99 protein-coding genes, 1 tRNA gene and 2 pseudogenes (1 of these 102 running past the window's edge) are annotated in these 91,882 nt (G+C 69.7%); 62 read left to right on the forward strand and 40 right to left on the reverse strand.

Going from position 1 to position 91,882, the window contains the following annotated elements; genetic code table 11:
• The 5 genes from fabF to CLV30_RS13755 form a co-directional block, all read right to left on the reverse strand.
• A protein-coding gene (gene fabF, locus CLV30_RS13735; RefSeq protein ID WP_106537793.1) for a beta-ketoacyl-ACP synthase II crosses the window boundary here: on the reverse strand, positions 1-415 show its 5' portion. It extends 845 nt beyond the left edge of the window; 415 of the gene's 1,260 nt are visible here — the first part of the coding sequence; the start codon lies at positions 413-415; its stop codon lies off the left edge, out of view.
• A gap of 3 nt (positions 416-418) precedes the next feature.
• Entirely contained in the window at positions 419-664 is a 246-nt protein-coding gene (locus tag CLV30_RS13740; protein ID WP_106537794.1) for an acyl carrier protein, read from the reverse strand.
• A gap of 104 nt (positions 665-768) precedes the next feature.
• Positions 769-1,779, reverse strand: coding sequence for a beta-ketoacyl-ACP synthase III (locus CLV30_RS13745; RefSeq protein WP_106537795.1), 1,011 nt, complete (start codon positions 1,777-1,779; stop codon positions 769-771).
• On the reverse strand, positions 1,776-2,963 hold the full coding sequence (locus CLV30_RS13750; protein ID WP_106537796.1) for an acyltransferase domain-containing protein: 1,188 nt from the start codon (positions 2,961-2,963) through the stop codon (positions 1,776-1,778). Before CLV30_RS13750 ends, CLV30_RS13745 begins: the two co-directional genes overlap by 4 nt.
• A 244-nt stretch (positions 2,964-3,207) precedes the next feature.
• Positions 3,208-4,410, reverse strand: coding sequence for a PucR family transcriptional regulator (locus tag CLV30_RS13755; RefSeq protein WP_106537797.1), 1,203 nt, complete (start codon positions 4,408-4,410; stop codon positions 3,208-3,210).
• A gap of 96 nt (positions 4,411-4,506) precedes the next feature.
• On the opposite strand from CLV30_RS13755, the gene CLV30_RS13760 reads away from it, so the two are divergent.
• Entirely contained in the window at positions 4,507-5,292 is a 786-nt protein-coding gene (locus CLV30_RS13760) for a pirin family protein (RefSeq protein WP_106537798.1), read from the forward strand.
• Between the two features lie 27 nt (positions 5,293-5,319).
• Here the strand turns inward: CLV30_RS13760 and CLV30_RS13765 are convergent, their stop codons facing one another.
• From CLV30_RS13765 to aceE, 3 genes are read right to left on the reverse strand one after another with little or no spacing between them, the layout of a single operon-like run.
• The gene (locus CLV30_RS13765; RefSeq protein ID WP_106537799.1) at positions 5,320-5,715 is read right to left on the reverse strand and encodes a type II toxin-antitoxin system VapC family toxin; all 396 of its coding nucleotides are present in this window, start codon (positions 5,713-5,715) and stop codon (positions 5,320-5,322) included.
• A complete protein-coding gene (locus tag CLV30_RS13770; protein WP_106537800.1) occupies positions 5,712-5,948 on the reverse strand; it encodes a FitA-like ribbon-helix-helix domain-containing protein in 237 nt (78 codons plus the stop codon). The genes CLV30_RS13765 and CLV30_RS13770 overlap by 4 nt, the downstream gene beginning before the upstream one ends.
• 47 nt (positions 5,949-5,995) lie before the next feature.
• The gene (aceE, locus tag CLV30_RS13775) at positions 5,996-8,743 is read right to left on the reverse strand and encodes a pyruvate dehydrogenase (acetyl-transferring), homodimeric type (protein ID WP_106537801.1); all 2,748 of its coding nucleotides are present in this window, start codon (positions 8,741-8,743) and stop codon (positions 5,996-5,998) included.
• Between the two features lie 288 nt (positions 8,744-9,031).
• Between aceE and CLV30_RS13780 the strand changes: the two genes are divergently transcribed.
• From CLV30_RS13780 to CLV30_RS26470, 7 genes are all read left to right on the forward strand, one after another.
• Positions 9,032-9,466: a DUF3052 domain-containing protein gene (locus tag CLV30_RS13780; protein ID WP_106537802.1), complete on the forward strand. Its 435-nt coding sequence runs from the start codon at positions 9,032-9,034 to the stop codon at positions 9,464-9,466.
• Positions 9,463-9,924, forward strand: a complete 462-nt coding sequence (locus CLV30_RS13785; RefSeq protein ID WP_106537803.1) for a peroxiredoxin — start codon at positions 9,463-9,465, stop codon at positions 9,922-9,924. The genes CLV30_RS13780 and CLV30_RS13785 overlap by 4 nt, the downstream gene beginning before the upstream one ends.
• Before the next feature lie 25 nt (positions 9,925-9,949).
• Positions 9,950-10,396: a hypothetical protein gene (locus CLV30_RS13790; protein ID WP_205740854.1), complete on the forward strand. Its 447-nt coding sequence runs from the start codon at positions 9,950-9,952 to the stop codon at positions 10,394-10,396.
• A gap of 80 nt (positions 10,397-10,476) precedes the next feature.
• A tRNA-Val gene (locus tag CLV30_RS13795) sits at positions 10,477-10,548 on the forward strand.
• A gap of 540 nt (positions 10,549-11,088) precedes the next feature.
• Positions 11,089-13,584, forward strand: coding sequence for a winged helix-turn-helix domain-containing protein (locus tag CLV30_RS13800; RefSeq protein ID WP_165358628.1), 2,496 nt, complete (start codon positions 11,089-11,091; stop codon positions 13,582-13,584).
• Positions 13,585-13,665: 81 nt separating this feature from the next.
• Positions 13,666-14,118, forward strand: coding sequence for a DUF6325 family protein (locus CLV30_RS13805; protein ID WP_276320006.1), 453 nt, complete (start codon positions 13,666-13,668; stop codon positions 14,116-14,118).
• Between the two features lie 254 nt (positions 14,119-14,372).
• The gene (locus CLV30_RS26470; protein WP_165358629.1) at positions 14,373-14,534 is read left to right on the forward strand and encodes a hypothetical protein; all 162 of its coding nucleotides are present in this window, start codon (positions 14,373-14,375) and stop codon (positions 14,532-14,534) included.
• 51 nt (positions 14,535-14,585) lie between these two features.
• On the opposite strand, the gene CLV30_RS13810 is transcribed toward CLV30_RS26470, so the two are convergent.
• A complete protein-coding gene (locus CLV30_RS13810; protein WP_106537806.1) occupies positions 14,586-15,068 on the reverse strand; it encodes a DUF6069 family protein in 483 nt (160 codons plus the stop codon).
• Between the two features lie 125 nt (positions 15,069-15,193).
• Here CLV30_RS13810 and CLV30_RS13815 point away from each other — a divergent pair, with 125 nt between their 5' ends.
• A complete protein-coding gene (locus tag CLV30_RS13815) occupies positions 15,194-16,477 on the forward strand; it encodes a hypothetical protein (RefSeq protein WP_106537807.1) in 1,284 nt (427 codons plus the stop codon).
• A 10-nt stretch (positions 16,478-16,487) separates the two neighbouring features.
• Here the strand turns inward: CLV30_RS13815 and CLV30_RS13820 are convergent, their stop codons facing one another.
• Positions 16,488-17,213, reverse strand: coding sequence for a GAP family protein (locus CLV30_RS13820; protein WP_205740855.1), 726 nt, complete (start codon positions 17,211-17,213; stop codon positions 16,488-16,490).
• A gap of 104 nt (positions 17,214-17,317) precedes the next feature.
• Here CLV30_RS13820 and CLV30_RS13825 point away from each other — a divergent pair, with 104 nt between their 5' ends.
• The 4 genes from CLV30_RS13825 (at position 17,318) to CLV30_RS13840 (ending at position 20,483) form a co-directional block, all read left to right on the forward strand.
• Entirely contained in the window at positions 17,318-19,048 is a 1,731-nt protein-coding gene (locus CLV30_RS13825; RefSeq protein WP_106537879.1) for a SulP family inorganic anion transporter, read from the forward strand.
• Positions 19,045-19,353, forward strand: a complete 309-nt coding sequence (locus tag CLV30_RS13830) for an SHOCT domain-containing protein (protein WP_129711015.1) — start codon at positions 19,045-19,047, stop codon at positions 19,351-19,353. Before CLV30_RS13825 ends, CLV30_RS13830 begins: the two co-directional genes overlap by 4 nt.
• 20 nt (positions 19,354-19,373) lie before the next feature.
• On the forward strand, positions 19,374-19,856 hold the full coding sequence (locus CLV30_RS13835) for a DUF6325 family protein (protein ID WP_106537880.1): 483 nt from the start codon (positions 19,374-19,376) through the stop codon (positions 19,854-19,856).
• 135 nt (positions 19,857-19,991) lie between these two features.
• Positions 19,992-20,483, forward strand: coding sequence for a DUF1269 domain-containing protein (locus CLV30_RS13840; protein ID WP_106537809.1), 492 nt, complete (start codon positions 19,992-19,994; stop codon positions 20,481-20,483).
• Between the two features lie 75 nt (positions 20,484-20,558).
• Here CLV30_RS13840 and CLV30_RS13845 read toward each other — a convergent pair whose 3' ends face one another.
• The 3 genes from CLV30_RS13845 to CLV30_RS13855 form a co-directional block, all read right to left on the reverse strand.
• Complete coding sequence (locus CLV30_RS13845; protein ID WP_205740856.1) at positions 20,559-20,975, reverse strand: DUF7144 family membrane protein; 417 nt, start codon at positions 20,973-20,975, stop codon at positions 20,559-20,561.
• Positions 20,976-21,167: 192 nt separating this feature from the next.
• Positions 21,168-23,060: an alkyl/aryl-sulfatase gene (locus CLV30_RS13850; protein ID WP_106537810.1), complete on the reverse strand. Its 1,893-nt coding sequence runs from the start codon at positions 23,058-23,060 to the stop codon at positions 21,168-21,170.
• A 124-nt stretch (positions 23,061-23,184) separates the two neighbouring features.
• On the reverse strand, positions 23,185-23,580 hold the full coding sequence (locus CLV30_RS13855) for an SHOCT domain-containing protein (protein WP_106537811.1): 396 nt from the start codon (positions 23,578-23,580) through the stop codon (positions 23,185-23,187).
• A 277-nt stretch (positions 23,581-23,857) separates the two neighbouring features.
• On the opposite strand from CLV30_RS13855, the gene CLV30_RS13860 reads away from it, so the two are divergent.
• From CLV30_RS13860 to CLV30_RS13870, 3 genes are all read left to right on the forward strand, one after another.
• Positions 23,858-25,585, forward strand: coding sequence for a SulP family inorganic anion transporter (locus tag CLV30_RS13860; protein ID WP_276320007.1), 1,728 nt, complete (start codon positions 23,858-23,860; stop codon positions 25,583-25,585).
• Between the two features lie 344 nt (positions 25,586-25,929).
• Positions 25,930-26,220 (forward strand): hypothetical protein, encoded by a 291-nt coding sequence (locus CLV30_RS13865; protein ID WP_205740858.1) that lies wholly within the window; start codon positions 25,930-25,932, stop codon positions 26,218-26,220.
• Positions 26,220-28,562: a sulfatase-like hydrolase/transferase gene (locus CLV30_RS13870; RefSeq protein WP_106537812.1), complete on the forward strand. Its 2,343-nt coding sequence runs from the start codon at positions 26,220-26,222 to the stop codon at positions 28,560-28,562. Before CLV30_RS13865 ends, CLV30_RS13870 begins: the two co-directional genes overlap by 1 nt.
• Before the next feature lie 6 nt (positions 28,563-28,568).
• On the opposite strand, the gene CLV30_RS13875 is transcribed toward CLV30_RS13870, so the two are convergent.
• Positions 28,569-29,732: an AI-2E family transporter gene (locus CLV30_RS13875; RefSeq protein WP_106537813.1), complete on the reverse strand. Its 1,164-nt coding sequence runs from the start codon at positions 29,730-29,732 to the stop codon at positions 28,569-28,571.
• 335 nt (positions 29,733-30,067) lie between these two features.
• Here CLV30_RS13875 and CLV30_RS13880 point away from each other — a divergent pair, with 335 nt between their 5' ends.
• From CLV30_RS13880 to CLV30_RS13900, 5 genes are all read left to right on the forward strand, one after another.
• Positions 30,068-30,874: a mechanosensitive ion channel family protein gene (locus CLV30_RS13880; RefSeq protein WP_106537814.1), complete on the forward strand. Its 807-nt coding sequence runs from the start codon at positions 30,068-30,070 to the stop codon at positions 30,872-30,874.
• Positions 30,875-31,022: 148 nt separating this feature from the next.
• Positions 31,023-31,223, forward strand: coding sequence for a hypothetical protein (locus CLV30_RS13885; RefSeq protein WP_106537815.1), 201 nt, complete (start codon positions 31,023-31,025; stop codon positions 31,221-31,223).
• A 70-nt stretch (positions 31,224-31,293) separates the two neighbouring features.
• Positions 31,294-31,806 (forward strand): DUF1269 domain-containing protein, encoded by a 513-nt coding sequence (locus CLV30_RS13890; RefSeq protein ID WP_106537816.1) that lies wholly within the window; start codon positions 31,294-31,296, stop codon positions 31,804-31,806.
• Between the two features lie 103 nt (positions 31,807-31,909).
• The gene (locus CLV30_RS13895) at positions 31,910-32,485 is read left to right on the forward strand and encodes a hypothetical protein (protein ID WP_129711016.1); all 576 of its coding nucleotides are present in this window, start codon (positions 31,910-31,912) and stop codon (positions 32,483-32,485) included.
• A 154-nt stretch (positions 32,486-32,639) separates the two neighbouring features.
• Positions 32,640-33,248 carry a hypothetical protein gene (locus tag CLV30_RS13900; protein WP_106537818.1) on the forward strand — a complete coding sequence of 203 codons (609 nt, stop codon included), beginning with the start codon at positions 32,640-32,642 and terminating at the stop codon, positions 33,246-33,248.
• 91 nt (positions 33,249-33,339) lie between these two features.
• Here the strand turns inward: CLV30_RS13900 and CLV30_RS13905 are convergent, their stop codons facing one another.
• The 4 genes from CLV30_RS13905 to CLV30_RS13920 all read right to left on the reverse strand — a co-directional run bounded on the left by CLV30_RS13905 (position 33,340) and on the right by CLV30_RS13920 (position 37,615).
• Positions 33,340-35,547, reverse strand: coding sequence for a hypothetical protein (locus tag CLV30_RS13905; RefSeq protein ID WP_106537819.1), 2,208 nt, complete (start codon positions 35,545-35,547; stop codon positions 33,340-33,342).
• Positions 35,544-36,179, reverse strand: coding sequence for an ABC transporter ATP-binding protein (locus tag CLV30_RS13910; RefSeq protein ID WP_106537883.1), 636 nt, complete (start codon positions 36,177-36,179; stop codon positions 35,544-35,546). Before CLV30_RS13910 ends, CLV30_RS13905 begins: the two co-directional genes overlap by 4 nt.
• A 92-nt stretch (positions 36,180-36,271) precedes the next feature.
• On the reverse strand, positions 36,272-36,667 hold the full coding sequence (locus tag CLV30_RS13915) for a hypothetical protein (protein WP_129711017.1): 396 nt from the start codon (positions 36,665-36,667) through the stop codon (positions 36,272-36,274).
• A 66-nt stretch (positions 36,668-36,733) separates the two neighbouring features.
• Complete coding sequence (locus CLV30_RS13920) at positions 36,734-37,615, reverse strand: DUF4429 domain-containing protein (protein ID WP_106537821.1); 882 nt, start codon at positions 37,613-37,615, stop codon at positions 36,734-36,736.
• 394 nt (positions 37,616-38,009) lie between these two features.
• Between CLV30_RS13920 and CLV30_RS13925 the strand changes: the two genes are divergently transcribed.
• The 4 genes from CLV30_RS13925 (at position 38,010) to CLV30_RS13940 (ending at position 42,048) form a co-directional block, all read left to right on the forward strand.
• Entirely contained in the window at positions 38,010-39,371 is a 1,362-nt protein-coding gene (locus CLV30_RS13925; RefSeq protein ID WP_129711018.1) for a glycoside hydrolase family 76 protein, read from the forward strand.
• Between the two features lie 118 nt (positions 39,372-39,489).
• The gene (locus tag CLV30_RS13930) at positions 39,490-40,527 is read left to right on the forward strand and encodes a zinc-binding dehydrogenase (protein ID WP_205740860.1); all 1,038 of its coding nucleotides are present in this window, start codon (positions 39,490-39,492) and stop codon (positions 40,525-40,527) included.
• Between the two features lie 122 nt (positions 40,528-40,649).
• Positions 40,650-41,069 carry a winged helix-turn-helix transcriptional regulator gene (locus CLV30_RS13935; RefSeq protein ID WP_240723313.1) on the forward strand — a complete coding sequence of 140 codons (420 nt, stop codon included), beginning with the start codon at positions 40,650-40,652 and terminating at the stop codon, positions 41,067-41,069.
• A gap of 73 nt (positions 41,070-41,142) precedes the next feature.
• Positions 41,143-42,048 (forward strand): helix-turn-helix transcriptional regulator, encoded by a 906-nt coding sequence (locus CLV30_RS13940; RefSeq protein ID WP_106537824.1) that lies wholly within the window; start codon positions 41,143-41,145, stop codon positions 42,046-42,048.
• An 18-nt stretch (positions 42,049-42,066) separates the two neighbouring features.
• Here the strand turns inward: CLV30_RS13940 and CLV30_RS13945 are convergent, their stop codons facing one another.
• From CLV30_RS13945 to CLV30_RS13975, 7 genes are all read right to left on the reverse strand, one after another.
• Complete coding sequence (locus tag CLV30_RS13945) at positions 42,067-42,360, reverse strand: Dabb family protein (protein WP_106537825.1); 294 nt, start codon at positions 42,358-42,360, stop codon at positions 42,067-42,069.
• Between the two features lie 120 nt (positions 42,361-42,480).
• A complete protein-coding gene (locus CLV30_RS13950) occupies positions 42,481-43,218 on the reverse strand; it encodes a lysophospholipid acyltransferase family protein (RefSeq protein WP_106537826.1) in 738 nt (245 codons plus the stop codon).
• 77 nt (positions 43,219-43,295) lie between these two features.
• Positions 43,296-44,336 carry a 2-hydroxyacid dehydrogenase gene (locus tag CLV30_RS13955; RefSeq protein WP_106537885.1) on the reverse strand — a complete coding sequence of 347 codons (1,041 nt, stop codon included), beginning with the start codon at positions 44,334-44,336 and terminating at the stop codon, positions 43,296-43,298.
• Positions 44,336-45,793 (reverse strand): FGGY-family carbohydrate kinase, encoded by a 1,458-nt coding sequence (locus CLV30_RS13960; RefSeq protein WP_106537827.1) that lies wholly within the window; start codon positions 45,791-45,793, stop codon positions 44,336-44,338. The genes CLV30_RS13955 and CLV30_RS13960 overlap by 1 nt, the downstream gene beginning before the upstream one ends.
• A gap of 16 nt (positions 45,794-45,809) precedes the next feature.
• Positions 45,810-46,610, reverse strand: coding sequence for a DeoR/GlpR family DNA-binding transcription regulator (locus tag CLV30_RS13965; protein WP_205740861.1), 801 nt, complete (start codon positions 46,608-46,610; stop codon positions 45,810-45,812).
• Positions 46,597-47,247 carry a histidine phosphatase family protein gene (locus tag CLV30_RS13970; protein ID WP_106537828.1) on the reverse strand — a complete coding sequence of 217 codons (651 nt, stop codon included), beginning with the start codon at positions 47,245-47,247 and terminating at the stop codon, positions 46,597-46,599. Before CLV30_RS13970 ends, CLV30_RS13965 begins: the two co-directional genes overlap by 14 nt.
• Positions 47,244-48,725, reverse strand: a complete 1,482-nt coding sequence (locus tag CLV30_RS13975; RefSeq protein ID WP_106537829.1) for an FGGY-family carbohydrate kinase — start codon at positions 48,723-48,725, stop codon at positions 47,244-47,246. The genes CLV30_RS13970 and CLV30_RS13975 overlap by 4 nt, the downstream gene beginning before the upstream one ends.
• 331 nt (positions 48,726-49,056) lie before the next feature.
• Here CLV30_RS13975 and CLV30_RS13980 point away from each other — a divergent pair, with 331 nt between their 5' ends.
• The 5 genes from CLV30_RS13980 (at position 49,057) to CLV30_RS14000 (ending at position 54,913) form a co-directional block, all read left to right on the forward strand.
• Positions 49,057-49,827 carry an ABC transporter permease gene (locus CLV30_RS13980; protein ID WP_106537830.1) on the forward strand — a complete coding sequence of 257 codons (771 nt, stop codon included), beginning with the start codon at positions 49,057-49,059 and terminating at the stop codon, positions 49,825-49,827.
• On the forward strand, positions 49,824-50,654 hold the full coding sequence (locus CLV30_RS13985; protein WP_165358630.1) for an ABC transporter permease: 831 nt from the start codon (positions 49,824-49,826) through the stop codon (positions 50,652-50,654). Before CLV30_RS13980 ends, CLV30_RS13985 begins: the two co-directional genes overlap by 4 nt.
• The gene (locus CLV30_RS13990; protein WP_106537832.1) at positions 50,638-51,534 is read left to right on the forward strand and encodes an ABC transporter ATP-binding protein; all 897 of its coding nucleotides are present in this window, start codon (positions 50,638-50,640) and stop codon (positions 51,532-51,534) included. The genes CLV30_RS13985 and CLV30_RS13990 overlap by 17 nt, the downstream gene beginning before the upstream one ends.
• A gap of 77 nt (positions 51,535-51,611) precedes the next feature.
• Positions 51,612-52,682 carry an ABC transporter substrate-binding protein gene (locus tag CLV30_RS13995; protein WP_106537833.1) on the forward strand — a complete coding sequence of 357 codons (1,071 nt, stop codon included), beginning with the start codon at positions 51,612-51,614 and terminating at the stop codon, positions 52,680-52,682.
• Complete coding sequence (locus CLV30_RS14000) at positions 52,679-54,913, forward strand: arylsulfatase (RefSeq protein ID WP_106537834.1); 2,235 nt, start codon at positions 52,679-52,681, stop codon at positions 54,911-54,913. The genes CLV30_RS13995 and CLV30_RS14000 overlap by 4 nt, the downstream gene beginning before the upstream one ends.
• A 186-nt stretch (positions 54,914-55,099) precedes the next feature.
• Here CLV30_RS14000 and CLV30_RS14005 read toward each other — a convergent pair whose 3' ends face one another.
• Together CLV30_RS14005 and CLV30_RS14010 are read right to left on the reverse strand one after the other, a co-directional pair.
• On the reverse strand, positions 55,100-55,504 hold the full coding sequence (locus tag CLV30_RS14005; RefSeq protein ID WP_106537835.1) for a VOC family protein: 405 nt from the start codon (positions 55,502-55,504) through the stop codon (positions 55,100-55,102).
• 90 nt (positions 55,505-55,594) lie between these two features.
• Complete coding sequence (locus tag CLV30_RS14010) at positions 55,595-55,951, reverse strand: ArsR/SmtB family transcription factor (RefSeq protein WP_106537836.1); 357 nt, start codon at positions 55,949-55,951, stop codon at positions 55,595-55,597.
• 87 nt (positions 55,952-56,038) lie between these two features.
• Here CLV30_RS14010 and CLV30_RS14015 point away from each other — a divergent pair, with 87 nt between their 5' ends.
• On the forward strand, positions 56,039-57,136 hold the full coding sequence (locus CLV30_RS14015; RefSeq protein ID WP_106537887.1) for a flavin-containing monooxygenase: 1,098 nt from the start codon (positions 56,039-56,041) through the stop codon (positions 57,134-57,136).
• Here the strand turns inward: CLV30_RS14015 and CLV30_RS14020 are convergent.
• The gene (locus tag CLV30_RS14020; RefSeq protein ID WP_205740862.1) at positions 57,073-57,834 is read right to left on the reverse strand and encodes a class I SAM-dependent methyltransferase; all 762 of its coding nucleotides are present in this window, start codon (positions 57,832-57,834) and stop codon (positions 57,073-57,075) included. The two genes, CLV30_RS14015 and CLV30_RS14020, sit on opposite strands and share 64 nt — an antisense overlap.
• Before the next feature lie 51 nt (positions 57,835-57,885).
• Between CLV30_RS14020 and CLV30_RS14025 the strand changes: the two genes are divergently transcribed.
• From CLV30_RS14025 to CLV30_RS14035, 3 genes are read left to right on the forward strand one after another with little or no spacing between them, the layout of a single operon-like run.
• Positions 57,886-58,389 carry a GNAT family N-acetyltransferase gene (locus CLV30_RS14025; protein ID WP_205740863.1) on the forward strand — a complete coding sequence of 168 codons (504 nt, stop codon included), beginning with the start codon at positions 57,886-57,888 and terminating at the stop codon, positions 58,387-58,389.
• A 28-nt stretch (positions 58,390-58,417) separates the two neighbouring features.
• A complete protein-coding gene (gene vapB / locus CLV30_RS27555) occupies positions 58,418-58,639 on the forward strand; it encodes a type II toxin-antitoxin system VapB family antitoxin (RefSeq protein ID WP_106537838.1) in 222 nt (73 codons plus the stop codon).
• On the forward strand, positions 58,630-59,055 hold the full coding sequence (locus CLV30_RS14035; protein WP_106537839.1) for a PIN domain nuclease: 426 nt from the start codon (positions 58,630-58,632) through the stop codon (positions 59,053-59,055). Before vapB ends, CLV30_RS14035 begins: the two co-directional genes overlap by 10 nt.
• 11 nt (positions 59,056-59,066) lie before the next feature.
• Here the strand turns inward: CLV30_RS14035 and CLV30_RS27875 are convergent.
• From CLV30_RS27875 to CLV30_RS14050, 3 genes and pseudogenes are all read right to left on the reverse strand, one after another.
• Positions 59,067-59,180 (reverse strand): annotated as a pseudogene (locus CLV30_RS27875) (DNA-binding response regulator); the annotation flags it as partial.
• Between the two features lie 78 nt (positions 59,181-59,258).
• Positions 59,259-62,594, reverse strand: coding sequence for a glycoside hydrolase family 2 TIM barrel-domain containing protein (locus CLV30_RS14045; protein WP_106537840.1), 3,336 nt, complete (start codon positions 62,592-62,594; stop codon positions 59,259-59,261).
• Between the two features lie 175 nt (positions 62,595-62,769).
• Complete coding sequence (locus CLV30_RS14050) at positions 62,770-63,087, reverse strand: ArsR/SmtB family transcription factor (RefSeq protein ID WP_205740875.1); 318 nt, start codon at positions 63,085-63,087, stop codon at positions 62,770-62,772.
• A 137-nt stretch (positions 63,088-63,224) separates the two neighbouring features.
• On the opposite strand from CLV30_RS14050, the gene CLV30_RS14055 reads away from it, so the two are divergent.
• Entirely contained in the window at positions 63,225-64,265 is a 1,041-nt protein-coding gene (locus CLV30_RS14055; protein WP_106537842.1) for a PHP domain-containing protein, read from the forward strand.
• A 16-nt stretch (positions 64,266-64,281) separates the two neighbouring features.
• Here CLV30_RS14055 and CLV30_RS14060 read toward each other — a convergent pair whose 3' ends face one another.
• Positions 64,282-64,557, reverse strand: a complete 276-nt coding sequence (locus CLV30_RS14060) for a hypothetical protein (RefSeq protein WP_106537843.1) — start codon at positions 64,555-64,557, stop codon at positions 64,282-64,284.
• A 466-nt stretch (positions 64,558-65,023) separates the two neighbouring features.
• On the opposite strand from CLV30_RS14060, the gene CLV30_RS14065 reads away from it, so the two are divergent.
• The 3 genes from CLV30_RS14065 to CLV30_RS14070 are packed head-to-tail and all read left to right on the forward strand — an operon-like array spanning position 65,024 to position 67,763.
• Positions 65,024-65,911, forward strand: a complete 888-nt coding sequence (locus tag CLV30_RS14065) for a Nif3-like dinuclear metal center hexameric protein (RefSeq protein WP_106537844.1) — start codon at positions 65,024-65,026, stop codon at positions 65,909-65,911.
• A gap of 26 nt (positions 65,912-65,937) precedes the next feature.
• Positions 65,938-66,651 carry a zinc ribbon domain-containing protein gene (locus CLV30_RS26975; RefSeq protein WP_420841999.1) on the forward strand — a complete coding sequence of 238 codons (714 nt, stop codon included), beginning with the start codon at positions 65,938-65,940 and terminating at the stop codon, positions 66,649-66,651.
• Between the two features lie 2 nt (positions 66,652-66,653).
• Positions 66,654-67,763, forward strand: a complete 1,110-nt coding sequence (locus tag CLV30_RS14070) for a bifunctional RNase H/acid phosphatase (protein WP_211300058.1) — start codon at positions 66,654-66,656, stop codon at positions 67,761-67,763.
• A 7-nt stretch (positions 67,764-67,770) separates the two neighbouring features.
• Here the strand turns inward: CLV30_RS14070 and CLV30_RS14075 are convergent, their stop codons facing one another.
• Entirely contained in the window at positions 67,771-68,562 is a 792-nt protein-coding gene (locus CLV30_RS14075; RefSeq protein ID WP_106537889.1) for a YaaA family protein, read from the reverse strand.
• 93 nt (positions 68,563-68,655) lie between these two features.
• Here CLV30_RS14075 and CLV30_RS14080 point away from each other — a divergent pair, with 93 nt between their 5' ends.
• A complete protein-coding gene (locus tag CLV30_RS14080) occupies positions 68,656-69,465 on the forward strand; it encodes a methyltransferase domain-containing protein (protein WP_106537846.1) in 810 nt (269 codons plus the stop codon).
• A 109-nt stretch (positions 69,466-69,574) separates the two neighbouring features.
• Positions 69,575-72,583, forward strand: coding sequence for a glycine--tRNA ligase (locus CLV30_RS14085; RefSeq protein WP_106537890.1), 3,009 nt, complete (start codon positions 69,575-69,577; stop codon positions 72,581-72,583).
• Between the two features lie 22 nt (positions 72,584-72,605).
• Here the strand turns inward: CLV30_RS14085 and CLV30_RS14090 are convergent, their stop codons facing one another.
• A complete protein-coding gene (locus CLV30_RS14090; RefSeq protein WP_106537847.1) occupies positions 72,606-72,971 on the reverse strand; it encodes an ArsR/SmtB family transcription factor in 366 nt (121 codons plus the stop codon).
• A gap of 64 nt (positions 72,972-73,035) precedes the next feature.
• On the opposite strand from CLV30_RS14090, the gene CLV30_RS14095 reads away from it, so the two are divergent.
• Together CLV30_RS14095 and CLV30_RS14100 are read left to right on the forward strand one after the other, a co-directional pair.
• On the forward strand, positions 73,036-74,052 hold the full coding sequence (locus tag CLV30_RS14095; protein WP_106537848.1) for a cation diffusion facilitator family transporter: 1,017 nt from the start codon (positions 73,036-73,038) through the stop codon (positions 74,050-74,052).
• A gap of 88 nt (positions 74,053-74,140) precedes the next feature.
• Positions 74,141-75,208, forward strand: a complete 1,068-nt coding sequence (locus CLV30_RS14100; RefSeq protein ID WP_205740867.1) for an iron-siderophore ABC transporter substrate-binding protein — start codon at positions 74,141-74,143, stop codon at positions 75,206-75,208.
• A 79-nt stretch (positions 75,209-75,287) separates the two neighbouring features.
• On the opposite strand, the gene CLV30_RS14105 is transcribed toward CLV30_RS14100, so the two are convergent.
• From CLV30_RS14105 to CLV30_RS14120, 4 genes are all read right to left on the reverse strand, one after another.
• On the reverse strand, positions 75,288-75,911 hold the full coding sequence (locus CLV30_RS14105; RefSeq protein WP_106537850.1) for a class I SAM-dependent methyltransferase: 624 nt from the start codon (positions 75,909-75,911) through the stop codon (positions 75,288-75,290).
• 70 nt (positions 75,912-75,981) lie between these two features.
• Positions 75,982-76,176, reverse strand: coding sequence for a hypothetical protein (locus tag CLV30_RS14110; RefSeq protein WP_106537851.1), 195 nt, complete (start codon positions 76,174-76,176; stop codon positions 75,982-75,984).
• A gap of 265 nt (positions 76,177-76,441) precedes the next feature.
• Positions 76,442-77,632: a tyrosine-type recombinase/integrase gene (locus tag CLV30_RS14115; protein WP_165358631.1), complete on the reverse strand. Its 1,191-nt coding sequence runs from the start codon at positions 77,630-77,632 to the stop codon at positions 76,442-76,444.
• Positions 77,619-78,413: a helix-turn-helix domain-containing protein gene (locus tag CLV30_RS14120; protein ID WP_106537853.1), complete on the reverse strand. Its 795-nt coding sequence runs from the start codon at positions 78,411-78,413 to the stop codon at positions 77,619-77,621. The genes CLV30_RS14115 and CLV30_RS14120 overlap by 14 nt, the downstream gene beginning before the upstream one ends.
• 100 nt (positions 78,414-78,513) lie before the next feature.
• On the opposite strand from CLV30_RS14120, the gene CLV30_RS27880 reads away from it, so the two are divergent.
• The 9 genes from CLV30_RS27880 (at position 78,514) to CLV30_RS26005 (ending at position 82,458) form a co-directional block, all read left to right on the forward strand.
• Positions 78,514-78,738, forward strand: coding sequence for a helix-turn-helix transcriptional regulator (locus CLV30_RS27880; protein ID WP_106537854.1), 225 nt, complete (start codon positions 78,514-78,516; stop codon positions 78,736-78,738).
• 135 nt (positions 78,739-78,873) lie between these two features.
• Complete coding sequence (locus CLV30_RS14130) at positions 78,874-79,179, forward strand: hypothetical protein (protein ID WP_129711020.1); 306 nt, start codon at positions 78,874-78,876, stop codon at positions 79,177-79,179.
• The gene (locus tag CLV30_RS14135) at positions 79,176-79,457 is read left to right on the forward strand and encodes a hypothetical protein (RefSeq protein ID WP_106537856.1); all 282 of its coding nucleotides are present in this window, start codon (positions 79,176-79,178) and stop codon (positions 79,455-79,457) included. The genes CLV30_RS14130 and CLV30_RS14135 overlap by 4 nt, the downstream gene beginning before the upstream one ends.
• Positions 79,457-80,299 (forward strand): helix-turn-helix domain-containing protein, encoded by an 843-nt coding sequence (locus CLV30_RS14140; protein ID WP_205740868.1) that lies wholly within the window; start codon positions 79,457-79,459, stop codon positions 80,297-80,299. The genes CLV30_RS14135 and CLV30_RS14140 overlap by 1 nt, the downstream gene beginning before the upstream one ends.
• A 1-nt stretch (position 80,300) precedes the next feature.
• Positions 80,301-80,906 carry a hypothetical protein gene (locus CLV30_RS14145; protein ID WP_106537857.1) on the forward strand — a complete coding sequence of 202 codons (606 nt, stop codon included), beginning with the start codon at positions 80,301-80,303 and terminating at the stop codon, positions 80,904-80,906.
• A 10-nt stretch (positions 80,907-80,916) separates the two neighbouring features.
• Entirely contained in the window at positions 80,917-81,258 is a 342-nt protein-coding gene (locus CLV30_RS14150) for a hypothetical protein (protein ID WP_106537858.1), read from the forward strand.
• Positions 81,259-81,260: 2 nt separating this feature from the next.
• On the forward strand, positions 81,261-81,809 hold the full coding sequence (locus tag CLV30_RS14155; RefSeq protein ID WP_106537859.1) for a hypothetical protein: 549 nt from the start codon (positions 81,261-81,263) through the stop codon (positions 81,807-81,809).
• Positions 81,806-81,967 carry a hypothetical protein gene (locus tag CLV30_RS26475; protein WP_165358632.1) on the forward strand — a complete coding sequence of 54 codons (162 nt, stop codon included), beginning with the start codon at positions 81,806-81,808 and terminating at the stop codon, positions 81,965-81,967. The genes CLV30_RS14155 and CLV30_RS26475 overlap by 4 nt, the downstream gene beginning before the upstream one ends.
• Before the next feature lie 212 nt (positions 81,968-82,179).
• The gene (locus CLV30_RS26005) at positions 82,180-82,458 is read left to right on the forward strand and encodes a hypothetical protein (protein ID WP_129711021.1); all 279 of its coding nucleotides are present in this window, start codon (positions 82,180-82,182) and stop codon (positions 82,456-82,458) included.
• A gap of 120 nt (positions 82,459-82,578) precedes the next feature.
• On the opposite strand, the gene CLV30_RS14160 is transcribed toward CLV30_RS26005, so the two are convergent.
• Complete coding sequence (locus tag CLV30_RS14160; RefSeq protein WP_205740869.1) at positions 82,579-84,042, reverse strand: hypothetical protein; 1,464 nt, start codon at positions 84,040-84,042, stop codon at positions 82,579-82,581.
• Complete coding sequence (locus tag CLV30_RS14165) at positions 84,008-84,307, reverse strand: terminase small subunit (RefSeq protein ID WP_106537861.1); 300 nt, start codon at positions 84,305-84,307, stop codon at positions 84,008-84,010. Before CLV30_RS14165 ends, CLV30_RS14160 begins: the two co-directional genes overlap by 35 nt.
• 39 nt (positions 84,308-84,346) lie before the next feature.
• On the opposite strand from CLV30_RS14165, the gene CLV30_RS14170 reads away from it, so the two are divergent.
• The 11 genes and pseudogenes from CLV30_RS14170 to CLV30_RS14210 all read left to right on the forward strand — a co-directional run.
• Positions 84,347-85,576, forward strand: coding sequence for a phage portal protein (locus CLV30_RS14170; protein WP_106537862.1), 1,230 nt, complete (start codon positions 84,347-84,349; stop codon positions 85,574-85,576).
• The gene (locus tag CLV30_RS14175) at positions 85,573-87,474 is read left to right on the forward strand and encodes a phage major capsid protein (protein ID WP_106537863.1); all 1,902 of its coding nucleotides are present in this window, start codon (positions 85,573-85,575) and stop codon (positions 87,472-87,474) included. The genes CLV30_RS14170 and CLV30_RS14175 overlap by 4 nt, the downstream gene beginning before the upstream one ends.
• Positions 87,475-87,476: 2 nt before the next feature.
• Positions 87,477-87,602, forward strand: a complete 126-nt coding sequence (locus CLV30_RS27560; RefSeq protein WP_276320008.1) for a hypothetical protein — start codon at positions 87,477-87,479, stop codon at positions 87,600-87,602.
• 18 nt (positions 87,603-87,620) lie between these two features.
• Positions 87,621-88,220 carry a head-tail connector protein gene (locus tag CLV30_RS14180; RefSeq protein WP_106537864.1) on the forward strand — a complete coding sequence of 200 codons (600 nt, stop codon included), beginning with the start codon at positions 87,621-87,623 and terminating at the stop codon, positions 88,218-88,220.
• The gene (locus CLV30_RS14185) at positions 88,217-88,624 is read left to right on the forward strand and encodes a hypothetical protein (protein ID WP_106537892.1); all 408 of its coding nucleotides are present in this window, start codon (positions 88,217-88,219) and stop codon (positions 88,622-88,624) included. Before CLV30_RS14180 ends, CLV30_RS14185 begins: the two co-directional genes overlap by 4 nt.
• A complete protein-coding gene (locus CLV30_RS14190) occupies positions 88,624-89,028 on the forward strand; it encodes a hypothetical protein (protein ID WP_106537865.1) in 405 nt (134 codons plus the stop codon). Before CLV30_RS14185 ends, CLV30_RS14190 begins: the two co-directional genes overlap by 1 nt.
• A 5-nt stretch (positions 89,029-89,033) precedes the next feature.
• Positions 89,034-89,429 (forward strand): hypothetical protein, encoded by a 396-nt coding sequence (locus tag CLV30_RS14195; RefSeq protein ID WP_106537866.1) that lies wholly within the window; start codon positions 89,034-89,036, stop codon positions 89,427-89,429.
• 84 nt (positions 89,430-89,513) lie between these two features.
• Positions 89,514-89,672, forward strand: a complete 159-nt coding sequence (locus CLV30_RS26480; protein ID WP_165358633.1) for a hypothetical protein — start codon at positions 89,514-89,516, stop codon at positions 89,670-89,672.
• A gap of 1 nt (position 89,673) precedes the next feature.
• A complete protein-coding gene (locus tag CLV30_RS14200) occupies positions 89,674-90,093 on the forward strand; it encodes an HK97 gp10 family phage protein (protein WP_106537867.1) in 420 nt (139 codons plus the stop codon).
• Positions 90,093-91,313 carry a phage tail tape measure protein gene (locus CLV30_RS14205; RefSeq protein ID WP_106537868.1) on the forward strand — a complete coding sequence of 407 codons (1,221 nt, stop codon included), beginning with the start codon at positions 90,093-90,095 and terminating at the stop codon, positions 91,311-91,313. Before CLV30_RS14200 ends, CLV30_RS14205 begins: the two co-directional genes overlap by 1 nt.
• Positions 91,313-91,882: pseudogene (locus tag CLV30_RS14210) on the forward strand (hypothetical protein); the annotation flags it as partial. The gene CLV30_RS14205 and the pseudogene CLV30_RS14210, both read left to right, overlap by 1 nt.

Consider the following 91,882-nt stretch of genomic DNA (forward strand, 5'->3'; position numbering starts at 1 on the left):
CCAGCGGCGAGACCTTGCGCGGGCCGGTGTCGCGGAGGTGGTCGTAATTGGACAGCAACGTGGTGAGCCCGCCGATACCGGAGGCGCAGACCACGCCGAGCCGGTCCGGGTCGACCCCCGCCTCTTCGGCGTCCCCCTCGAAGCCCGCGTCCGCCCACGCCTGCCGAGCGGCGATCATCGCGAACTGCGCGGACCTGTCGAGCTTGCGCGCCTCGACGCGGGGGAGCACCTCGGAGGGGTCGACGGCTGCCGGAGCGCCGATGCGCACCGGCATGTCGGCGACCCACTCCTGGGTGAGCGTCCGCACGCCGGACTGACCGGCGAGCAGCGAGTCCCAGGTGGTCGCGACATCGCCCCCGACGGGCGTGGTCGCGCCGAGCCCGGTGACGACGACTCGAGCCTGGGGATGTGGCATGAGTCAGGAACCTGCCTTCTCGATGTAGGACACGGCGTCGCCGACAGTGGCCAGGTTCTTGACCTCTTCGTCGGGGATCTTCACGCCGAACTTCTCCTCGGCCGCCACCACGACCTCGACCATCGACAGCGAATCGATGTCGAGATCGTCGGTGAAGGACTTGTCGAGCTGGACGTCGTCGGCGGGGACGCCGGTGATCTCGTTCACGATCTCGGCGAGACCCGTCCGGATCTCCTCGGTGCTGGCCATCTGCTCTCTGTTCCCCTCGGTGTGTTGATTCTTGTCGGTGCGGTCCGTGGACCGCTGACGATCGTAGGGCCCGGCACGTCGTCGGGCGGGCGCCTCGTCGACATCTACGGAATGCGAATCACCTGCGCCGCATAGACGAGGCCCGCTCCGAAGCCGATGACCAGGGCGAGGTCGCCGCTGCGTACCTCGCCCGTCTCGAGCAGCCGCTCGATGGCCAGCGGTATGGACGCCGCCGAGCTGTTGCCCTGCTCGGCGATGTCGCGCGCGATGGCCACCGTGTCGGGTAGCCCCAGCTGGCGTGCCATCGCGTCGGTGATGCGCATGTTGGCCTGGTGCGGGACGAACGCGTCCAGGTCGTCGACGGTGATGCCGGCGGCCGCGAGGGCTTCCTGGGCGACCGTGGGCATCGCGTACGACGCCCACCGGAAGACCGCGTTGCCCTGCATGACCAGATGCGGCATCCGCGGCTCGGCGCTGGCCAGTACGTCGCGCCAGTCCTCGCGCTGCCGGATGTGGTCGAGGTTCTCGCCGTCGGAGCCCCAGGCCACCGGGCCGATGCCGGCTTCGTCCAGCTCGGCCGGCCCGACCACCGCGGCGCCGGCGCCGTCGGCGAACAGGAACGCGGTGGACCGGTCCGTCGAGTCGGTCAGGTCCGAGAGCCGTTCGACCCCGATGACCAGCACGTGCTCGGCGGTCCCTGCCTGGACCATGTCCGAGCCGAGCGAGAGCCCGTAGCAGAAGCCGGCGCACGCCGCCGAGATGTCGAACGCGGCGGCGTGGTCGGTGCCCAGCGCGTGCGCGATCTCGGCGGCGGCGGACGGCGTCTGGTACATGTGCGTGACGGTGGAGACGATGACGCACCCGACCTGGTCGGGCCGGACACCCGCGTGCGCCAGTGCCTTACCGGCCGCGGCGAGGCTCATGCTGACGACCGTCTCGTCGTCGGCGGCCCAGCGCCGGCTCTCGATGCCGGACCGGGTGCGGATCCACTCGTCCGAGGAGTCGATCCGTTCGACGATCTCGGAGTTCGGCACGACCCGGCTGGGGCGGTACGCGCCGAGGCCCGAGATCCGGGCTCCGCGCTGACGCCGTGCCGGTCTGATGGTTGCGCTCATCGGTCCACCACCGCCTCTGGATGCAGCCGGACCAGTGGCTGGCCCGGGGCGACCGGGTCGCCGTCCTCGACCAGCCACTCCACGACTGTGCCGCCGTGCCCGGCGGTGACGTCGAGCGTGTCGCGCAGTGAGCTGACGGTGCCGACGGCGGTGCCGGCCGGGAGCCGGTCGCCGACACCGGCGCCGGACGTCGTGAACGTGCCCTTCATGGGTGCGACGACGAGGCGCCAGGACGGGCTCGCCGACATCGGGCTCGGCTGGCCGTGGCGCTCCACGAAGTCGCGCGCGTCGTCGAGCTGGTCCGGCGTCTTCAGCGAGAACGTCTCGACGTCCGTAAGCCCGCGCTTCGCGAGCCCGGTCAGGGTGCCTGCCGGCGGCATCTCGAGCAGGCCGGTGACGCCGAGATCGACCATGGCCTGCTGGCACAGATCCCAGCGGACCGGCTTGGAGACCTGTGCGACCAGCCGGTCGAGCACGTCGCGTCCGTCGTGCACGACGTGGCCGTCGGCGTTGGACAGCAGCCGGGTGCGCGGGTCGTGGGTACTGATGGCTGACGCGTGCCGGCGCAGCAGGTCGACCGCCGGTGCCATGTGCTCGGTGTGGAACGCGCCCGCCACGGACAGCGGCCGCAACCGGGCACCTTCCGGCGGGTCCGCCGCCAGCGCGTCGAGCTGTTCGCGGGTGCCGGCCGCGACGACCTGCCCGGAGCCGTTGACGTTCGCCGGCGTCAGCCCGTGCCGCTTGAGCACGCCCACGACGTCGTCCAAGTCCCCGCCGAGGACAGCGGTCATGCCGGTCGGCGTGGCGGCCGACGCCTCGGCCATGGCCCGGCCGCGTTCGCGGACGAACACCATGGCCTGCTCGGCGGTGATGACGCGCGCGCCGGCGGCCGCGGTGATCTCGCCGACGCTGTGCCCGGCCACGGCGCCGACGGTGGCGAACGCGTCGGCCGGATGTGGGAACAGTGCCAGGGCGCCCACCAGGCCGGAGGCGACCAGCAAGGGCTGGGCCACCGCCGTGTCGCGGATGGTTTCGGCGTCGGCGTCGGTGCCGTAGTGCGCCAGATCGAGGTTCGCGACGGCGGAGAGCCAGTCGATGCGCGCAGCGAAGTCCGGGTCCTCCAGCCACGGGGCGAGGAACCCGGGTGTCTGAGAGCCTTGACCGGGAGCAACAATGACCAGCACCCTTCAACCTTGGCGGCTACCGGCCCGTAACGGGGGTCGGGTCCGGTCACAAGGTCGTCCCACCAACTTTGGGTGTTTCCCACAACCTCCCCACCACCGAAAATGATCACGTCCCGCATGGAATTCCCTGCGTCACCACCCGTGCATGCCTCGTGATGCGTGGAAACGCCTGGTGACGGCCGCGCGAAGAGGTGGTGAACCGCCGGTGTGACGACGTCGACGGCGCGCCGCTACGGGCCGCCGGTCAGTCCAGCGTCGGTGACTCGATCCGCCCGACCGTGAGGGCCAGCCGCAGCGTGTACGAGTCGCGCGGGTCCGTCGGCATCAGCCCGACGACGTCGGAGACCCGCCGCAGCCGGTACCGCACCGTGTTCGGGTGCACGAACAGCAGCCGCGCCGCCGCCTCCACCGACGCACCGGTCTCGAGGTATGCCGCCAGCGTCTCGAGGATCACCGGCCCGGCTTCGGCGATCGGCGTGTAGAACTCGCTGACCAGCTCGTGCAGCGCCTCCTCGTCGCCGGCCAGGGCGCGTTCGGGCAGCAACGCCGTCGCCGCGACCGGCCGTGGTGCGTCCGGCCACCCCGGAGCGGCGAGCAGCCCGGACACTGCGGGCCGTGCCGACGTGGCCGCGGACACCAGGTCCGGCACCAGCGGCCCGACGACGACCGGTCCCGGCCCGAAATGGGTGACGACGGCAGAGGCCGCGGTGACCGGGTCGTCGACTCGGCCGAGGACGGCGACCAGCCGGTCACCCTGACCGCCCGTGAGCACGTCGTAGCCGGCGTGACGGGCACTGCGGCGGATCTCGTCGGCCATGGTGGCGTCGTCGGCCGGACGGGGCCGCCCGATGATGACGGCGACGCCGCTCTGTGCCGTCCAGCCCAGCGCGGACGCGCGAGAGCGCACGTCGGCGTCCACCTCACCGCGCAGCAGCGAGTCGACGACGGTCGCCTCGAGCCGGGCGTCCCACGTCCCGCGGGCCTCGGCGTAGCGTGCGTACACGTGCGCGGCCGAGAACGCGACCTCACGCGAGTAGCGCAGCACGCCTTCGCGCACCGCCGGGGCGTCCTTCTCGCCGACGACGTCGGACACGCTCTCCTCGACCACCTCGATGGCCACCCGGACGACCTCGACGGTCTGCTGCAGGCTGATCGCGCGGATCAGGTCGCGTGGTGCGGTGCCGAACACGTCGGCGGTCGGGGTGGGACGTGAGTCGGCGGCGTTGCGGTACCAGTCGACGAACGCGGCGATGCCGGCCTGGATGACCAGGCCCACCCAGGAGCGCTGTTCGGCCGGCATGGCGCGGTACCAGCTGAGTTGCTCTTCCATCCGCGCGATCGCGGCCGTGGCGAGCCTGCCGGTGGCCCGCTCGAGCAGGTGCACGGTCCGCGCATGCGGGCTCGCGTCCGGGCCGCCGTTCGGGCCCGCGTCCGAGGGATGGGGCATGCTCGGCAGGGTACGCGGCCGGATGCCGAGACCGACATGTGCCCGGTTGTGGTGACCGGACAATTCGGCGACACCGTCCCGCTAGGCTTGCGAGGTATGGTCAGCACCCCCGGTCGGCGCGACGCCGCCGTGTTCCGCCCGGACGTCGTCGTCATCCGGGCGGACGAGCGGTTCGTGACGGCGGCGGACGGCATCGTGTCGCGGCACTCGTTCTCGTTCGGGTCGCACTACGACCCGGGTAACGTCGGGTTCGGCCTGCTCATCATGTCCAACGACGACGTGGTAGAGGCGGGCGCCGGCTACGCCACGCACCCGCACCGCGACGTCGAGATCGTCACCTGGGTGCTCGAGGGTGAACTGGCGCACCAGGACAGCAGCGGAGACGCCGGCGCCGTCCGTTCCGGGCAGGTGCAGCGGATGAGCGCCGGGCGCGGCATCCGGCATTCCGAGTTCAACGCGGCCACCGGCCGTGCGGGTGCCCTGCGGTTCGTGCAGATGTGGCTGCCGCCGGACGCGGCAGGTGCCGACCCCGCATACGCACAGCGGGACGTTGTGGCGGACCTGATCGGCGGCGACCTGGTGCCGGTGGTTAGTGGCCTGCGACGGTATCCGGACGCGGCTGTCGGGGTCGGGCAGTCGGCGGCGGCCATGCACGTCGCCCGTCCCGGCGCCGGTGCCTCGGTGACGCTGCCGAACGCGCCGTTCGTCCACGTCTACGTCACGCGCGGCGCGGTCGACGTGGACGACGCCGGCGATGCACCCGTCCGGCTGGGGGAGGGCGACGCCGTCCGGCTCACCGACGAGGGCGGTCGCGGCGTACGGGCGGTGTCCGACGCCGAGATCGTCCTGTGGGAGATGCACGCCCTGGCGGGTGTTGGCTGACCCGAGGCGGCGGATCGGCGTCCCGACTCACGGTGTGTGCACCGTACACATGTCGTGAGCCGCCCGCGCCAGCCGCTTGTCGTGTGTGAGCAGCGGGACGTCGAACGTCTCGGCGAGTACGACGTAGGCGGCGTCGTAGGCGGAGATGTTGTGCCGCAGCGCCCAGATCCGGAGGAGTGCGGCGGGCGTCGGCGCGCTGTAGTCGATCTGTGCCGACGCCAACGTGTCCGCGTGCTCCTCCGCCGCGGCGGAGGAGATGTCGCCGCACCTCGCGTGTTTGGCGAGGGCGCGCAGGACCTCGATGGGCATGTGCGTGGGTGCGACCCAGTGCGGATCCTCGGTGAGGCGGCTGCGGCTCGCGTCACCGCTGGGTGAGCTGTCGGCGAGCGCGGCGACCATGACGCTGGCGTCGACGACGATCACTTTTCGGGGCCGTCGCGTCCCGCGCGGATGGTCTCGACGATCTCGTCGACGTCGAGGGGGGTGCGCTGCGAGGCGCGTTCGTCGAACACGTGACGGTTCCGGCTGAGGCGAGCCTCACGGCTGATGACCTCGAGTAAGTACGCCTGCATCGACTTGCCCCGTTCCGCCGCGACCGAAGCGAGCGTGTCGCGGACCTCGTCCGGAACGTCACGGATCTGCAGCGCCACCGTCATGCATGCATATTACATGCATGGCCCGGATGATCGCCATACGCCGGACGTCAGGACTCGCCGCCGGCCTCCTCCGCCGTGGTCGCGGTGACGTCGTCGATGTTGTAGCGCTCGTGCGCCTGCTTGACCACGTCCCAGCCGATCTCACCGCGCCGGGCGAGCAGCGTGAGGACGTTCACCACGATCGACTGAGCGTCGACCTTGAAGTGCCGGCGCAGCGCCGCGCGGGTGTCGGAAAGCCCGAACCCGTCGGTGCCCAGCGAGGCCCACTCGACCGGTACGTACGGCGCGATCTGGTCCTGGACCGCCCGGAGATAGTCGCTGACGCCCACGACCGGCCCGTGGGCGTCCTGGAGCCGCTGCGTGACGTACGGGACCCGGGGCTGATCCTCCGGATGCATGAGGTTCCACTCGTCCGCGGCCAACGCCTCTCGGCGCAGCTCGTTCCAGGACGTCACCGACCAGACGTCGGCGGCGATCTCCCATTCGTCGGCGAGACGACGCTGTGCCTCGAGCGCCCAGTTCATGGCGACACCGGAAGCGAGGATCTGCGCGTGCGGGACCTTGTCGCCCGGGGCGACCTCCATCGGCTGATACAGGTACATGCCCTTGAGCAGGCCGTCCACGTCGAGGTCGTCGGGTTCGGCCGGCTGGACGTACGGCTCGTTGTACACCGTCAGGTAGTAGTAGACGGTCTCGGGCTCGTCGCCGTACATCCGGCGCAGCCCGTCGCGGACGATGTGCCCGATCTCGAAGCCCCACGCCGGGTCGTAGTGCACGACTGCCGGGTTGGTCGAGGCGAGCAGCACCGAGTGCCCGTCCTCGTGCTGCAGGCCCTCACCGTTCAGTGTGGTGCGCCCGGCCGTGGCGCCGAGCATGAACCCGCGCGCCATCTGGTCGGCGGCGGCCCAGAGACCGTCGCCGGTGCGCTGGAAACCGAACATCGAGTAGAAGATGTAGATCGGGATCATCGGGACGCCGTGGGTGGCGTAGGACGTACCGGCGGCGGTCCAGGAGGCCACCGAGCCGGCCTCGTTGATGCCCTCGTGCAGGATCTGCCCGTCCGTGGACTCCTTGTAGGACAGGAACTGCTCGCGGTCGACGGCGGTGTACGTCTGCCCGTGCGGCGAGTAGATCTTCAGCGTCGGGAACAGTGAGTCCATGCCGAAGGTGCGGGCCTCGTCGGGGATGATCGGAACCAGCCGGTCGCCGATCTCGGGGTCCTTGAGGAGGTCCTTGAGCAGCCGGACGAAGGCCATCGTCGTCGCCACCTCCTGCTTGCCCGAACCACGCCTGGCTACCTCGTAGACCTTGTCGCCGGGCAGCACCAGCGGCTTCGCGTTCGTGCGGCGTTCCGGAAGGTAACCGCCGAGCTTGGAGCGGCGCTCCATCATGTACGCGTGCTCGTCGGAGTCGGTGCCCGGGTGGAAGTACGGCGGGTTGTAGACGTCCTCGAGCTCGGAGTCGGGGATCTCCATGTACAGGCGGTCCCGGAACTGTTTGAGGTCGTCGCCGGTCAGCTTCTTCATCTGGTGCGTGGCGTTACGCGCCTCGAAGTGCGAGCCCAGCGTCCAGCCCTTGATCGTCTTCGCGAGGATCACGGTGGGCTGCCCCGTGTGCTCGGTCGCGGCCTTGTAGGCGGCGTAGAGCTTGTGATAGTCGTGCCCGCCGCGCTTGAGACCCCAGATCTCGTCGTCGGACATGTTCTCGACCATCTTGCGGGTGCGCTGGTCGCGGCCGAAGAAGTGCTCGCGGACGTACGCGCCCGACTCGGCCTTGTAGGTCTGGTAGTCGCCGTCCGGCGTGACGTTCATCAGGTTGACCAGTGCGCCGTCGGTGTCCGCCGCGAGCAGCGGGTCCCACTCGCGCCCCCAGATGACCTTGATGACGTTCCAGCCGGCGCCACGGAACAGCGACTCCATCTCCTGGATGATCTTGCCGTTGCCGCGGACCGGGCCGTCGAGACGCTGCAGGTTGCAGTTGACGACGAAGGTGAGATTGTCGAGCTCCTCACGCGCGGCCGCGCCGATGGCGCCGACGGTCTCGGGCTCGTCCATCTCGCCGTCGCCGAGGAACGCCCAGACGTGCTGCCTGCTGGTGTCGGACAGGCCACGGTTGTGCAGGTAGCGGTTGAACCGCGCCTGATAGATGGCCGAGATCGGACCCAGCCCCATGGACACCGTCGGGAACTCCCAGAAGTCCGGCATCAGCCGCGGGTGTGGGTACGACGGCAGCCCGCCGCCGGGCCCCGCGTGCGAGAGCTCCTGGCGGAAGCCGTCGAGCTGGTTCTCGGTGAGGCGGCCCTCGAGATACGCGCGGGCGTACATGCCGGGGGATGCGTGGCCCTGAAAGAAGATCTGGTCGCCGCCGCCGGAATCGTCCTTGCCGCGGAAGAAGTGGTTGAACCCCACCTCGTAGAGGCTTGCCGACGACGCATAGGTGGAGATGTGCCCGCCCACACCGACCCCGGGGCGCTGGGCGCGCTGGACCATCATGGCGGCGTTCCAGCGGACGTAGGCGCGGATGCGGCGCTCCACGTACTCGTCACCGGGGAACCACGGCTCCGCCTCCGGTGGGATCGAGTTGATGTAGTCGGTGTTGCGCAGGCTGGGGACCCCGACCTGACGTTCCTGGGCACGCTGCAGCAGCGCCAGCATCAGATAGCGCGCGCGGTTGCGCCCGCCGTGTTCGATGGCGGCGTCGAGCGATTCCAGCCACTCCGCGGTCTCCTCGGTGTCGATGTCCGGGAGCTGGCTCGGGAGTCCGTTGGTGATGATCGGCGAGCGGTCTGCAGCCACGACGATCCCTTCGTGGGTGGTCTGGGGACGCCGGATGTGAGCGTCGAGCGTTCTACGGTGTCGTCCTCCTATCCTGCTCGCTCCGACGCACTACGTCACACCCGGGTTCCCGGCTGTGGACGACACGCGCGCAGGAGCAGCCCAGCCGAACCGCCGAACCCCCGGCGTGTCAGGCTTTCTCTTACGGGTCCACTTGCGTATTCGCGCATGCTTGGGTGGACTACACCACGACGGTAGGCAGACGGTTGGCAGACTGCGTACCGAACACTGAAGCGAGGAGGACGATCGGTGGGCCAGATCGCGGGCCACTCGGACCAGAACGACGGACCGGCCGCCCGGCTCGGATTCCGCCCATCCCAGGTGGTCCAGGAGCTCGGCTGGGACGAAGACGCGGATGACGACCTGCGTATCGACATCGAGGACGTCACTGGTAACGAGCTGACGGACGAGAGTTCGGGCGAGGTGGCCGACGCCGTCCTGCAGTGGTGGCGTGACGACGACGGTGACCTGGCGGACGCCCTCGTCGACGCCACCAGAGATCTCGCTGCCGGTGGAGTGGTGTGGTTGCTGACACCCAAGGTGGGTCGTGACGGCCACGTCGAAGCCAGCGACATCGCCGACGCGGCGCTCACCGCCGGGTTGTCGACGACGACGACGGTTTCGGCCACAGAGGAGTGGTCGGGGACCAAACTGGTCGCGCCCAAGGGGTCGAGTCGCAGGTGATCAGCGTCGGGGAGCCGGCCCCCGACTTCGAGCTGTCGGACCAGCACGGCGCCCGCGTGCGGCTGTCCGCGTTGCGCGGGCGCCCGGTGCTGCTGGTGTTCTTCCCGTTCGCCTTCACCGCCGTGTGCACCGACGAGCTGGCGGCTCTGCGCGACCATGTCGTGCCTGCGGTGGGTGGCGAGGCGGCGGTTCTCGCCGTGTCGTGCGACACCATGGTCGGCCTGCGCGTGTTCGGTGACCAGAACGGGCTGGATTTCCCGCTGCTGTCGGATTTCTGGCCGCACGGACGGGTAGCCTCGTCGTACGGCGTCTTCGACGACGACCGTGGGTGTGCCTTGCGGGGCACCTTCGTGGTCGACGCGGCCGGAGACGTCCGATGGACCGTCACCCACGCCCTACCCGAAGCCCGGGACGTCGCCGCGTACCGGCGCGTCCTGGCCGATCTCGGCGCCGCCTGAGTCGCGGAGCAGGAAGGAGTTCCCCGTGCCGTGCTATCGGTGTGGTGCCCGGCAGTCCGATCCTGCCCGGGGCGCCAATCTCTGGGTCCGCGGTGTGCGCGCGGACGAGCAGGTGCTCGTGTGCCCGGACTGCCAGCAGAGCCGTGGCTGGTCCTCCGACCTGGACCACTGTTCGGTCTGCGGCGCGACCACGCTGGTCCGGCGGCTCGGGCGGACGGTCTGCCGTTCGTGTGAGGCTTCGGCGACGGCGGAGTTCCTGGCCGTCGAGAGCACCATGGACCGAGGCATCGCCGTGCGGTCGCAGGACACCGGCCCCGGCCGGCACCGGCGCTCCGACGGCCGCGACCTGTCGGCCGACGTGGCCACCGCGATCGACCGGGTGCTCGGGCGTGCGGAGGCGAGCTCCGACGACGCTCCGCCGCAGGTGACGACGGAGGAACAGGAACGCGTGCCACCCGACGGCGCCGCCTAGTTCAGGACACGGCCCGTGCTGTGCCCACGATTGTGGGGCACGGCCGCGGTGGCGGTACTCTGTGGGCTCGCATGGCCCGAGGGCGTATAGCTCAGCGGTAGAGCACTGGTCTTACAAACCAGGGGTCGCTGGTTCGAACCCAGCTGCGCCCACCCTTTGTGAACACTGTCCTGCCCGCGTGGCGCCACAGCAGACCCCGGCCGCCGTCGCGCGGCCTTTTTAATCCAAGGATTCGGATTCGATCCCACCCCGGCGGTCACCCTTCCAACGTGATCGTCAGCGACTCATGATGATCTTCGGCAGTCGGCGACTGTCCGCGCTACGTCAGGTCTGATCACCGGGAATTATGCAATCTCTCACGTTGGAGATGAAGTCACACGGTATAGGTGTTCAGCGGCTCCTTCGCCGGCGATTCGTGGTGTCGTCGAAAGGCGGACGGACGTCGTCGCGTGGTGAGCCGCAATTGTTGGAATCTGCTCGTGGATGCCGGAGTTCGTGGCTAGAGTGTGTTTGTGGCCGCCGCAGACGCCGCAGGGTGGGGGCGTGCGCGGATACTCGAGCAGAAGCTTCGCGTTCCGCGTATGCCGGCCAGTGTTGTGCCGCGAACTCGGCTGCTTCGCGAGATCGAATCGGCGGATTCGAACGGGCACGCCGTGACCCTGGTTTCGGCGCCGGCAGGTGCCGGCAAGACCATGTTGCTCAGTCAGTTCTGGCGGAGTCTGCGCCCGGAGGGCGTGTCGGCGGCGTGGCTTTCTCTCGACGAGCACGACAACGACCCGTACGTGCTGTGGTCGGGAATCCTGCGTGCTTGCGGGCGCGCGGTCCGTGGCCTCGACACGCCGGCCGAGGTGCGGCTCGGCGCGCTGAGTCCGCCGGCCGATGGAACGTACCGGGGATTCCTCACCGCGTTCGTCGACGCGCTCGACTCGTTGCCGGGCGTGCTCTGGATCATCCTGGACGATGTGCACGTCGTTACCTCAGGCAGCGCGTTGGACGGCCTGGCGGCGCTGCTCAAGTACCGGCCGTCGACCCTTCGACTGGCTCTGGGCAGCCGCATGGATCCGCCGTTGCCGACGGCGCGGCTGCTGCTGGACGGGCATGCGTGGGCCCTGCGTGCGGCCGATCTCGCGTTCGACCGTTCCGAGGCTGATCAGCTGCTGCGCGGTCATGCGATCGAGTTGGACGAGCACGACCTGGCGGTGCTGATGGCGCGGACAGAAGGCTGGGCGGCGGGGCTGAGCCTGGCGGCGCTGTCGCTGGCGTCGCAGGACGACGTGAGCAAGTACATCGCCGGGTTCGCCGGTGACGAGCGGCCGCTGGCGGACTATCTCGTCGCGGAGGTGCTGGCCTCGTTGTCCGAGGAGACCGTGGATCTGCTGCTGGCCACGTCGGTGGCCGAGACACTGACCGCCGACCTGGCCAGCAGGCTGTCGGGCCGTGACGACGCCGGCGCGGTGCTGGCCAGGCTGGCGCGGGACAACGCGTTGGTGTATCGGGTGGGTCGTGGGCCGACGTCGTATCGCCTCCATGGCCTGCTGCGCAGCTTCCTGCTGGCCGAAGGGGCCCGGCGGAATGCGCAGGCGCAGCGCCGCCACCATCTCGTCGCGTCGGAGTGGTTCGCCGACCACCACATCCCTGGCTCGGCGCTCGATCACGCGGTGTCGGGTGAGGACTGGCCGCGGGTGGCCGAACTGGTCCACCGTGAGGGGGTACGGCTGCTGCTGGACAGTGAAGCGCCGAGCCTTCGGCGCGCCTTCCGGTCGATGCCCGAGGACGTCCTGGCCCAGCCGACAACCGCGTTGATCGGCGCACTCGCTGCGCTGGAGAAGGGGGCTCTGTCCTCGGCGCGGCGCTACATCGACCGGGTCGGGCGGCGCCCGGAGGCGCACGAGTCTCCCCGGCTGCGCCTGTTGCACGCCACGGCACTGTTGTACGAGGCGCGGCTGTGCGGTGACCGGAGCGCCCGGCTCGTGGAGCTGATCGACCTGAGTGACCGCCCGGCAGGCGCGGAGCCGGACTTGGAGCTGCTGGCCGCCGTCAACCGCGGGATCCTGCGTATCTGGTTCACCGAGTACCGCCGCGCCGAGGCGGATCTCGTGGCGGCATTGCGGATGGCCAGGCACGACGGACGAGACGCCCTCACCCTGGAGTGCCTGTGCTATCTGGCGGTGAGCGCCGCCGCCCGTGGTGACTTCGTGGCGCTGGCCGGATACTGCGACGAGGCCATCGAGTTCGCGGGCCGGAAGGGATGGTCGTCCGCAGCCCGGATGGCGCCGGTCTATCTGCTCGGCGCGGGTGTCGCGTGGCAACGCTTGGACGACACCGAGGCGGCCCGGCTGCTGTCGCTGGTCGCGACGGTCGACGCCGACCTGGAACCAGAGGTGGACCTGTCGGCCCGGCTGTTGGAGGCGTGTCTCGCCGCCGCCGAGGCGCCCAGCCGCCGGGACGCGGTCCGCCGGCTACGGCAGGCGTGGCCACCGCACGACGAACTGCGGCTGCTGCCGGTGAGCGTGAGCTCGGTCTGCCTGACAGAGCTGCAGCTGGCCCTGTCCGCGGGCGACCGGTTCGGGGCGGCCGAGGCGTTGGGCCGGGCCGAACGCGTGCTCGGCGATGCCGGGGACGTGCGGGTCATGCGTGCCCTGTTGCACGCGCGCGCCGGTCGAAAGGCCGCGGCGCGCAGTGCGCTCGGTCCGGTGCTGTCCGGCACCATCGAGTGTCACGTGGTGAGTTCGGAGATCACCGGCTGGCTACTTTCGGCACATTTCGCGGCGGAGTCGGACGAACAGGCCCGCGCACACGAGGCGCTGCTGTGTGCGCTCGACCTGGCCGCGCCGCGACAGATGTTCCGCGAGCTGATCGCGGCGTCGGCGCGGGTGAAGTCGATGCTGATCCACAACGACGGGCGGTTCGGCGAACACGACGAGTTCGTGCGGAGGGTCGTGGCCGCGACAGCGGTGCCGGACCGGGCCGTCGAGGGGGCGGCGATGGTCTCGGGGGAGGCGCTGACGGCGCGTGAGCTGGACCTGTTGCGCGACCTGCCGTCCCTGCTGTCACTCGAGGAGATCGCCGACGCCCACGTGCTCAGCGTGAACACGGTGAAGACGCATCTGAAGGCGATCTATCGGAAGTTCGACGTCGGCAGCCGTCGGCAGGCGGTCGACCGAGCACGGGAGCTGGGATTGTTGTAGACACCTCACCCGATGCGGGTGAGGCGTGGTGTGCTGGGTAGTACACACCCTGGAACGGGCGGACTGGGGGAAGAGGCACAAATGGGGGACCATTCCGGTGGGCTGGATTCGCCCCCGGGTCCAGTCGAGTTGGTGATTCTGACATTTCCCGGCGAGCGGGTGGATCCGGCCACCGTCGACGTGCTCCGGGACGTGAGCGGCAAGGGCGACGTCACGCTGCTCGACATCGTCTTCGTCACCCGCGAGCCGAACGGTGATCTCCAGGTGGTCGAGTTCGACCAGGGCTCGGAAACCTACGGCTTCGACGACATCGACGTCAGCGGTAAGGATCTCGCGAACGACGAGGACATCGCCGTCATCGCCGACGTGCTCGACCCGGGCACGTCGGCGGCGCTGATCGTATACGAGCGGACCTGGATCCGCCGGCTCTCCGAGGCGATCGACCGGTCGTCCGGAGAAGTGGCGTTGCAGGTGCGTATCCCGGCGGAGGTAGCAGGTGACGCACTCCGGGCGGCCGACAGCGGGCCGAGATGAGGGGGAGTACGTGACGACGGGACGATTCGACCGGCCCGGGCTGCTGGGTTCCATCACGCCGGTCGCCGTCATCGGCGGCGCGCCGAAGGTGATCACCAAGGTGATCCGGCATCCGGACCGGCCGGCGAGAGAAGAATCGCGGAAGCCCCGACGCGGCCGCTGCGATCAGAACTCACCTGTCGGAGGTGAGGCCCGGGCGCGACCGACGGCACGAGCCTGGAGGGGACGTAGCCGTTCAGCAGAAGGAGAGCATCATGCCTAGACGATGGCAGCGCACCAAACGGGTACATCGGTCGAGGCGGCGCCGGCTGGTACTCGCCTCCGGGCTGGCCGCGGGTGCGACCGCGGCGATCGTCGGCCGGCAGAAGCGGTCCAGACGTACCGCACCGGACGACTCGGAACTCAGCGAGACGTGAGCGCCGCCGTTCCGTGAGTGGCCGGACACGGGTTCGAGGCCCGGCCGCCGGTCACGCGGACGGGTGAGGCGGGCGGTCGCGACGTTGCCGGGCAGTCCGCATCGCGCTGTGCGCGGAGCCGGAGACGAGACTGCCGATCGCGACCCCGATGACGACGTTGATGGCGCTGGTCGCCAGCTGCGCGGACAGTTCCGCGTCGGGGGTGAACGGCGCCACCGCGGCGATGACGGTCACCAGCCCGATCACCCAGCCGAAGAAGCGCAGCGGGCGCGGCGTGGTGTTCACCAGCACGTGCACCAGGCCGGTGGCCGCGAGCGCCGCGACGGCGGCACCGATGGCGTACCACCAGGTGTTCGCGTTGCCCCACACGCCGTCGCCCTCGGGCGCCAGCACGGGCACGTCGAACAAGGCCCGCACGATGACGATGCCTGCGACGGCGATCAGCGCCGCGACGAGTGCCGAGGCGCCGCCGCCGGCCCACAGCCGACCGGCGTCGACACTCTGACGGGCAGGGTCGTTCGGCGTGTCACTCATGGTTGATACCTCCGTGCCGCGTCGGTGCGGACTACTCGGTACGACTATCGGCCGCCGACGCCGGTGTGCGGATCACCCGTCGTGGGTGATCCGCACATCCGTCCCGCGGGACGACGCTGACGGGCGTGGACGAACGGGCGGAACTGGAACGGCTACGGGCGGAGGTCGCCGAGCTGCGCGCTCGCGAACGGCCACGCACCCGGCCGCGGGGGCGGGCCGTGCTCGCCGGGGTGCTGATCGGGCTGGGTTCGATCACGGTGTTGCCGGCGACGGTCGCGGCCTGGATGGATTCCACCGTCACCGACACCGACCGCTACGTCGACACGGTGGCGCCGCTGGTCGACGATCCGGCGGTGCAACGGGCCGTGACCGATCGCGTCACCGCGGAGCTCGTCGCGGCGACCGACGTGGCTGGTGTCGTCGAGGACATCGCCGACCGGCTGGCCGCACAGGGGGCACGCCAGCAGGTCACGTCGACGCTCACCGGACTCGCCGATCCGATCGCCGGCGGGGTGGAGTCCTGGGTGCATGACCACGTCGGCACGGTCGTCGCCGGCGATCGGTTCGCGGCCGCTTGGGTGCGGGCGAACCGAGCCGCCCACGTCGAGGTGGTCGCGCTGATGACCGGCGAGAACGGCGACGGCGCGGTGCAAGCGGAGAGCGACTCGGTCACCCTGGACCTGGCACCGGTGATCACTGCGGCCAAGGAGCGGCTGGCCTCGGCCGGATTCGAGCGGGCCGCGAACCTGCCGGTCGTCGACGCCGAGGTGGTGTTGTTCCAGTCCGACGACATCACCACGGCGCAGCGGTGGTTCGACGTCATCGACCGGCTGAGCACCTGGCTGATCGCCGTGGCCGTCGCGCTCATCAGCGCCGGTGTGCTGGTGGCGCGAGGCCGTCGCCGCGCGCTGACCGCAGCGGGCATCGGCGCGGCCCTGGCGATGCTCGCGCTCGGGATCGTCCTGACGATCGCCCGGCCGCTGTACCTCGACGCCCTGCCGCCCACCGTGGACGCCGGCGCCGCCGGTGCCGTCTTCGATCAGGTCATGTCGCCGCTGCGCACCATGCTGCGCATGGTGCTCGCCGTCGGCGTGGTGGTGGCGCTGATCGCGTACCTCACCGGTCCGTCCGCCCGGGCGGCCGCGCTACGCGGCAGCGCCTCCACGGCGGCGTCGCGGCTGGGGCGCGGGCGCTGGCAGGACGCCGCCGCGGCGGTCTGGCTCCGGCGGAACAAGCGGCCGGCGCAGATCGCCGTCGTGTCTGTGGCCGTGCTGGTTTTCGTGTTCTGGGACTATCCGAGCGCCGGCGTCGTCGGCGGCATCGTGCTGGTGGCGGGTGCGTTACTGGCGGCCGTCGAACTGGTCACCGGTCCGCGGCCGCCGGCGCCGATGCCGTCGGAGCGCTCGTAGCCGGTGCCGCTCACCCGAACGCGCCCGCGATACCGTCGCCGACGAGCTTCGCGCCGATGACCAGCATGACGACGGTCATGATGGCGGAGTTGTGCCGGGCCATCCAGGTCTGCAGGTCGTTCAGCGCTCGCGCGGCGCGCTCACCCAGCACCAGCGAGATCACCACCGGAACGCCCGGCCCCAGCGCACCGACCACCACGAACACGGCCAGAGCTGCAGCCTGTCGACCGGCAGGGATGCCGGTCTGGGCGACAGCGACGCCGGCGCTGAGCGTGAGCACGAGGTTCTTCGGATTGACGGCGGCCAGCAGGACACCCAGGCCGGCGGATTTGACGGCGGTGAACGTGTCCAGCGCGGACATCCAGGACGGCATCGGAGCCGGCTCGTCGCCCCGGGCACGGCCGCGCCAAGTCTTCGCGGCCAGCAGCAGCACGAGCGCGCCGAGAGCCAGCTTGACCCACGACACCCAGGCCGCCGGTTCGCCGTCGCCGCTCGCGTCGGCGCCGCCGGCGACCAGGATCGCGGCGGTGCCGACGGCGGCCAGCCCGACCAGCCATCCCAGCAGGAACGACAGCCCGTTCGAGCGAGCTCGCCGTGTCCCCAGCATCAGCACCACGACGATGACGGGCAGCGGGCTCAGCGTGACACCGACAGCCAGCGGCAGCACCTGCCCGACAGCATCGCCCATCCAGGCCTCCCAGGTCGGTGGTCCGAAGAACCGTGTGATCATCGTCATCGGCCGCACCGAGCACGTCTTCACCCGCCTCGGGTGAGGCACCGGCCGAGTGCCGGTACCGACGATGAGGGCTGAGACTCGACGCGGTGCCGGCGGGAGTGGTCATGCCAGGGTGGTTGTTCGCCTCGTTCCAGGGTTATCAGCGCGCCTGGCTGCGCAGGGACGTCCTCGCCGGGTTGACCGTCTGGGCGGTGTTGATCCCGGAGTCGCTGGCCTACGCCTCGATCGCCGGGGTCTCACCCGTGGTCGGCCTCTACGCCGCCATCCCGGCGCTGTTGCTGTATCCGCTGTTCGGCAGCTCGCGGCACCTGGTCGTCGGCCCGATGTCGGCGACGGCGGCGCTGTCGGCCAGCGTGGTGGGTGGCATCGTGACCAGCTCCTCCGACGACTTCACCGCCTACACCGCCGGCCTGGCACTGGCCGTCGGCGTCGTTGCGGCCCTGGCCGGGCTGCTGCGACTGGGGTTCCTCGCCACCTTCATCTCCGAACCGGTGCTGAAGGGGTTCATCGTCGGGATGGCCCTGGTGATCATCGTGGGGCAGCTGCCCAAGCTGTTCGGTGTCGAGGGCGGCGACGGCAACTTCTTCCAGAAGCTCTGGGCGGTCGTCAGCGCGCTCGGAGACACGAACGGCTGGTCGCTGCTGGTCGGCGGGTCGTGCCTGGCGCTGGTGCTGTTGCTCAAGCGGGTCGCCCCGCTCGTGCCGGCGGCGCTGGCCGGGGTCGTTCTCGGGATCGTGCTCGTCGCGTTCCTCGATCTGCAGAACCGCGGGGTCGATGTCGTCGGTGAGATCGAGGCCGGCATGCCGAGCGTGGGTGTGCCCGAGGTCGCGGCGGGGGACGTGTCGCTGCTGCTGTCCGGCGCCGCCGGCGTGATGCTGGTCGGGTTCACCGAAGGGCTCGGCGCGGCCAAGAGCTACGCGCAGAAGTACGGCTACCGGATGGACGCGAACCGCGAACTGATCGGACTGGGAGCTGCCAACGTCGGCAGCGGGCTCGCGGCTGGCATGGTCGTGAACGGGAGCCTGTCGAAGACGGCCGTCAACGGCGGCGCGGGCGCTCGATCGCAGCTCTCGGGTTACGTGGTCGCCGCGCTCACCGTCCTGACGTTGCTGTTCCTGACGCCGCTGTTCGAGACACTGCCCGACGCTGCTCTGGGGGCGGTGGTCATCGCCGCGCTGATCGAGTTGGTCGACGTCCGGTCGCTGCGGCAGCTCTACAACATCCACAGCCCTGAGCTCGTCGCCATCTACGGCCGGGCGGCGCGGGCGGACTTCATCTGTGCCGTCGCCGCGCTGCTCGGCGTTCTCGTCTACGACACCCTGCCGGGCCTGATCATCGGTGTGGCGCTGTCGGTCCTGCTGCTGCTCTATCGAGCCTCGCGGCCGCACGTGGCGGTGCTGGGCCGGGTACCGGCGATCGACGGGCAGTGGACGGACGTCGGGCGGCACCCGGAGAACACGACGGTGTCACACGTCGTCGTCGCGCGGGTCGAGAGCGGCCTGTTCTTCGCCAACGCCGAAGTCGTGGGGGACCGGCTGCGGGAGCTGGCGTCGGCCGACGGCGTCGAGGCCCTGATCCTGGACGCAGGAAGCGTGCCCGTCGTCGACGTCAGCGCCGCCCGGATGCTTGGCGAGACGGCCGACGAGATGCGCAGGCGCGGCGTGCGATTCGTGGTCGTCGGCGACGTGGGTCAGGTCCGCGACGTGCTGCGCAGGACGGGCGCCGCGGACGATCGCCGGCCGGTCTTCCCGACGATCGAGGCCGCCGTCACGGCGGTGAGTGGCGACGGCCGGCCCGCCGATCCGGACTCCACCGCTACAGAGGAGGAACGATGATGTTCAGATCAGTGCTCCCGCCCAGGAGGCGACTGCGTACGGCGACGATGCTCGGGTACGCGTCCGTCAGCGGGGAACGGTGGGACCGTTCCCACGATGACCGGCACGGTGACCGGCACGATGAGTACCAGGGGCAGCGCCCGGCCCGGTCGGCGCCGGGCATGTCCCGGCCGCCGGCACAGTCAGCGGCTTTCGGTGGTCTGGACGTCGTGGCCCTGCTGGCAGAACTCACGAGCCTGCGTGACGAGGGCGTGCTGAGCCAGCAGGAGTTCGACGTGGCCAAGCGGCAGCTCCCCGCCCCTTGAATCATGCGGAGGGCACCATCATGACCTTGGGACCCGTGCAACTGATCATGCTCGGTTTCGACGACCCCCAGTGCTCCGGCGAGATCCGCGCAGAGCTGGACTGGCTGCGCGACAGCTACGTGGTGCGGCTGCTGGATGCCGTCGTCGTGGGCAAGGGCGCGGACGGCAACGTCGTGCTTGTCGAGGAGAACGACCTCAACGATGACGAGTACGACGATCCGGGGGCCGTCCTCGGGGCGCTGATCGGTCTGGTCGACGACGCGGGCGAGGTCGACGACGGGTCCGGCGAAGGCCGCGAGCCGGGGTCGGTCGCCGGAGCGGGGGACTCGTGGGTTCTCGACGACCTGCTGCCGGCCGGCATGTATGCCGCGATCGTGCTGGTCGAACACCGCTGGGCATCCGGGCTGCGCGATTCGATCCGGCGCGCCGGCGGCGTTCACCTGATCGACGCGTGGATCCATCCCGAAGACCTGGTGACCATCGGCGCGTCGGAGCCGAGCTGAGGCCGATGAGCCGTGAACCGATCCTCATCCTGACGGAGATCACCCGATTGAGGTGAGGCAGCCGGCCAGGAGGCACAACGACGATGAGTGAATCGTCAACGACCATCCCACTGACGTCGGACCAGGAGACGCATCATGGCAACCTTCACCGTCTGGAAGTTCGACGACCCGACGGGCGCCGACCGTTCGGTCACGCTGTTGGAGTCGCTGCAGAAGCAGGAGCTCATCCAGATTCACGACGCCGCCACCGTGTCGTGGCCGGAGGACAGGAAGAAGCCGAAGACCCGTCAGCTCGCAGGCCTGACCGGTGCCGGCGCCCTGGGCGGCACGTTCTGGGGCCTGCTGTTCGGGCTGCTGTTCTTCGTGCCGCTGCTCGGTGCCGCGATCGGCGCCGCAGCCGGCGCCCTCGGCGGGGCACTGACCGACGTCGGCATCGACGACGACTTCATCAAGCAGACCCGCGAGAAGGTCACCCCGGGTACGTCCGCCCTGTTCGCGCTGACCAGCGACGCAGTCCAGGAGAAGGTCCTGGACGCGTTCGAGGAGTCGGGGCTGAGGCCGCACCTGATCCACACCAACCTCACCACCGAGCAGGAGGAACTGCTACGCGAGGCCTTTGCCGAGTGAACCGTCGAGTGTCGGGCGGGGTTCCGGTGCGGGGACCGGAGCCGCGCCCGACTGCGGTCTGCCCGCTGGGAACGGTCATGACTCCAACATGCCCGACCTGGCGACCGCCCAGACGACGAAGACACTGATCGCGATGATCAGCAGTGACCAGAACGGGAAGTACGGAATGAACAGGAAGTTGGAGATCGCGCTCAGTGCGGCGAGACCGATGGCGACACCGCCGGCGATCGCGCTCCCCGAGAAGAGGTACAGCCCGACGACGGCCACCACGGCCCCGAGCACGATGTGGACCCAGCCCCACGCGGTGGTGTCGATCTCGAAGGTGTAGTTGGGCAGCATGACGAAGAACTCGTCGTCGATGATCGCCGCCAGACCCTGCACGGCTTGGAACACACCGGCCAGGATCATCATCGTGGCGGCGAAGACGACACCGCCGGTGGCCCAGCTCGATACCGGACCCTTGTCGTCGCTCACGGATCGCACGTCAGTCATGGCACTCCTCCTCGGTACTGAAGCGGCCGCCTGGTGGCGAAGCCGGCCCTGCCCGGACGCCGTTCGGGCGCGGCGCCCAGACTCACGATCGCCGCCGATCGCGCGGTCGGGCATCACCCACCGCGGGTGATCTCCCCACACATCGCGGAGCAGGCGCCATCGCCGGTGCGATCGCCGGCACCGTCCGTTCCCTCACGGCGTGACGATGTCGAACCAGAAGTCGAACTCGTCCAGCAGGCCGAGGAACTCGGTGAACGCATCGCGGTCGCCGTCGACGGTGATCGCACCGGAGCCGACCTGGTCAGCCAGCGTCGTCCGGCCGAGCAGGACGGCATCGATCGCGGACCGGGCGCAACTGATCGTCGCTGTCGGCGCGTTCACGATCGTGTCCCTGGTGTAGTTGAGAACACCGTTGCCGACCTCCAGGACGTACTTCTCGTCGGGCCCGGTGAGGTTCAGGTTGAAGGCCCACTCCTTGTGCGCCGCTTTGGGCCCGTTGAGGCGGACACCGAGGTAGTCGAGCAGCATTTCCGTCGTCATCGCGGTGACGGTGTCCGCGCTCACGGTCGTGGGCGTCGGCGCGACTGTCACGCCGTCGCGTAGCTCTTTGGCACCGGACAGATAGAAATCCCGCCACGGGCCGCTCTCGGCCTGGTAACCGAGCTGCTCGAGGGTGTCCGCCTGCAGCTGTTTGGCATCGTCGTTGTCCGGGTCGGCGAAAACGACGTGGTTGACGGCCTGGGCCACCCAGCGGTACTCGCCGTTGTCGTAGTCGTGGCGCGCCTTCGCCAGAACCGCCTCGGTGCCGCCCATGTACTCGACGGTCTTCCGTGCCGTCTCCACGGGAGGCAGCGGGTGCAGATTGGCCGGGTTCCCGTCGAACCATCCCAGGTAGTAGACGTATATCGCCTTCACGTTGTGGTTGACGGACCCGTAGTAGCCGCGGTTGGCGAAGCTTTCGGCGATGCCGTCGGGAAGTTCCAGGATCTCGGCGATCTCGGTGTGGTTGTAGCCGTGATTGGCCAGCCGCAGTGTTTCGTCGTGCAGGTATCGATAGAGGTCACGCTGGCCCTTCATGAACCTGACGATGTTCGCGTTGCCCCACGTGGGCCAGTGGTGCGACGAGAACACCACCGAGGCGTCGTCGCACCAGAGACGTACCGCATCGTTGATGTGCCGCGACCATGCCAGCGAGTCGCGGATCTTGGCGCCGCGCAAGGTGTACACGTTGTGCAGCGTGTGGGTCGCGATCTCGGCCATGCACAACGCCTTGAATGCCGGCAGGTAGAAGCACAGCTCCGCCGGCGCCTCGGCCCCCGGAGTGTGCTGGAACTGGATGCGCAGCCCGTCGATGGTGAGTTCCTGGCCGGTCTCCGAGACGATGTCGGTCGGCGGAACCAGCGTGATCGTGCCGCTCGACGTCAACTGACCGAGACCCGCGCCGAGTCCGCCACGCGGATCCCACCCGACGAGGTTGCCGTACATGTACGAGGAACGCCTGGACATGGCGTTGCCGAGCATGACGTTCTCGCTGATCGCTTCGGTCATGAAGTCCACCGGAGCGACGATGCGCACCCTCCCGGAAGTGACGTCGTCGTCGGAGACGACCGCCCGCACGCCGCCGAAGTGGTCGACGTGACTGTGCGTGTAGATGACGCCCACGACCGGGCGATCGTCGACGTGCTCCTTGACCGCGGCGAACGCCGCTTCCATTGTCTCCAGAGTCAGCAGCGGGTCGACCACGATCCAACCGGAGTCGGTGCGCAGGAAACTCGTCACCGACAGGTCGTAACCGCGGACCTGGTAGACGCCTTCGGTGACCTCGAACACGCCCGCGATCGAGGCCAGCCGGCCCTGCCGCCACAGGCTGGGATTCGCGGTGTCCGGGGCAGCGCCGTCGAGGAAGTTCCACCGATCGAGGTCCCACACCACCTGGCCGTCGGCGTTGGTGATCTTCCCGGTGCTTTCCGAGATCAACCCACGGCGCGCGTTCTCGACGTCGGTGCCGTCGGCGAACGGCAAGGTTTCCAGGATTCGAGCGTTCGCGACCGTGGTCGCCGACGTCGCGGGCTTTCGGTCAGACATCCGTCGCCTCCTGTGATCGGGCCGTTCCGGGCCGAGGTGCCTGCTCGATCGTCGTCCGACCGGCGCGGGCGTGCCTCACCCGAGCCGGGTGAACCGCCCGGACCGAGTCTCGGCCGGCTCGCGGTCAGGCCAGTAGCTTCGCCTTCTGGGACTCGAACTCGGACGCGGTGATGTCGCCCGCGTCGCGGAGCCGGGCCAGCTTCGTCAGTTCGTCCGCGGGGCTCGTCCCGGCGCCTGCGGCGATGCCACGGACACGGGACTCGAATTCGTGCTCACGGCGCTCGAACTCGTCGGCCATCCGGCCGGTCATCCCGGCGCCACGGGCGATCAGATACACCAGCGCGCCGACGATCGGGAGGACGACGATGAACAGCGTCCAGAGCGCCTTGCCCCATCCGGGCAGGTCGCGGCTGCGGAAGATGTCGGTCACCAGCGCGATCAGCAGCCAGATCCAGGCGACGAAGAGGAAGAACCAGAAGATCGTGACGAACAGGCTCAGGAGCGGGTAGTCGTCGTCCATGCGGACTCCTTCGTCTGCGCGGCCGCGACACGCGGGGACGACCCACGGCGCGACGATACGGTTCACCCCAACGTCCGCCATGACTCCGCCGGAGTCCTCACCCTGCGAGGGTGAACCCGCGCCCGCTCCCGTCGCGAGACAGTCGGTGACGATGAGCTCGACATAGTCGTCCGGTGGGCCGTCGACGACGGGTGCACTGGTGTCGTACTCCTCGGCGATGCGCCTTCACCCCAACGGGGTGAGGACCGCGACGGCCGCCGCGGCGGATGGTGCGGGCATGGCGGGGCAGGGTGACCGAGTGTCGCGAGCTGTCTCGGCGATCGGCGCGTGGCTTCGGTCGGTGCGTCCGGATCGGCGGAACCTGCGCGCAGACACCGTCGCGGCGGTGCCGAGTGCGGTTGGCAGCGTCCCCGACGGTATGGCGTCGGCGGCATTGATCGGCGTGAACCCCGTGATCGGGCTCTACGCGAGCATCGTCGGGCCGGTCGCCGGCGGGCTGGCCACGAGTACCCGGATGATGGTCGTGGCGACGACCACAGCCGCCGCGCTCGCGGCGGCATCGGCCCTGGAGGGTGTGGACGCTGCGGACCGGCCGTCCGCGCTGTTCTTGCTGACGATCATCGTCGGGGTGCTGATGATCGTGGCCGGACTGCTGCGGCTGGGGCGGTACACCCGCTTCGTCTCCCATTCGGTGATGACGGGCTTCCTGACCGGTGTCGCAGCCAGCATCTTCCTCGGCCAGTTGTCCGGACTCACCGGAGCCGAGGTCTCGGGCTCGACGAACGTGAGCAAGGCCGTCGACCTGGTCACGCACCTGAGCCGCATCGATCTCGCATCCTTCGGTATCGGGCTGGGGACACTGGGAATCCTGTTCGGACTCATGAGTACGCGGTGGGGATCACTGAGCGCGCTCGTCGCGTTGGTCGCACCCACTCTTGTCGTCATGGTGTTCGGGCTGGACAGCGTGGCCCAGGTGCGCGACTCGGGGGACATCCCGCGTCAGGTCCCGCTCCCGGCGCTCCCGGAACTCGAGCTGCTCTCGCTCGACCTGGTCGTGGGTGCTGCAGCGGTAGCGGTGATCGTGCTCGTTCAAGGCGCCGGTGTGAGCGAGGCGGCCCCGAACCCCAGCGGGACACCGTCGAACATCAATCAGGACTTCGTGGCGCAGGGTGTTGCGAACGTCGCCGTCGGGTTCTTCCGCGGTCAACCGGTCGGCGGCTCGGTCAGTGGCACCGCCCTGAGCGTGGCCATGGGCGCGCGCAGCCGGTGGGCGGCCATCATGTCCGGCGCGCTCCTCCTGCCGCTCGTGGTGCTTTTCGCCGGGTTGGTCGGCCTGGTGCCGATGCCGATCCTGGCGGGAGTTCTGATCTTCGCGGCCATCGGCTCGATCAAGCCGGGCGTCATCGCGGCGATCTGGCGGACCGGCGGGACGTCGCGGATTGCGCTGGTCACGACGTTCGTCGCAACCCTGTTCCTGCCGGTGGCGGCCGCCGTAGGCATCGGAGTGGCGTTGTCTCTGTTGCTCCAGTTGAACCAGGAGGCGATGGATCTCAAGGTCGTCGAACTCGTGCCGCAGCCGGACGGACGGTTCCTCGAGCGGCCGGCGCCGGGCCGCCTGACCAGCGGCACGGCGACCGTTCTCGATGTGTACGGAAGTCTGCTCTACGCCGGTTCCCGGACGTTGCAGGCCCGGCTGCCGGATCCGACGGGTGCCGAGGGCGCCGCCGTCGTCATCAGGCTCCACGGCCGCACGGCTCTCGGTGCCACGTTCTATCGCGTGGTCGGGGACTACGCGCGCAAGCTCGCCGCCGGAAATGGTCGCCTGTATCTGTCCGGGCTGGACGCGGACCTGCTCGACCAGCTCCGACGCGCCGGGGGTCTGGATCTCGCCGGTCCGGTACGGGCGGTGGCGGCGACAGGCATCGTCGGTGAGTCCACCCAACGGGCACTTCACGACGCCGATGCCTGGCTGATCCGTCACGAGGCGGACAAACACTCACCCTGATGGGGTGATGATCCCCGCGACCGGCAAACGAACGATGGAAGGTACCGCGTTGGCTGGTGACGGGAAAGGAACCGACGATGCTCAGACGAATGGTGCGGCCACGTCGCCCGATCCTCCGGGCCGGCATGGTTGGCGGCGCTGCCTACATGGCCGGGAAGAGCCGACTGCAGGCGCAGACGCGCGAGCAAGAGGAGGAAGAGAAGGGCACGCCATGGATACAGGACCTGTGCAACTGATCATGCTGGGATTCGACGACCCGCACTTCACCGGTGAGATCAAGGCTGAACTCGCCCGGCTTCGCGACGCTGACATCGTCCGGCTGCTCGTTGCTGGAGGACGACGGCATGCCCACGGGCGACGCGGACGGTGTCGTCGCGGCGCTGATCGGCCTGGTCGAAGCCGAGACCGAGGTGCTGGCCGCGGCGGCCGCAGCGGCGGCCGATGACCTCGACGCGTGGATGGTGGACGACCTGCTTCCCGACGACACCGCTGCCGCCATCGCATTGATCGAGCACCGCTGGGCCGTCGGGTTGCGTGGTGCGATCACCCGTGCGAACGGCTTCTTGCTGAACGACACCTGGATCAGCCCGGACGACCTCGAACTGATCGGTGTCACCGAGAACGGAGCAGGCTGATGACCAAGAAGTTCAACGGCGCTGTCGACGTCGACGTTCGTGACTCGACGCCGGACTGGGAACCGTATCTTCAGCCGGTGGCACCGGACGGTGCGCCGAACGTGCTCTACATCGTGCTCGACGACGTCGGGTATTCGGCCATGGAGCCGTGGGGTGGGCTGATCGAGACGCCGAACATCAGGCGGCTCGCTGAGCGAGGCCTGACGTACACCAACTGGCACACGACGGCGTTGTGCTCGCCGACCAGGTCGTCGTTGCTGACCGGACGCAACCACACGACCAACGGGATGGCGTGCATCGCCGAAGCCACTGTCGGGTTCCCCAACGGGAACGGTCACATCCCGTTCGAGTGCGCCACGATCGCCGAGGTGCTGAGCGAACGTGGCTGGAACACGTACATGCTCGGCAAATGGCACCTGTGCCCGTCCGACGAGATGAACATGGCCTCGTCGAAACGGAACTGGCCGGTCGGCCGCGGTTTCGAGCGCTACTACGGCTTCCTCGGCGGCGAGACGAATCAATGGTATCCGGACCTGGTCTACGACAATCACCCGGTGGAACAGCCGGCGTTGCCCGAGGACGGCTACCACCTGACCACCGACCTGACCGACAAGGCGATCGAGTTCATCCGCGACGCCAAGATGATCACGCCGGACAAGCCGTTCTTCATGTACTTCTGTCCCGGTGCCACGCACGCTCCGCACCACGCTCCGGAGGAGTGGATCGAGAAGTACCGCGGGAAGTTCGACGAGGGCTACGAGGCCTACCGCGAGCGGGTGTTCGCCCGGCAGAAGGAGATGGGGATCTTCCCGGACAGCGCCGAACTGTCACCGCTGAATCCCTACGCCGACCAGCAGTCCCCGGACGGGGAGCCGTGGCCCCCACTGGATGTGGTGCGGCCGTGGGATGCGCTGTCGGACGACGAGAAGCGGCTGTTCGCCCGCATGGGCGAGGTGTATGCGGGCTTCCTGTCCCACACCGACCACGAGATCGGTCGGTTGCTGGACTACCTCGACCGGTCCGGCGAGTTCGACAACACGATCATCGTGCTGGTGTCGGACAACGGCGCCAGTGGCGAGGGCGGACCGAACGGTTCGGTGAACGAGAACAAGTTCTTCAACGACATCCCCGACGACATCGAGGAGAACCTGCGTCAGCTGGAGGAGTTGGGCTCGCCCGCGACGTACAACCACTACGCGGTGGGTTGGGCGTGGGCGTTCAACACCCCGTTCAAGATGTGGAAACGGTACAACTTCGAAGGGGGCGTGGCCGACCCGTTGCTGGTGTCGTGGCCGCGCGGCATACAGGCCCGGGGCGAACTACGGCACCAGTTCCTGCACGCCACCGACGTCGTCCCGACGGTGTACGACCTGCTCGGCGTGGAGCTGCCGGAGGTGGTCGACGGGTTCCCGCAGATTCCCTTGGAGGGCGTCAGCTTCCGATCGACGTTCGAGAGCGACGACGTCCCGACCCCGAAAGAGTCGGCGTTCTTCTCGATGCTCGGATCACGGGCGGTGTGGCACAAGGGCTGGAAGGCTGTCAGCGTCCATCCCACGATCGCGGGTTGGGGACGGTTCGACGAGGATCGCTGGGAGCTCTTCCACACCGATGCGGATCCCACGGAGAGCCACGACCTCGCCGCCGAGCACCCCGTGAAGCTGCAGGAGATGATCGGGCACTGGTTCCACCTGGCCGGAATGTACAACGGCCTGCCGCTGGTCGACCGCACCGCGGCAGAGGTTCTGGCGGACCCGACCCGACCTCAGGTGGCGGCGCCGCGCGGGCGGTATGTCTACTATCCGGGAACCGCCGAGGTGCCCGAATCTGCTGCGGTGAATGTCCGCAACCGCGATTTCACCATCGCTGTCGAGACGCACATCGAGACCCCGGACGCCGAGGGTGTGTTGTTCTCTCACGGCGCCCGCTTCGGGGGACATGCGCTCTACGTCAAGGCCGGCAGGTTGCACTACGTCTACAACTTCGTCGGCAGCAAGGTACAGACGATCGTCGGCGACGTTCCCGTGCCCACCGGCGATGTCGTGCTGTCGGCGGCGTTCGTCAGCGAGGGCGACGGGCGCCCGACCACGGGCACGGTCAGCCTCTACGTCGACGAGGGGAAGGTCGGGGAGGGGACGATCGTCACCCAGCCGGGCAACTTCTCCCTTGTCGGCGAAGGGCTCAACGTCGGCAAGGACCCGGCATCCCCGGTGACCGAGGACTACCCCGGAACGAGCCCGTTCACGTTCACAGGTGGCACCATCAAGGCCGCCATCGTCGACGTGTCCGGTGAGCCGTTCGTCGATCTCGAGAAGGAAGCCGTGGCCATGATGGCCCGCGAGTAGCCCGGCTCAGGACTCGGTGTCGCGGCGACGCCGCCACTTCCGCCCTGCACGCGCGGGCCGCGGAGGTGGCGGAGCCGCCGCCACCGCTTCGGGTACGGCACGGGCTTCCATCGTCGCCAGGCTGCGCCGGAACGCATACCGGAACACGACCGTCAGCGTGGCCGCGACCGGCAACGCGAGTATCGCCCCGACGAAGCCGGCGAGAACGCCGCCGACGAGCACGGCCAGGTAGACCGTCATCGGCGTCAGTGACACGGCCGAGGCGAAGACACGCGGCGCGATGACGAAGTTCTCGAACTGTTGATAGGCGACGAAGAACACAGCGACGACCACGGCCGTCCCCACGCTGACGGTCAGGGCAACCAGGACCGCCACGACGGCCGCAAGTGTGGCGCCCACCTGCGGTACGGCGTCGAGCACGGCGACGACCATGGCCAGCAGAGCCGCGTACGGCATCCCGATGATGAGGAAGAAGATCGCCGAGGTGATCCCGGCACTGGCGCAGATGCCGAGCTGGCCGGTCACGTAGCCGCCCACGCGGCGGAACACCTCGGCGACCATGTCGACCTGGTCGGGGTCTCCGGCGGCCCGGCCGGCGAACGCCTTGATCCGCGGGAGCGCGAGCATCGTGTAGACGGTGGTGGCGGCGACGGTGAACCCGGTGAACACCGCGCCCCCGACGCTGGCGAGGAAACCGATCACCGCACCGATGGAACCGGCGGCAAAGGCCACGACGTCATCGATCGCGCTGCGCAGCTGCTGTTCGACCTCGGGACTGGCGAGGAAGTCGGCGACGGTCGAGCCGCCGAAGTGTCGGGACATCCGGTCGAGCATTTCCGGCAGGTCGGCGACGAACTCGCCGGCCTGCGCGATCGCGGGCCGCACGGCCACGGTGACGAAGACGGCGCCGCCCACCACCAGGGCCATGACGACGACCAGCACGGCCAACCCGCGCCGGCGCACCCGACGCTGCACCCTCCGCACCAGCGGGTCGAGGCCCGCGGCGAGAAGGAAGCCGACGATGACCATGACGATCACACCCCGGGTCACCCACGCCACCGCCGCCAGGGCGACAACCGTGATGACGACCGCGGCGGCCCGAGCCACGTAGCCCATCGGTGGCAGCACCGGGTCGACGCTCGTGGTGTCGCCCTCATCCGCTGTGGTCATGCCGGTCCTGGGCAGGTTCGATCGGGGCCGTCGGACGTGGCAGAGGGCCGGACGATACGCCTCGGGTTCATATCTCGTCGCTCCTTCAACGGGCCGGAGACCACACTCGTCGGCGTTGCGTACCCGCCGACAGCATCGGTCGCCGCACGTCGCGAGGCCCTCACCCGGGCGGGGTGAGATGTCGTCGGACTTCACCTCGGCCGGGTGAGGTCGCCGTGAGGCGGGCCGGCGGATCCTGGCGGTGCCTGGTCGGATCGAGGAGGCAGCATGGTGGCGTTCGGGCACGTCCGGAAGCGCAAACGTCAGGGCCAGCGGTCGCGAGCCGAGCGCGGCAGATGAGGGACTTCTTCTCCGGGTTCTCGTTCACGGGCTGGGACGCGGTCCTGGCCCTGGCGATCGTCGTCGGGGCCTGGTTCCTCGCGCGGTATGCCCGTCGGGCTGCCGACAGGATCCTGTCCCAGGTCAAAGTGCCCCACGACCTCCGCGACCTCGGTGTCCAGGCCACCGGATACGTCGTCATCTTCCTCGGGGTCGGTGTCGCGCTCAGTTTCCTCGGCGCGTCGATCCAACCGGTCCTCGCCGTCGTGGTCATGGCTGCCGCCGTCACGTTCCTCGCCCTGCGCGGCATCGCGGACAACGTCGCTGCGGGCGTGATCATCCAGACTCGCCGCCCGGTGCGCCTCGACGACTCGATCGAGGCGATGGGATTCGCCGGCCGGGTTCGCGAGATCAACAGCAGGTCGGTGATCATCGAGGCGCCGGACGGCCGCATCGTTCACCTGCCGAACCGACGGTTGCTCGACGACCCGCTGGTCAATCACACGGTGATGGGCCGGCACGCGTCCGCGATCCAAGTGCGGATCGGTGCCGGATATCGTGCGGACGTGGTGGCGATCATCACCGAGGTCCTGTCGCAGATGCCGAGCGTGCTCGCCGAGCCGGCCCCGACGGTACTGGTCTCGGCCGTCGAGACGGAGCGCACCATCATGACGGCGACATGCTGGCACCATCCGGCCGAAGGGCCGGTCGTGACATCCGCGGCGGTGGTGGCGATCAGCGACAGCTTGGCCGATCTCGGTCCTCCGGTGTCGGTCGTCGCGCCGCCTGTCGAGCCGGCGGTCCTCTCACCTGCGGACGTCTGAGGAACGGATCAGGCCCGAGCCCGCGGGACGTCCACCGAACTCGCGGAGTTCGCCAGCTGATCGCCGCAGTATCACCCGCTGAGGGTGAGGGGGCAGCGGTCGACGGGGGCGACCCTGACAGGTATCGGCGGTGCGTGGGAGGTGGGTCATGCGGTACGAGTTCCTGGTCGCAGGCAGCGTCTCCGAGACCGTCGAGGCCGCGTTCCCGGAGCTGACGGCGACCAGAGCCCGGGCCGGTGGCACATCGTTGCACGGCCCTGTCGAGGACGACGCCCGCGTCCGGGAACTGTTGGCGCGCTTCGAGGACCTCGGCATCACGGTCGTGGAGATGCGTCAGCTGCCCGACTGAACGCACGCCAGCGATGGGCCGCCACGACCACGGCCCTCGGCACCACCCAGCATGAGCGAAGGGACCGGACATGAGCGACACCCAGATCGAGGTCTTCGTCGCCACCTTCAACGAAGAACACGAGGCCGGAGCCGCTCTGGAACACTTCCGGGCGATGAGCCACGAAGGGTCGATCGAAATGATCGATGCCGCGGTTGTCGTCCGCGGGACCGACGGTGAGGTCACGTTCGAGGAGACCGCAGACCCGAGCGGCAGGAAATGGGCCAAACGAGGCACCGTCGCCGGTGGCTTGATCGGCCTGATCTTCCCACCCAGCCTTCTCGCGTCAACCGCCATCGGCGCCGCGGGCGGCGGCATCTGGGGCCGTATCAGAGACAAAGGTCTCCAGGACGACGACCTCCGCGCCATCGGTGACCGCCTCGAACCGGGGACTTCCGCGATCATCGCCGTCGCCGAGGACCATATGATCGAGCGGCTGTCGAGGAGCGTGGAGGGGTACAGGAACGTCGCCCGGCACGCGGTCAGCTCGGAGGCCGCCGCGGCCATCGTCGCCGCCGACCCTGAAGGGCAGACACCCGCATAGGATTGGGCCGGCCACTGCTGAAGCTCCTCTCCCGACGACTGCCCGCGGTCACCGCCGGCGGTCGCGAGTTCATGACGAACCTGTATGCAGCTGGGACGTGAGTATGAGTACCGATCCCGACAACGACGACGTGGATGACGACCTCGCAAACAAGTCTGACGCAGAGCTACAAACGGAGCTCCTCAGAAGAATGAAACGTGCCGGGGACAGTGCGAGGGTCCGACACGACCAGGTTTTCCAGCTGGACATGGACAATCTGTCGGCAGCACCAGACGATCCACTCCTGCAGATCGGGTACGCGCTGGTCCCTCAGCTCCCAGGGCACTGGGACGACGTGCTCCTCGATCTGACGTCGGCCGCGGACGACGTCAGGACGATGGCCATGGTCCGCATGCAAGAAGAAGGCGACGAACCGCCCGACAACCGAATCCACTTCTTCTCTGACCTTACTGAGCCGGCCTTGGCGTTGCGCCGGTCGACGTACGAACCCAACGGGCGGGGCGCGTGGTACACCGCCATGATCAGACTCGCGCGAGATGGCACGATCACCGCCAAGTTCGAATTCGATCTCCCGCCGTTCGGACTGTGGGGGCCGAACGAGGTCGCCCTGGTGTCGCGTGACCAGGAGCTCTACCCCCGCGATCCTGCACGCCTACCGCGGTGGCATCCCGCGCGCTGATTTACGTCGTACAAGGGACAACGTCACCGACGGATCCACAGCAGACCTCGCTCAGGTCGACCGGGCTGGGCCGAGTACCGCGACCGCCTCATCGGCACCGATGGTGGACCCAAGCCCATTCTGAAGATCCGGCTCGGCTACCTGGGGTGACCTGATGACGCACTTTGCGGCTGACGAAGCGGCCTTCAACGAACTGAAAGAGCAGGTTCACGGCACCTTGCACATCGGACGTCGACTCCCCGAGTGGCCGTTCAGGGCGCCGGCAGGATACGTAACGGTTTACGAGTACGACCGTGTGCTGGGGCTCGATTTCGGGTCGGTTCTGGACGCCTTGGCTCGTGGGCACGATGACGACAGCGTCGTTGTTCTGGGGCTTGAGCCCACACCTGCCTACTACCGAGACGAGTACGGGTTCCTTCCAGGACTACAGTTTGATCGGGGCGTGATCGTTGAAGGCTTTGCGGCTGGCCTCAGCCACGAGCCCGACGACGACCCGACCGGGAGGCTTGGTGACACGCTCGACGTCGTTGCCATCGCCGGATCGTCTGGGGCCTGGGGTATATGGGGGCAGCGAGACTGGGAGATCGGGCTGCTGCTCACGCCCGAGGAACGCGGGGCGTGGCTGGAAACCGGCGTTCCGTGGTTCGATCGCGACGTAGACCTCGACTCGATTCGATCACCTGCTGGGTGGGGAACAACTCTGAGCGCAGCGGATCGCGAAGAGTTCGCGAGGCAGCTTCGAGAACGCGGGGGCGGACCGTGATCGACGCGCACTTGGGAGGACGGCTCGACGAGTACGAACTGTCCAAGGTTTTGCGTCGTGGTAACGCAGGCTTGGCGAGTGGCCAAGTCCTTCACCACTGGTCTCTTGATGCGTTCGCGAGGATGCGTCCTCCGATGTTTCCGCTGATGGCAGCAATGACAACGGCGGCGAGCGTGGCGCTGAGCAGGAAGCCGGTGGGGAGGTCGAAGGCGTTGTTGGTGATGTGCGGGGCGAGGAGCCATCCGGTGGCGGCGGCGCCGCCGAGGCCGCCGATGGCGACGGGCCAGGTGAGGCGGACGGTGGCGATCGATTCGAAGACGTCGTGGCGTCCGACCAACAGCGGGTTGCGCACGAGGCCACGGCTTTCTTCGATGACGACGGCGGCCCAGGTCAGTGCAGCGACGATGAGCAGGGTCAGCACGCCGGGGACGCCGAAGACGTAGATCCATTGGGACTTGTCCTGTAGGTCGAGCGCACCAATGATGGCGTCGACGCCGATACGTTCCAGGCGGGCATCAAAGCCGACGGCGCGCTCGAGGTCACGGCCGAGTTCGACGTCGGGCAGATCCGTGCCGTCGTGACTGGCGAGAACGACGGTGGCCATGGACCCAGCCGACGATCGCTCGACATTCTCCGGTGGGGTGGGGCGGATGTCGACGCCTGGGGCGTCCCAGGTGAGCACCGCGGCCAGTCTGGGTGGGAGCTCGGCCGGCGTCAGGGTGGCGTCTGCGCACTCGACACCGAACGCCTGCAGGTCAGCGCATTCTCCCAGCACGACGGACGGATCGTCGCGCTCGACGCTCTCGTGGATGGTGATCGCAGCAATGCCACGGTCGCTGGCGAACCGGAGCACCTCGCTGATGCGGTCTTCATCGGCTCGCACGTTCAACGCCGAAGTACCGATCTGCTCGGAGGGTCGGCTCTGCGCCTCGGCGGGGGCAGTGAACAGGGCCAGGACGACAGCGGCGTGGCCGACGACGAGGACCAGTGACGTGATCGTTCCGGTGAGCCGGGCAATCGCTCGCGAGCGGTACGCCGTGATCCGCCAGCCCAAGAAGACACCGATGCCGCGACGCTGCAACGTGGGAATTCCACGACGACGCGCGATCAGTTGCAGCAACGTCGCCAGGGCGGCGGGAAGACAGATCACCGCGAGACCGGCGGCAGTAAGGGTCGACAGCGCCTGAACGACCCGATTGTCGAAGAAGACGATGATCCACGGCTGAACCGCCAGGACAACCAGCAAGACGACGGTCCGCCGCCAGGACGGCTTGTCGGCCGGCACCTGCAGCCGGGATGCCTCCAGGTCGTCTTTGCGACCGAGCGATCCGGCGGTCATGCGGTTCAGCGCGGCCCCGGAGAGCACGTGAGCGGCGACGATCACGACCGCGAGCAGCCAGGCGACGGGCCGCACCACCTCGGCCTGCAGGACGAAACCGGTGAACGGCAGCGTCGTGTCTGCCGCGGTGATCCGGGCCAGCACTCCGAGGCACAGGACGAGCGAGACCGAGCCGACGAGTCGGGTCCGCGGCGCTGCGATCCGGGCTCGGGCCCATCGGTCGGCGCCGAGGCGCACGAGCAGGCGGTGCCGGCGCCGGGTCTCGTCGTCGGCCACCCGCGCGGCCGAGGTGAGCGCGATCAGCCCCGGCAGGACGCACAAGAAGCCAGCCATCGCCCAGAACTCCTGCACGTCCCGGTCGTAGAGGTCTTCCCCCAGGCGCTGATAGACGGGGCTGCTGTCAGTCACACCAATGGTGCTGATCTGCCTTAGGCCGTGGTCAGCCTGAGCGTCGGTGCCGACGTAGGCGAACAACTCGGTGGCCGACACGAGACCGTCCTGACCGATCAGCCCGATGTCCTTGCCGAACCGGTCCGGCACCCCGTGCTCGGCGAGCAGATCACGCAAGGCCGGGCTGACCAGCGCCTCGCCCGGCTCCGGAAGTGCCGACACCCCCGGCGGCAGCGGCGGGTCAGCCCCGGTCTGCTGGAGGAAGACCACCGGCACTTGCTCGAAACCGACGGAGAGCCCATCAATGCCCCACAACAGTGGCGTCACCGTGCCGGCGCCAGAGTCCGTGACCGGCGCTCGTGCGCGGCCGACGTCTTCGCGGTGGTCATAGACCGCACTGGCGAGCACAGCGGCCGCTGCGCCCAGCGAGATCGTGACAAACGCCAGCAACGCCAGGACCGCGCCGAACCCGTTGACCCCGCGCAGCGATGTGCTGCGCCGGCCGATCCTCGCCAGGTTTCGCCGCAGTTGGCGTGGCGACGCAGCCTGGTGTCGTGTGCGAGCCGTCACGTCGCGTCGACCGATCGCACCGTGGCCAGTTCGATGGTCCGGTCCGCTGAGGCGGCGACCTGCTCATCGTGGGTGACGATCACTGCGGCCATCTGTTCGGAGCGGATCTTGGCGAACATCACCTCGAGGACTTCGTCGCGTGTCGCCCGGTCCAGCGCCCCGGTCGGCTCGTCAGCCAGCAGTAACGATGGCCGGGTGATCAACGCACGCGCCAGCGCCAGCCGCTGGGCCTCGCCACCGGACAAGTAGGCAGTGTCGGCAGCGGTCCGGACGCCGAGGTCCGCGATCAGCCACTCGGCATCCGCACGCACGCCATCCGGGTCACCACCTTTGAGCAGTCCCGGCAGCATGACGTTCTCCACGGGGCTCAGCTCAGGTAACAGATCGGCGTGCTGGAAGACGAAACCGATCGAGTCCAGCCGCACCTGCGCCCGTTGGGTGGAACTCATCTCGGTCAGCTCACGGTCAAGCAACCGAACCGATCCCGACGTCGGGATCCGCAGACCTGCCAGGCACGCCAAGAAGGTCGTCTTTCCGGACCCCGACGGGCCGAGTACCGCGACCGCCTCATCGGCACCGATGGTGAGGTCAGTCTGGGCGAGAAGCTGACGATCGCCCAGACTGACCTGCACCGACGAGGCCGTCAGCAACGCCGGTCGCTCTTCGACGGACTCAGACAAAAGGCCTCCGCCAAACAGGTTCGGTGACTAGCGGTAGAGTGCGGTCACAGCTCCTCACCGTGCACCCAGACAGCCCCCCAGCCCGCGAGTGCGCCCACAACGCTGGCCAGCACAATGAGGGCGAGCAGCGGCGGGGAGAATACTCCAACAAGTATGCCGATGGCGATGCCGACACGGGCGAACGTGGCCCCATAGCTCCGGTGGCGCTTGGCGGCACGCTGACGAGCGTGGAGCAGCGATGCAACGACACTAGACACGACAGACCAGCCGAACGCCAACAAGCCGATCAATAGGACAAATCCGGGGAAAGAATTCCAGAACCCGGAATAGAAGTGCATGTCCGCCAGCCACGCGTACCCGGCGGCTGCGAGCGCAACGCCGAACGTTGCGCCCAAGGCCGCGAGGACCACGGAAAATCGCATGTATTGAGTCTGGTCCACACCCAACTCCACCTCGGTATCGCCTTTAGACCCCGCCACCGAAGGGTGACGGGTCGTCGTGCGTCGCTACAGGTGCCGGAGCAGGGCCTGTTTGGCCTCCGCGAACTCGCTGTCCGTCAGGATGCCGTCTCGGTGCAGCTCGCCGAGTTCCCGTAGGCGTCTCAGGACCGTTTCCTGGTCGGGTGGGGTGTCCGTGGTGCCTGGGTGCTCGGTTCCGGTAGTGCCGGGAGAAACGGCCGTGTCGGTCACGGCGGCGGGATGGGGCAGCCGAGCGACCACGGCAGCCGCCAACAGGGAGATCGTGCCACCTTCGCGTCGCATGCCCCACGTGACGCAGTTCGGGTCGTGCTTGGGCAGCAGGGCCGAAGCGCCGCTGACTCGGAACCGGAGGAACCCGTTGGTGAATCCGATGATCGGTGTCCACTCGACGCCGTGGACGTCGTCCAGGGTGAACTCGCGTGCGCCGCTGGCCTTTTTCACCTGTTCGGCCCAGTCGGTCCACTCGATCCGGATCCGCGATCCGTCGAACGAGACCGTGCCGTCGCCGGCGCTGGCGGTGATCGGCACGGCGGGCGAACCCAGCAGGTAGCCGTCGGCGGCGCCGGGAGGGATCTGCTCGATGGTCAGCGCATTGCGCACCTCGTCGACGAGGTACTCGGCCACGCCCGTGGAGTCCTTGTCGACGCGCAGTCGGTACGGATCGGCGTCGTCGGCGAGCTTCCCGCTGGTGACCTGCAGGAACGGGTCAGCCCTCTCGCGGAGCCGCAGGCGCAACTGACCACCCTTGCGGCGCGGTTCGTAGGCGATACCGGAAATGGCGGCCAACGGGATCACGCGCTCACCGAGGGCCTGGCGCAGCGCGTGGACACGGCGATCTCCGCTCGGAACGACGCGCAGCGTGTCGCCGTCGAACGTCCACGTGCCGTCCTGCACCACTACCTCGGCCATCCCCGTGATCGTAGTGGGTCCGTGCGCGCCCGAGGCGGGGCCGCTGCCCTCGGCGCCGGACGGGCGACGCCACGATGCCGTCGGCGACGCGACCGTGAGGATTCCGGCAGATCGCGAGTCCGTGTAGGGTGCCGAGCACGCCAGCGGGGGAGACGGTCGGCTGGAAGCAGAGGTGTGCACCGTGACGTCGCCCTTCCTCGAGACTGACACCACCACCGGCTCGACACCGCGACGACGAGGTCTGGCCGGTGTCGCCTTGGCCGCTGTCCTGATCGGGCCGGGTGCCGCGGTTCTGTCGTCCGAACCGGCAGCGGCGGCGTCGCCGTCTCCTGTCACTCCCTCGCCGTCCCCGGCCACCCCGCCGCCATCGCCTGCGGTGTCGTCCGAATCCGCGGTGAACGACACCATCTGCAACCGCTACTGTGACGGCCGCGACCCGGCTCTCGCCGCCGACGACCGGGTCGCGGTCACGGCGCCGCTCTCGGGTCGCACACTTCAGCTGCATCTCAGTGACTCCGGCCCCATGGGGTGGGCCGCGATCGAGAACACGCAACCGGGAGACGAGGTCTGGCTGGACAGGTCCTTCGACGGCGGCGCCACCTGGGATTCGGGGAGCAGGCTCGGCGCGACCACGGCCCCGGAGGGCGTGGGCGCCTGGCGCACTCTGATGTACAACAACGACGACTGGGCAGATCGTGGTGTCGGTGCGCTACGCGCATGCGGACGTGCCGTCGACACCGGCGCGATCGCGTGCACCGAGTGGGCGCGGACGCGCTGGAACGCGTCAAACCGGGCCGAAGCCGCCGCAACCGCGATGATGGCGCTGTACGACACGGCGAACGGCACCTTCCGCGGCGCGGGCTGGTGGGGGTCCGCGGTCGCGCTGTCCGGGGTCATCCGCAACATCGAGGTCACGGAGATGGCGAGCTACGAATACGCCGTCTCCACGACGTACGACCAGAACGTCGGCGAGCGCCGCGGGCACTTCCGCAACGAGTTCTCGGACGACACCGGCTGGTGGGCGATGGCGTGGCTCGACGCCTACGACCTCACCGGCGAGCGCCGCTATCTCGTCACCGCGCGCCGGGCGGCCGACCACATGCACACCTTCCGGACTCCGGCGTGTGGTGGTGGAATCCGGTGGAAGGAGGGGGAGCCCTACAAGGCGGCGATTTCGAACGCGCTGTACGTCCAGGTCAACGCCGCTGTCGCCAACCGCACCGGGGACGCGGCCTATGCGGATCGCGCTGTTGCCGGCTGGTCGTGGATCCGGAACAGCGGTCTCGTCGGCGCGGACGGTCTGGTGCGCGACGGCGTCGGGGCCGATTGCACGGCGGGCGGTACGATCCATACCTACAACCAGGGCGTACTGATGTCCGGCCTGGTCGAGTTGTCCCGGGCGACCGGGGACGGCAATCTGCTCCAGCGGGCTCGCGAACTCGCCGACGCCGCCACCCGTCCGGGGTCGTATCTCACCGACGACGACGGCATCGTGCACGACCCGGCCGAAGGCTGGGACGACTGCTCCGACGACGGCGCGTACTTCAAGGCCGCGTTCGCGCGAGGGCTCGACGAGCTCGGCGACGAAGTGGCCGGCGATCCCTACGCGGACTACCTCTCCCGGCAGGCGGACAGCGCGTACACCACCTCGCGGAACGCGTTCGACCAGTACTCGCTGTCCTGGTCCGAGTGGACGAAGCCGCAGGGGCCGGGCTGTCAGGCCAGCGCACTGGCGCTGATGAACGCTGCTCACTAGCCGGTCGGCGTGGGAGGGTCTGGCAGTACCGGCCTCGTCGGTCACTCCCCACGGGTGGCCGCAGTGCGGTTCCATGAGGCGCGAAGTAGCGATCGACCGAGCAGAAAGAGAATCACCGATGCGAGCAACACTGATGTACGGCGCCGGCGACGTGCGCGTCGAGAACGTCCCTGATGCGGCCGTCCAGCACCCCACCGACGCGGTCGTCCGAGTCGTCCGGACGTGCGTGTGCGGGTCGGACCTGCACCCGTACCGCAGCATGCCGGCCGGTTCGGGCCCGGCACCGATGGGCCACGAGTTCGTCGGCGTCGTGGAGGAGACCGGCTCGGACGTCTCCACCGTCAAAAGGGGTGACTTCGTCGTATCACCGTTCGCGTTCAGCGACAACACCTGCGCCTTCTGCGGCGACGGCTTCCACACGGCGTGCGTCAACGGCGGCTTCTACGGCGCCGGCGGCGTGGGCGGCGCCCAGGCCGAGGCGATCCGCGTCCCGCAGGCCGACGGCACACTGGTCACGGCCCCGGTGGACGAGAACTCCGAGCTGCTCGACTCGCTGCTGGCGATCACCGACGTCTACCTGACCGGCTACCACGCCGCCGTCATGGGCAAGGTCGACGAACGCACCACGGTCACTGTCATCGGTGACGGCGCCGTGGGCGTGTCCGCCGTGCTCGCGGCGAAGCAGCTCGGCGCGTCCCGGATCATCCTGATGGGCCGCCATTCCGGCCGCACCGACCTCGGCCGCGAGTTCGGCGCCACCGACGTCGTCGCCGAGCGTGGCGCGGAGGGTGTCGCGAAGGTCCGCGAACTCACCGGCGGCGAGGGAAGCCACGTCGTGCTCGAGGCCGTCGGATACCTGCCCGCCTACGAGCAGGCCTACGGCGTCGTGCGGCCCGGCGGTGTCATCAGCCGCGTCGGCGTGCCTCAGTACGACGAGGCCCCCGTGGGGTTCGGGTCCCTGTTCGGCAAGAACGTGACGCTGAACGGTGGTCCGGCTCCGGTCCGGGCCTACATCGAGCAGGGTCTCGCCGACGTTCTCGAGGGCCGGATCGAGCCGGGACGGGTGTTCGACCGCGTCGTCGACCTGGACGATGCGGCCGAGGCCTACCGCGCCATGGACGCCCGGGAGTCGCTCAAGGTCGCCGTGACGCCCTGATCGGCTCGGGCGCATCGTCGCGGACGTGGTCGACACCGGCGACCGGTTCCCTCACCTTCCCCGGGGAGGGGTGCAGCGGTTACCGTAGGTGACCAAACACCTACTCGGAGAGAAGGCAGGTTGTGGTGACCGCATCCGTCGACCAGCCGGCTGCCGTACGCTTGAGCATCCCGGAACCGGGTGATCCCTACGCGGCAGCGTGCCCGAGCCGCCGGGTCCTGGACCTCATCGGCGACAAGTGGACCGTGCTCGTGGTCGGGATCCTGGCGGAGGGGACGGCGCGGTTCTCCGAGCTGCGCCGCCGCATCGACGGCATCAGCCAGAAGATGCTGACCCAGACGCTGCGCATGCTCGAGCGTGACGGGCTCGTGCACCGGACGGTTCACGCCGAGGTCCCGGTCCGCGTGGAGTACTCACTCACCGAGGCAGGGCGCACCCTCGTCGTCCCGCTCAAGGCGCTGCAGGAGTGGGCGGTCCAGCACTTCGGGGACGTCCTGACCGCACAGGCCGAGCACGACGCCCGTTCGGCGCAAGACGAATAGCCCGGGAGCCCGGGCGCTCACGGGTACTGGCAGTGCCTCCCACCCGGCCGTGCACAGACCTACGGTGGTCGGTATGGGCCGGATCGACCACCGCACCGAGGTACGCGAGTTCCTCAGCTCGCGGCGGGCACGCATCACGCCGGAGCAGGCCGGGCTGCCCGCGTACGGCGGCAACCGCCGCGTCACCGGGCTGCGCCGGGAGGAGGTCGCGATGCTCGCCGGCGTCTCCGTCGACTACTACGTCCGGATGGAACGCGGAAACCTCGCCGGTGCCTCGGACGGCGTCCTCGATGCCCTCGCCACCGCGTTGCAGCTCGACGACGCCGAGCGCGAGCACCTGTTCGCGCTGTCCCGGTCTGCGGGCCAGGCCGGGCCTCGCAAGCGCGCTGCACCGCCGAGCACCGTGCGTCCGGCGGTGCAGCAGGTGCTCGACGCGATCACCGAAGCGCCCGCGTGGGTGCGCAACGGCCGCCACGACATCGTCGCGACGAACCGCCTGGGCAGAGCCCTCTACGCGCCGGTGTTCGCCTACCCGCGCCGCCCGGTGAACGCCACCCGGTTCGTCTACCTGGACCCGGCCGCCCGCGAGTTCTTCGTCGACTGGGAGCGGGTCGCCAACGACGCCGCGGCCATGTTGCGCCTCGAGGCGGGCCGCAACCCGCACGACCAAGCGCTGATCGAGTTGGTCGGCGAGCTGTGCACGCAGAGCGACGTGTTCCGGCAGCGCTGGGCCTCGCACGACGTGCAGTACCACCGCAGCGGACAGAAGCGGCTCCGGCACCCGGCGGTCGGCCAGCTGGACCTGAGTTACGAGTCCATGGAGCTGCCGTCGGAGCCCGGCCTCGTGCTCAACGTCTACACCGCCGCGGCCGGTTCACCGACCGCGGACGGGCTCAAGCTGCTCGCATCGTGGGCCGCGACTCAGGGGTCCGCCGGTCTCGGCGCGCAACCAGAAGCGGCGGAGGAGCGCCACGGCTGACGACGGCCGCCGTGGGTCTCAGTCGAGCTTCACGTAGTCGAGCTCCAGGAACTCCTCGACCTCCACCAGCCACCGCTCGGCCACGAACGCCGTGTGCACGGGGTGCTCGTTGTAGCTGGTGTAGGTCTGCTGGTCGGCGAACTCCATCGAGAATCCGAAGTCGAACCCGTTCTTGTCACTGGTCTGGCGCAGCTGTTCGAAGCGCTGCACGCCCGGGATGTCCGCGAGTGCGAGCGCCGCGTTCAGGAACTCTCGCTCCTGCTCGGAACCGGCGGCGTGGTGCAGGCGGAAGGCGACGGTGTGACGGATCATGACCGGAGCCTAATCGACGCATTCGGCTCAGAATCCCGCAAGGGGGTCCCACGGGTCGTCGTTGGTGTCTCGGGTCATCGGTCAGCGTTGCCTGTCCGAGGGTTCGACTGGCCGGGGGGTTCACTCGGGTCGGCGGCGGTCCAGCTCGGCGGCCTCCTCGGGCGTCGGCGCGCTGCCGCCGAGGTGTGCCGGCAGCCACCAGGGAGCGGCGTCGTTCTCGGGCGGCTCCGGGTAGCCGGCCTGCGCGGTGTCGAGCAACTGCTGCATCCGCGAACGCAGCTGCGTCGTCGCCTCGTCGACGGAGGCGTCACTGTCCGGCGTCATCGGCTCGCCTACCAGGATCGACACCGGCACGTGTCGTTGGGTGAGGTTCTTGGGGCGACCCTTCGTCCAGAACCGCTGGGTCCCCCAGACGGCCATCGGCACGATCGGCACTCCGGCGTCGACGGCCATCCGCACGGCGCCCGACTTGAGCTCCTTCACCGTGAACGACCTGCTGATCGTCGCCTCCGGAAAGACCCCGACCACCTCGCCGACCCGTAACCGCCGCACGGCCTCGTCGTAGGACTGCTTGCCCGCGTCGCGGTCGACCGAGATGTGTCGCATGCCGCGCATCAGCGGTCCGGAGATCCGGCTGGCGAACACCTCTCGCTTGGCCATGAAGCGCACCAGGCGTTTGGCCGGCTGGGCTCCGAGGCCGCAGAAGATGAAGTCGAGGTAGCTCTGGTGCGTGCAGGCGATCACGGCGCCGCCGTGCCGCGGGATGTGCTCGGTGCCCTGGATGTCGAGTTTGACGTCCAGCGCCCGGAGCATGGCCTTGCAGGTGAGCACGACCGGCGGGTAGACGAGTTCAGCCATGTCGCAGAGGCTACGCGAGCCCGCGTGGTGCTGGTCACGTCACCGCGCGGTCGTCGTGCCGTGCCCGTACCGACGGCTCAGGGATTCACCACGCCCGGCGGGCGCTCGCCCGCCAGGAACGCCCGGACCGCGTCCGCGCCCATCGCGGCCGCGCGGTGAGCCGTCTGCCTGGTCGCGCCGGCCAGGTGCGGCGTCAACACGACCTTCTCCGAGGACAGCAGCGGCCACCCGGCCGGCAGCGGCTCGGACGGGAACACGTCCAGCCCGGCTCCGGCGAGCCGGCCGGATTCCAGCGCGGCGGCCAGAGCGTCGTGGTCGACAAGTCCGCCCCGAGCGGTGTTGACCAGGTAGCTGCCGGGACGCATCGCCGCGAAGCTCTCGTGGCCGAACAGGTTCGCGGTGTCAGGTGTCAGCCGGACGTGCAGGCTGACCACGTCGCTGCTGGCCAGCAACGTCGGGAAATCGACAAGCCGCACCCCCGGCTCCAGGGCGTCGGCGCCGACGAAGGGGTCGCTCACCACGACGTCGGCGTCGAACGCGCGAAGGATCCGCGCCACCCGCCGCCCGATGGCCCCGTAGCCGACCAGGCCGACGGTGCAGCCGCTCAGTTCGAGCCCACACAGGTCGTAGGCGTACAGGTCGCTGCGCCACTCGCCGGCAGCCACACTCGCGTGGACGCGCGGGACGGAGCGCAGCGTGCCGAGCATCAACGTCACCGCGTGCTCGGCCGCCGCGACCGCGTTCCGACCGGGCGTGTTGCACACGACGACGCCGCGTTCGGTCGCCGCGTCGACGTTGACGTTCACCGGGCCGCCGCGGGTGCACACGATGAGCCGCAACGACGGCGCGGCTTCGAGCACCCGTCTGGTGAACGGCGCCATCTGGGTCACCGCCACCTCGACGTCGCCGACCGTCCCGGCCAGCTCGTCCTCGACGTCGGAAGCCTCGTCGACTTCGCTCACCGGCCCGAACGGCACGTGCGGCCACGGCAGGGTCATGGTGCGCACGTCGAGGGCCCGGGTGTGCTCGGCGGTGAGAGCCCGGCGCAGCTGGTCGTCCAGGAGATCGTTGCGCACGAAATCGTCGCCGGCCAGCAGTATCCGATGGTGCGCAGCCATCACGTCCACCTGTCCTTCCACTCGTCGCGGGCGCGGTCGACCCGTCGTCGATAGTCGTCGTAGGCCTCGTCGTAGTGCCGCCGGGTCGTGGACGCCGGCTCGACCGTGTGCGCCGGGACCGGCCAGCCCGGCCGCTCACCGCGCGCCTCGAGCGCGGAGAGCACCGCGCCGTACGCACCCGTCTGTGGCACGTCGACCACGTCCAGCGGGCGGCCGAGGACGTCGGCGAACAGCTGCGTCCATGCCGTGCTCTGGGCTCCGCCCCCGCTGACCGCCAGCCGGCCGGTGAGCCCGGCGGCTTCGAAGCAGTGGCGGGCGGCGAAGGCCAGACCTTCGCACAGCCCACGGACCAGGTCGGCCCTACTCGTGCCGAGGTGCAGCCCGTCGATCCGCCCACGCGCCGCGCCGTCGACGAACGGCGCCCGTTCGCCGGACTGCGACCAGTACGGCAGCACCCGCACGCCGCGTGCCCCGGGTGGTGACCCGGCGACCAGCTCGCCGAACTCGTCGAACGTCGATCCGGTCGTCGTCAGCAGCCAGTCCATCGACGCGGTGCCGACCATGGCCGGCATCGCCCGCATCCACCGGTTCTCCTGCCACATGGCGAGCAACAGACCGGCCCGGTGCGGAGACGACGGCACCCGGTCGGTGACCACCTGGCAGGCGAGCGTGGTGCCGATGATCAGCAGTCCGTCGCCCGGGTCGACGACGTCGCTGCCGCGCGCCGCCGCCAGCAGGTCGTACGGGCCCGCGCTGACGGTGACCCGCGAGGCCGCCGCGGGGGACAGGCCGAGCGCGGCGGCCGCGTCCGGGCTGAGCGGAGCGGACGGACCGGCCGGGCCGACGACCGGGGGCAGCAGGTCGCGCCGGTGCTCCAAGCCGCACGCACGCAGGATGCCGGCGTCGTAGTCGCGCCGCCGCGGGTCGAGGAAGGGAAACGACGCGTCCGACACGTCGACGGCCCGATGCCCGGTCAGCCGGTGATACGTGAGGCCGACGCAGTGCGTGGCCGTGCTCGCCCGGTCGAGTGTCGCCGGCTCGTCCCGGTCGAGGGCGGCCAGGATCGCCGCGGACGCTCCCGGGAAGACCATGCCGCCGTTGCGAGCGAGGATCTCGTCGGCGGTCCCGTCGGCATCCCACACCCCCACCACGTCCGACGCCCGCGCGTCGAGCCAGGACGCCGCCGGGCGCACCGGCCTGCCCGCGTCGTCATGCAGCCAGCATCCGTCGCCCTGCCCGGTCAGCGCGACGAGCGTCGGCGGCTCCGGCAGCCGGGTGACGACGGCACGCACCACCTCGAGCACCGAGGCGAGCACGCCGTCGGCGTCCTGCTCGACCCGGCCGTCTCCGGGATACCTCAGCTCGGTCGGCACGCTGTGCACGCAGAGCTCGGCGCCGTCGGGGTCGTACGCGGCGGCCTTGGTCAGTGATGTTCCGATGTCGACGCCGATGTACATGTGCGTCTCCCACGCATCAGTTTTCGGTGACGTGCACGTTGACGTGGTGGTCGCGCAGCTTGCGGACGAACTCCTCGGACGCGCCGCCGTCCACCACGACGTCGTCGAAGTCCGTCAGGGGAGCGAGCTGGTGCAGCGCCGACCCGCCCAGCTTGGTGTGGTCGACCAGCAGCACCTTGCGCCGTGCGCAGCGCATCATCGCCCGTTTGACGAGGACGATCTCCTGCTCCTGGTGGAACGCGTCGGTGGTCGAGACCGCCGACGTCGACGTGAACAGGATGTCCGCCCGCAGCGACTCGATGGCCTCGATGCACGGCACGCCCAGGAACGAGTCGTGGGTGGGGTAGTACTCGCCGCCCAGCGAGATCAGCCGGACGCCGGGCATCCGGCTGACGGACTTGATCACCTCGAGGAAGTTGGTGATGACCGTCAGCGGTGACAGGTCCGGCAGCAGGTGCGCGACCTCGAGCGTGGTGGTGGAGTCGTCGAGCATCACCGCCATGCCCGGCTCGATCATGGAGCGGGCGTGCCGTGCGATGGACTCCTTCTCGCTCTTCGCCGTTCGCAGCCGGAACGCGACGTTGCTCTCGAACACGCTCGACGGCTGCGCGCTGACGCCGCCGCGGAACTTGCGCACCACGCCCTGGCGTTCCAGCTCGTCGAGGTCGCGGTGGATGGTCATGAGGCTGACGCCGAACAGCTCCGCCAGATGGTTGGCCGACTCGGAGCCCTCGCGGAGCACGTGATCGGCGATCTGTCCCTGCCGGGTCGTCCGCGGACTGCGTCCGGCGGAAAGCTCGTCGTCAGACCTGGACACCCGGGATCTCCTCCTGTGGGGTGGACGGCTTCTGGTTGTAGTGGTCGAGTGTCACCGCGCCGTCCGGGCGGAACGACAGCTGGGTCGTCGCCGTCGGCGTGACCGCGCGCAGCGCCACCCGATACATGCCGAGCGGGATGCCCACGTAGGCGCACACCACCAGTCTGATCAGCGTGTTGTGGGCGACCACCAGCACGTTCTCCCCGGAATGCCGGCCGGCGATCTCGCGCAGCGCGGTGCACGCCCGGTCGGCGGCGTCCTCGGGATGCTCACCGCCGGGCAGATGGTGCGCGGCTGCGTCGTGTTCGAACAGCTCGACCGAGCGCGGGTGGGTGACGCGCATCTCCGCCAGCGTGCGTCCCTCCGCTTCGCCGTAGTCCACCTCACGCAGCCGCGCGTCGGTGTGCACGGCCAGGCCCAGCGCCCGCGCCACCGGCGCGGCGGTCTGGCGGGTCCGCGTCATCGGGGAGGCGTAGACGGCACTCGGACCGGTTCGCCGGGCCCACGCGGCGAGCACCTGCGCCTGCCGTACGCCCTCGTCGTCGATGCCGATGTCGCTGGAGCCGGTGTAGCGGTTGTCCTCGTGCCAGGGTGTGCGGCCGTGGCGCACCAGCGTCACCGTCGTCCCAGCCGTCATCGGGCACTCCCCACCGCGTCCCCCGAGAATCCGGCCGTGATGTAACCACGGTTCACCAGTTCTCGCACCAGGCGCTCGTACCCGGTGGTGAACCGCTCGTGCAGCTCCGGGCGCGGATGCACGACGGCCAGCCGCGTCACCATGCGCGCGGCCCGCGAGGTGACGCTGTCGTCGCGCGCCGACGCCAGTACCGCCATCCCGAACGCCGGCTCGGGCGTCGCCGGCAGCGCCAGCGCACGGCCGAGCACGTCGGCGCGCAGCTGATTCCAGTACGCGTTGCGGGTCCCGCCGCCGGTGATGGCGATCTCGCCGGTGACGTCGGCGCCGATGGCCGCCAGGTGTTCGAAGGACAACCGCTCCACGTACGCGATGCCCTGCAGCAGCGCCGCGTAGCGCTCCGGGCGGCCCTCGTCGCCGCGCGTGCCGATCTCGAACCGGGTCGCGTCCGGCCGGACGAACGGGAATCGCTCGCCCCTCCCGGAGAGCGGGTAGATCACCGCGGATGCGGGCTCGAAGTCGCGAGCGGCGGAGTCGAGCGCGTCGAATTCGGCCTGCGCGAACTCCTGGCCGAGGACGCCGGCGCCCACGTTGGACGCTCCGCCCGGGAGCCAGCCGCGGTCCGGGTGCCGGTGGCTGTACACGGCGCCGTCGGGGTCCTCGATCAGTTCGGCGGACACCCCCTTGAGCACGAGGGTGGTGCCCAGAACCGAGTTCCACGATCCCGGTGTGAGCGCGCCCGCCGCGATCTGCGCCGCGCAGCCGTCCGTCATGCCGGCCACGACCGGTGTGCCGGCGGGGACGCCGGTCATCGCGGAGGCCTCGGCGGTGACGGTGCCGAGCTCGGATCCGGGAGGCACGACGCGCGGCAGCACGGCGGCGTCCACCCCCGCGGCCTCGAGCAGTGCACCGTTCCAGCGCCGGTTCACCACGTCGTAGCCCGACTTCAACGCGTGGCTGAAGTCGGTGTCCACCCGGTGGCCGACCAGGCGCGTGGCGACGTGGTCAGCGCTGTGCGCGATCCGCGGGCCGGACAGCGGGCGGTCGTGATGCCGCAGCAGCCAGGCGATCTTCGGTAGGGCCCAGGACACCTGCACGTCGGCCGCGCCGGGGACGGCGTCCCGGACGGCGTGCAGCTGCGCCAGTTGGTCCTCGGCACGGGCGTCGTCGTACATCAACGCCGGTGAGAGTGGCGTCCCGTGATCGTCGGTCAGCACGATCGTCCCCGACGTGCTGCAGATGGACAGGCCGGCAACGCCGGCGTCCGATCGTCCCTCGGGGATCGCGGAGAACGCCTGTCGCGCTGCCGCGCCGACGGCCTCCCACCACCGCCGCGGGTCCTGCTCGTGTCGTCCCCCGGACGATCGCTCGCTGTCCAGCGACGCCGAGCCGAAGGCCGCCACGGCGCCGGTGTCATCGACGACCGCCACCCGCGCGCTCTGGGTGCCGAGGTCTACACCGACCCAGAGGGCCTCATCCATGATCACCTCCGTCCCTCCCTGACACTGCGCCGCAGAGTTAACAGCTCTGTCCGATCATCTAACACAAACAGTCGTTAACTGTACACCATCGCTGTGCGGACCCTCGGGCTGGCGCGGCGGATATCCCTGCTCACCACGGTCTCGGGATGTCATCTGATGCAGCGCACCGAGGTGACAAGGGTGGTCGGGAGGTGCGGAACCGCGTGGTCAGAGGTCTTGCGCTCGTCGGGAGGCGTAGTTAAGGTCAACCGATAATGTAACAGTGATTGTGTGAGATATCGCTTCGCTCGATCCTGTGCCACCTTCGACACGCCGAGGAGATGACGCCCGAGTGACCGGAAGACGCACCGCTGCGATCGGCGCCGTCTCGGTGCTGGTCGCCATCGGCGTGTGGTATCTCGCGACAGAGCGTCTCGAGCTCGTGAGCCCGCTCGCACTGCCCAGCCCGGTCGCCGTGGCCGACCGGCTCGTGGCGCTCCACGACACCGCGTATCTCGGGGAGACGATCTGGGGTCACACCCTCGCCAGCATCCAGGTGATGTTCGCCGGATGGCTGCTCGCCGGGGTGGTCGGGGTGCCGCTCGGCGTCGCCATGGCGTGGTCGACGCCGGTGCGCCGCCTCGTCTATCCGACGTTCCAGCTGCTGCGCAGCATCTCGCCGATCGCGTGGATCCCGCTCGCCATCATCTGGCTCGGCATCGCGAGCAGCGCACGGATCTTCATCGTGTTCATCGCCGCCGTCGTGCCGTGGGTCGTCTCGTCGATGGACGGCGTCACGGGCGTGAACCCGTTACTGATCAAGGCGGCGCGCACACTCGGAGCCGGCCGCCGCACCATGACCGACGTCGTGCTGCCGGCCTCGCTGCCCTCGTTGCTGGCCGGGGCCCGCATCGCCATGGGCAACGCCTGGACGGCCATCATCGCCGCCGAGTTGCTGGCCGCCACGGCGGGGCTCGGCTTCGTCGCCCTGAACTCCTCGCGCACGCTCGACACTCCGACGCTGCTGGCCGCCATGGCGGTCATCGGGCTGCTGGGCATGCTGCTTTCGTACGCGCTGCAGTGGCTGAGCGCAGTGCTCGCACCATGGGCGAGGAAAGCGTGACCGCCCCGGAAGCCGCCACCGTCGCGCGCACGGGCTCCCTGACGCCCGCGCGGGCCACGGCGCGAAACGCCCAGTGGGCCGCCGCTTCGGTGGCCCTGTTCGTCGCCCTCTGGTGGCTGGCGTCCGCCTGGACCACCGAAGGACTCGTGCCGAACCCGTGGGAGGTGGCCCAGACCTTCTGGGAGCTGTGCACCACCCCGTTCGCCGAGCTGACCCTGCCCGGCCACGTGCTCTCCTCGCTGTCCCGCTGGGGTGTGGGGTTCGCCTGGGCGGCGGTGCTGGGCGTCCTGCTGGGGCTCTCGCTGGGAGCCTTCGCGACCGTGCGTGCGGCCGTCACGCCGATCTTCGAGTTCCTGCGCTACATCCCTCCGTTCGCGTGGATCCCGCTGGCCGTGCTGTGGCTGGGTGCGGCGCAGTCGTCGGCCGCGCTGATCGTGTTCATCGCGGCGTTTCCGCCTGTGGTCATCAGCACCCAGGTCGGCGTGGCCGGGGTCGATCCGGCGTTGCTCCGCGCCGCCCGCTCGCTCGGAGCGGGCCGGCTGCGGACGATCACGCAGATCGTCGCCCCGGTGTCGGTGCCGGAGATCTTCACCGGCATCCGCATCGCCGTCAGCAACGGATGGATGGCGCTGATCGCGGCCGAGCTGATCAGCGGGACCGAAGGCGTCGGGTTCCTGATCATCCAGGGGCAGGAGAGCAACAACGTGACGATCGTGATGGCGGGGATGGTCGCGATCGGGATCACCGGAGCGGTCGTCACCGGCGCCGTCAACCTGCTGGGCACACGTTTGACGCGATGGAGGAAGACAAGTGAGACGGCCAACTGAGACCGTGCGGGACCCGTCCGCGGCGACCGGGTCCACGCCGAAGCTCTCCATCCAGGACGTGTCGAAGACGTTCGAGTCCTCCCGCGGCTCGGTCCAGGCGCTGACCGCCACCGACCTGGACGTCCAGGAGGGCGAGTTCGTCACCATCGTCGGGCCGTCCGGATGCGGGAAGTCGACGCTGCTGATGATCGCCAGCGGGCTGGAGACGCCGTCGAGCGGGCGGGTGCTGATCGACGACGACCCGGCCGGTCCGCCGGGGCCGCGACGCAGCGTCGTCTTCCAGCAGTTCGCCCTGTTCCCGCACATGACGGCCGAGCAGAACATCGGATTCGGGCTGCGCATGCGCGGCGGGCTCACACGGGCCCGGAAGCAGGAGCTGGTGGCGGCGCAGGTCGAGACGATGCGACTCACCGGGTTCGAGAAGGCGTACCCGTCCGAGCTCTCCGGCGGTATGCAGCAACGCGTGGCGATCGCCCGCGCCCTCGTGCTCGACCCGGAGATCCTGCTCATGGACGAGCCGTTCGGCGCGCTCGACGCGCAAACCCGCACCGCGATGCAGGACGAGATGGCGGCCATGCGCTCGCGGCTGAACTGCACGATCCTCTTCGTCACGCACAGCGTGGAAGAGGCCGTCTTCCTGGGCGACCGGATCGTGGTGATGTCCGCGCGCCCGGGCCGGATCAGCCACGAGTTGAGCGTGTCGAGCGACTTCGAGTGGAAGCGGCACCAGATCGAGCACGCGATGAGCGAGCGGAGTTTCAACGAGCTGCGCGAGGAGGTCTGGCGGCATCTGCACGCCGGCGGCACTCGCCGCGCAGTGCACGACGCTCCGGACGGCGGGCACGACGACGCCCCGGACGACGCCCCGGGCGGCGGCTGACGGGCTCGTCCCGCTCACCCGCCGCCGAGCAAAGCACGCACACGAGCGAACCACGACACCGTAGTCGGGAGAACGACATGCCAGGGACGACGCAGCACCGGCGGGCACGTGTGCTCGCAGCGGTATCCGCGCTCGCACTCGCGCTGAGTGCGTGCGGCTCGGACGACGGCTCCTCCACCGACGCCGACGCGGGCGGCGACGGCGGATCCGGTCTGACCGAGATCACGGCGGCCTCGCAGCCGAACGGCGCCGGGCTCGCCATGTACATCGCCAACGAGCTCGGGTATTTCGAGGAGGAAGGGCTCAGCGTCGACGTCGAGAACTACGCCAGCGGGCCCGCCTCCCTGACGGCAGGAGCAGCGGGGCAGTGGCAGGCCGGCTGGCTCGGCGCACCGCCCGCCCTGACCGGCGGCAACCAGTTCGGGCTGATCATGGCCGGGCTGATGATCACCGAGGACGCCAACCACGTCATGTACATGTCGAAGGACGTGCTGCAGGGAAGCAGCCCGGCCGAGGTCCTGCGGGACAACCGGGTGGCCACCGGGCAGAACACGCTCGCCGAGCAGGTGATGCGCGGTTGTGCCGAACACCTCGGCGTGGATCCGGCCGCCGTCCAGATCGTGCCGCTCGACGGCGGCCAGATCGTCCAGGCGCTCACGTCCGGCCAGGTGAACGTGGTCAACACCTGGTCGTCGCCGGGATACGGCCTGATCGAGAACCCCGACTACGAGGCGGTGTGCGACGGCGAGCAGGCCGGTGTCTCCGTCGTCGACCCGTACGTCGTCACACCGGAGTTCGCCGAGCAGAACCCCGAGGGCGCGGCCGCGTTCCTGCGCGCGGTCTACCGGGCCAACGAGTTCATCAACCAGAACCACGAGAAGGCCGTCGACCACATGGAGGACTACTTCCTGTCCATCGGTGTGGACGCGTCCCGCGCGCAGGCCGACTACGAGACCAGCGTGCGCAACTGGCTGACGCTCGACGAAGCGATCAAGAGCATCGAGTCCGGTGAGACGGCCGGAGCGCTCAAGGCCAGCGCCGAGTTCTTCGTCGAGGCCGGTGTGTATCCGCAGGCTCCGCCGATCGACGACCTGCTGGCCCAGGGGAAGGAACTGCTGGTGAAGGCCCGCGACGGAGCCGGTTCGTGACCGAGGACGCCTTCCGCGGGCACGTCGGCCGGACGGTGACGGAGTCCACCCCGTGGTGGGAGCCGCCGGTCCGTCCGGCCGCGGGAGCGCCGAACATCGTCGTCATCGTCCTGGACGACGTGGGGTTCGGCCAGCTCGGCTGCTTCGGCTCGTCGATCGACACGCCGGCGATGGACGCACTGGCGGCCGGCGGGCTGCGCTACACCAACTTCCACGCCACCGCACTGTGCTCGACCACCAGGTCGTGCCTGCTCACCGGGCGCAACCACCATGCCGCCGGGGTCGGTTTCCTGGCCGACTTCGACACCGGTTATCCGTCCTACCGTGGAACGGTGACGCCGCGTGCGACCACGGTGGCCGAGATGCTGGGCGGGCACGGCTACGGCACTTACCTCTCCGGCAAGTGGCACGTCGTGCCGCCGTCCGCGATGACACCGGCCGGCCCGTTCCACCAGTGGCCCACCGGCCGCGGATTCGACCGCTACTACGGGTTCCTCTGGGGCGACGACGACCAGTGGGCCCCGGAACTGTGGTCCGACCAGCACCACGTCGAGCCGCCGGACCGGCCCGACTACCACCTCAGCGCCGACCTGGTCGACCAGGCCGAACGCTTCATCGCCGACCATGTGAGCGCCGCGCCGGACCGGCCGTTCATGCTCCAGCTCGCCTTCGCGGCCTGCCATGCTCCGCACCAGGCGCCGCGCGAGTTCATCGACCGGTACGGCGGCGCGTTCGACCACGGCTGGGACGTGGAGCGCGAACGGGTGCTCGCCCGTCAGATCGAGCTCGGCGTGGTGCCGCCGGGCACGCGGATGCCGGGGGCCAACCCGGGCGTGGCCGCATGGGCGGAGCTCACCGTGGACCAGCGGCGCGTCTACGCCCGGCTGCAGGAGGCGTTCGCCGGATTCATGGAGCACACGGACGTGCAGATCGCCCGGCTCGTCGACTTCCTCCGCCGGCACCGGCTGTTCGACGACACGATGATCGTGCTGCTGTCCGACAACGGCGCCAGCGGGGAGGGCGGCGCGGACGGGTCGATCAACGAGTACCGCTACTTTCTGGACCTGCCCGACGACCTGGCGGACAGCCTCGCCGCACTGGACGACATCGGCGGGCCGCACACGCACAATCACTATCCGAGCGGCTGGGCGCAGGCGGGCAACACGCCGCTGAAGTTCTACAAGAAGCACACGTACGGGGGAGGCGTCCGCACACCGCTGATCGTGCACTGGCCCGGCCACATCAGCGATCCCGGTACCGTCCGCACCCAGTTCCACCACGTCATCGACGTGGTGCCCACGCTCCTGGAGGTCGCGGGCGCCGAGGCACCGGACACGTACCGCGGCGTGCCGCAGCTGCCGATGCACGGAACCTCGATGGCGTACACGTTCTCGGATGCCGAGGCGGCGAGCGCCCGCCGGCTGCAGTACTTCGAGACGGCGGGGCACCGGGGCCTGTACCGGGACGGCTGGAAGATCGTCACCAACCATGAGCCGGGCACCGACTTCGACGCCGACCGCTTCGAGCTGTACCGGCTGTCCGACGACTTCTCGGAGTCCGACGACCTCGCAGGTCACCATCCCGACGTCGTCGCCGGGATGGTGGACGCCTGGTGGAAGGAGGCCCGGAAGTACGACGTGCTGCCGCTCGACGACCGGATGCAGGAACGCGTCGCCTCGCGCGATCCGGCGACCGAGCGGAACCACTACCGTCTGCTGCCCGGTGCGCGGCTGTCGAACGGCTCGGCCGGGCCGAACTTCGCCGGCCGGCCGTTCCGCGTCGTCGCGCGCCTCGGGCCGAGAGGGGCCGGCGACGGCGTCCTGCTCGCATACGGCCGCCGCGCAGCCGGGTTCTCGCTCTTCGTGCGCGACGGCCGGCTGGTCTACGACCTGAACCTTGCCGGCCGGCACACCGTCGTGCGCACACCCGAGCAGCTGCCGTCCGACGCCACGACCCTGGGCATGAGCCTGATCACGACGGGCGACGATGCACGGGTCGAGCTGCTGGTCGACGGAACGACAGCCGGCAAGGCCGCGATCCCCCGTGCGTTACCCGCCGGACTCGGCTGCCTGAGCACGCAGTGCGGGCACAACTCGCCGTCACCGGTCTCGACGCACTACGACCCGCCGTTCACCTTCGGCGGCGACCTGCTCGACGTGGTGATCGAGTTCGGCGACCCGGACGAGACGGACGGGATCGCGGTCTGGCGATCGGCCCTGGGCGCCGACTGACGCCGGAAGCGCGGTTGCCCACCCGGCGGTCACAGCCGCGCGCTGATCACGACGGCGACGGCGACGGCGACCGATCCGGGCCGACCTGACGGCGCTCGCGCTCGAGGCCGGCTCCGCGGCGGACGGGACGGTGAGCAACGACTGGGAGTATCTGCTGACCACCGCCACCCGGGCGTGAGGGCGGATTCACGACCCGTCGAGGCGGGCCTCGGCGCGGATGGGCTCGAAGAGTTCGACCGGGTTGCCCGACGGATCCTCGACGAGCACCTGCTTGCCGCCGACACCGGTGACGATGTCGTTGCGGAAGCGCACCCCGGCCGAGCGGAGCGACTCGGCGGTGCCGGCGAGGTCGGAGACCTCGATGGTGAACCGGTTCCAGCCGCCCGGGGCCGGCAGCGTGCCGTCGGGCATGGCCTGTCCGCCTCCGCCGGGGCCGCCGGGTGCGTTGAGGGCGAGACGGAGGTCGCCGCGGGCCAGCATGGCGAAGGTCGGGGCCGGGTGCTGCTGTTCCTCGAACCCGAGATGCCGGCAGTAGAAGTCGATCGCGGCGTCGACGTCGTCGACGATGTACCGGAAGCTCACAGTAGCCATCGGCTTCTCCTTCGCGGTTCGGCCGTGCTCACTCGGATCGTCCCGCTTCGCCGCCCTCGGCGCAACGGCCAGGTCCGTGCCTGTCCGGCGTCAGCAGCAGTGCTCTAGGTAGGCCTGCAGGTCTGCCAGCGCCTGGCGGGTCCGTTCGTTGTCGCCGCGGTAGAGCACGACCTTCCCGTCGCGGCGCGAGGTGACGATGCCACCGCGACGGAGCAGGGCGAGCTGCTGCGACGCGGTGGACTGGCTGATGCCGGCCTGCTCGGCGATCTCGCCGACGGACAGCTCCGCGCCACGTGAGAACAGCTGCATGATCTGCTGCCGGGTGGGGCTCGCCAGCGCTTTCAGGAAGTCGTGTGTCTGCGGGGCGAGCTCTGGCGCGTCACCAGGGGACCCGCAGGTCGGCGCGGGCTCGGTGGCTGCCGCGTGCTCGTCGGTCGGGTCCGGCATCGACTGGCTCCTCCCTGTGCCGTCCCTCGAAGCCTAGTCATCCATCGTCATTTTGGCATATTAGAAAATAACGATATGTTGTCCGGCATGGACGACAAGACACCAGTGGTGATCATCGGTGGCGGGCAGTCGGGGCTCGCGGCAGCCGCGGCGGGCCGTCGGCACGGCACGGACGTCGTGGTTCTGGAGGTCGGCGACCGGCCGGTCGGCACCTGGCCCGCGTACTACGACAGCCTCACGTTGCTGTCACCGGCGCGATACAGCGCGTTGCCGGGCCTCGAGTTTCCCGGAGACCCGGACCACCACCCGCACCGCGACGACGTCGTCGCCTATCTCGAGCGGTATGCGTCGACGCTGGGCGTGCCGATCCGGACGGGCGTCGAGGTCGAGGCCGTCGAGCACGCGGACTCGGGCTTCCTCGTGCGGACGGCGGACGGGCAGTCCCTGCCGGCCTCCGGGGTCGTCTCCGCGGCGGGCTCGCGTCCTGTGCTCCCCGAACTGGCCGGTCAGGACACCTTCCGCGGAGAGCTGACGCACATCGCGGACTATCGCAACGTCAAGCCGTACGTCGGCCGGAGGGTGGTCGTCGTGGGGTCCGGCGAGTCCGCGGTGCAGATCGCCCACGAACTGGGCGACGTCGCCGACGTCACGTTGACCTCACGTCGTCCGGTCCGTTTCCTGGCGCGCCACCAGCGTGGACAGGACGTGCACCATTGGTCGGTGACCAGCGGCTTCGACCGGCTGCCGCCGGAGTGGCTGGCACAGGTCGTGCCGGGCCGGCTGGTCAACGACGCGGGGGAGTACGAGCGGGCATTGGGCGACGGGCGGCTCGAGCGCCGGGCGATGTTCAGCGCCCTGGACGGCGATGCAGTGGTCTGGGCCGACGGCACGCGCGAGCACGTCGACGCGGTCCTGCTGGCCACGGGGTACGCGCCGCGAGTGGACCACCTGGCCGGGCTCGGCGCGCTGGACGAGCACGGCCTGCCGCTGCACAGCGGTGGTCTGTCGACGACGACGCCCGGGCTCGGGTATCTCGGGCTCGAGTTCCAGCGCTCGTTCGCGTCCAACACCCTGCGCGGCGTCGGCCGGGACGCCGAGTACGTCATGGACGCCGTGGCGGCCTACGCCGGTGGTGCTGCGGCGGCGGTCGGTCTTTCCTCACGCGGCGCGGCGCGGGCGAGATAGCTGGCCACGACCCCGTCCGGAGAACGGCTGACGTCGTCGACGACGAATCCGGCCCGCTGGAGCATCGGCTCGAACAGCCAGGTGAACGTCGAGTGCTCGTCGCGTACGTGCTCCTCGACGTCCGCCCGGTGCCATTCGTCGTCGCCCCTGCCGTCGACGGACGCGCACCAGGCCTCGATGCGTTCCTCGGCATCGGCCGGATCGAAGCCGAAGATGACGTCCGACACCCGGAGGACACCGCCGACGCGGAGCATGCGCCGCGCTCGGTCCAGTGCGATCGCCTTCCAGAAGTCCGGCAGATGGTGCAGTGCATACCGGGTGTACACGAAGTCGGCGAGTGGCCCGGTGTGCTGGTACGTGAGGAAGCCGGCGCGCACGACCTCGACGTTGGACGCGCCCGCCGCCGACACTTTCGCCCGCAACTGCTCCAGCATCACGTCCGAGACGTCCACCGCGACCACCCGGGCACATTCCGCCGCGGCCGCCAGCGTGAACTGGCCGGTGCCCGCGCCGAGGTCGACGACCACCGACGTGTCGGTCAGCCCGTGCGCGCGCAGCACGGGGACTTCGTCGTCGGCGCCGGCGTCCTCCTTCGCGTCGTACCGCCGGGCGTGCGTGGCGTCGAGGTTCTCGCGCCCGGCACTGGCCACCTCGTCGAGCAACCACGCTGGACGTCGCGGTTCGTTCGTGATGTCCACGGGCCCATCATGCAGTAACCGGCCCGGCGTGGATCGGCCACGATGGAGGGCGTGAACGCGAGCGTGACGCTTCGGGTCCTGACCGTCGACGACTGGCCGGCGTGGCGCGACGCGCGTCTGGCCGCGCTGGCGGACGCTCCGCACGCCTTCCGGTTCGGCGTCGAGGGTTGGCGCAACGGCGGTGAGCAGCAGTGGCACGAGCGCTTTCTAGTGCCGGGCACGTACAACCTGCTGGCGGAGATGGACGGCCGGCTGGCCGGTATGGCACGGGGCGTCCGCGCCGACGACGGTGTCCGTGAGCTGCGGTCGGTGTGGGTCGCGCCCGCGGCCCGGGGTCGCGGTGTCGGCGACCGGCTGATCGAGGCCGTCGTGTCGTGGGCGACGACCTTCGGGGCGACCGCGTTGCGGCTCAGCGTGGTCCCGGCGAACGAGGCGGCGATCGCGCTGTACCGGCGCCACGGGTTCGCCGACACGGACGAGCCCGATGCCCTGTTGCCCGACGGCGTCACCCGCGAGCAGGTGATGGTGAAGCCGCTTCCGAAGGGGCCGACGTGATATCGTAAGATATCGGAGGTGATCGGTGATGACTGACGTTCTGATCCGCAACGTAGACGATCATGATCTCGCCCGCATCGACGAGCGAGCAGCCCGGCTGGGGCTCTCCAGGGGGGAGTACCTGCGGCGTCGTATCACCCAGGCTGCCGGGCATGAAGATGCACACCTGACGGTCAAGGACCTGCAGCGTGCCGCGGACTTGACGGAGGACCTTCTCGACGACGACGTCATGCGCGAGGCGTGGTCGTGACGTTCGAGGGGCCGTGGCTCATCGACAAGTCCGCTTATGCGCGACTCGGTCGGTCGTCGGGCGCCGAGTTGTGGGCAGATCGGATCGAGCGTGGCCTGGTGCACATAGCCACACCGACCGTCCTCGAAGTCGGGTACTCGGCTCGCTCCGGCGACAGCTGGGCTGCGTCGGTGACGGCGCCGCCTCTCGCCCTCATGCCGGTGGAGAACGCCACGCCGGCGATCGAGGCACGCGCGGTCGAGATTCAAGGCGTTCTGGCGCGCCAAGGTCACCACCGCGCACCATCAGTGCCGGACTTGCTGATCGCGGCCACTGCCGAGCTTGCAGGGCTCGTCGTCCTCCACCAGGACAAGGATTTCAGTCTGATCGCCGAGGTCACCGGGCAACCGCTCGAAGAGCTGGCGACCGCTGGATAGCACGCGAACGATCATGGTTCGCTCGCGTCGACGATGCCGGCGTCGTGCGCGATCAGCCCGGCCTGGGTGCGGTTGGCGCAGTCCAGCTTCTCGAGCAGCTTGGAAACATACCCCTTGATCGTGGCCGTTGATCATCGGCACTTACCCGTCGTATGGGCGGGAAAGTGCCGATGATCAAGCGGGAGGTCTGGTGGCCGGGCTGCTCAGCCGACGGCGAGGGCGAACAGGTGCATCCCGGTGACGCGGCCGGGACCGGTCGACCCGCCCGCCGGCAACGTCACCGCCTCGACGGTCTTGGCGGGGTCCAGCGGCGCCGAGGCGGCGAAGATGCGCACCGTGTGGTCGCGCTGGCCGCGCGGGCGTCCGCCGAGGCCCTGCGAGTTGACGTACGGCGTGGCGGCGACGATCTCGTTGGCGGGACCCGGCTCGTACCACCAGTCGTCGAGTGTCAGCGTGAACGTCGCGGTCGACCCGTCCGTGTAGTGCACGACGCCCGGCCCGGAGACCGAGCCGCTGCTGCTGGCGCCGAGCACGCCGAGCCGTTCACCGGCGCCGTCGACGAAGACCGTCTGCCCGGTGGCGACGATGTTGTCCGGCTGCCCGGGCGGCACGTCCGGCCACGAGAAGTCGAGCCCGTCATGGCGCACGGTCGCGCCGGCGTCGAGCCCTTCCGCCGCGAGCGCCTGCCGCGAGTAGCTGTTGCCGACACCGTCCAGGTTGCCCTGGTCGACGTCGTCGTCGCTGCTCGTGCCGGTGTTGTTGCGCGCCGCGGCGACGGTCGACGCGATGACGACGCTCGCGGCCGAGCTGACCGACGTCCGGCTGGTGCGCAGCGTGAACGTCGCTCTGGTGTCGACGACGGCGTTGCCGGGCGCGGCGTCGGCGGGCACGTCCACCTCCCAGCGCACCGTCGCGCTCTGTCCCGGCTGCAGGGCGGCGATCGTGGTCGGTGTGGCCGGGCGGGCCGTCCAGCCGTGCGGCACGGCGACGGAGACGTCCACGTCACGCAACGCCGGCTGTTCCTTGTTCGTCACCCGCGCGGTGACGGTCGTCGTGCGGCCGGGGACGATCAGCGCCCGCTCCGCGTGCGTGCCGACGGAGACCGCGGGCGGGGGCGGCCCGCCCGGAGGGACGTTTCGGGTGTGGATGGTGACCTGGTCGCTGCCCAGCTCGGGGTGGGTCACGGTGACGGTGACCGGCCCGGGCGTGTTGCGGCGCGAGCGGACCCACACTGCTCCGACGCCACCGCTGTCGCCGAACGCGAACGGCGACTCGCCCACGAGGTCGGCCGGCCCGTCGACCTCGATGCCGACTTCGCCCTGCACGTACGGGCGGGTCGCACCGTGCCGGTCGAGGACCTCGAACGAGATCCGGGTCGCGTCCGTGCCGTCGGCGTCCAGTTCGGCGTCGTCGGCGCGGACGGTCAGCGCGTCCCCGCTCGGATCGGCGGAGAACGAGCGGGACAGGACCAGCTCGTCCCCGACGTAGCCGTCGATGCGCAGCTCGGGAAGCGCGCTGCCGTCGACGGTGAGGTCGACCAGGAACGGCGGATGCGCCAGATGCGGGAAGCGCTCACGGTCGGGCTGCGCGGTCGCGTGGTGCTCGCCGCCGACGAACAGCTCCAGCCGGTCGCAGTTGGAGCAGACGACGGCGTCGGCGCCGGGCCCGTCCGGTGGCGACTGCGGGCCGAAGTCCCACGTGAACGCGGGAACGATGACCGGGCGCACCTGCGGGTCGACCTGGGAGCGGTAGAACGCGGCCCCCGGCTTGGGGAAGCGGAACAGGTCGACGACACCGGGCGTCTTGATGCCCTGGTGCTGGTTGCCCGTCCCCGAGGGGTAGTCGAATCCGCACCAGGCGATCAGCCCGCAATACCGCTCGTCGGAGGCGGCGATGTCGTGCACGTACGCGTGTGACACGGCCTGGTCCTGCTGAACCGCGACCGGGTCGGTGCGGCGGTAGAAGCGCGCGCCTCCGCTGAGGGTGCCGACCGCCTCGGTGACCAGGTACGGACGGTCCGTCCGCGGTGGTTGCAGCGAGGCGTGACCGTCGTGCCGACGGTAGTCGTTGTACGAGAACACGTCCTGGACGAACTCCGTGCTGCCGTGCCGGAACGCGATCATCGAGCCGGTGGTGGGCCGCGAGTCGTCCAGCGAGTGCGCGAGATCGCGGGTGGAGCCGTAGAAGTCGGCGTGGTCGCGGGTCTCGTTCAGCCGCGCACCCCAGATGATCACGGACGGGTGGTTGCGGTCGCGCACCACCATGTCGTGCACGTCGCGGTAGGCGAGCTCGCGCCAGGACTCGTCACCGAGGTACTGCCACCCGGGAACCTCGTCGAAGACCAGCAGGCCCAGCTCGTCGCAGGCATCCAGGAACGCCTCTGCCTGCGGATAGTGCGAGCACCGGACGATCGTGCAGTTCAGTTCGTTGCGCAGCATCTCCGCGTCCTTGCGCTGGACGCGGTCGGGCATCGAGCCACCAGCGAACGGATAGAACTGGTGCCGGTTGAGCCCGAACAGCTGGTGCCGCCGCCCGTTCAGCAGGAACCCCTGACCGGTGAACTCGGCCTGGCGCAGGCCGATCCGGCGGGTGTGGTCGTGCACCGCGCGCTCGTCGACGACCAGCGTGGCCACGACCGTGTACAGGTACGGGTCGTCCACGTCCCACAGCCGGACGTCACCCAGACCGGTCAGCGACGCGCGCACCACGTTGCTGCCGGCCTCGCTGATGTCGGCGTCGACGCTCGTCGTGGCCACCTGGCGGTCGCCGTCCAGGAGCGCGATCTCGACACGGACCGGTCGATCGGGCACCGACGCGGCGTCGACGGTGCACTCCACGTCCACCCGCGGGGTGTCGGAAAGCACGTCCACCGGCTTGGCGAACACGTCGGCCAGGAACGTGTGCGGAACGGCGCGCAGGCTCACCGAGCGGTAGAGACCGCCGGGCTGCCAGAAGTCGACCGCGGTGGGCGAGCCGTCCGGGACGTTCGGCGGGACATCGAGATTGAACCGGGAGTCGAGCTCGACAGCCAGGACGTTGTCGCGGTCGCGCACATGGTCGGTGAGCTCGACCCCGAAGGGCAGGTAGCCGCCGAGGTGCTCACCGACGGGTTCACCGTTGATGCTGACGGTCGCGCCGGTGAGCGCGCCGTCGAAGTCGGCGAACAGCCGGAGTCCGTTCAGTTGCGGGTCGACGTCGAAGTGTTTGCGGTAGGACCAGGTGCGTTGCCACGTCGTTGGGTCCCACTGTCGCCAGGACAGCTCTGTGACCGTGTGTGGCAGCGTGACCAGGGTGAATGACTGGTCGCCCTGGTCGCCGAGGCTCATCGGGGCGAACAGCCAGTCCTCGTTCAGCGGCAGCGTGCGTGCCGCGGGGCCGCGTGTGGTGTCCGCGGTCCGCGTCGTGGCCGCTGCTCCGGCGGCGCCGATGCCGCCGTGGCCCAGTACGGCCAGGCCGCCCGCGCCCACCATGCCCGCCATGCCCGTCTTCAGTAGTCGTCGTCGTGAGATGCCGTCGTGCGCTCCGGACTCCGGGTGCATCCGTGACCTCCTCGTCGTCGAGTCAAGGTGAGTTGACTTCAGACCCTTGACGTCTGACCACTGTTCTTATCGGCAGCGGGGCGGGCTGTCAACGGGGCGATCAAGACAAACCGCCCTGCCCCTGGCGCCGGTGGGCGCGTCTCGACGCGAGGTGGTGGGCGGCGACGAAACCGGGCTACGTGCAGGTGCAGCCTTCCGGGCCGCAGCATGTGGGGTCGACGAACAGCACGACCCGCAGCAGCTCGCTCAGGGCGGGCGCCAGGTGCGGGTCGGCCAGCCGGTACCACGTGTGCCGGCCCTCGCGCTCGGTCGCGACGAGCCCGCATCCGCGCAGGCAGGCGAGCTGATTGGACATCACCTGGCGGGAGACGCCCAGGGCGTCGGCCAGGTCCGAGGGGTAGGCGGGTGCCTCGCGCAGCGCCAGCAGGATCCGCGTGCGGGTCTCGTCCGAGAGGGCGTAGCCGAGGCGGGCCACGGCTTCGGTGTGCGACATCGTCACGGTGTTCACAACCGCAACGATACATGGTTCCCTGTATCAGTATCCGTAGGTCGGCCGTGGTCCGGCGCCCCCGGTGCCGCGCCGGTCACGGCCACCGCCCGGTGGGCGCTCGCGTGGTGGACACTGGGGCGATGAGCGCGGACACCTCGCCCGCCGCCGTCCTCCGGCGCATCGCGTACCTGCTCGAGCGCGCCCACGAACCGACGTACCGCGTCCGTGCGTTCCGGCAGGCCGCGGCGAGCGTCGACGCCCTCGGCCCGGACGAGCTCGCGGCCCGCGCGCAGGCGGGGACGCTGACCGAACTGCGCGGCATCGGCAAGGTGACGGCCCAGGTCGTCTCGGAGGCGCTCGCGGGCGAGACGCCGGTGTACCTGCGCCGCCTCGAGGCCACCGGCGGCGTGCCCGTCGCCGAGGGCGGCGCCGAGATCGCCGCCGCGCTGCGCGGCGATCTGCACACCCATTCGGACTGGTCCGACGGCGGCAGCCCGATCCCGGAGATGCGGGCCGCGGCCGCTGGGCTCGGGCACGAGTACGTCGCCCTGACCGATCACTCGCCGCGACTGACCGTGGCCAACGGACTGTCGGCGGAACGGCTGCACGCTCAGCTCGACGTCGTGGCCGAGTTGAACGCGCGTGCCGACGGCCCACGGGTGCTGACAGGAATCGAGGTGGACGTCAACGAGGACGGCTCGCTGGACCAGTCCGACGACGTGCTGGAGCGGCTCGACGTCGTGGTGGCCAGCGTCCACTCGAAACTGCGGATGCCGTCCGACGACATGACGCGCCGGATGGTCACCGCGATCGCTCATCCGCAGGTCGACGTCCTCGGCCACTGCACCGGCCGGCTGGTCACGGGCGCGCGCGGCACCCGGCCGGAGTCCACGTTCGACGCGGAGATCGTCTTCGCCGCGTGCGTCCGGTTCGACGTGGCCGTGGAGATCAACTCGCGCCCCGAACGGCTGGACCCGCCGAAGCGGCTGCTGCGGCTGGCGGTCGAGGCGGGGTGCCGCTTCAGCATCGACACCGACGCGCACGCGCCCGGCCAGCTGGACTGGTTGCCCTACGGCTGCGAACGGGCCGCGGCCTGCGGCGTGCCGGTCGACGCGATCGTCAACACCTGGCCGGTCGAGGACCTGCTCGACTGGACTCGCGGGCCCGCTCGGGCCTCGTGATCCCGCGCTGGCCCGATCATGGGCTCGGCTCGCCACGTTGCCGCCCGCGCTCGATCTCGTCCGCCAGTTCGGCGAGGACAGCGGCCACCGCACGGGCCTCGGACGGGTCGAGGCCCGGGAGCCTGCGGCCGGTGGCGCTGCGGCCGAGTGACACCACGACGGTCGGGCTCCGGCCGCCCTCGATCCAGGTCGCGCCCGCGCCGGGCAGGCGTCGTACGTCACCCAGGCACGTGCCGTTGGGGTCGTGCTCGGCGCACCACGGGTCGTGCCCGGGGGCGTGGTCTTCGGTCACGGCGACTACCTCCTGACGTCATCGCGGAGCGACAGTTCCCTACGAGCCGGCTGTTCGGGCTGGTCGGGGCGAGCGGGCCGGGTGCCGACGACGGTGGCGCGTGCCGCGCACCGGCCTCGACGGGACTCCGTCGGCTCCCGCCGTGCCGTCACCTGTTTCAGTGCGGTACGGCGCGGAGGAAGACGAGACACGGCACCACGCCGACCGGGCGTGACCCGGAGCGGCGGATGCCGACCTCACAAGACGCGACGCGAGCCACCGTCGTCCGGCGCTCGCGTCACACCAAAGAGTTACACCGGTGTGCTTCGCCGTCAACGAGCAACCGGGCCGGGCGTCGTCGGCCGGTGTCGCGGGCCGGTCTTGCGGGCTGAGGTCGCGCCGGACGTGCGGGCTGACGTCGCGCCGGGCACGGTGTCGCCACGGCCCGGCCTCCGGACCGGACGCGGTGCCGATAGGGTCGGTGTCCATGCCCGCACTCGCCGACGTCGTCGCGGTCCTCGAGCGGCACTATCCGCCACGTCTGGCCGAGTCGTGGGACGCGGTCGGGCTGGTGTGCGGAGACCCGGGAGCGGACGTGCGCCGTGTGCTGTTCGCCGTCGACCCGGTGCAGTCCGTGGTCGACGAGGCGCTCGAGACCGGCGCGGACCTGATCGTCACGCATCACCCGCTGTTCCTGCGTCCGGTCCACGGTGTCGCGGCGACGACGCCGAAGGGCCGGCTGGTGCACCGCCTCGTCACCGGCGGCGTCGCCCTGTACACGGCGCACACGAACGCCGACAAGGCCGTGCCGGGCGTCAACGACGCGCTGGCCGACGCGCTGGGGCTGGGCGTCGTGGGCCCGCTGGCGCCGGACCGGCCCGACCATGGCCCGGATCATGCGGCGGACGGGGCGGTGGGGCTCGAAGGGCTCGGCCGGATCGGCACGCTTCCCGCTCCGGAGACGCTGAGTGCGTTCGTCCGCCGAGTCGCCCGGGCGTTGCCGCCCACCGCGTCCGGGGTGCGGACCAGCGGCGATCCCGGCGCGACCGTGCGTACCGTCGCGGTGTGCGGGGGAGCGGGCGACGCCCTGCTCGAGACGGCGCGGTCGGCGGGCGTCGACGCGTACGTCACCGCTGATCTGCGCCACCACCCGTCGTCGGAGTCCGACGAGGCCGAAGGGCCGGCGTTGGTCGACGTCGCGCACTGGGCGAGCGAGTGGCCGTGGCTGGCCCCCGCGGCCCGCCGGCTCGTCGCGGGGTTGTCGGAGCAGGGACCTACGGTGGAGACTCACATCTCCGACACACCGACGGATCCGTGGACCGTGCACCAGCCGTCCCGCGAGTCTGGTGCGACCGATGAAGGGAGCCCCTCCTGAACGCTGATCCCGCCGCCCAGCTGCGGCTGCTCGACCTCCAGGCCGCCGACAGCAAGCTCGACCACCTCGCGCACCGCCGGTCGACGTTGCCCGAGGCCGCCGAGCTCGAGTCGCTGGCCGCCGAGCACGCCCGCCTGCGCGATGCCGAGGTCGTGGCCAGTACGACCGTCAGTGATCTCGAGCGCGAACAGAAGCGCGCCGACACCGACGTCGAGCAGGTCCGCACCCGCAAGGCGCGTGACCAGAAGCGTCTCGACGACGGACAGGTCGCCTCGCCCAAGGAGCTCGAGAACCTGCAGAGCGAGATCGCCTCGCTCGAGCGCCGCCAGAGCGTGCTCGAGGACACCGAGCTCGAGGTCATGGAAAGGCTCGAGCAGGCGCAGCGCGAGGCCGAGTCGACGGCCTCCGAACGCGAGAGCGTGGGCCGCAAGGCGCAAGAGGTGCAGGCCGCCCGCGACGCCGCCTGGGCCGAGATCGACCAGGAGGCCGCGTCGGTGCGCGACGAGCGCGCCGCCATCGCCGCCGAGATGCCGGACGAGCTGCTGTCGCTGTACGAGAAGATCCGCTCCGAGCGTGACGGCGTCGGCGCCGCCGCGTTGCACCAGAAGCGCTGCGAGGGCTGCCGCCTCCAGCTCGACGCCGCGGAGCTCAACCACATCCGCGGGCTGGCGCCCGAGGTCGTCGTCCGGCACGAGGAGTGCCGCCGCATCCTGGTGCGCACCGCCGAGTCGGGGGTGTGACCGTGCGCCGACTCGTCGTCGAGGCCGATGGCGGTTCCCGCGGCAACCCGGGGCCGGCTGCCTACGGCGCACTCGTCCGCGACGCCGACACCGGCGAGGTGCTGGCCGAGGTCGCCGAAGCCATCGGGGTGGCGACGAACAACGTCGCGGAGTACCGCGGCGTGCTCGCCGGCCTGCGCGCCGCGCACGACATCGCCCCGGACGCCCTGGTCGAGGCCCGCCTCGACTCCAAGCTCGTCGTCGAGCAGATGTCCGGCCGGTGGAAGATCAAGAACCCCGACCTGCGTCCGCTGGCGCTCGAGGCCCAGCGCGTCTACCCGCCGGCGAGCGTCACCTACACGTGGGTCCCGCGCGAACGGAACAAGCACGCGGACGAGTTGGTGAACCAGGCTCTGGACGGCAAGCCCGTCGGCGTGGCGTCGATCGTCGCGGCCGGCGACGAGGACGCCGCGAGCGAGCCCGCTGGGGTCGCGGCGCAGGTGGCGTCGTGGAGCCCGGAGCTGGCCACACCCACCACCCTCATCCTCGTCCGGCACGGCCAGACCCCGATGACCGCTGCGCGCCGGTTCAGCGGCAGCAGCGTCGAGGGCCCGCCGCTGGACGAGACCGGCCGGGCGCAGGCACAGCGGGCCGCGCAGATGCTCGCGCCCTCCGGTGCGGTCGCGGTGGTGGCGTCACCCATGCTGCGCACCCGGCAGACCGCCGAGGCCGTCGCCGAGGGCCTTGGCGTCGAGGTCCGGGTGGACGACGGCTGGCGTGAGGTCGACTTCGGCGAGTGGGAAGGGCTCACGCTGCAAGAGATCACCGAGCGGTACCCGGAGCAGGTCGCCGAGTGGTACGGCTCGTCCAGCGTCCGTCCGCCCGGTGGCGAGACCCTCGACGAGGTGGCGCGGCGGGTGGCGCTGGCGCGGGACAAGACCGTCGCCCGCCATCCGGGTCAGGCCGTCGTCGTCGTGACGCACTCCATGCCGGTCCGGTCGATGATGCGGATGGTGCTGGATGCGCCTCCGGAGGCGATGTACCGCTTGCAACCGGCGACCGGGTCGGTCACCGAGCTCCAGATCTACCCGGACGGCAACACCGTGATCAGCGGGTTCGGTCAGCGCCCGTAGAGGGGTGTCAGCGGGCGGGCACGTGGCGGACGATCACGTCGACCGTCGTCGGGGTGGTGGGCCGCGGGCCGGGCGTCGACTCGACCGACCAGCCGTCGGCCGAGAGCAACTCGGCCAGCTCCCGCGGCGTCGCCGGGTCGTTGTCCAGCTCGAGCAGCCGGCGGGCGATATGGCCCTTGGTGGCCTTGTTGTGGTGGCTGACGACGGTGCGCTTGCCGTCGTGCTCGTGCAGGACGCGCACGGCTGCGGTGCGGGACGCGGCGTCCACATCGGGGCGCCAGAAGCCGGCGTAGGTGCTGGAACGCAGATCCACGATCAGGCCGTCGTCGGTCGGCGGCAGTGCGGTGCGCAGCACGGAGCGCCAGAACGTCGAGACCTTGCCCACGCCGGGCAGGGTGACGTCACCGCCGAGCCGGTAGGCGGGGATGGTGTCGGACGGGCGCAGCGCTCCCCAGAGTGCGCTCATCAGCACGAGCGCCGAGTCGGCACGCGCCGCGGCGGCACCGCCGAGCTCGGCCAGCCCGAGTGCGTCGTGCAGTACACCGGAATAGATCAGCCGTGCGGGTGCGGCCGGGGCATGCGGAAGCGCGCCGTTGCGGGCGACGTCGTCGGCCTGCTGCGGGCCGAGGCCCAGGGTGCGTACCGCCGCGTCCGGCTGCTCGCGGCACAGCCGGACCAGCGCGGCCATCATGTCGACACGGTCGCCGGTCAGCTGCGGGAACGACAGCGCGTCCAGATCGACGGGTGCGCCACTCGTCGGCGCCGTCTTCCCCTCTGACGGCGGGAGCAGGATCAGCACGACGGCCAGGGTACGTGGCCGTGCCGGCACGGCCACCGCGTGGTGCGCCGGTGAGCGTCCGGAGCGTTCACGGCTGTCTTGTAGCGTTCCGGCATGGCCGGATCAGCGCAGTACACCCATGGTCACCACGAGAGCGTGCTGCGCTCGCACGCATGGCGCACTGTCGCCAACTCCGCCGCGTACGTGAGCCCGTGGCTGGTCCCGGGCACCGAGGTGCTCGACGTCGGTTGCGGTCCCGGCACGATCACCACCGAGATGGCGTCGCTGGTCTCGCCCGCACGGGTGGTCGGGGTGGACGATGCCGACGTCGTGCTGGCCGGCGCACGGGAGCACGCGGCCGCGGCAGGGGTGCGCAACGTGGAGTTCCGCGCCGGCGACGCGTTCGGGCTCGAGTTCGCGGGCGCGTCGTTCCACGTGGTCCACGCGCATCAGGTGCTGCAGCACGTCCCGGACCCGGTGGCCGTCCTCGGTGAGATGGCGCGGGTGTGCCGGCCGGACGGTGTCGTCGCGGCCCGCGACTCGGACTACTCGGGAATGTTCTGGTTCCCGCAGATCCCGGAGCTGGACGAGTGGTTGCGGCTGTATCGGACGCTGGCCCGGCACAACGGAGGCGAACCGGACGCCGGCCGCCGGCTGAAGTCGTGGGCCCGAGCGGCGGGCCTCGACGAGGTCACCGCGTCCGCGAGCGTGTGGTGCTTCGCCGAGGACGCCGACCGGCAGTGGTGGGCCGCGATGTGGGCGGACCGGGTGCGCGAGTCGTCGTTCGCCCACCAGGCCGTCGAACAGGGACTGGCCACGGTGGCCGACCTGACGAGGATCGCCGACGGGTGGCGGGCGTGGGCCGAGCACGACGACGGCTGGTTCATGGTGCCGCACGGCGAGATCGTCGCGGCGGTGGGGTGACCGGCCGCCGATCGTGACGCGGGCCACGACCTGTATTCTGGCGGGGACGAGTACGGGCATCGGATTAGTGCCGAAGCCCGAGCGATACTAGGGTCTCCCTGTGCTCACGATGCAGGATGCGCTGCTCGCGCTGACGAAGTATTGGACCGACCGTGGCTGCCTGATGGTGCAGCCGTACAACACCGAGGTCGGCGCCGGAACCATGAACCCGGCCACCCTACTCCGTGTGCTCGGTCCCGAGCCGTGGCACGTCGCTTACGTCGAGCCGAGCGTGCGGCCCGACGACGCCCGCTACGGCGAGAACCCGAACCGGCTGCAGACGCACACCCAGTTCCAGGTCATCCTCAAGCCCGACCCGGGCGACCCGCAGGAGATCTACCTGGCCAGCCTCGAAGCGCTCGGCATCGACGTCCGCGCACACGACATCCGTTTCGTCGAGGACAACTGGGCGAACCCCGCCACCGGCTCGTGGGGCCTGGGCTGGGAGGTCTGGCTGGACGGGCTCGAGATCACCCAGTTCACCTACTTCCAGCAGGCCGGCGGTCAGACCCTGGATCCGGTGTCGGTGGAGATCACCTACGGCATCGAGCGCATCATCATGGCACTGCAGGGCGCCGAACACTTCACGGACATCGCCTACGCGCCCGGCATCACCTACGGCGAGGCCTTCGGACAGGCCGAGTACGAGATGTCGCGGTACTACCTCGACGACGCCGACGTCGCGGCGAACCGGGCATGGTTCGACGGCTATGCCGCCGAGGCCGAGCGGCTGATCGAGCAGCGCCTGCCGGTGCCCGCCTACACCTACGTGCTGAAGTGCTCGCACACGTTCAACGTGCTGGATTCACGCGGCGCCATCAGCACCACCGAGCGGGCCAAGGCGTTCGCCCGGATGCGCGGCCTGGCGCGCGAGGTCGCGTCGCTGTGGACCGATCGCCGCGAGGAGCTCGGCCATCCGCTGGGCACCACGCCACGCCCGCGCGCCACGTCCGACGTCGAGCCGCCGCTGCTCGACGCGCCGGACACCCGGCCGGCCGAGCTGTCCGGGCCGGCGCCGCTGCTGTTCGAGATCGGCACCGAGGAACTGCCTCCGCGCGAGGTGACGAACACCGTCGAGGCGGTCCGCAAGGCCGTCGGCGACAAGCTCGCGGCGACGCGGCTCGGGCACGGCGAGGTCGTCGCGAACGGAACACCGCGGCGGGTCGTGGTCCAGGTCGACGACGTCCAGCCGCGTGAGCCGGACGCGGAACGCACCATCCGCGGGCCGCGCGTCACCGCCGCGTACGACGCCGACGGCGCACCGACCAAGGCGCTCGAGGGGTTCGCGCGCGGACAGGGCGTGGCCGTCGACGAGCTGAACACCGCGGACTACGGCGGCAACGAGCACGTCGTGGCCGTCGTCACTGACACCGGCCGGGGCGCGGTCGAGGTGCTGGCCGACGTGCTCGGCTCGGTCGTCTCCGAGCTGCGCGCGGACAAGAACATGCGTTGGAACGATCCGGAGCTCTCGTTCAGCCGGCCGATCCGGTGGCTGACCGCGCTGCTCGGCGAGGTTCGCGTGCCCGTCACGGTGTCGTCCCTGGTCAGCGGGCGGACGACACGTGTGCACCGAGAGTCCGCGCAGCCGGTGGTGCGGGTGCCGTCCGCCGCCGGGTACGAGGAGTTCCTCGCCGGGAACGGCGTCGTGGTGGACGAGACCGAGCGTCGTGACCGCATCGTCTCCGCGGCGGGGTCGCTGTCGGCGGAGGTCGGCGGCCACGTCGACACGACCGCCGAGGCCGCCCTCGTCGACGAGATCACCAACCTGATCGAGGAGCCGAACGCGCTGCTGGGTGGTTTCGACACCCGCTACCTCGAACTGCCCGAGCAGATCCTGACGACCGTGATGCGCAAGCACCAGCGCTACCTGCCGGTGCGCGGTCCGGGAGGCGAGCTGCTCGCGTACTTCGTGGCCGTCGCCAACGGCGACTGCGACACCGACGCGGTGCGCGCGGGCAACGAAGCCGTGCTGCGCGCCCGGTACGAGGACGCGGCGTTCTTCTGGCGCGCCGACCTGCAGGTCGCGCTCGAGAGCTTCCGGGAGGGCCTGAGCCGGCTCACCTTCGAGGAGAAGGCCGGCTCCATGGCCGATCGGGCCGACCGGATCGAGGCGATCGCCGGCGACCTCGGTAAGAGCGTCGCGCTCGACGCCGAGGCCGGCGCCACCCTGGCGCGTGCGGCGCAGCTGGTGAAGTTCGACCTGTCGTCGCAGATGGTCATCGAGCTGCCCACCCTCGCCGGTGTCATGGCGCGGGAGTACGCGGTGCGCGCGGGCGAGCCGGCCGCCGTCGGGCAGGCACTGTTCGAGACGGAGCTGCCGCGCCACACCAGCGACGCCCTGCCCGAGAGCCTCCCCGGGGCGGTGCTGGCGCTCGCCGACCGCCTGGACCTGCTGATGGCGATGTTCGCGCTGGGCGCCAAGCCGACCGGAAGCTCCGATCCGTTCGGGCTGCGGCGTGCGGCGCTCGGAGTGGTGCGCATCCTGCGGGCCACTCCGGAGGTGTCGTCGGTCACCGTCGACGGCGGCCTCGCGGTTGCCGCCGAGCGGCTCCGGGCGCAGGACATCGAGGTCGGCGACGAAGCCGTCGCCACGGCCCGTGAGTTCGTGGTGGCGCGGTTCGCCCAGCAGCTGCGCGACGAGGACGAGCCGGTCGACTTCGTCAACGCGGTCCTGCCGGGCGCCGACGCGCCGGGCCGTGCCGTCGAGACGCTGCAGACGCTGCGGTCGCGCTCCGACGACGAGGCTTTCCGCGGGCTGGTGGCGGCGTTGCACCGCATCGCGCGGATCGTCCCGGAAGTGACGGCGGCCGAGTACGACCCCGAGCTGCTGACCGAACCGGCCGAGGTGCGGCTGGTCGAGGCGGTGCAGACGCTGGGGGACTGGTCGCAGGGCCGGGTGGCCGGCTTCGCCGACGCGGCTGCAGCCGTCGTCGACCCGGTGAACTCGTTCTTCGACGACGTCCTGGTCATGGCCGACGACGAGGCCGTGAGGCGGTCGCGTCTCGGGTTGCTCGCGACGCTCGCGGCGCACAGCCCCCGGTCGGTCGACTGGGTGGCGCTGGACACCGCCCTCGGCTGACTCCACGGGGGACGTGGCGCGGTCAGCCGATGTCGTGCTGGTGCCGCGGATCGTCTTCGTCGGGGTGTTCGCCGCGCGCGTGGTCGGCGTGGAACAGCGCCTGTTCGAGCAGCTGACGCACGTGCGTGTCGGCCGCGTGGTAGTACACGAACGTCCCGTCGCGGCGGCTGGACACCAGCCCGGCGAGCCGGAGCTTGGCGAGGTGCTGGCTGACGGCGGTCGACGTCGAGCCGACCAGCTCGGCGAGGCAGTTGACCGACGACTCGCCCTGCAGCAGCGCCCACATGATCTTGACGCGGGTGGGCTCCGCCAGCATCCGCATGGCATCGGCAGCCCGGTCGACCTGCTCGGTGCTGGGCATCTGAAAGCCGGTCAGCGATTCGTGCACGAGCGCGAGCGTAACGCTGTGAACACTAGTTGCGCATCTACGCAATTACGTAGACAATGCATCGATGACGGATCACCACACCGGGGACGGTCACGAACACGAACACGAACACCCCGACGGGGCCGTCCGGCGCGTCCTGCACGCGCTCAAACCACACAGCCACGACTCGGCGACGGCCATCGAGAGCGCGGAGAGCAGCGCCGGCGCCGGGGTCCGGGCGGCCTGGATCAGCCTGATCGGCATGATGGCGACCGCCGCGGTGCAGCTGGCGATCGTGGCGATCAGCGGCTCGCTGGGGCTGCTGGCCGACACCGTGCACAACCTCGGACACGCGATCACGACCATCCCGCTGCTCGTGGCGTTCAGGCTCGGCCTGAGGCCGCCGACCAGCAGGTTCCCGTACGGTTACCGGCGCGCCGAGGACGTCGCCGGCATCCTGATCGCACTGGTCATCGCGCTTTCGGCCGCTCTGATCGTCGCCGAGTCCGTGGGTGCCCTGCTCGACCCACGGGCGATGACGAACACCGGCTGGGTACTGGCGGCCGCGCTCGCAGGTGCCGTAGGCAACGAGCTCGTGGCGGTGTACCGCATCCGGGTCGGCCGGCGCATCGGGTCGGCCGCGCTCGTCGCGGAGGGGCAACACGCCCGGGCGGACGGCCTGACGTCGCTGGTCGTCGTGTTCGGTGTCGTCGGCACCTGGCTCGGTTTCCCGCGCGCCGACGCCGTCGTCGGTCTCGTGGTCGCCGCGGCGATCCTGTGGTTGCTGGTGACATCGGCGCGCACCATCGTGCGCCGGCTGATGGACGGTGTCGACGACGGCACCGTCGACTCGATCGCCACGGTCGCCGGGGCCGTTCCGGGCGTTCGCGGCGTCGGCCGCGTCCGCGCCCGCTGGACCGGCCACCGCATCGAGGCGGACGTGGAGGTGTCCGTCGACGGCGCCGTGCCGGTGCGTGACGGGCACCTGATCGCCGCCGACGTGCTGGCCGCGCTCGTCCGGCAGGTGCCGCACCTGCACCATGCCGTCGTCCACCTCGAGCCGGCGGACGGCATGGCTCGCCCGGACGTGCCGGTGACATGACGTCGTCCGTGCAGGGTCCGGCTGCGCCGCGGGCCTTCTCCCGCGGGCCAATGTCGTGCAATGAATTAGGTCAGCCTATCCTTGGCACATGACTGTCTTCCGCACCCGGCATTTGCGCTCGTCCCGAACAGGTTCGATGGCCGCCGTCGTCCTGACCGCACTGTGCGCGCTCGTCGCGTGCGGAGGCGCGGACACCGAGGCCGTAGGCGAGACCCAGAGTGGCGACGATGATTCCGCCACTGCCGGGGCCCCGCAGTTCCCCGCCTCCGTAGAGCACCGCTACGGCACCACCGAGCTCGAAGAGGCGCCGGAACGGATCGTCACGCTCGGCTTCAGTGATCAAGACGCGGTGCTGGCCTTCGGCATCACGCCCGTCGCCGTCACGTACTGGTACGGCGACCATCCGCACGCCGTATGGCCCTGGGCGCAGGAAGCGCTCGGGAACGCCGAGCCCGTCGTACTCAACGACGGCACCTTCACCGGCCAGCAGAACTTCGACTACGAGCGGATCGCCGGGCTCGAGCCGGACCTGATCGTCGGCCTCTACACCGGGATGACCCAAGAGGAGTACGAGACGCTGTCGCGGATCGCGCCCACGGTCGCATCGTCGGGGGACTATCCCGAGTACGGCATGCCGTGGCAGGAGAGCACCCGGATGGTCGGGCAGATCCTGGGCCAGCCGGAGCGCGCGGAGCGGATGATCGCCGAGGTGGACCAGATGTTCACCGACGCCGCCGCAGCGCATCCCGAGTTCGAGGGCGTCGAGATGGTCGTCGCCGAGATGTTCGAACCGGGATCGTCATTCGTGCGTAGCGCCACCGACCCGCGCACGGTGTTCATGACGTCGTTGGGCTTCGAACTCCCAGCCGAGATCGCCGAACTCGCGGGCGATCGCGACGGAGCGGAGATCAGCGACGAACTGATGACCAAGCTCGACCGCGAGCTGCTGATCTGGAACGTCGGCAGCGATCCGTCGCTGCGTGAGCAGATCGAGAACAAGCCGCTGTACTCCAGCCTCGACGCGGTGCAGGACGGGCGTGTGCTGTTCATCGAGGACCCGTTGGTGTCCGGAGCGCTCACCTGGTCCACCGTGCTGAGCCTGCCGTATGCCCTGGAACACCTGGTACCCGAGTTGGCGGCTGCCGTCGGCAGCTGAGACGTCGGCCCTCGACACCGGTCGGGCGCGGCGAGCCGTCGTCTACCAGATCGTCGGGTGGGTCGGTGACCGGTAGGGCTCAGGGCCGGCGCGCCCAGAACAGCGCGTGAGCGCTGTCGCCCTCCGGGACGACGTCGCTGTGCTCGACGTCCAGCCCGACGTCGGTGATCCAGGAACGGTAGGTCGCCGCGTCGGCGTGGCTCCACCACATGGTTGCGCCGCCACCGAGCCAGTCGTCGTCGGTGCCGGTCCAGGCGCCGTGACCCGTCGTCGCGAGCAGCAGGCCGCCGGGCCGCAACCAGCCGGCGATACGGCGCAACAGCGGCGGCTGTTCGGCCAGGGGCAGGTGGATCACCGTGTACAGGCACACGACGGCGTCGAACGATGCGTCCGGGAACTCGACGTCGGTGACATCGGACTGCAGGAACGTCGCCGTGGGAGCGAGCTCACGGGCCCTGCGTACCTGCACCTCGCTGAAGTCCACGCCGGTGACCGCGTACCCGGCGGCGGACAACTCTCGGCTCACCGGCACGCCGCAACCGCACCCGAGGTCCAGCACCTCGCCGCCGGCCGGGATGCGTCGACGCAGTTCAGCGATCCAGGGCTGGTACCGGTCGTCGTTGCCGCCGTCGTCGGCGCGATACTGGTAGGAGATGGCGTCGTAGCCGAGCCGGACGGTTCGTTTCGGATCGTCGGAGGTCACGATGCAGGACGGTAGGGCTGCACGGCCCCGGAACGCGAGCGGGTTTCGACCCGACGTCGGCGCCGAGAACTCACGTGCCGTCGATCGGCGCCGCCGGCGCCGGCGCTTCGGACACGTACACCCGGATCTCGACGAGGTCACCGTCGAGATCCGCGCCGGCGCTGAACGTCGTGTCGCCCGCCGCGATACGCGCCGCTTCCGCAGTTGTGATGTGCAGTTCCAGTTCGGTGCCCTCAGGTGCGGACCTCAGGTTGGCAGAAGCCACGGTGCCCCCTCCGGATCGTCGCCTGCGAGCACCGTACTGCACCGGTGCTGGGGTGTTCCACAAAGCTGACATCTCGGGCGCCGTAGGTCACACAGCGTGCCACGTGCTCGCTTCGGACCTGCCGAGCGCTCCGGGATCGGCGTATCGCAGCAGGTGAAAAGGACGAGCCGGCCTGTAAGCCGGATTCTGTCCGTCGCGACATGGCTAGGCCGCTGACCAGCGTGTGAGCGCCGATGGGGCAACATCAAGGCACGTTGAGGGCACATCAGATCACGTCCTTGAGTGCTTCCTCGGTCGCCGCCACGGCACGTTCCTCGTCGCTCGGCATCAGGTGCGCGTACGTCCTCAACGTCTCTGCCGGGTCCTCATGACCGAGCCGGTCCGCGACCGCTCGCACCGACAGACCCTCGGAGATCAACACCGAGGCGTGATGGTGCCGCAGATCGTGCCAACCCGCTCGCTGCCGCAGCCCCATGCCGTCGACAGCGTCGCGCCAGATGTGGCCAGCGCGGCTCCGGCCTACTGGCGTGCCGGCGGCCGTGGTGAACACCAGGCCCGCGGATCCGGGCGAGTACGTCGCAAGGTGATCGGCCAGCATCACCGCGACCGGTCCAGGCACCGGCACCGACCGATCAGCGGCCGGAGTCTTCACGGGGCCGAACACCGGCTCGCTACGTTCGTCGACACCCTCGAGCTGACGGTCTATCCGCAGGACGGCGCGCTTCGGTGGCACATCGCTGCGCAGATGCAGGGCAGGGGAGAGGTGGTCGATCGTAAGGCCGCGTAGCTCGCCGGATCGCAGGCCCGTCGCAGGCACCATGGCGCGATACCGGGCGCCGACCCTCTCCGCGATGTGTCCGACCTGCTTGACCGTTAGCGGCACTACCTTCGCCGACGACTTCTCGGGCAGCTTGATCTTCACGCACGGATTCGACGGGATGACCCTGTCGATCAAGGCGGCCTTGAAGACGCTGGCGATGTAGGTGTGCACGACCTCGACGGTGCTCGGCGCGAGCTCGGCTGCGGCCTGGGTGACGACGCGCTGCACGTCGGACCGCCGGATCGTCGACATCTGGCGATCGCCGATGACCGGGTACACCCACAACCGCAGCCGGCTCTCTGCCTGTCGGGCTGTCGAAGGCCGGTGATGGAGCTGGTCGATGCGCCACTGCTCGGCGTATTGCCGGAAGGCGATCCTGCCGGCGGCCGGGTCGATGTAGGTGTCTGTGTTCACCTGCTCGCGGATCTTCGCGTCGAACGCCGAGGCGCAGGTGTTCGGGTCCTTGCCATCCTTCTTCGGGAAGCTCTTCTTCCGTTGCGCCCCCGCGTCGTCGCGGTACCTGACCTGCCATCGGTCGCCTTGGCCGTGTTGAGGAGTCGGGACAAGGTTGTGCTGTCGGCAGCGCGGCTCGTCGGGCGCCGGGCGGGACTTGTGCCAGCGGTCAGTTATCGCCATGGTCGCGTCCGTCCTCATCGGAGGTCGTGGACCCGGTCTCTTGAAGTGACCGATTGGCCGCCGCGGCGGCCTGTTCAATGTCAGCGTTGGGCGACTCGTGTTGCATCATGTGCGCGAGCCTGTTCAGCTTTCGCAGGGCGTCTTCACTATCCACCTTCGCTTCAGCGAGTTCCTCGTATGCGGTGCCGAGGCGCTTCTCCAGGCGCTGGATCTGCGGCCGATTCTCCATCACGCCGATGACATTGCGGTAGTCCTCAAGCTCCGCAAGCTCGCTCGTCAACGTGTCGACCATCGCCCTTGCGACACGCTGGCGGCGAGACGCTCTGTTGAAGTCCTCGACGGCCTGTAGATGTTTCTTCTCGAGGTCCTTCGATCGCCACTCGCTATCGGGTACCTCGGTTCGGAACTCCCGGTCTGGCCGTCCTGGCAACGGGTTTCCACCCCTCACCCACTGACGCATGCGATAAGGCGGAACTCGCAGCGTCGGAGCGACCCATACGCGGTCTTCATCGATGTGGGGGGTAAATAGGTGTACCGGCGCGACATCGAGAGCAACCGCAAGTATCAGTGCTTCGTCGAGGGAGACGCCACGCGACCGGTTCTCGATCTTCGAGATTGCTGCCCGGTCGAGCTTGCCGCCGAGCTCCGCGATTCGCTGGGCCAGCCCTTCGGCGCTGAGTTCGCGCCGCGCACGGATCTTCGGCAACTGGTCGACGAGCACGGCACTTGGCTCCGCGAACTCCTCACCCATCGGCCCCGGCCCGGCTTGGTCGTTGTTCATCGCTTCTCGCTGCTCGACATGCGCGCAACGTTAGCACGAAACAGCGCGAACGTGTACTGTGTTCTAAGTCAGACCGACAACGATCGGAAAGCGAGCAGCGATGGACAGGCGCCACCACGGAGAGGGTTCGGCCCGTCGGCCGGACGGTCTCTGGAGTCCCGAAGAGACGGCCGAGTACCTGGGGGTTCCGCTGCCGACGCTCTACGGCTGGAACTCACGCGGCACAGGCCCGAAGTACATGAAGCTCGGCCGGCATTGCCGATATGACCCCGCGATCGTGATCGCGTGGGCCGAGTCGCGCTCCGTCGAGCAGTCGGCTCCATAGGTGGCCGGTCAGGTGGTGGCACACCTGACCGGCCCGGAGCAGACCACGAACGTCACCCGATTTCCACATCACAGCAACGGGGGTTACTCCGTGTACGACGCTACACAACTGCAATCTGAGCCGCCTGACGGTCAGTTGGACCTTCTGACCGACACCATCGCCGACGGCTCCTACGACGGCGTCAACCAGGCCGACGAGAACACCGAGCCCACCTGGGCAGAGCTCGCCGACCGCGAGATCGCCGCCATGGCCCGGTCCGGCTCCGAGTTCACCTCGAGCGACCTCCGTGAGGTCATTGGCGAACCGGAGCACCCGAACCACTGGGGTCCGCGCTTCACCGCCGCCCGGCGCGCCGGCGTGATCGAGCTGGTGGCCGTCAGGCCGTCGTCGACGCCGTCCCGCCACGGTGGGCTGGTTCGGGTCTGGCGGGGTGTCACGTGACCTCCGTCGCCGGGCAGTGCCCGGCCACCCAGGCTTTCCCCGGAGCGAATCGGGCGGATCGAAGTGCCGAGGCTGACAGACCCAGCCGGTTCGACGAGGTCCGTGCGCTCTATGAGGCACTCGCCGACGACTTCCGGGCCACGGTCGAGCGCGTGCCCGACGAGTACGGCCCGATCCCACTGCCCGAACTTCGTGCCGTCCTCGAACGTCAGCGCGAGTGGATGAAGCTGGTGGTGGACGAGGCTCACGCGCTCGCCTGGGCGGAGATCACTGGCTGATGTCCGTCAACGTCATGTCCTGGGTGTGGAGCCACTCCCGGAGTCGGAAGCTCGATCGGCTGGTCCTGCTCGCGATCGCGGATTGCGCGAGCAAGGACGGCAGCAACGCCTGGCCGTCGATCGCCGAGCTGATCGAGAAGACCGGGATGTCCGAGCGGGCCATCCACGGAGCGATCCAGCGGCTCGTCGACGACGGAGAGCTCGTGCGCGAGTTCCGGGCCGCTCGGCGTCAACGGAACAGCTATCGAGTGGTCATGGATACCGCAGAGTCTGCGGTATTGCGTACCGCAAACCCTGCGCCATCGACCCCGCAGGACGTGCGCCCCGCAGAAGCTGCGGTACCGCAAACCGTGCGGGGTGATACCGCAAACCCTGCGCCATCGACCCCGCAAACCCTGCGGGATGACCCCGCAAACCCTGCGGTATCCATAGAGGAAGTCCGTCCCTTACCGTCAGATATTCCGTCAGGTTCCGTCAGTTCGGAGCTGGCGCTCCCGGCCGACATCGTCGACGCCGAAGTAGTCGAGCCGCAGCAGCCGACCGCGAAGGACCTCATCGCCGAGTGGATCGACCACCGCGGCGCAGACGACAAACCGACCGGCAACGTCAAGGGCCAGATCTCCAAGCGCATCAAGGCGCTGCTCGAAGAGGGCGTCTCCTACGACCGCGTCCGCCGCGGCCTACAGCTCTGGGACGAGAAGCGCATGCACCCCTCGACCCTCGACAGCTTCGTCGACCAGGCCAGCGCGCCCGCCCGCACCGGCGCCGGCCCAGCCACATCAGACCAACGTGCCGCCGGCGTACGCACGCTCGGCGACGCCCTCAGAGCGAAAGGACTCTGACATGAAGCCCAGCGAAGTGTCCGACCTCCTCGAGATGGCCGCCGCCACCGACCGCCGCAAGGTCGGCATGGCCGACGTCGAAGCCTGGCACGCCATCATCACCGAGGCGCTCGGAGAGGACGCACCGTTCGACGACGCACGCAAGGCCGTCGTCCAGCACTACGGGGCCACCCACGAGTACCTGATGCCGATCCACGTCGTCGAGTACGTCAGGCGACTCCGCAAGACCCGCCGCTGGAAGATCCCCATGCCGCAGGCTCCGCCCGAGCTCGTCGACAGCCACGGCTACCCCGACCCTGACGACCGCGAGAAGTGGCAGGCATACCAGGAATGGAAGGCCGAGATCACGCGGCAGATCGAGAACGGCGAGTACATGCCGGACCCGCCGCCTGACGTCGTCCGCAAGTCCATGGCCGAGGTCGAGTCCGCCGACGGGCAGATGGCCGCATGGAACCGGCTGGACAGCTGGGAACGGTGGCTCGACAAGGGCCAGTCACTCCCACAGGTCGAAGCATGGCCAGGCGCGGAACCCGCCGCCGAGATCGACGAGACACCACGAACCCAGCGCGACATGTCCGCCCTGGACAACGTCGTCAAGACCATCTGAGGAGAACACTATGACCACGCACGAGATCCCCACCGAACTGCTCGAGGCTGACGGGCAGACCCTCACCCCCGAAGGCTCCATGGCGCTCAACATCACCCGGCTCACCGATGAGGTCAACGCCCTGACCGACCGCGTCGCCGCGCTCGACGGCAAGTACGCGGCCCCCGGCTTCTACGCCGACCCCGTGATCGTTCCCGCCGGCCGCGGCGACGTCCTCGTCGGCTGCCTCGAAGACGACACGGTCGCGATCGAGTCCCGCCCGGGCGAGCGCATGACCCTGACCCCCGATCAGGCCCGCCACCTGATCGAGGCACTCACCGATGCCGTCGACGCGGCAGAGACGGAAGTCTGACCATGGGAACGGAAGAGAGCACCGAGGCGGCCGCCGGTCGCAAGTACGAGATCGGCGACAAGGTCGTCGTCTGGATCCAGGGTTACTGCGGGGCGGCCACGATCGTCCGTCAGGCCGCCGACACCGACTTCGACATGTACGTCGTCGATCCGGTGTGGTCGCCCGAGCCGACCCTCAATGTCCCCGAGGCGGACATCAATTCGGCCACTACGCCCAGCATCGAGATGCTCGACGACATCGCAGCCGAACCGCCGCGCCGGGACCAGCGCACCCTCGCCGACGTCTCCGCGATTCAGCGCGACATCCTCGGCCAGCTGGACAACCTCATCCGCATCATCGAGGATCGGCCGCCCAGGGGTGCTCGCTCACCGAGCACCCCTGATGCCCCGCCCGCCTTCGAGCTGTCTGAGCGCGACCAGCACACCGTGCAGCTCGCCGGAGAGGTCCGCCGGGACATCGACCGGGCTGAGTTCTGGGTCGGCATGCTCGCCGGCATCGCGTTCTGCGTCGTCGCTGTGGCCATCGCCGTGCTGATCGGCGGGGCACTGTGAGCGCCGCGCATGAGCAGTGCAGGTATCTCCGCCGGAACGGCGAGCAGTGCACCGAGGAGGCGCTCGACCCCGAGGGCGAGATCGTGCTCTGCATGAAGCACTGCGGCCGGGCGATGGTCATGGTGCGCCAGGCACACGAGAAGCGGATGCGCGCCTGACCCACGCAACAACGATGCCCCGGCCCACCCGAATAGGGCCGGGGCATCGTCTTTACAACCGTAGGCTGTATCAGCCGTACAATCTGCATGAGAGGTCCGCCGAGCTATGGGGCAGGTTGCACAGTGGTGAGCTACGAGCCGCGCTCGGCGTGCTGGGCGCGCTGGGCGTGACGGCGAGGGTCCCGAACCGGGCCACGCGCCAGGAGTAGCCCATGTCCAAGGCATGGGCCAAGGGCTCCACCCCAGCGTGGCGCAGGCTGCGGCAATACGTGCTCACCCGGGACGCGTGGGTATGCCAGCTCTGCGAGCTATCCATCGACCCGATGCTGCGCCACCCTGATCCCATGTCGGCGCAGGTGCATCACACGCTGGAGCGTGAGGTGGCGGGCGACGATCCTCGTTACCTCCAGGCCGCGCATCGCGAGTGCAACCTCAAGGCGGGGCAGCCCGGCAAGCGGTCGCCGCAGCCGCGCCGCGTGTCGAGCTGGTGACGACAACGCCATGACCTGCACAAACGCGCCGACCATGGTCGAAAAGTCTGTGACCTGCGACGACGCAACACCCGCCGTAAGTGTTTTTTCTGTGCCCGGCGCCGGCGGTGTCGGTGCTGGTCAGACGACCGTGACGGGTGAGGGTGCGGGCGGCAGTGTGCGGGCGAGGTGGGTGGCTCCGGCGACGGCGTAGGTCCCGTCGATCGGCGTGCTGCCCTTGCGGGCGAACACCCAGGCGTCACCGCGCCAGAGTCGTTGCGCGGCGTTGACGTGGGCGGTGAGCATGTCGTCTCGCGGGTGGACGATCTCGCCGGACAGGACGGCGTCAGCCAGGCCCATGCACACCTGGGTGACCTCGCCGCGGATCTCGTCGACCCGGACGCGCCTCGGTGGCCAGCCGCGGTGCCCGCGATCGGCGAGGTCGGCGGCGACGGCTGCGGCGGGTCCGGCTGGGAACCAGCCGAGTGCGCGTGGCTTGACCTTGGCGACGATGTCGGGCAGGTCGGCACGTAGCTGCTTGGTGCATCCGGCACCGTCCCACGCCTTGATGACTTCGACGTGCGTCTTGTCGTCGATGACGGCGGCTGCGATGAGGCTGGCGTGGGTGCCGTCGAGGGACACGTCGACGCACAGCGCGACTTGGCGCCGGTACTGGGCGAGGTCGATGGGCTCGTCGGTGCCGCCCGTCTCCCACGCGTCGGGGTCGACGGCGGGGTCGAGTAGGTGCACACGCTGGCACATGACTTCGGTGCGGAACCCGGCGAGTTCCTGCCCGCCGGCAGCCTTGGCGCGCATGGCGGCACCGAGCAGCGCGTCGGGGTCGATGCGGTGCCCGAGGTTGGGGTTCGCCTGGGCGAGCGCGTGGACGTCTTCGGGGTCGGCACCGGGTGGCGCGGAATACTCGAAGAGTCCGAGTCGGGCGTCGCCGCGGCCGGTCTCGATGTGTTCGAGGGCGGGTAGTCGCAGGGAGTCGAGGACGACGGACTCGTTGTCGCCCTGGTTACTGATGGCGATGGTCTGCCCGTCGGGTACGGCATTCATCGCGTTGGTGGCGGCGTTCCACGTCTCGAAGCCGTGGTGTTCGCGGACCTCGTCGAGCAGGAGCCGGTGCACGGTCAGTGAACGGCCGGCGCGTCTGTTGGTCGCGGCGAACTTGTACCTGGCTCCGGCGCCGGTGATCAATTCTTCGGAGCCAGTCTGCGACCAGATCGGCTTGGGGCCGAGTTCGGCGGCGAGCATCGGATTGCCGGTGGCGACGTCGCACAACTCCCGCCAGACGGCGCGGGCATAGTCGCGGTTCGTCGAGGTGCCGAGCACGAGCGGCACCTGATCGACGAACATCCAGTACAGCGCGAGTGTCTTCGCCAGCAGAGTCTTGCCGTTCTGGCGGGCGACGAGGATGAGCGCGGTGCGGAACCGGGGGCGTCCGTCGGGCAGCAATTCACCGACGTGGACCGCGACCCACTCTTCCCAGGGGTCGAGGGGTGTTTCGAGGACGTCGCGGGCGAAGTCGATGACGTCGAAGCCGTAGCTGGTAGCGGGGGTCAGCTCACGTAGCGGCGCCGTCCACAGTCTCGGCGTCACGCTGCCGACCGGCTCGACGCTCGCGGAGTTCGTCGAGGACGCTTCCGGTGCCGCCATCGCTGCTGCCTCCCTTCACGGCTGCTGCCCGTGCTCGTGGTGTCAGCAGGAGAGCGTCGAGGGCGGTGGCCAGCGCCGGCCCGAGCTTGGTGAGGTCTCCGCCCTCGTCGATTTCCGCTGCGTAGGCGATGGCCAGCTCGACGGCCGCGGTGTCGGTGGCCTTGGTGTCGATGGCGGCCACGGCGGCTCGGACGGCGTCGGCCAACATGAATACATACTATCCCCACCAAGAATGTATGCTTTAGACATGCAGTTGCCGTGGAGGCGCGGTTCGCGCACCGACGTCACGGACGAGCACGTCTCGATCAGTGACCCGGTGCTGGCGGCCTACTTCGGCGTGTCCCCGACGTACGCGGGTGTGAACGTCGACGAGGGCTCCGTGCTGGGCATCCCGGCGATGTGGCGGGCGGTGTCGCTGGTGGCCGGCACGATCGCCGGCCTGCCGCTGCGGACGCTGCGCGACACCGCGGACGGGCAGCGTCAGCGGGTGTCGTCGTGGCTGGACGAGCCGGCTGGGCCGAACGGGCAGACCCCGTTCGAGTGGAAAGAGACGATCGTCGCGCACCTGATGCTGCACGGCGTCACGTACCTCGCGCACCTGTTCAACAACGCCGGTGCGGTCATCGGCGCGGTACCCATCCACCCTCTGGCCGTCACGGAGGAACCGCAGACCCGCGGCGTCGGGGACCTGGGTGCGTCTCAGCCGAGATGGACGGTCACCCTCGTCGACGGGACGCAGCGCCAGTTCACCCCGGCGACCATGACGAAGATCCTCGGCTTGTCGCTGGACGGCGTGCACGGGATGTCGGTCATCAGGTACGGCCGCAACTCGTTCGGCACGACCATCGCCGGGGATCGCGCCGCGGGGCGCACGTTCTCCAACGGTGCGATGCTCTCCGGCCTGGTGACGCCGGAGGAGGACGTCGACGAGGAAGAGGCGAAGGACATCAAGGCGGGGCTGAACCGGCGGATGTCCGGGTGGGAGAACGCCGGTGACATCGCGTTCGTGAACCGGAACCTGAAGTTCACTCCCTGGACGATGTCCGCCGAGGACGCGCAGTTCCTTCAGTCGCGGCAGTTCCAGGTCGAGGAAATCTCCCGCTGGACGGGCGTTCCGCCGCACCTGCTGATGCAGACCGAGAAGCAGACCTCGTGGGGTACCGGTGTCGCCGAGCAGAACCGCGGCCTCGCTCGGTTCACCCTCGCAGGCTGGACGAGCCGGATCGAGCAGCGCGTGTCGCGGCTGCTGCAGACCCCGTTGTTCAGCGAGTTCGACTTCGCCGGGCTGGAACGCCCGACGCCCGAGCAGGAGATCGCCCTGCTGATCCAGCAAGTGCAAGCGGGGCTGATGACGCCGAACGAGGCGCGCCGGATCCGCAACATGCCACCGATCGACGGCGGGGACGAGCTGCGGACCGCGGCTGCTCCTGCCGCCGCCCCGGCCCCGAATGGCCAGCCGCAGGAGGTACCGGCGTGAACGTGGACAAGCTTCAGCAGCTGGCCGACCGTGGCCGCACCCTGGTGCGCAAGCATCAGCCGCAGAACAACAGCACCGGCGACTGGTACAAGATCACCAACGCCGACGGCGACCGCGCCGAGCTGTACATCTACGGCGTCATCGGCGACGAGTGGGACGACTCGGACGCGACGTCGTTCACCCGCGCCCTGCGTGACATCACCGCGCCGGCGATCGACCTGCACATCAACAGCCCCGGCGGGCTGGTGTTCGACGGCGTCGCGATCTATTCGGCGCTGCTGAACCACCCGTCCACGGTGGACGTGCACGTCGACGGGATCGCCGCGTCGGCGGCGTCGTTTGTCGCCATGTCCGGCGACACGATCGCGGTGGAGAAGCCGGCCAAGCTCATGATCCACGACGCGTCCGGGCTGGTCATCGGTAACGCCGCCGACATGTTGGAGATGGCCGAGCTGCTGGACGGCATGTCCGACACGATCGCGGAGATCTACGCCGACCGGGCCGGCGGCGAGGTCTCCGAATGGCGCGACCGGATGCGCGCAGAGACGTGGTTCTCCGCCGAGCAGGCCGTCGCGGCCGGGCTGGCCGACCGGATCGCCAACGACACCACCCCCGAACCCGCCCCGGCGAACAGCCGGGGAGGCCGCACGATTCACGCCGCGGCGTGGAACACCCTCACTCCGAGAGGAACCGGTATGAACATCGAGGAGCTCCTCGCCGCGATGCAGAACATCATCGACGGCGCGGACGGTCGCACGATGACCGACGACGAGGTCAAGCAGTACGAGGCGCTCGAGGCGAAGCTGGCCGAGGAGCGCACCCACCAGGTTCGGCAGCGGCAGAACCAGTACAAGGCCCCGGCCCCGGAGAACGCCCAGGTACACGCCGCCGTGCATGCGGCGCCGGCGAAGGAAGACGACGGCCTGGAGAAGGCGTTCGAGAACTACCTGCGCACCGGCCAGCCGACCCAGGATCTGGCCGATCTGCGGGTGACGAACGCGCAGGGCACCGGCGCCGGGGCCGACGGTGGGTTCACCGTCCCCGACGGGTTCCGGCAGAAGCTCGTCGACGTGATGAAGGCTTACGGCGGCCTGGCCGCAGCGGTCGAGTCGTTCCCCACCGAGACCGGCAACCCGATCGACTACCCGTCGCTCGACGACACCGGCAACGAGGGCACCATCACCGCCGAGAACACAGCCATCACCGGCGGCGCCGACCTCGAGTTCGGCACCGTCAAGCTCGGCGCGTACAAGTACACCAGCGCGGGCGCGAACAACCAGCCGCTCAAGGTGTCCGTCGAGCTGCTGCAAGACTCCGCGTTCGACATCGCCGGACTGGTGGCGCGCAAGCTCGGCACCCGCATCGCCCGCAAGCAGGCGAAGGACTGGGTGACCGGCGCCGGCACGACGCTGCCGTTCGGCATCGCCCACGCCGGCCTCACGGCGGACCACACCCTGGCCGCGGGCAACGCGATCACGTATCAGGACCTGCTCGACCTCGAGACCGCGCTCGACCCGGCGTACGAGCAGACCGCGGCCTGGGCGATGAACAAGTCGTCGTGGAACGCGATCCGCGGCGTCACCGACGCTCAGGGCCGGCCGCTGGTGTGGGAGTCCGCGCAGTCCGGCATGGGCGGTGCGCCGTCTCGGATGCTGCTCGGCTACCCGGTCGTCATCGACCAGGCGTTCCCGAACCACAACACGCTGTCGTCGCACTGGGCGGTGCTCGGTGACCTGCCCGAGGCGTACGTGATCCGGCGCGTGTCGAACCTCGCCGTCGTGGTCAACCCGTACAGCTCGGCGAACTCCGGGCAGGTCGAGTACACGGCATGGGAACGGGCCGACGGGAACATCCAGAACCGGCCCGCGTACACGCTGCTGGCCGCGAACGCGACCTGATCATGGCGACGATCAAGCAGCTGGCAGCACGCAAGGCCAAGCTCGAGGCCGACCTCGCCAAGGTCAAGGCGGAGATCGCTGCCCGGGCCGGCGAGGTCGACAGCCCGAGCGAGTCGAAGAACGAGTAACCGGAAGGAGGTGCGGAGATGGCCTGGGCAGAGGACTACGTCACGGCGGTGGAGCTGCGCGACTACATGCGCTTCAACGACTCCGAGGACGACGTCGAGCTCGCTCTGGCCGTCTCCGCTGCCTCCCGGGCGGTCGACAACCGCACGAACCGCCAGTTCGGGAAGGTCGACACCGCCGAGGAACGCACGTACGCCGCGGAGTGGGACCGCCGGCGCTGCCGGTGGCTGGTCGAGATCGACGACGTGCAGGACACCACCGGCCTGACCGTGCAGACCGCCGACGGCGCGGCCGTCGACTCGTACGCGCTGGAACCGGTCAACGCCAAGAAGGAGAGCCGCCCGTACACACGGCTCGTCCTGCGCACGCTGTCGACCGAGACCCTCACCAGTGGTGAGGACGAGGTCACCGTGAGCGCGCTGTGGGGCTGGACGACGGTGCCCGATGCGGTGAAGCAAGCGACCTTGTTGCAGGCGTCGAGGTTCTTCACGCGGCGTAACGCGCCGTTCGGGGTCGCCGGGTCTCCGGAGACGGGTTCGGAGATGCGGCTGCTCGCCCGGGTCGATCCGGACGTGGCGGTCGCGCTGTCGCCGTACGTCAGGTGGTGGGGCGCGGCATGAACCTCAACAGCGTCATGGACGAGATCGGTGCCCGGTTGGACACCATCACCGGGTTGAAGGTGTGGCCGTACCCGGCGGACTCGATCACACCGCCGGCGGCGATCGTCGCCTACCCGGACACGCTCACGTTCGATGAGACCTACGGCCGCGGTATGGACCGGCTGACGCTGCCGGTGGTGCTGGTGGTGGGGCGGCAGTCCGACAGGGCGTCTCGGGACCACCTCGCCGCGTACGCGAACGGGTTCGGGGCCCGGTCGATCAAGCAGACCGTCGAGGCCGGCACCTACACCGCGATGGACACAGTGCGGGTGATGAGCGCGGAGTTCGATGTCATCCGCATCAGCAACGTCGATTACGTGGCCGCGACGTTCGACCTCGACATCACAGGACAAGGGAGTAGCTGATGGCGTTCGTCCATGGCAAGAACACGGTGATCACGCTGGGCGGGGACGACCTGTCGGCGTACACCAACAACAGCGAGCTGACCCGCTCGGCCGACTCGCACGACGTCACCACGTACGGCAACGACGCGCACGTCTTCGAGGGCGGGCTGAAGAACGGCACCGCCACGATGTCCGGGATCTACGACAACACGGCCGACACCGGTCCGCGTGCCGTCGTCGAGCCGCTCGTGGGCACCGTGGTGGAGCTGGTCCGCCAGCCCGAGGGCGCCGGCTCCGGGCTGCCGCAGGACACGGTGCAGGTGCTCGTCACGAACTACGTCGAGACGAACCCTGTCGCGGACATGGTGACCTGGTCGGCGGAGCTGCAACTGTCCGGCACCATCGACACGACGCCGCAGGTCTGATCGCCATGGACAAGGAACTCCTCTTCAAGGCACGGCTCCCGGAAGGCGAGGTCGAGGTGCCTGGCCTCGGGACGGTGCGGGTGCGTGGCCTGTCGCGTGACGAGGTGCTCGCCGCGCAGAAAGCCGACAACACCGCCGACCTCGAGCGACGGATGCTCGCCGCCGGCATGGTCGACCCGGCACTGACCGTGGCCGAGGCCGGGCGGTGGCAGATGGCGTCGCCGGCCGGCGAGCTGGAACCGGTGACGCAGAAGATCCGTGACCTGTCCGGGATGGGTGACGACGCGTCCAAAAGCGGCGGTGAAGGCGCTGGCGACGGTGCCGGGTCTGGAGTTCGAGATGTTCCTGGCGCAGAAGCTGTCGATGACGGTGGGCCGCCTCCGCCACGAGATGAGCAATGACGAGTTCGTCCGCTGGGGTGCGTACTACGCCCGCAAGGCGCAGCGCGAAGAGATGGAACGGCTGAAGCAGGACGGGAGGCGGTCATGAGCCCTACCGAAATCCAGATGATCGTTGACCGGCTCAGCCGCATCGAGGACCGGCTCAATGGTGTCGTCACCTGGAAGATGCTCCTCGCCGCGCTGACCGCGTTCGCCGCTGTCGTCACGGCGCTCATCACCGGCGGCACCTTGTTGTGGGGCTGACATGGCTACCGAGGCGATCAAGGTCGAGGGCCTGTCGGAGTTCGTCAAGAACCTGCGCACCCTCGACCGGGAGCTGCCGAAGGCGGTGCGGATCGCGTTCAACGAGGCTGCCGACGTGGTCGTCGACGACGCCACTCCCCGCATCCCGCGTCGTAGCGGGCGGGCGGCGCGCACCCTGAAAGCCAAGTCGACGCGCACGCAGGCGCGGGTCGCCGGCGGCGCGACCAAGGCGCCGTACTACCCGTGGCTGGACTTCGGTGGCGCTGTGGGGCCGGCGGGGTCGGTGAAGCGGCCGTTCCGAAAGAAAGGCCGCTATCTCTACAAGTCCTACTTCAAGAAGCGGGACAGCGGCGAGTTTCAGCAGGTCATGAACAGGTCCCTGATCGATGTGGCGCGCCGCGCCGGGGTGGAGGTCGACTGATGGCACGGCAGGCCAACCAGGTCACCCTCACGTTCGCCGGCGACTCCGACAAGCTGGAACGGTCGTTCGAGAACGTCGGCGCGTCCGCGAAGACGATGTCCGACGACGTCGGCTCGGCCTCGCGGGAGATGGGCGACAGTACGTCCAGCTCGTTCGACCGGGTCGGTGAGGCCGCCGACAACGTCGACACGAAGGCGATGGGCTTCCGCGACACCTTGACCGGTGTCACTGACACGGGCAAGGGCCTGTCGCAGGTCATGAAGGGTGATCTGTCTGGAGGGTTGCTGACGCTGGGTATGGGTGTCGGTGACCTCGCCAGCGGTATGTACAACTTCCTGATCCCGTCACTGAAGACCGTCGCGACCCGCGCCGCCGGCACCGCGAAGACGATGGTGGTCTCGTCCGGGCGTCAGGTCGCCGCCTGGGCCGTGCTCGGCGCGAAGTCTCTGGTGCACGCGGCGAAGGTCGCCGCGGCATGGTTGATCGCCATGGGCCCGATCGCGCTCGTCATCGCCGCCGTCGTCGGCCTGGTCGCGCTGATCATCAAGAACTGGGACAAGGTGTGGGCCGTCACGAAGCGGATCTTCGGGGCGGTGTGGAACTGGCTGAAAGGGCTCTGGGACAAGGTCGTCGGGTTCATCGGCACGGCCGTCGGGTGGATCAAGGACATCTTCCTGAGGTTCAGCCCGCTGGGCATCATCATCCGCAACTGGGGCGGCATCACCGGGTGGATCAAGGACATGTGGAACGGCGTCATCTCGTTCCTGTCCGGCCTCCCCGGCAAGATCTCCAACGCCGTGAGCGGCATGTGGGACGGCATCACCGATGCCTTCAAGGGCGCCATCAACACGATCATCGACGGCTGGAACGGCTTCTCGCTGTCGATCCCGTCCGTTGACGGTGACTGGAACGGGCCACTGCCCGGCGGCGGTTTCACCATCGGCGGCTGGTCGCTGGACACGCCCAACATCCCGCGGCTGCACTCCGGCGGCATCGTGCCCGGCTCGCCCGGCCAGGAGGCCCTCGCGATCCTGCAGGCGGGCGAGAAGGTCACGCCCGCGAACCAGGTGCGCGAGCGTGATCGCGACCTGCCGGACGAGTTCAGCGTCGTCGGGACGATCGACCTCGGCGAGGGCATCACGAAGGTCGTCGAGATGAAGCTGCGGCGCCACGACAAGGCGGTCAAGAACAAGACGCTCGCCGGGACGGGGGTGGCCTGATGGCGTTGACGCTGAACTACCTCGACGACCTGTCCCGGGTGCGCATCACCGGAGAGAGCATCCCGGAGTCGGCCGCGATCGTGGAGCGCTCCACCGACCAGATCCGGTGGGAGCCGGTGCGTGGCGGCGCGCCGGTCGCCCTCAGCGCGGCCGGGTTCGTCCTCGATGACTACGAGTTCACGCCGGGCGTGCCGAACTTCTACCGCGCCACCCCGGTCGTGGACGCGCCGGTGGATCTGGCCATGTCCGGTCAGGTCGTCACCGGCGGCAGCGGTGTTATCGCGTTCACTCTCGACGACACGTTCGCCGCGCAGTTCATCGGCGGGAAGTTCGTCCGGCTCACGCTGACCGTGGACGACTTCACCCGGGTGTCGGACCTGTCGTTCTACCTCGGCCGAGGTGGAGACCTCGGCAATCACGCCCGGTGGGAGTTCGACGCCGGCTCCGCCACGTCGGCGATCGGCAAAGACGGCGAGCGGTTCACGATCGACCTGAAAGCGGCCGAGATCCGCAGCGTGGCCGGGAACGTCACGATGTCCGCCGACGGTGAGCTGACGGAGCTGACGGCG

Origin of the sequence: Haloactinopolyspora alba, assembly GCF_003014555.1 — a bacterium.
Taxonomy (GTDB): Bacteria; Actinomycetota; Actinomycetes; order Jiangellales; family Jiangellaceae; genus Haloactinopolyspora; species Haloactinopolyspora alba.

What these genes read in the sequence shown, in the direction of transcription:
- CLV30_RS14165 (WP_106537861.1), bottom strand. Translation starts at nt 84,307, where the DNA reads ATGTTGGCCGACGCCGTCCGAGCCGCCGTGGCCGCCATCGACACCAAG.
- CLV30_RS14010 (WP_106537836.1), bottom strand. Translation starts at nt 55,951, where the DNA reads ATGCCGGACCCGACCGACGAGCACGCGGCAGCCACCGAGCCCGCGCCG.
- CLV30_RS13850 (WP_106537810.1), bottom strand. Translation starts at nt 23,060, where the DNA reads ATGTCTGACCGAAAGCCCGCGACGTCGGCGACCACGGTCGCGAACGCT.
- CLV30_RS14065 (WP_106537844.1), top strand. Translation starts at nt 65,024, where the DNA reads ATGCCCGCACTCGCCGACGTCGTCGCGGTCCTCGAGCGGCACTATCCG.
- CLV30_RS14120 (WP_106537853.1), bottom strand. Translation starts at nt 78,413, where the DNA reads ATGAACAACGACCAAGCCGGGCCGGGGCCGATGGGTGAGGAGTTCGCG.
- CLV30_RS13770 (WP_106537800.1), bottom strand. Translation starts at nt 5,948, where the DNA reads ATGACGGTGGCGCTGCAGATCCGTGACGTTCCGGACGAGGTCCGCGAC.
- CLV30_RS13760 (WP_106537798.1), top strand. Translation starts at nt 4,507, where the DNA reads ATGGTCAGCACCCCCGGTCGGCGCGACGCCGCCGTGTTCCGCCCGGAC.
- CLV30_RS14045 (WP_106537840.1), bottom strand. Translation starts at nt 62,594, where the DNA reads ATGCACCCGGAGTCCGGAGCGCACGACGGCATCTCACGACGACGACTA.
- CLV30_RS13885 (WP_106537815.1), top strand. Translation starts at nt 31,023, where the DNA reads ATGCGGTACGAGTTCCTGGTCGCAGGCAGCGTCTCCGAGACCGTCGAG.
- CLV30_RS13920 (WP_106537821.1), bottom strand. Translation starts at nt 37,615, where the DNA reads ATGGCCGAGGTAGTGGTGCAGGACGGCACGTGGACGTTCGACGGCGAC.
- CLV30_RS13960 (WP_106537827.1), bottom strand. Translation starts at nt 45,793, where the DNA reads ATGTACATCGGCGTCGACATCGGAACATCACTGACCAAGGCCGCCGCG.
- CLV30_RS13755 (WP_106537797.1), bottom strand. Translation starts at nt 4,410, where the DNA reads ATGCCCCATCCCTCGGACGCGGGCCCGAACGGCGGCCCGGACGCGAGC.
- CLV30_RS14200 (WP_106537867.1), top strand. Translation starts at nt 89,674, where the DNA reads ATGGCTACCGAGGCGATCAAGGTCGAGGGCCTGTCGGAGTTCGTCAAG.
- CLV30_RS14180 (WP_106537864.1), top strand. Translation starts at nt 87,621, where the DNA reads ATGGCCTGGGCAGAGGACTACGTCACGGCGGTGGAGCTGCGCGACTAC.
- CLV30_RS13900 (WP_106537818.1), top strand. Translation starts at nt 32,640, where the DNA reads ATGACGCACTTTGCGGCTGACGAAGCGGCCTTCAACGAACTGAAAGAG.
- CLV30_RS14170 (WP_106537862.1), top strand. Translation starts at nt 84,347, where the DNA reads ATGCAGTTGCCGTGGAGGCGCGGTTCGCGCACCGACGTCACGGACGAG.
- CLV30_RS13940 (WP_106537824.1), top strand. Translation starts at nt 41,143, where the DNA reads ATGGGCCGGATCGACCACCGCACCGAGGTACGCGAGTTCCTCAGCTCG.
- CLV30_RS14185 (WP_106537892.1), top strand. Translation starts at nt 88,217, where the DNA reads ATGAACCTCAACAGCGTCATGGACGAGATCGGTGCCCGGTTGGACACC.
- CLV30_RS14005 (WP_106537835.1), bottom strand. Translation starts at nt 55,504, where the DNA reads ATGGCTACTGTGAGCTTCCGGTACATCGTCGACGACGTCGACGCCGCG.
- CLV30_RS26470 (WP_165358629.1), top strand. Translation starts at nt 14,373, where the DNA reads ATGCCTAGACGATGGCAGCGCACCAAACGGGTACATCGGTCGAGGCGG.
- CLV30_RS13930 (WP_205740860.1), top strand. Translation starts at nt 39,490, where the DNA reads ATGCGAGCAACACTGATGTACGGCGCCGGCGACGTGCGCGTCGAGAAC.
- CLV30_RS14085 (WP_106537890.1), top strand. Translation starts at nt 69,575, where the DNA reads ATGCAGGATGCGCTGCTCGCGCTGACGAAGTATTGGACCGACCGTGGC.
- CLV30_RS26480 (WP_165358633.1), top strand. Translation starts at nt 89,514, where the DNA reads ATGAGCCCTACCGAAATCCAGATGATCGTTGACCGGCTCAGCCGCATC.
- CLV30_RS27560 (WP_276320008.1), top strand. Translation starts at nt 87,477, where the DNA reads ATGGCGACGATCAAGCAGCTGGCAGCACGCAAGGCCAAGCTCGAGGCC.
- CLV30_RS13800 (WP_165358628.1), top strand. Translation starts at nt 11,089, where the DNA reads ATGTTGCTCAGTCAGTTCTGGCGGAGTCTGCGCCCGGAGGGCGTGTCG.
- CLV30_RS14150 (WP_106537858.1), top strand. Translation starts at nt 80,917, where the DNA reads ATGACCACGCACGAGATCCCCACCGAACTGCTCGAGGCTGACGGGCAG.
- CLV30_RS14015 (WP_106537887.1), top strand. Translation starts at nt 56,039, where the DNA reads ATGGACGACAAGACACCAGTGGTGATCATCGGTGGCGGGCAGTCGGGG.
- CLV30_RS13975 (WP_106537829.1), bottom strand. Translation starts at nt 48,725, where the DNA reads ATGGATGAGGCCCTCTGGGTCGGTGTAGACCTCGGCACCCAGAGCGCG.
- CLV30_RS13875 (WP_106537813.1), bottom strand. Translation starts at nt 29,732, where the DNA reads ATGACCACAGCGGATGAGGGCGACACCACGAGCGTCGACCCGGTGCTG.
- CLV30_RS13945 (WP_106537825.1), bottom strand. Translation starts at nt 42,360, where the DNA reads ATGATCCGTCACACCGTCGCCTTCCGCCTGCACCACGCCGCCGGTTCC.
- CLV30_RS13845 (WP_205740856.1), bottom strand. Translation starts at nt 20,975, where the DNA reads ATGACTGACGTGCGATCCGTGAGCGACGACAAGGGTCCGGTATCGAGC.
- CLV30_RS13895 (WP_129711016.1), top strand. Translation starts at nt 31,910, where the DNA reads ATGAGTACCGATCCCGACAACGACGACGTGGATGACGACCTCGCAAAC.
- CLV30_RS13810 (WP_106537806.1), bottom strand. Translation starts at nt 15,068, where the DNA reads ATGAGTGACACGCCGAACGACCCTGCCCGTCAGAGTGTCGACGCCGGT.
- CLV30_RS14205 (WP_106537868.1), top strand. Translation starts at nt 90,093, where the DNA reads ATGGCACGGCAGGCCAACCAGGTCACCCTCACGTTCGCCGGCGACTCC.
- CLV30_RS13870 (WP_106537812.1), top strand. Translation starts at nt 26,220, where the DNA reads ATGACCAAGAAGTTCAACGGCGCTGTCGACGTCGACGTTCGTGACTCG.
- CLV30_RS14050 (WP_205740875.1), bottom strand. Translation starts at nt 63,087, where the DNA reads ATGTCGCACACCGAAGCCGTGGCCCGCCTCGGCTACGCCCTCTCGGAC.
- CLV30_RS13740 (WP_106537794.1), bottom strand. Translation starts at nt 664, where the DNA reads ATGGCCAGCACCGAGGAGATCCGGACGGGTCTCGCCGAGATCGTGAAC.
- CLV30_RS14100 (WP_205740867.1), top strand. Translation starts at nt 74,141, where the DNA reads ATGACTGTCTTCCGCACCCGGCATTTGCGCTCGTCCCGAACAGGTTCG.
- vapB (WP_106537838.1), top strand. Translation starts at nt 58,418, where the DNA reads ATGACTGACGTTCTGATCCGCAACGTAGACGATCATGATCTCGCCCGC.
- CLV30_RS14140 (WP_205740868.1), top strand. Translation starts at nt 79,457, where the DNA reads ATGTCCGTCAACGTCATGTCCTGGGTGTGGAGCCACTCCCGGAGTCGG.
- CLV30_RS13950 (WP_106537826.1), bottom strand. Translation starts at nt 43,218, where the DNA reads ATGGCTGAACTCGTCTACCCGCCGGTCGTGCTCACCTGCAAGGCCATG.
- CLV30_RS13970 (WP_106537828.1), bottom strand. Translation starts at nt 47,247, where the DNA reads ATGACGGCTGGGACGACGGTGACGCTGGTGCGCCACGGCCGCACACCC.
- CLV30_RS13745 (WP_106537795.1), bottom strand. Translation starts at nt 1,779, where the DNA reads ATGAGCGCAACCATCAGACCGGCACGGCGTCAGCGCGGAGCCCGGATC.
- CLV30_RS14095 (WP_106537848.1), top strand. Translation starts at nt 73,036, where the DNA reads ATGACGGATCACCACACCGGGGACGGTCACGAACACGAACACGAACAC.
- CLV30_RS13840 (WP_106537809.1), top strand. Translation starts at nt 19,992, where the DNA reads ATGGCAACCTTCACCGTCTGGAAGTTCGACGACCCGACGGGCGCCGAC.
- CLV30_RS26005 (WP_129711021.1), top strand. Translation starts at nt 82,180, where the DNA reads ATGTCCAAGGCATGGGCCAAGGGCTCCACCCCAGCGTGGCGCAGGCTG.
- CLV30_RS14115 (WP_165358631.1), bottom strand. Translation starts at nt 77,632, where the DNA reads ATGGCGATAACTGACCGCTGGCACAAGTCCCGCCCGGCGCCCGACGAG.
- CLV30_RS14080 (WP_106537846.1), top strand. Translation starts at nt 68,656, where the DNA reads ATGGCCGGATCAGCGCAGTACACCCATGGTCACCACGAGAGCGTGCTG.
- CLV30_RS13820 (WP_205740855.1), bottom strand. Translation starts at nt 17,213, where the DNA reads ATGACGATGATCACACGGTTCTTCGGACCACCGACCTGGGAGGCCTGG.
- CLV30_RS14055 (WP_106537842.1), top strand. Translation starts at nt 63,225, where the DNA reads ATGAGCGCGGACACCTCGCCCGCCGCCGTCCTCCGGCGCATCGCGTAC.
- CLV30_RS13805 (WP_276320006.1), top strand. Translation starts at nt 13,666, where the DNA reads ATGGGGGACCATTCCGGTGGGCTGGATTCGCCCCCGGGTCCAGTCGAG.
- CLV30_RS14155 (WP_106537859.1), top strand. Translation starts at nt 81,261, where the DNA reads ATGGGAACGGAAGAGAGCACCGAGGCGGCCGCCGGTCGCAAGTACGAG.
- CLV30_RS13955 (WP_106537885.1), bottom strand. Translation starts at nt 44,336, where the DNA reads ATGGCTGCGCACCATCGGATACTGCTGGCCGGCGACGATTTCGTGCGC.
- CLV30_RS13830 (WP_129711015.1), top strand. Translation starts at nt 19,045, where the DNA reads ATGATGTTCAGATCAGTGCTCCCGCCCAGGAGGCGACTGCGTACGGCG.
- CLV30_RS13855 (WP_106537811.1), bottom strand. Translation starts at nt 23,580, where the DNA reads ATGGACGACGACTACCCGCTCCTGAGCCTGTTCGTCACGATCTTCTGG.
- CLV30_RS13825 (WP_106537879.1), top strand. Translation starts at nt 17,318, where the DNA reads ATGCCAGGGTGGTTGTTCGCCTCGTTCCAGGGTTATCAGCGCGCCTGG.
- CLV30_RS13995 (WP_106537833.1), top strand. Translation starts at nt 51,612, where the DNA reads ATGCCAGGGACGACGCAGCACCGGCGGGCACGTGTGCTCGCAGCGGTA.
- CLV30_RS13835 (WP_106537880.1), top strand. Translation starts at nt 19,374, where the DNA reads ATGACCTTGGGACCCGTGCAACTGATCATGCTCGGTTTCGACGACCCC.
- CLV30_RS14195 (WP_106537866.1), top strand. Translation starts at nt 89,034, where the DNA reads ATGGACAAGGAACTCCTCTTCAAGGCACGGCTCCCGGAAGGCGAGGTC.
- CLV30_RS13860 (WP_276320007.1), top strand. Translation starts at nt 23,858, where the DNA reads ATGGCGGGGCAGGGTGACCGAGTGTCGCGAGCTGTCTCGGCGATCGGC.
- CLV30_RS14190 (WP_106537865.1), top strand. Translation starts at nt 88,624, where the DNA reads ATGGCGTTCGTCCATGGCAAGAACACGGTGATCACGCTGGGCGGGGAC.
- CLV30_RS27880 (WP_106537854.1), top strand. Translation starts at nt 78,514, where the DNA reads ATGGACAGGCGCCACCACGGAGAGGGTTCGGCCCGTCGGCCGGACGGT.
- CLV30_RS13865 (WP_205740858.1), top strand. Translation starts at nt 25,930, where the DNA reads ATGCCCACGGGCGACGCGGACGGTGTCGTCGCGGCGCTGATCGGCCTG.
- CLV30_RS14145 (WP_106537857.1), top strand. Translation starts at nt 80,301, where the DNA reads ATGAAGCCCAGCGAAGTGTCCGACCTCCTCGAGATGGCCGCCGCCACC.
- CLV30_RS13890 (WP_106537816.1), top strand. Translation starts at nt 31,294, where the DNA reads ATGAGCGACACCCAGATCGAGGTCTTCGTCGCCACCTTCAACGAAGAA.
- CLV30_RS13880 (WP_106537814.1), top strand. Translation starts at nt 30,068, where the DNA reads ATGAGGGACTTCTTCTCCGGGTTCTCGTTCACGGGCTGGGACGCGGTC.